Here is a 115343-nt window from a genome sequence, read left to right as displayed (position 1 = left end):
ATAAAAGCTAAATCCCGCTGCATGTCCCCAACTTCCTGATTTGATGCCTTCCAACGAAGCGCCATGCGCTTGTGCTGCGTCTTCAAGAATTAATAGGCCTTGATTCTGCGCGAACTTCATTAAATCAGTCATTTCCGTTAACCGACCATATAAATGTCCTGGCATAATAACTTTAGTTTTACTGCTGAGTAGAGGGCGTACTGTTTCAACACAAAGATTAAAACTACGTTCATCAGGCTCAGCAAAGACCGGCACTAATCGATTCTCAGTTATTGCTAATATACTGGCAACAAATGTATTGGCAGGTACAATCACCTCATCCCCATCTCTAAGATGGCCCATTATCTTCCAGGCATTTAATGTTAGTTTGAGAGCATCTAGCCCATTTGCTACGCCAATACAAAACTGGGCTCCACAATACTTAGCAAATTCAAGTTCAAACTGCCGTTGTTCATTCCCATTTATGTATTGCCCAGAGTCAATAACCCGGCTACATGCGTCTAATAGCTGTGGCTGAAATCGTTCATTAACTGCTTTAAGGTTTAGAAAAGGAACTTTCATGCTGTTTTGCTCCTTATCGCATCAATGAAAGCTGCATAGTCACGAAGATAGTCTGACTCCATGAAATACTCACTAGCCAACACCATAATCACGCAGTCATCAGTAAAATCATGCATTTCACGCCAAATCAAGTTGCCAATTAGCAGCCCTTTGGTGGGAGCAGACAACACAACATCTTCTCTGGTAACACCATCGTCCAGCACGAAGCGACAACTACCGTGCACACAAAAAGCCAACTGTTGTAATTGCCGGTGCGCATGCATGCCACGTGAGTGCTCGCCGAGGTTAAACAAGCAATACACCCTCTTTATCTGAAATGGGATATGCTTTTCAGCTTCAATTGACACCAAATCACCGCGGCCGTCGCCGAAAATGGGCAGCTCCAGCAGCTGGATTAACGACATGGCATATCCTTAATTAAAAACTTCAGATAAGCACCGTAACTACTTTTCGCCAGCCGTTCAGCGGTTCGGCATAGCTGTTCTGCACTGATCCAGCCTTGATAAAAAGCTATCTCTTCCAGACAAGCGACTTTATAGCCCTGACGTTTTTCTAATATTTCAACAAATTGGGCGGCTTCTAATAAACTTGAGCAAGTTCCGGTATCAAGCCAGGCAAAACCACGACCCAAGATGTCAACATGCAAGCTGCCGTCCGTCAGATAGGCTTGATTAATGGAGGTAATTTCAAGCTCACCGCGCGCAGATTTTTTAACCTTCCTGGCGAATTCCACCACCCGGTTATCGTAAAAATACAGACCAGTCGCTGCGATATTAGATTTAGGAATCGCAGGTTTTTCCTCTATCGAACGAACTCGTGAATTTTCATCAAATTCAATCACGCCAAAACGCTCAGGATCTTTGACCTGATAGCCGAAAACAGTAGCGCCGTGCCCACGAGCGCAGGCGTTTTGTAGCTTTGGCGTAAAGCCCTGTCCATAAAAGATGTTGTCACCGAGAATAAGACTGACCGGACTATCTCCGATAAAATCCGCACCGAGAATAAAAGCCTGTGCCAAACCTTCTGGTTCGGGCTGCACTATATAGCTCAGATGAAGACCAAATTGGCGGCCATCTCCCAGCAGTCGTTGGAATGCACTTTGATCTTCCGGTGTGGTGATTAATAAAATGTCGCGGATCCCTGCGAGCATCAGCACTGAAATAGGGTAATAAATCATTGGTTTATCATAAACCGGCAGAAGTTGTTTAGAGACGCCTTGCGTGATCGGATACAACCTGGAGCCTGAACCACCAGCTAATACAATTCCTTTCATCATTGTTTTCCCGCCTCAGTCTGTGAACTTTGCTCTGTGTGCTCAATCACCCGGAGTACCCGTGCCGGATTCCCGGCAACGACCGCCCAGGCAGGAACATCCTTGGTGACCACAGCGCCGGCACCGACCATTGCGCCTTGACCAATCCGGATCCCGGGCAACAATGTTGAATTTGCACCGATGCTAGCGCCATCTTCGACAACAACCCCAACAAACTCGGTTGGGTACTTTTTAGAACGGGGAAATACATCATTAGTGAAAGTAGCGTTTGGTCCAATAAATACATCGTTGCCGATTTTTGTACCTGCCCACAAAAATACACCCGACTTCACCGTAACCCTATCCCCCACCACAACATCATGCTCAATCAGGGTATGGGCGCAGATATTGCAATCTTGCCCAACGACCGCGCCTTTTAACACAACCGCAAATTGCCAAATTCGGGTGCCGTGTCCAATTTGCTCACTGCTGACATCAGCAAAATGATGAATAAACATTCTTTGGCCCCACCCTTTAACCAAGCCCAACTTCAGGATTGCGCATGAGCAACAACAAGCAACCAGCTAAGTACGAAAACCACCTCGCGGCTCAAAAACCAGACATCGCGTTCAACTGCTTTAACTGTTATCGACCAGCAAAGTGATCGTCTTTAACAGTTAAATTGCGATGACCTGCAAGCATGGCGCGTTTATGTTGTTCAATGACTATTCCACTTAATTCGTATCAGTCACTGGTTTAGCTTTCGGCGGTGTAAATAAGTAGCTGACAGATACCGAATCGAAAGCTAATGGATCTGACAGATACCGCGACCGACCTTGTTCCAGATAGCCGCGCCAGATTGCTAAAACCTGATTAAAAGTTTGGAGTGCTTCGTCATTTTCAGTAGTGATATTCGCGACAATTTTCGTAAGCACTGCGGCAATAAAATTCGAACTGCCATGGAACAGGCAAAAGGTAATATCTTTATCTACGACAGCTCTGGAACGCATGAAATTCCATTGTTCGTTGACAAGAGCTTTTGCAGAGGCCGTATCCGTTGCATCCTCAGCCAACAATTCAAGCCATGTTTGCATTGATTTGTCGTACAAGTCCGGGTCAAGCGCACGATAAATTTTGTCGGCTAATTCAGGGACAGCAGGGTAAAATGCTTCTTGGAATAACGCAGATAGCAGTTCATCTTTGCGCTGCGTAGTTGACTGCTCTAACAGGATATTTTCCGGCAGTAACGGTACTGTGCCTTTAATTTTCACCCCGTCACTACAGTTGTAGACCTCGAGCTTCCGGCCAGCTTTGGTAATGGCTTGCTCTATCAGTTTACGGGACACGTCAAATTCAGGTTTAGTGTACAACTGTGCTCTGAAATTGCCTGGAGCAGGAACACCGCCGCCGTGACGCGCTTTGTAGTCATATGCCTGAGAGCCGTCCGTCTTGTAATAGGCCGAGTGCTGCGAATGGTGTTGATTAATATCAATAAAACCCAGATCGACACCAAAAAGATAAAAACATTTCCAGCCTAGTTTTATCGCATAATTCATCACCATATTCGTGACTGTTGGATAGGCATAAGCCAGCGAAGCGACTTTATAACCATTCTTTTTCATACCATTATGAAAAATGTAGGTCGACGCTTCCCCATCTTTAAAACATAGATAAGTCGCTTTGAACAAAGCACTGGTGTCTGGATGAATACCGTTGACACTCAACAAGTTAATTCGTTTTAAATAATCTGGGTCTTTGATTTGGGTAACCCAATCGTAAGTTGCTCTGTTTTGCTCAATTTCAGCATGAAAATCCGGACAGATATCATGCTTGTGCAGTGACCTTAATGCTGTACCGCAGCTGATTAGAATGACCTGATCACGGTACTCTTTCAGATATTCAAAACACTGGTCAAGACTTGGGCCATTGCCGATGATGAACACCGGTAAATCTAATGCTGGTAGATGTTTATATTCATTGTTGGCATGTTTTAAAAACCGCTGACCTGAATGTAAACTATGGTAACTATGCGCTATTCCAAAACGGGCATGGTCGTAATATTCCCCCATGGCCAGCACGACCCGCAACTCAGCACGCAAATCCGCGATAGCCTTTTGCATACCGACATTGTAATAGGTGCTCAGCATGTAAGTATCAGCGATTGAATAAGCGCCAACCTGATAAAACTGCGACATCAAATCGTAAAAATAGTGACTGCCATCGCCGCCGAGGTTCAGGTAAATCCGCCCGCCACTGCTATCAGCTTGCTCGATAATCCCGGCCCAGTCGGTTACCCACAAACTCGCAGCAAAAAAATCGAGATTCGGTTCACATAAAAATAAGTTTTTAATATTGCGTTGTTTTGTCAGCAATTCGATGTGCTGCCCCAAGCCAATACCAAAAACAATGAGTGTCTCGACTTGTTCCGGAAGTTTACTTTGCTGAGTCAGGATTTTTTCAATGTGCGGCTGCAATTCAACAATCTTAGAAAAATGCAGATAATTCCTAAACTTGTAACTAGTTCTTTGACTTAAAACCACATCGTCTTTAAAGGGGTGTTCAATAAAATAGTCGACCAATTGAGTCGATTCAACATTCAAATCTTGATGAAACAAACCATGACGTTTCTGATGGTAAAGGTTGAGATTTCCTTTAGAGTCAGTGACTAATTTCCAGGCTCTGGTTTTATGATTGAGCAGCTCTTGATGAACTTTTGGGTAAAACGTGGCCAAAGCAGCCATATTTTTTTCATACAGTGCCTGTGCTGCGGGATCTTCAACCGGCGAAACCTGTTCGCTCCCAATAACATTCCCCGCCCGCTCCGCCACATAATCGGCATAATCTTTGTAGGGTGTAAAAATATGTGAGCTTTGCAGCAGCGCTTCGCTGTTACCATGATTTTTCATCACATAAGCGATCACATCATCCATCATTGGGTGGAACTGATGGCGATAAACAAAAATTTCGTTGAGATCTTGGTCAAAATCGAGCAATTCCTGCAGTTCTGCAGGTAGCGAATTCGCCTCGCTACCAATTTGCAGGAAGATGTGGGTGCCCACTGCATGTGCGGTGTCGAGAATTTCCCGCCAATCAGCGGCTTGAGCTGAACAGGCAAACACATCGGCACTTGGTTCGTAAATCACCATAAAGCGGATACGGCTGCTGGAGATTAGTTCGAGTAAATGCAGGCCCAACCCCATCCCAAAAACCAGCATCACATCGACTTTCGCCGGCAATGGCTGATGCCGCCATTCCTGTCCGTCAGCATCCGCTCTGAGACAAAAATAGCTGGCATGCTGAAAATAATCCGACAATTCATCCGCAACTTCCTGCATTGGGTCTGCGGTATAAAACACCCGTCCGGTCGCAAAATCGACAATGTTTAATTGTTGCTGCGCAGTACAAAATAATGAAAATTGTTGTACTTCATGCTCATGCAGCATTTCTAATACGGAGGGGATGTATTGCCGAAAGGCGTCAATATTTTGCCGGATATTCCGGCTGATCAGGGGGGCAACAGCGCGTTCAAGTTGCTTTTGCTGTTCTTCGTCGTCCAGCAATTGGTAATTGATGTATTTCAGCATAACCGCCAGCTTTTGCTTAGTTGTTGTCGCCGTAGCTTTGCTGAGCTCGTTTGCCTTTTTGCAGTTGCAATACTTTCGCCGCTACGGCGTCTTTTTCAGAAGATACTTGTTGTACTATCAGAGTAACCCACTGCAAGTTATCTGCCAATATACTTTCTAAATCAGCGGGATCGGAGCTTTCAGTGCAGCAGCTTTCAAGGCTTTGATGGTAGGTTTGCCACAGCTCGGCAAATAGTTCGATGGGGTAAGCTTCGGTTTGCAGCAACATCTCGATATCATCGCGTTGTTGCTGCAGTTGGACGGACCAAGACAAAGTCAAAATAAATGCTCAGGCTGTCGCCAGGTTGGCCTGACCATTTTTTTCAGCCAGTAAAGCGAAGCCTTTTTCACGGTCGGCCACTGAAATTTGATCCCAGGCCGATTTGATTTTTAACATGATTTCCATCACATCATCAATTTTAGCGATGCTACTTTCGCGACTCGCCTGCATCAAATGATTCACCATAAAATCGTACAGGGACCACAGATTCTCAGACACTTCGCCGCCAGCTGCCATGTCTAATGAATTTTGCAGCGCAGCAATAATGGTCATGGCTTTGGACACTGATTTTGATTTCACCACAAAATCTTTACGCTCAATGGCGCCTTTGGCTAATGCCATATTCTCCAGTGAACCTTGCATCAGCAACTGGATCACCCGGTGTGGATCAGCAACGGCCAGATCATTCTTAACGCCTACCGATTTATATGCTTTGATGCCGTAACTCATGTCCTACTCCTAACCACCGATTTTCGGTAACGACGCTAACTGTTGTGATAAAAATGAAGATGTGCGCTGCAAACCACCAAGCTGACTATCGAGGGCACCATAACGCTGACGCATGGTACTTTCAAAACTAAACATATAAAGTTCAAAGGCTTCTTTGTCTTTACCATTTTTCCGGATCTCAGCTTTTAACGATTCTTCTTTGCCAGCCAATAAACCACCACGTTGGGTAAACTCCGTTGATAACTTGGTTGAAAGCGTGCCAAGGCCGTCCTTGCTGGTAAACAAGCTACCTATTAAATCGTAATTTTCATCCAGCGCTTTATCCAGCCGTTCCCGACCCGATAAATTACCGAATGAACTTTTGGCCTGAATTTCCATTTTACCCTGATCGGTAAAGGTAATCCCCAGTGCGTAGAGGTTGTTCAGTTTGGGATCGGCAGATTTAACAGCCCCGGTCATGATCGAACTAACCTGGCTCATGATACCGCGGACCATTGAATCACCGTTTAAATCACCACCTTCAAGGATCACGGTTTTTCCATCAGTGGACAGCATCCGATTGCGGCTTAAAGTGTCGACTTCGGTCACCAAAGCGTTATAAGAATCCATAAAGGTCTTAATCTTATCTTCGGCTTGTTTTTTATCGGTGGCAATTGTCATCCTGGCGTTATTGCCGTCTGGCGTGATAGTGCTGACGGTTAGTTCAACGTCCTGAATGGCATTGCTAAAAACATTGGTTTTACTTTTGGTAAGAATGCCGTCAATCGTGATCACGGCATCAGCTGCATTTTTGGCCACAACTAAACCGCCGGTAGAAACGCTGTTTAATTCGGCATTGTTATTGGTAACGGTCAGATTGTTGCCAAGGCCAGTCACATTGGAAGTTAATACCAACTTGGTACCAGTATCACTACTATTAATTAAGTTAGCGCTGACGCCGAAATTGCTACCGGTGCTATTAATTTTCTGTCTGAGCTGGTCAAGCGTCATATTCGCGGTAACGTTGACTTCAAAGCTTTTTGTGCCAGCGCTGAAGGTCATTTTTCCTGCTGTGGTACTGACTATACTGCTGGCAGAAGCAAAAGCGCCACCTGCAGTTTCCAGCCGACTGCCCTCCGCCAATGCATTCACTTTGATGTCAAAGGAGCCAGTGGCTGAAGTCGTTTTTGCTTTTGCTTCTAGATAGGTTTTATCGTCGGTGGGTTGTTTGACGGTGGTGGTACGCGCCGACAGATTCTCGGTGCTTAGTGCTTTTACGGAATCCTGAAACTTCGACAATGCAGATTTCAATTTACCAAAACCAGAAAGAGATGAATCAAGGCCTTTGCTTACTTTCTCTAACCGCGACTCTTTGCTTGCACGCTCAACCTGAACCAGCTGTTTAACCAGCGATTCGAGATCAAGACCAGACGCGGTACCTAAAGCGGTTATGGCCATGATTCACTCTCCATTATTGACGATTACTATACTTTACTGTCGATCAACAAACCTGTTGCCGACCCTAAGTCTTCTTGCAACCTTTTGATTGCACTTGCCATTCGTAATACTTCATCGCCCGGAATTTGCCGGATCACGTCTTTGGTTTCAAAATCGATCACTTTGACAACAGCTTTGCCAGAATTTTCATCGACTGAGAAATTTAACGTACGCATTTCTGCATTTACAAACTGGTTAATGCGCTCAACGGCTTCACCTAATTGCTTTGGTGTAACCTGCTCTGCAGGCTGCTCCTCAACTTTGTCGGTTTCGGTTTGTTGCTTAGCAATGATATCAGTCACTTTTGTGCTGTTCAGGTCAACTGCGGTGTTACCCTGGGTAACCTGATTCGCATTTGCGTTACTGAAACTGCCGGTGATTACTGAGCTCATATGCACTTACCTTTTATCGGCTGCCAAGGCGGAGACTTAAATTAATCTCCGCCTTGGCATTAAGATTAGCCTAATAATGATAGTGCAGATTGTGGCCTGGTGTTGGCCTGAGCCAGAATCGTTGTACTGGCCTGCTGCAATATCTGTGCCCGGGTCAGTTCAGCCGTTTCTTTCGCAAAGTCAGTGTCTTTGATCCGGCTACGTGCAGCCGATACGTTTTCCACGATGTTACTTAAGTTACGGATGGTTGACTGGAACCGGTTTTGGATCGCACCTAAATCAGCACGAGCACTATCAACAGCTTTGATTGCGCTGTCGATGCTCGCCAGAGCTGCCGATGCACCTGCCACTGACGAAATAGACAGGTTATTAATTTTAAGGCCTGAAGCGCCATAACCACCACCAGTCCGAGAAATATTCACGCTGATGGTTTGTCCGGCATTTGCACCAACCAGAAACTTCGCTGAGAAATCGCCTTTTAACAGATCCACGCCACCAAACTGGGTGTTTTGAGCGATACGGCTGATTTCAGTTTTTAATGCTGATACTTCTTTTTGCAGTGCTACACGGTCGGAAGAGCTGTTGATACCGTTTTGCGATTGCACGGCCAGCACCCGGATCCGCTGCAGTGCAGTGGTAATTTCGTCCATCGCGCCTTCAGCAACCTGAGCGACTGAAATGCCGTCGTTGGCGTTACTGATAGCCTGATTCAGACCATTCACCTGACTGGTTAAACGGTTACTGATTTGCAAACCAGCAGCGTCATCTGCGGCGCTGTTAATCCGGAAACCAGAAGACAAACGTTTGTACGCGGTATCCAGCGCGCCACCAGAATTTAATAACTGCCGTTGGGCATTTAATGAGGATACGTTGGTATTTACTGCTAAAGCCATGAGCCACTCCTTAAGTTTTCAGCAGCCTGCAAGCCACATTCAACTTGTTTTGTTACGCGGAATTCCGCAATTTACGCCAGACTGCAATCTGGCTTAACTTAGGTATCGGCAACCAACTTCAGGACTTTAATAAAAAAAGGCACTTTTTTTCCGCGAAGCGGCAATTTATTGCAATAGATATTTATTTTCAATGAGTTACGCATGAAAAAATTTTCAAAATAAATTAAAGTTTTCGCTAAAGTGGCTTTAAAGTGAATTCTGCAGCCTTAAAATAAGCTGTGGTTGATTGAGAATTGATGTGGGGACTCAGGCTATTTCAGAGGTATTGAGGTTGGAAAATCAGGGGCGGCGTCAGATATCAGGTAGGACGACTAATTATTTGCTGTTGTAAAAAGAAAACCGGGCTTGATGAGAGCCCGGTTGTTCTGACATGCGACACCGAAAGTTGCAGCTGCGAAGTCGATTAACCTAACAACGACAAAGCAGATTGTGGCCGCTGATTTGCCTGAGACAGGATAGTAGTACTGGCCTGTTGCAGGATCTGCGAACGTGTTAACTCTGCAGTTTCTTTAGCAAAATCAGTATCTCTGATCCGGCTACGTGCAGATGACACGTTTTCCACAATATTACTCAGGTTACGTACTGTTGATTGGAAGCGGTTTTGAATCGCACCCAAATCGGCTCTTGTACTATCGATAGTCTTAATAGCACTATCGATACTTGCCAACGCCGCTGACGCTCCTGCTACCGACGAAATCGATAAGCTATTAATCTTCAGACCAGATGCACCAAAACCACCACCAGTACGGGACAGATTGATACTAATGGTCTGGCCGGCGTTTGCACCCACCAGGAATGTCGATGAGTACTTACCATCTAGCAATTTCACTCCACCAAACTGTGTCGTGGTACTGATCCGGCTAATTTCAGTTTTTAAAGCTGACACTTCTTTTTGCAGTGCAACCCGGTCAGACGAACTGTTAATACCGTTTTGCGACTGCACCGCTAACACCCGGATCCGTTGTAATGCCGTGGTAATTTCATCCATTGCACCTTCCGCAGTTTGAGCCAGCGAAATGCCATCGTTGGCATTGCGGATGGCCTGGTCCAAACCCTGGACCTGACTGGTTAAACGGTTACTGATCTGTAATCCCGCTGCATCATCAGCTGCGCTATTAATGCGAAAACCTGATGACAATCTTTGGAACGACGTATCCAGTGATTTACCAGAATTAATTAACTGACGTTGTGCATTGAGCGCCGAGACGTTCGTGTTTACATATAATGACATAGTGTCATCCTCCGGTTACATTATCTTAGCCATAAAAGCTTTCCTCTTTATTAATTGGTGCGACCCGAGACATCGTCATTCAGGGTCGTCCCATAAAGTTGGTTGTTAAAGCCGGTAAATCTGAATGCGCCGGCTCTGTCAATTTGTCACTACATCAGCATGTCTAAAGCATTCATCCAGGACTGGACTTAGCCTTGTAACAACGACAGTGCTGATTGAGGTCTTTGGTTTGATTGCGCCAAAATTGTGGTACTGGCCTGTTGCAGGATTTGCGAGCGGGTCAGTTCAGCAGTTTCTTTGGCAAAATCGGTGTCTTTGATCCGGCTACGAGCAGCCGATACGTTTTCCACAATGTTGGATAAGTTGCGGATGGTTGACTGGAAGCGGTTTTGAATCGCACCTAAGTCAGCCCTTTTGGAGTCGATGAGCCCAATAGCACTATCAATACTGGCAAGGGCACGGGAAGCACCAGCTAAGCTACTGATTGACAGATTTGAAAGCCCAAGACCTGAAGTACCAAAACCGCCGCCAGTACGAGAAATATTCACACTAATCGTCTGCCCAGCATTTGCACCAACCAAAAATGTCGATGAATACTTCCCGTCCAGCAGTTTCACACCACCGAACTGTGTTGTAGAAGCGATACGGCTTATTTCAGCCTTCAGCGCAGATACTTCTTTTTGCAGAGCGATACGATCGCTGGAGCTGTTGATACCGTTTTGTGACTGCACTGATAACACGCGGATACGTTGTAACGCGCTGGTGATTTCATCCATTGCACCTTCAGCAACCTGTGCCAGTGAAATACCATCGTTGGCGTTACGAATGGCCTGATCCAGACCCTGAATTTGACTTGTTAACCGGTTGCTGATTTGCAAACCTGCAGCATCATCTGCCGCACTGTTAATGCGAAAGCCAGACGACAAGCGTTGAAATGATGTATCAAGTGTTTTACCTGAGTTAATCAATTGCCGCTGAGAGTTCAACGACGAAACGTTGGTATTGACATATAAAGCCATAGTATATCTCCTGAGCTATTTAAGTAATCAGCGAATACTTCTTTTATTTTAATTTCGCTTAATTAATGTATCGGCACAGGTTTTTTATACTTTAGAATATATTCAATATTATTTGAGATAAATCAAAACAAAATCATCAATATAATTCAATAAATAAAAAAGGCCACACAATAAAGTGTGGCCAATGAGCAAAAAGCTCAGGAGTCGTTCTTAAATATAAAAATGGTCTATCTAAACTATTTAACCTTGTAACAACGATAATGCTGATTGTGGTCTCTGGTTCGATTGAGCAAGAATCGTGGTACTTGCCTGCTGCAGAATTTGTGAACGAGTCAGTTCTGCGGTTTCCTTCGCAAAATCAGTATCTTTGATTCGGCTTCTCGCGGAAGAAACGTTTTCAACAATGTTCGATAAGTTACGGATTGTTGATTGAAACCGGTTCTGGATCGCACCCAAATCAGCACGTTTTGAGTCGATAATACCAATTGCACTGTCGATGCTGGCTAAAGCCCGTGACGCACCCGCCAGACTGCTGATGGACAAATTAGATAAACCCAGGCCTGAAGTTCCGAAACCACCACCTTGCCGGGAAATATTGACACTAATGGTTTGACCTGCGTTAGCACCAACCAGGAAAGTCGAAGAGTATTTACCATCCAGAAGCTTCACCCCACCAAACTGTGTGGTTGATGCGATACGGCTGATTTCAGCTTTTAATGCAGACACTTCTTTTTGAAGAGCCAAGCGATCACTTGAACTGTTGATGCCGTTTTGTGATTGTACCGACAGAACGCGGATCCGCTGCAGCGCACCGGTAATCTCGTCCATCGCACCTTCAGCAACCTGCGCCAGAGAAATACCATCATTGGCGTTACGGATCGCTTGATCCAACCCCTGGATCTGGCTGGTCAAACGGTTACTGATTTGTAAGCCGGCAGCATCATCTGCAGCGCTATTGATCCGTAAACCAGAAGATAAGCGTTGAAACGCGGTATCTAAAGATTTTCCAGAATTGATTAATTGTCTTTGTGAGTTCAACGACGATACGTTGGTGTTTACATATAAAGCCATGATATTTTCTCCTGAGTTTTAATTTGCCGGTTATTTATTGTTTGTTCCGACTTAATTAATGTATCGACTCAGAATTCAAAATCTTTAGATATTTTTAATTATTATTCATTACACACATTCAATATCGGAATATTTTACTGCGTATGTGATATCGACCAGCTTGAAGATAACTTGAATGATTTTTTATTTTTTTGCTAAACCCAGTCAGACCAGCAGGTACGAATGTGCAGCGCAATGATGGGATTTAAAGGAACTGTCGATACGAAAGCAGCAGGAGTTTGCTGCCGAGTTCGCAGCAGGTAACTCTATGGAGCTGCCTGCCGGTCGTCTTGCGGCTGGATGTAATGCCTAGCGGATATAGTCAAACAAACTGGTTCCGGTCACTTTGTTAAAAGTTGCTTGAACCGCCTCTAACGCGGTTTCTTGCTTCGTCAATTCGGTTATTGCCGATGCATAATCAACTTCATAAATGTCTGCACGGTACTTCTTGTTGGATAATTGCAAATCTTCGTTACTGTCAAAAATATTATCGATGCTGTTTTGTCGACCACCAATCGCCGACACGGTACCGTCAACTTTTAACGCTGCACTGTCAATCTGGACTAAAGTATCAGCAATTTTCTCTGCCAGAATATCTCCACTTTCGGAATTTTTCTCAACCGAATTAATGATGTCGGTTAAGGTATTCAGAATATTGCTTTTCCTCGGTGCAGGTAATGAAAAATCAACTGTACCTGGCGCCGCACCGTTCGCAGTAATGGTCAAGCCTTTAAAACTAATTGGTTCACCTGGTACAAAACTACCGGTAACGGCCGGCGTCAGGCTCGCGCCATTACGGAATACTTCATAGGTATTACCGGCGGCAATCTGCACCCGATAGTTATTATTCGCAGCCGTCACACCATCATAATTTTTCAGATAAAACTGATCAAAAGCACTTTGATCTTTCACCACAATTTTCGCTGAAGCGACGCCGCCGCCAGCTACCGGCGCCGTTGTTTTATTACGGGCGTTTACATCTTCAAAAATGTTCTTACCACTATCATTGCTTGGTAAGGCGACAGTCGGCGACACTTGCAACGACTTTTGCCCCTCATCACCATTAAACTGATAGTAACCAGTCGCGACGTCGAGACTGTAACTTTGCGTTTGCTCCTGGAAACCGGAAAACAGATAACCGCCGTTGGCATCTTTCTGATTCATTAAATCAAATATTTCAGCACGAATATTTTCCAACTGCTTCGCCACTGCGCTTCGGTCTAGCTGCGAATAAGCTCCGCTCCCTAGCGATACCGTCAGTAACCGTGCTTGGTCCATTGATTTACGGATGCCAGATAAGACTGTTTCTTCAATATTAAGGCTATTTTTCAACCCAATGCTATTGGCCTGGTATTGGTCGGTTTGAGTAATTTGCTGATCAAGCGCAACCACCCTTGCTGAACCAGATGGATCATCGGCCGGAGTCAGGATTTTGGTTTGCTTTTCTAACTGCGCACTTGCGGTAAGTAGCTTGTCTTGCGCCCGTAAAATGGCAGACAAACTCTGTTCATACTTCTGATTAAATGAAATGCGCATAATTACCTCGCCGCAGCCAACAGAGTGTCAAAAATCGTTTGTGATGTTGAAATGATTTTAGCCGCAGCGGCATACGATTGCTGAAACCGGATCAAATTTGCCGCTTCTTCATCAAGATTTACACCAGAAACCGACTCATGCCAGGCTGTCGATTGCTCTAACAAAGAATTCGAAGACTGAGCGGCGACTCTTATTTGACTGGTTTTTTCGCCGATAAAACCAACCATCGCGCCATAGGCTTCATTAAAACTATATTTGTTATCGGCAGTCGCCGACGCAACTGCAGTTTTTCTCATCGTATCTGTTGTTTGGAGTTGACCAAGTTTAAGACCGTTGCGATTGTCTTTAAAACCGCCGTCGTTATAACCGAGTGTAAAAGTGTCACCCGCTTTGGGCACACCGGTAATCGAAAAATCAAATCCATAGTTGTTGAGGCCAGCTGACGCCAGAATATTGTTATATTGCCCGCCGGCCATCACGGCAGTGGTACCAACTAATGTGTTGGCACTGTCCCGGATTTCAAATTGATCGCCACCGATAAACCGGATTTCATAAGGAGCACCGTCCAGAGAACCTGGTGCACTGAATATTGAAGTTGCGGGATCCGTATCGGTTACTTTGATATCACCAAACTTACCATTGCCTAAGTTGTTGATATTAAAGTCACCACGCAATGGACCGGCCAGAGCCAGATCTTCACCACGGGTTGTTGCCAGTCGAATATTCTGTGCTGCGGAAGTTAAGGGCTTTAGAATGAATTGGTCGCCGTTAGCAAAAGCACCTAAAGAGTCATCGAGTGTTACTTCAAACCCATACAGAAAACCGCCTGTCGCATTTCCAGTATTAAAGGTAGCCGGATAGCCGGTAATGGTACTCGTCACTGCCGATCCAGCAATTGCTTTGCCGTTATCATCCAATGCTTCCATGGTGAATTGGTCTGGCGCGGTGAACGTCACGACAAAATCATTTGGCGGAATATCGACTCCACGACCGGGTTCCAGTTTTGCAGTCACTTGACCTGCGCCGGTATTGCGTTCTACCGACAAGCCGGTGAACGTCGGAAAAGCAAAAATATCTTTCCCTAACTGCCCGTTTGCATCCATACCAAGCTTATTTTGGGTGTTAAAACTATCACCAAAAGCCAAGGCTAGCTGTCCCAACCGGTTTTGAGTTGGTTCCAGCATTTTGGCTCGAAACTCCAGCAAGCCACCAACTTTACCGCCCAATGAATTGCTGTCGACATCGATCTTCACGTTACTGTTAAAATCTAACTGCAGCTTTACAACCTTTCGATCGATGTCCGGGTCCCCCTCCGCACTGAGCATATTAAATTTCCCCTGCTCAAGTACCAGAGACTGACCAGTTGCCAGAAACACCAGTTTTTCCCCATTGTTAGCATCCAGGGTGGTGATTTCCATCATCTCTGAAAGTTTACGCAGTGCTTCATCACGCTTGTCCAATAAATCAAGCGGAGGCGGCGTATTGATCCCACTTCCGTAACTGGCTATCTCTTTGTTCAACAAAGCCACGGTACCGGCAGCAGAATTTGCTTCGTTGACATAAGTATCAAGTTGTTGGTTGATATAGGTTCGTTGTTCTAACACCAGATTAGATAAGGTATTAAATTTATTAATTAAAGTTTGACTGCTCCCCAGCACTAACTGCCTGGATGAATTATTCGCGGGGTCGTTATTGGCAGCCTGCAGTTGCTTAAATAAATCGGTTACTCCGGTGGAAATACTATTGGCGGAATTGGCAAACAGCGTGTCTACCCGGGTTGCTTCGGACAGATATTGACTGGTAAAACCGACATTTGAAGTATCCCGGCGCAGTTGACGCAGCGTAAATTCGTTGACGATACGGTCAGTCGTCCCGCGCCCGACCCCCATACCTAAAATGGCTGAATCGTATTCAGTGCTCTGACGGATATAGCCTTTGGTGTTCAGGTTGGCGATATTGTTCGACGTCGTACTCAGCAGGCCGTTACTGGCAAGTACACCGGATGTGCCTATTTTAAGCAAATTGTCGGACATGGTGAACTCCTGCAACTTCAACAAGACGTACTGCCGCGAACGGCTCTGAGTGACACACTGATTTCATCAATTTTGCGGTACCGATGATTTACTGCTGTTTACCTAGCAAGTTTCGCACCTCTTTAAACGAGCTGCCGTCTAATACCGACAATATTTTCTGCGCATAGTTCGGATCGGTGGCGTATCCGGCTGCCTGCAGACGCTGGAAATAGGCTTTAGTGTCGCTGGCGACTGACAATGCCCCTTGATAACGTGGATTGGACTGAATTAAATCGACATAGTCATGCAAACTTTGCTCTGCGCTGTCGTAAGCCCGGAATCTGGCCTTTTCCTTTTGGGCCACGCCCTCCCGATATTCCAGCGTATCGACCACGGCAACCTGCCCTTGCCAATTTGCTTGGGCTTTGATCCCAAACAAATTATTGCTGTTCTGACCAGCACCGTTTTTAAACATCCGCTGTCCCCAGCCTGTTTCCAACGCAGCTTGCGCAATCAGGGCTAATGGCTCGAGCCCTAAACTGGCTGCGGCTTTTTCAGCAGCTGGTAACAAGCTTCGAATAAAAGCCACCGGATCACTGGTATCGATTGCTGAAGGCGGAGTAATGCTTTGGACGGACTCTTTTGCCGCTAGTGCAGTAGGCTTTGACAAGGCTACAACTTCAGCTGAAACGGGTTTCGCGCCGGTAACTGACTGCGGCGGCAATTGAGAAAGGTGCTTTGAAAAAGTCGCAGGCAAGCCAAAAATGACTTCGGCCGCCAGTTGTTGCACACCAGGTTGAGATATGTTTTGCTGCGCTAATCCGGCTTGCTGCGGCGAATGCTCTGCCGCCAGCTTGGTGATTTCACTCGGCAACGTGGCGGTTGTAATGGTACTTGCTGTTTGAGGTGCTGGTGCGACAATCCGCTCCGGATCTAACTGCCGAAATCCGGTACGGGCCACCGGCAATGCCAGCATCTGTTGCTGCTCACCCGGTTGTTTGAAATCTTTTACTTTCGGCGTATCAAACCGCGAAGGCGCACTAATTTGGCTGGCAGCTTTGGTATCGCTCAGATGGGGCGCTAATTGTTGCACCATCAGATCGGCAAGCCCCAACGCGCCTTTTTTGGATAATTCTGCCGACATCTGACTGTCATGCATATCGCGGAAAAATTCAGTTGCCTGGCTATTGAGCGGGTTGTCATCTTCAAATGACGCATTGGCTTTACGCATACTTTGCATCAGCATGCCCATAAACACCGACTCAAACTGCTGCGCAGCTTGCTTGATGGCAGCTGTCTCATCCGTTTTTGCTGTCGCCCGCAATTGATGCAGGCTTGACAAATCATGGTAGGAGGCATTGACATCAGGTGTAGTCATCTTAGATCACCACCAACTCACCATGAATTGCACCGGCTTCTTTTAACGCTTCCAGAATGGCCATCAAATCACCGGGCGCGGCTCCAACAGCATTGACTGTGCTGACTAATTCATCAAGCGTGGTACCCGGATCAAATTTAAACATCCGGGAACGGTCTGGCCGCACATCAATAATGGTATTAGGCACCACCACAGTTTCACCTTCAGCGAGCGGATTCGGCTGACTGACGGTTGGATTCTCGGCAATAGTAACTGTCATACCGCCATGAGTGATTGCTGCCGGGAATAACCGCACTTCTTTGCCAATAACGATGGTTCCGGTACGGGAATTAATAATGATTTTCGCCGCATCGGACGCAGGCTCAAACGTCAGATTTTCCAGCGTAGATAAATAGGATACACGCTGCGTGACATCACGCGGAGCACGCACCTGGATCGAACGTGCGTCCAGCGTACGTGCGGTATCGTCGCCAATAAAGGTATTGATGGCCGCAGCCAAATTTTTGGCGGTGGTAAAATCCCCACGATTGAGGTTAAAGGTAATGTAATCGCCCTGAGCAAAAGGCGTGATCACTTCACGTTCGACGGTTCCGCCATTCGGCACCCGGCCAACAGTTGGCGTATTCACCACGACTTTTGAGCCATCGGCACCTTCAGCACCTAGGCCACTGACAATCAGACTGCCTTGCGCGACCGCATACACCTGACCATCCAAACCTTTGAGGAAGGTCTGCAATAAAGTACCACCCCGCAGCCCTTTCGAGCTACCAACGGAGGATACCGTCACGTCAATATTCTGGCCAGGTTTAGCAAAAGCCGGGAGCTCGGCATGTACAGCCACCGCCGCGACGTTTTTAATCTGCGATTTCATACCGGCAGGCAAATTAATGCCAAAGTTGGCCAGCATGGTTTTAAAACTTTGTTCAGTGAACGGACTTTGTTCTCCGGTTCCGGGTAAACCAACCACCAGACCATAGCCAACCAGTTGGTTCGAACGCACACCTTCGACCGAAGCGACGTCTTTAATTCTGGCCGCTTGCGCTTGAAAACTGCTTCCAACGCAGACAAACAAGCTCAATACTGCAATCCAGGAAGTTGTGTTCATGGGAATACCCTCAGCCTAAAACGGCCACAGCACAGTAGAGAAAAACCGACTGAGCCAACCGGGCCCCTGTCCGCCATGAGTTGCGCCTGTGCCGCTGTATTCAATCCGGGCATTGGCAATTTTGCTTGATTCCACAGTATTTTTTGCATCGATATCTTCCGGCCGGATCACCCCGGTTAACCGGATATATTCTTTACCGGTGTTGAGCGTCAGCCATTTTTCACCGCGGATCACCAGATTGCCATTGGCCATCACCCGCAGCACGTTGACGGAGATATCGCCGGTCAGACTATTACTCTGATCCGCTTTAGAATCGCCCTTAAAATCGCTGCTGGAATTGATCCCTAATTGCAATGCATTGCCAGCAATACTGACATTTCGTCCATCTAAACCAACCATTGGGTCAATAGAATTCGAACTGTCTTTCCCAAACTCAGTTTTAGCCTTTTTTGATGCCTGGGTATTTTCCCGCAGCACCACGGTAATAATATCGCCTTCGCGCCGCGCTTTATTATCGGAATACAGCCCGTTTGACATCCCCGCAGCAAACAAACTACCGGTTTGTAGCACAGGTTGCGGCTCAGGCTCTGGCGGCAACGGCGCAAACGCCGGGTCATCCGGAAACGCTTCCGGCACATAACTGGCGCATCCTTGCATTAAACACAATGCGAACAAAGCAATAACAAGACGCATAACAACCTCCTCGCCGTTACAGTTGCTGAATGGCGAAACTGAGCATCTGATCAACTGCTGAAATGACTTTCGAATTCATTTCATATACCCGCTGACTTTCAATTAAACCGACCAGTTCTTCAGTGACATTGACGTTAGAAGATTCCAGCGCGCCCTGCACTATATAGCCAATCCCTTCAAGGCCAGGTACCCCCTGCACCGGATCACCACTGGCCCCGGTTTGGCGGAATAAGTTCTGTCCAATTGGCTCAAGGCCAGCCGGATTAATAAAGTTCGTCACAATCAACTGCCCAAGTACCGCATTTTCTGCCTGCCCCGGCAATTTCACCGACACTTCACCATCCTGAGAAATGTTAATGTCAGTTGCTTCAGGTGGCACGGTAATGGTTGGCTGGATTTGATATCCTGCACCAGACGTCACCAGGTTGCCTTCGCTATCGGTGGTAAACTGGCCGTTGCGGCTATACGAAATACTACCGTCCGGCATCAGAACTTCGAAAAAGCCAGATCCCTGGATCATCACGTCCAACGCATTGTCGGTTGTCATGTGATTGCCCTGGGTGAAGTTTTTCTGCGTCGCCACCACTTTGGTACCGGCACCAAGCATCAGACCATTGGGTAACTCTGAGTTTTGTGACGAGCGGCCACCTGGCTGATTGACGTTCTGGTACAACAAATCTTCGAACACAGCACGGCTTTTCTTGTAGCCGACTGTACTGGCGTTGGCCAGATTATTTGATATCACGGAAATATCACGCTGTTTGGCGTCTAAACCGGTTTTGCTGATCCAAAGAGCTGGATGCATGGTGTCCTCCTGAGCTTAATGCTCTAGATGATGCGTAAAAGCTGGTTTTGCTGACGATCCATCTCTTCAGCGGTTTTCATCATTTTTACTTGTAATTCAAATTGTTTCTGCAAACTAATCAGGTACGTCATCTCGCCAACAGCATTGACGTTACTGCCTTCGAGTGCACCACTTAATAAATTGACACTGGCATCTGGTTCTGCAACTGCGCCATCTTTTCGACGGAATAAACCGTCGTTGCCTTTAAACACGTCCGGATTTTCCGGCTTGACCAGCTTGATCCGCCCCACTTCGACCATCGCCGTCGCCGGAGCGCCTTGTGGTACCGCCTGAATGCTACCATCGGCCGCGATATCAATTTTCGAAAGCGGCACTGGCAATTGCACCGGACCACCATCGCTTAACACATTCAAACCGGATGCAGTCTGCAAAAAACCGTCAACACTGATTTTCAGATTGCCACTACGGGTATATGCTTCCTGACCATTTGCATCTTCAACCGCAAACCAGCCATCGCCCTGAATGGCCACATCAAGCTCATTCTCGGTGATTTTAATTTCACCGGCGTCAAAATTCTGACTTGGCATTTCGGTCAATGCAAAAACCCGGCTTGGTTGGCCATCACCAAACGCCTGCATCGAACGCGCTTGCTCTAAATCTGCTTTAAAGCCATTGGTATTGGCGTTGGCGAGGTTATTCGCCCGCACGGCCAGCGCATTCATATTCTCTTTGGCGCCGCTCATCGCGATGTAAAGTAAGTGGTCCATCTGCTGCTCCCGCTACCACAGGCGTTGTGCCTGCTTTTAGCTACTGATAACAGCTATTAAGCAACAATGGTGCCAGATCCAGAACAGATAAATTTATCGTGGCAGATGCTATTAAAACGCTAGGTATATTTATTTAAATTCAGATAGTTAATAAAAAATTTATCGAAGTAGAAATTTGAGAGTGCGCTGAAACTAACAGCGATTACAGGTGCGATCGCGCAACCATAAAAAAACCACCCGCAGGTGGTTTTCAAAGGTCAATAAACTGAAGTTACCGTATCTGCAGCACTGTTTGCTGCAGCGAACTATTGACTTCAAGTGCCCGCGAGTTGGCCTGGAAGTTCCGCTGTGCTGCAATCAAGTCAACCAGCTCATTCGTAAGGTTGACGTTTGACGATTCAAGCGCAGAAGAGTTTATCGAACCCAAAGTTCCGCTATTCGCCTCGCCAGCCAACGCTTCACCTGACCGCAAACTCGCTTTCCAAGCTGTATTTCCGGCTTGTGTAAGACCCTGCGGGTTGGCAAACTTCGCTAAGGTTATCTGCGAAAGGAATGTCTGATCGCCGTTGCTATAACTCGCCATTACTTTGCCTGCAGCATCAATATCAATACTGGTCAATCGTCCCACTGTGGTACCGTCTTGACTTAACGAACCAATTTCAAACTTGCTGGAATATTGCGTTGGGAAATTGGTGCCAGCGGCGTTACCGAAGTTTACCGTCAAGGCGCTGGTAAATTGAGCACCGTTGGTCAGGTAGGCAGGAGTATTTATGACAGCCTGCGGTAATACTAAATCAGGAAGAGAAGTCGCCGTCGGTAATGTCGGCACACCATTAGCATCAAAATCCAGCGTTACCGGTCCAAAATAGGCGCCTGCTGCTGGCGGTATTGCCGTTTTGTCATCAAAGACACCGTATACTTCCCAGTTGTTATCTGTAGCCGTTGCGGTTCTGCGAAAATAAAACGATAAAATATGCGGCTCACCCAAGCTGTCGTAAACCGTCGTTGAGGTTGTTGCGCCTGCATTATATGTGGCTTTATCAAGTGGGTTAAAAACCGGCAGTGGTATAGTCACCGGCATCTGCGTCGCATTTAAATTCATCGTCAAATAGACGTTTTGCGTTGAACGTGGAGCACCAGCAGTACTAGGGATTTGGATAGGCTTGGTGGTACTTAAACTGATCGAACTGGCAGAGCCGGTACTTGGATCAACCGGGTATCCCTGCAAGAAATTGCCGTTGTTGTCGACTACAAAATTGTCTTTGCTCAGTTTAAAAGCACCGGCGCGGGTGTAAGTTAAATCTTTAGATGCTAAATCAGGAGTCAAAGCAAAAAAGCCATCACCGGTGATTGCCATATCCAGAGAGTTACTAGTGAATTTTAATGCGCCCTGGCTAAATTGCTGAGCAACTTGAGAAGTTGCCACACCATCACCGACTTTGGTACGACCTGGTGAAAAGATTGAACCTGCGTACACATCAGCGAATTCAGCTCTGGACTCTTTGAAACCTGTTGTATTGACGTTCGCAATGTTATTGGCAGTTGTATCCAAATCTTTTTGTGCGGCAGCTAAACCACTTAAAGCAATGTTAAAACTCATAGTTCACCTCATTCACAAGCATCAGCCTGCAGCAATTTCCAAAATGTCTGACAGTTTTTTGGCGCCAAGACCATATAAATTCAGGGTCATGTCGCCAGTCGATTTTCCAAGAGTGACGCTGGTCACCGGTACATAAGTAGAGGTTTTTAACGCCTGGTTTTCACCTGCAACTTCGGCTTCAACCTTCACCGTGTAAAGGCCACCTTTTAAAACGGCGCCGTTGTTATCTTTACCATCCCAGACGTAATCAAATTTCCCTGCAGGCGGCTCGACAGCTGGCGCTGAACGTACCAGCTCGCCGGCGGCGTTATAGACTTTGACGGTTAAACTGGAGGTATTTGCCGGAACCTCTGCCGACCCGACAGCCTCGTTGACACCGTCAAACACCAGTTTGTCTGAATTCACCAGCACATTTCTACCGACCAGACTTGATGCCTGTAGCGCCTGATTTGAATTCATACTCGCTGCAAAATCTTTAAAATTGTTATTCAACGAACTGATGCCATCGGCCATAGTAAAACTGGTCATTTGCGCAATCATCTGGTCGTTTTCAACCGGTTTGGTGGGGTCCTGAAAAGCCAGTTGTTGAGTTAGCAGTGCAAAAAAATCGGATTGGGTTAACGCCCCGGCTTTTTCGGCATCGGTCTTCTCCTTCGCCGTTCCTTGCTTAAGGCTATCAACGTAGCTTGGCGTCGTCGTTGAATTAATAGTCGACATGATTTACTCCTTATCGTTGGCCAAGGGTCAAAGTACGACTAAGCATCTGTTTTGCAGCATCAGCAACCTGAACATTGGCATCGTAGGAGCGACTGGCAGAAATCATGTTTGCCATCTCTTCCATCACATTGACATTCGGTTTGTAGATAAAGCCTTTTTCATCAGCTAATGGATGACTTGGATTGTATTCAGTGGTCAAGGGCGCATCACTCTCCACGATACCCATCACTTTTACACCAGCGCCCTGCTCTGCTTTGGCCCGGTCAAATTCAGCAGCGAATACCGGATGCCTGCCCCGATACGTTTGATCAATGCTGCTACTCACGGTATTCGCATTGGCAATATTACTGGCGGTTGTATTTAATCGCAGCGCTTGTGCTGTAAGTCCGCTGCCGGCTATATCAAAAACCCGATATAAACTCATTAGGATTGCCCTCCAACAGCTTTTTTCAAGCCGCTGATTTTGCTATTTAAAAAATTCAATGACGCCTGATATTCCATGCTGTTTTGGCTAAAGGCATTACGCTCGCGATGAATATCTACGCTGTTCCCATCGCCGGTATCCGTTTGTTCGACATTGCGGAATTTCACTTCCTGTTGCATATCGGTGGAGATCTGAAAGTGTTTTTCATGAGTGCGGCTGATAGAAGAAGATTGCCTGGACTGCGCATTCGCCAGCGCTGTACCAAAATCCAAATCTTTGGCTTTGTAGCCCGGCGTATCGGCATTGGCGATATTGTCTGCCAATATCGCTGAGCGCTTCTCTCTTAGGAGCATACCTTCGGGGTGAAGACCAAACGCCTTTTCAAAACTAATTGCCATGTTGCTGCACTCTCGTCGAATCTCGATAAGAATTATTAGCAAAACTCAGGCCAATAGTTATAAAGGCTTTTGAAAAGAAAAATGTTCGATGAAAAGCAAACTTTTCGCTGCGGGCTAATCAGGTCTTGCGGCGATAGATAATGCCGGGGTTACACCGGATCATTTCAAAATCGGTATTAATGCTGGATAAGGATTCAGAAGCGCCCAAAAACAAATAACCACGTGGATTTAACGCTTGCGCAAATTGACGGATAATTTTTGCTTTGACTTCAGGCGAGAAGTAAATCAACACGTTACGGCAAAAAATAATGTCAAATTTACCCAGTAAGGTATAGCTGTCGAGCAAATTTAAATGACGAAACGACACATTCTTCCGAATGGGATCTTTTACCCGCATCATGCCATTTCCGCTGTCTTCAAAAAACTTACTCCGCCGCTCTGGGGATAATCCCCGAGACAAGGCCAAACCATCATATTCACCACGTTGACAATGTTCGAGCATAGCATTGGAAATATCAGTGCCAAGAATTTGCACGCCCAAGCTGAATGCTGAAGGTTTAAGCTGTTGATATTCAAGGCCGGTCATAGCAATTGAATAAGGTTCCTGCCCGGAAGAACTGGCAGCCGACCAAATTTTGACGGTACGATGGTCCTTTTCCAGCTCTGGAAGAATTTGTTTCTTTAATAGTTCATAGGGATAGGTATCACGAAACCACAATGTCTCGTTGGTCGTCATAGCGTCGATGACTGCGGAACGAAGTTGCCGCTCAAAGGGACTGAGTGTTTTAGAGACTAAATCTGACAGACTTGCCAAATTAAACCGTAACATCAGAGGACCGAGGCGGCTTTTAACCAGATACTGTTTATTATCACCCAGCACAATGCCACATTGCTGCTCCAGAAAGTCCCGGAACAACTTATATTCACTGTCATGCAGCTCTTTATTCAAGACAGCACCACCATTGTTTAATCAGCATGTAACCACTTACGTACTGAATCACCGAGTTCATCTGGGTTAAATTTGGCAATAAAATCATCAGCACCAACCTTTTGAACCATTTGCTGATTAAAGACGCCGCTTAACGATGTATGCAAAATAACATGCAGTTTCTTGAGTTTTTGGTCCATACGGATTTCTGCAGTCAAGGTATACCCGTCCATCTCGGGCATTTCAATATCTGAAATCAACAGACCAATTTTCTCAGTGACCGAATCCTGGCAACTCGCGGCAACTTCCTGCAGATAGGTGAGCGCCTCACGCCCATTTTTCACTAAGTGCATTGTAACACCCAGGCTTTCAAGCGCACGTTTTACCTGATTACGCGCGACCGCGGAATCATCAGCGATTAAGATGGTGCGATCTCCAAGATCAGCCATGATACTTTCAGTTTCAACATTACCGGTGATCGTCGTAGGTGATGGTGAAATTTCTTCAAGGATTTTTTCTACATCAATAATTTCAACAAGTTCGTTATCGATTTCGGTGACTGCGGTCAGATAACTTTGTCGACCGCCAGTACCTTTTGGCGGCGGCATAATGCTTGACCAGTTGATATTGATGATGCGTTCGACTGAATTCACCAAAAAACCTTGCACGGATCTATTGTATTCAGCAATAACAATAAAACTGTCCTTCGTATTTTCGATCGGACGACCACCAGTTGCCAGGCTCAAATCGATGACGGAAATGGTCTGTCCACGAATGTGGGCGATACCGCGAACAAATTTGTTCCTTTTAGGAATAGCGGTCAGCGGGGGACATTGCAACACTTCTCTGACTTTAAACACATTGATACCAAACCGCTGCCTGCCAGCTAACCGAAACAGCAATAATTCCAATCGGTTTTGCCCAACCAACTGCGTTCGTTGGTTGACAGAATCAAGAATACCGGCCATTTGTGACTCCCCAGAGAAGTTCAGGATCGATTCTTGCAGCAGATAATTGAAAGCGGCAAGTCACTGAAAAATTGACATACTTGGTATGTTATAACCCTTTGCCGATAAAGCATAGCTGAAACAATATGAAAATGTACGATAAATTTTTGCCTAAAATCTGTCATTTACAGGCGTTGTGCGCAGGCCTCTCTTTGCTGAGTTGGGGTGTTTCTGCAACCAGTTATTCAATGTTAGATTTGACAACACACACGACAAATTGGCTGGAACAGCAAGTACCAGATCAGTCGGTAAATAAATTAAAAATTCAGGTCTATCCACTGGATAGTCGGCTGTCAGATAAAAACTGTGAACAATCGTTGCAAATGTCTTTAGTAAACGTACAACTGCAGCGTCAAAATACTGTCAGAATTCAATGCCCGGACACCGGTGGCTGGCAGTTGTTTGTATCGGCGAAAGTTAGCCAGTTGGTCAATGCGGTAGCAGTGACCCGACAATTAGCCGCCGGGAGTTACTTAAGCAACGACTTGCTGGTTCAAACCGAAACCGAACTTTTGCAAAGCCGCGGCGCCTTAGTAAATGATGCTCAATTTATTGTTGGGGCCAGAACAAAAAAAGCGCTAAATCCAGGTCAAATAATAACCAAAAACGATCTTTGTCTTGTATGTAAGGGAGATGTTGTTACAATTGCAGGAGTATCAAACGGACTCTCAGTGACAACACAGGCTACGGCCTTGCAGGACGGCACTTTTGGCGATGATGTCAAAGTTCAGAACCTACAGTCAAAACGGGTTGTTACAGCACAAATTACCGCAGTAAAACGAGTTGAAATTAAATTATAAAAAATCCTAAAGTTTTACTGACTGCTGCCGTTAAAATGATCAAGGAATAGACCAGTGGGTCTGATGAGGGGGTAAATTATGGCTATCAATGTAAATCAAGGTGTGCAAACCACACCGGCGGTGAAAACCGACAAAGTCGATCAAAACGTTCAAAAACAGCAAGTTGCCCAGCAACAAGCGACGTTGAATGCACCGACCCAAAAACAGGATTCAGTGTCTCTGACCACTCAGGCTCAGCAGTTCACGAAAGCACAAGAAAAAGCCAGCGGCAGTTCAGGCATCGATCAGAAAAAAATCGATGATATCAAACAGGCGATTGCTGAAGGTAAATACAAAATTAATGTCGAACAACTGGCGAAACGCATCGTTCAGTTTGAAGGCGAGTTGTTTAATAAAAGATGATTGATCCCTCCCTCATTTTGTCTTTGTTAAACAAACAACAAGAGCACCTCCTGGTGCTTTTGTCGTTATTAAAATCTGAATTAACTGCCATTTCTAGTCGCGATGTCGAGAAGCTGGATCAAGGTTGCCTGTTAAAAGTACAGCAGCTGGAACTGATCCAACAACTTGATCAACAAATTTCCGAACTGCCACAGCTTGCCGAACTAAAAAACCAAAGCTGGTTTAGCGATGCCGTCAGCCAGTTAGATCAATTGCTTGAGCAGTGCAAAGAACAAAATGAAGTCAACCGGCAAAGTGTTGAACAAAGCCAGTTAGTTGTGGAACGGTTTAAACATGAAATTCTACAGAATCGTGGTAAAGCCGGACTTACCTATACTGCCAAAGGCAAACCTGCTGTTGATAGCATTGGTAAAGGCATTAAAGCCTGAAATGAATGAGCTGATACTAACGTTTTAATTTCACCGTCGTACCTTCCCTCAATACTCAGTAAATCTGTAATAAATTAATAATACTTCACTGCTTTGACTCGACGCACTGGCTGCGCATTCTGATATAAATCATAAACTTGCTTAAAATCCAGCTCCATTTCTGTGGCATAAAACTGGCCGACAGGATAGGTTTTTACGACACGGGCGCCGCGGATCACGCCTTGCAATGAGGCTTTGAGTTGCTCATTGCCCATCGCAGCCTGGGCCATCGTCACTTTGTAATCGATTTTCTGTCCATACACTTGTTCCGCAAGCTCTTTGTACGCTTCAAGTTTTGAGGCTTTCATCGCCATCAGCATTTTTTGCTCGTCCGTCTCAGCTTGTTGTGCCGACACTGGTGCATACCCGACAGCGGTTAGTACCGGAAAATGCTCTGGCTGGACCGATTCCCACTGCACTTCTTTATCCATAAACACACTACAGCCTGATAAAAGCACTGTGCTAAGCAGCATTAACATGGATCTGTTCATTGTGACCTCTTGGAAATCATTCGATGGTATTGCGTGCATTCATTCACTAGCACTAGCTTTTCACTGCAGAATTCGCGCCAAAATTCCCGTGTTCGGTAGCAGGCACGTAAATTGCTTTAACCCAGGTAAGATAATGTGGAGAGTAACAACATGCGGACAATTGGTGGTTTAATGCTGGTCATGCTGGCCGGACATGCCCAGGCGCAATGGTACGAAACGACCGGCCAGGCAACTATCCGCAATGGTGATCAGGCGGCCGCCCGCGCGCAGGCCACAGAAGACGCCGTCAAACGGGCGTTATTGTTCGCTGGCGTTTCAATCCGCAGTGTACAGCAGGTAACTGACGGACTTTTGACACAAGAAAGCACCCAGGTGAAAAGCTTTGGTGAGATCCAGCAAGTGCAGCTGGTTACCGAGCGCGCCCACAACGGCGTATTCGAAGTGACCATTCGTGCCGATATCTTTCAGACTGAACCGGCTTGCCCCACTCTTTCTTATAAGAAAAAATTACTGATCACGCCGTTTAAGCTAAAACTGCCGGAGCAAGCGGTGGTTGGCGAATTATTTGAACTGGGCAAAGTCAGCAGCAAGTTGTTCAGTGACAAACTCAGTGAAATCAGTCAAAGCAGCTGGCCGCAGCCACTCAATAATCCAATCAACGGCCAAAATTTAAGTTATCAGGAACGTCAGGCCGTTCAGCAGCAATATGGCGCACGTTACATCTTGTCAGCAACGCTGGATGATGTGTCTTTGGGGGAAACCAGTGGTACCAATTGGCAGTTCTGGTCCAATGCTGATCGGGAAAGATTCTTCCACATTGAAGTGGCTTTGTTTGATTTAGTTGATGAACGGATGGTATTTCAACAAAAATACCAAACATCCGCCATTTGGTCGGTCCGAAAAAGCACTGCCTTGGATCCACAGTACCAACGATTCTGGCGCTCCGATTACGGTAAAGCAGCGGAGCGAATTTTAGATGCCGCAGTAATGGATGTTGAAGAAGCGATCCGCTGTGAGCCTTTATTGGCCGATGTGAAGCAAGTGCGGCAAAACCAGGTTCTGCTGAGTATTGGCTCGGCGCATGGCGTGAAAGTTGGCGATAGTTTTACGCTGATTCATCGGCGTGAACTGACGGATAACTTTGGTCATGCGCAGGAATTGTTAACAGTAACGCCGCTGGTGGTTAAGGTGACCCAATTGAGTCATGAAACAGCCTGGGCGCAAAGTATCAATCATGAACTGCTGGCAAATATTCAGGCTGGTGATTTGGCGTCGGTTGCAGCACAAGCCGAGACTGAAGAAAACGATTCAGTGTTTCCGGAAGCTCAGCAGTAAATCAACTATCAGCTCACGCAAATGGCGGCCCCAACAGGAATCGAACCTGTAACTGCCCCTTAGGAGGGGGCCGTTATATCCATTTAACTATGGGGCCGGTGAGGTACACATTGATAGCTGGACCGGCAATCTTCGTACAGAGTGAGTACAAAACTACATCCTGTTCAGCGGCCGTCATGCTGCTAAAATTCTGCACTGTTGTCAATCGAAGCTTTTATTATCTGTATGAAATTCAGGCAACTGGCGAACATTGCCTGAAATGAAGATTAATCCTGCCAGGCCATTTAACCGGTTAAGGCTGAATTTGTTGCAGTACCAGATGCGGAATAAGGGTGGAAGTTGCGGCGATCACTTTGTGCTGACTGACTGATACCACCCGACTATGGATCTGCAAGCCACGTTTGGTTGCGACCACGGTTCCGGTCAGGATGTAATCCATCCCGACATTGTCCTGAAGCTCTTTGACGTCTCTTGATAATGCGAGATCGCCAGCCGGGCCAATGGTAATACCACGAGTTAATTTGTATTCAATGACATCAACACCATATTGCGGCAATAAACTAACCATAGCTTCGGCGAACTGATTGCCTACTGCGGTCGTTTGTCTGAGTGTCGGGTCAAATTCAACAAAGCTGGTTACACCCACTTTGGCACCGCGTAAAGCGTCAAATCCAGCCAACTTAAATGCCGCCTGCGCCGCATAATCCAACAATTCTTTACGACTGTGCTGCAACTGCGGATAAGGAGATGCGGGTTGTTCTGGTGCAAATACCTGGCCGGCTTCTGAAGGCAGGACTCTGCGCTGCAGACGTCCAGCGGTAAGCTGCATAATGGGCTTCGCATTTGGGTCTGCCAGCAATTGATCAAACTGCGAAGGCTCGTTCGTGCTGTTAACCGGTGTCGCTTCTTGCATCGGTCTGGTATTGACCACTTCTAAGCCGGAACTGCCGACCTGCGGCGAATTCTCTGCTGCAGCGGCACTTTCAGCCTGCATTTCTTCGGCGATCGTGGATGTCGCCGTATTCTCTGTGGCCGATTGATTGGTGCCGGTAGTTTTGGCCGGCTGACAATCGCATAACTGACTACAGGCCGTTAACTGCGTGAGCAGCAATATAATTCCAAGGTTACGCATCTTATTCACCTTGTTTCAGATAGAGTTTACCCGGCAGTGCCGACGGTTGGATCGCGCTAACCACATGCTGCGGCACGAAACTCTGGGCGCTGGCCAGCACTTTTTTACTGGCGACCGATACAATCCTGGCATTCACTAAAGTACCGCCCTGATGCTGCACTAAAGTACCACCGAGCACATATTCGATCGGCTGTTCTTCACGTAACTCCATAAAATCCCGGCTAAATACAAAATCGCCTTTTGGGGTAACCCGAATATAATCGGTGGTTTTGAAATCGACCACATCAAGTCCAAACTGATGAATTTCATGCATAAAACCTTCAGACAGCTGATTGCCGAATAAATCGGTTTGATCATAAGCGCCATCAAGGTACACAAAGCTGGTGACACCAATAATCATGCCTTGCTTGACCATATCCAGATTAGCGACCAGATCGTGCATCATGCCCTGCACATAGTGATTCACATTCACGCCAACTTGCGGCTGATAATGCTGCTGCATTTTCTGCGCACTCATACGGGTGGCCTGATAGGCGGCACCGTCATACAGGCCTGGTGTCACATAAAGCGGCGAACTGTTTTGAACCGAAGGCAGAACCGGCGCTGCCGCAGCACCAGCTGGCATTGCTCGTTGCGGCGCACCTTGCAGCGCAACATCATGCCGGGCCGGCGGGCCTTCAGCTTCAATTTGCGCCTGTTGCGCTTCATCAAAAATACTCAAAGAAGAACAACCAACAATAGCCAAACTCAGGCTGGCGATAAACAGATGCTTAGGTAATTGAGTTTTCATAGGGCTGAAATCCTGTGTTAGTCGCCGCTGCGATACAGTTGTTGCTGGCGTAACTGCACTTTTTCGGCACTGCCAAGCACATTGGCCGGCACCAGATCCGAAGCAGCTGCAATAATGGTATTACTCTGAATATCGACCAACCTGGCATTCACTGTAGTGTAATTTTCGGCTTGATTCAGGGTACCGGCAATGACGTAACGCACGGATTGCTGGGTGGCAAGTTCGGTAATGTCGCGGCTTAAGATCCGTTCGTGATCGCTATACACCTTCACCTGCGAGGCTAAACGCAGCTCTTTCACTTTATAACCACGCTGGCTGGCGACCGTCAGCATACTTTCCTGCAGCTGTAGCCCCAATAAATTCATCGACAGATTATAAGGATCCGGTGCCAAAGATTTAAGCTCGGTGAAACTAACCACCGCAATAGTACCATCCGGGATGGGACCTAAATCCTGAAACAGCCGGTCGGCGATCCGTTCGGTGTAATACAGCACCGGCGTAATGGCAACTTGTTGCGCGGTACGGGCAGAATGCTGCCGCTGTGGTTCCTGCGCGCAACTGCTGATTAGCAGTAAGCACATCACCGATAATATTGATTTAAGCTGGATCATTCTAAGCTTCCCCTAGGGTTGCCGCTGCTGCGCGAAGGTTACACCCGACTTTGTTGCCGCAGATAGCAATCTGTGGCGACAAGTCGAACTGTGGTTGATAGTCGACTTCAGCAAAATCAATGCCAGCATTGAGACTGACGCCGCCTGGGAAGCCATGTATACTGCGCCGCTTTTTTACCTTGACCGCAAAATCCGCAACAACAGGCGCTGACGATGACGAAGAACTACTGTGGTATTGATTTTGGTACTTCCAACTGTACCGCTGGTTGGCTGAACGGCGACGAGCCAGAACTGGCATTAATGGACGGCGACAGCCGTTATCTGAGTTCTGCGCTTTATATCCAAAGACGTAAAGCCGATGACAACGACCAGCACCATGACAGCGACGAGCCTTATATCAATGAAAGTCTGCACCGGCTGCTGGCGCAGGACGCCAAAGTTTTTCTGGGTCAGGCGGCGCACCAGCATTACAGCTCGGATCCGTTAGCCGGTGTGTTTATCCGATCGCCAAAATCAATGTTGGGTTCTAGGCTAACCCCGGCACAAAGTCAGATTTATCGGCAGATCTGTACCTTATTACTTAAAGAAATCAAACACAAAGCGCAGCAGCACCAGCAAATTGCCGAAGCTGCAACCCTGGACTACGCAGTATTAGGTCGTCCGGTGCATTTTCAGGGCATTGACGGCGCTTTGGGCGATGAACGCGCCGAAGCTATTTTACGCCAGGCGGCGGCCGATGTTGGTTTTCGCGAAATTCAATTCGCTTATGAGCCAGTCGCAGCGGCGATGGAATTTGAGCGGAGTTTAGATAAAGAGCAGTTGGTGTTAGTGGTTGATATTGGCGGTGGCACCAGCGATATCAGTTTGATTCGGCTTGGCCCGAAGCGAATGGCGCAACTGGATCGCAGTAGTGATTTACTTGGTCATGCCGGACGGCGCATTGGCGGTGTTGATATGGACATTAAATTGGCCATTTACAGCCTGATGCCGTTATTGGGCCGCGGTACACAAGCCCTCACCGGCCGTCCGCTGCCGAATTCGTTGTTTAGTGACGCGGTCAATATTATTGATATTCAGGCGCAAGAGAATTTCTACCGGCCACAAACCAGCGCAGAAATTCAGCAGCTCATGTTACAGGCGAAAGAGCCTGCCAAAGTTGCCAGATTGGGGCAGCTATATCAGCAGCATTTAAGTTATTACCTGGTGCAGGCGGCAGAGCAGGCCAAAATTAGCCTGGCCGATCAAACTGATACTGCTGTGTCGCTGGCAAGGGTTGAACCAGAACTGTCGCAACTGATTAGCAGCGCACAGCTGGATCAAGCGATTTATCAGGAATTAAACGGCATTCAAAAACTGATTAGCCAAAGTATGACGGATGCCAGCAGCAAACCCGATTGTATCTTCTTAACCGGTGGCGCGTCCGCAGCCAAGGGCATTCAGGCATTATTGCAGACGATGCTACCAGATATTCCGTTGGTGCATGGTGACCGCTTTGGCTCGGTTGGCAAAGGCTTGTGTAGTATTGCTGCGCGCACCTTTCGCTAGTACCGCACTTTGCCCAATCGGCCGCAGCAGCTACCGGTGAATGCAGACAAATTCTGCAATAAACGGCGTTTCGATAGCCAATTAATGCCCTTTTCCGATCCGTTGTAGATAAAGGAGCGGCAAAGATGGTAGTTGGCGGCGATACCGGTTAGAATGCGCGACTTTTTTGTACAGCCCCCCATTCCGGCAGGCTGACAATATGTGGGGTTTTAGATGTCATTTTCGTTATTAGGGTTACAACCAGCCATTCAAAAAGCAGTCGAACAGGCGGGTTACACCCAACCGACCCCAATTCAGCAGCAGGCTATTCCTGCGGTGCTGGCAGGTCGGGACTTACTGGCCGCCGCGCAAACCGGTACCGGTAAAACCGCTGGTTTTGTGTTGCCAATTTTGCAACGTTTAAGCCAGACCAAAAGCAAACACCCGCGCCCTACCCGCGCTTTGATCCTGACCCCAACGCGTGAACTTGCCGCGCAAATCAGTGAACAAATTACCAAATACAGCCAATTCCTTGAGCCAAAACTGAAACACCTGGTGGTGTTCGGTGGCGTCAATATCAACCCGCAAATGATGGGTTTACGCGGTGGTGTCGACATTCTGACCGCAACACCAGGTCGCTTGCTGGATTTAATTGGCCAGAACGCAGTGAAAATTAATGAAGTCGAAGTGCTGGTACTGGATGAAGCCGACCGCATGCTGGATATGGGTTTTATCCGCGACATTCAGAAAATCCTGAATTTATTACCAAAAGTGCGGCAGAACCTGTTGTTCTCAGCCACTTTTGACAACGAAATCAAAAGCCTGACCAATAAACTTCTCAAAGATCCGCTGATGATCAACGTGGCGCCGGAAAACAGCACCGCCGAGAAAATCGAGCAAAAAGTTTATCATGTGACTAAAGGTCAAAAAACCGGCGCTTTAATTTCGCTGATTGAACAAAACAACTGGCAACAAGTGCTGGTGTTTATGGCGACGAAACACGAAGCCAACCGTTTAACTGAAAAATTAGAAGCTGCTGGTATTACCGCCGCAGCTATTCATGGCAATAAAAGCCAGAACGCCCGTACTGCCGCATTGGCTGGTTTTAAAAGTAACGAAGTGCGGGTGTTGGTGGCGTCAGACGTTGCTGCCCGTGGCATCGACATTGCGCAGCTGCCGTTTGTGGTCAACTTCGCGCTGCCGCGTTCAGCCGCTGATTATGTACATCGCATTGGTCGTACCGGCCGCGCTGGCATGACGGGTCTTGCTGTATCCTTGGTGTGCCCGGATGAAATCCCACAGTTAAAACAAGTGGAAAAGCTGATTGGGATGAAAATTCCGGTGGCAGAGCTAAGCGGTATTCCGTCAAGCAATCATAACGACCACGATTTAACAGTGCGCCCGCCGCGTCCACCACGCCCACAAGCGAAAAAACCTGCAGCTGCTGGTCAAAAACCGGCCACAGCAGGCGGTGCTAATTCAGCAGGCGGCGCCAGGCCAGCAGCACCACGTCGGCCACGTCCGGCCGGTGCCCCGGCACAGCAGCATAACGCTGGTGGACACAATGCAGGCGGCAATGGTCAGGGTCAACGCCCGGCACCACGTCGCAGCAACCCGGCGCCACAGCGTCAGGGTAATAACTAACAACCGCCAGGATGACGACTTCATACTCTGCGACAGAGGCTGCATTGCAGCCTTCAAATCAGTCAGTTTTGGAGTCTACAGCCATCAACAACAGCCCGGCCACTTTGGTCGGGCTTCGTTTAAATCAAGCCATAGCCCACAGTGGTTTATGCTCACGCAAAGCGGCAGCCAGGCTGATTAGCGAGCAACGAGTGTTGGTCAACGGCCAGCAGCAACCTCATCATTACCTCATTAAAACCGGCGACTTTATTCAGATCGATGGCAAAGCTTTGCCAGAAGCATCGCCGCGCCAATGCTGGTTGTATCACAAACCGGTAGGCGTCGATTGTAATGTCAAATCTGACGATCCCTATAGCATCGCGCAGCTACTTGCGACATTACCGCTGCGGTTATTTCCGCTGGGACGACTAGACAAAGACAGTAGTGGTTTATTACTGCTCAGCAATGACGGCGCTTTGGCGCATCGGCTGATGCACGCCGATCAGCTGCAGCAAAAAGAATATCGGGTGGAAGTGGATAAGGTGGTGACTGAAGCCCAGGTGCTGCAACTGGCAGCGGGCGTCAGCTGGCAGCTTGGTACTACCTTGTATCAGTCTGATCCCTGTATTGTAAAGGCCGAAAATAACCTGCTGACGATAGTGCTAACGCAAGGCTTAAACCGGCAAATTCGTTATATGTGCCGCGCTGTTGGCCTAAAAGTGCTGACATTACATCGGGTACGGATTAACCAGTTGCTATTAACCCACGCTGTTGGTTGTTGCCGGCCTTTAACTGCAGACGAAATGTTGTTGCTGACTGCGCGCAGCTGACACCCTGTTAACCCATATCGCGCGTGCGACGACGCAAATACCAACTCATTGCCAGCGTCACGCCATACATCAGCAGCGAAGCCACCACCACACCAGACCAACCGGCTGCCTGCCAAAACGGATGTAGATACAAACCGCCACTACTGGCGCCGACATAATAAAAAACCAGATACAAAGCACTAGCACTGGCTTTGGCGCGGGTGGCATGTTGATTAACAAAACCGGTTGCCAGACTGTGCGTCAGGAAAAAACCAAAAGCACTGATAAAAAATCCCAGTACGATACCCCAAATTTGTGGGATTAACGTCACCACAGTTCCCAGCATCATAATGGCAATGCCAAGCGCCATGCCTTCAGGCGCGGTCAGTTTTTTACTGATCCGCCCCGACATGGCCGAGCCTAAAGTACCGGTCAGGTAGGTCAAAAATAACAGGCCTATATAACCACTGCTCAGATAATAAGGCGCTTGGGACAGTGCAAAGCTGATGTAAGTATATTGATTTAAATAAACAAAAAAGTTAAAGCCGCCAATCAGAAAGCACAGTAATAACACCGGCTGTCGCAAGTGAAACCCATTATCCGCCAGCGCCTGACGCAGCGAAAAAGGTTTGGCAACAAAATGCTGTGACGGCGGCAAATACCGCCAAAACATCACCACTAATAGCAAACTTAATATCGTCATCGGCCAGAATGCCCACTGCCAATGGCCAACTTCAGCACAAAACCCGGCTAGCACCCGCCCGGAAATGCCGCCCAACGAACTGGCGCTGATGTAATAACCTACCGCCGCCAGTAGCGCAGGTTTGCTTAGCTCTTCACCCATATAGGCAATCGCGATGGCTGGCAAACCGCCGAGGAAAAAACCCTGCACAGCGCGCCAGAATAACAACTGCGGATAAGTTTCGACCTGAGTGATAGCAACAGTCGCTGCCGCCATGCCGAGTAATGTGAGGCCAAGTAACTGCCGACGGCCAAAGGCATCAGACAAAGCGCCATAAAATAATAAGCTAACGCCAAGCGCCAGCGTCCCAATGGCATAACTCCAGCTGGTTTGCAAAGCACTCAACGCAAAACTGCGACTGAGTTCAGGGAGCAGCGGCTGCAGCGCATGTAGGTTGGCGAACACCACGACGGCGGCAAAGCTTAAGATCCAGGTGATCTGCCGATAGCGCGGGCTATTTTTGGCATACGGCTCTGCCGGTGTTTCTGAGAAGTGATGAGACAAGAAAGGTCCTGTAGCAATACTCAAATTGCTATAACGCCAAGAAACTACACTGATTCTAAAGCAAAGCAGGTTCTGCTGCAGCACCTCTGCGCATCGATTTTTGACCTGCCGTATCCAATATACCCGTCATCCTTGAAGATTCGGGGTTGTTGGCCGCGTTCGCTCACCCCAGTCACATAGGACAACTATGCTCCGGGCCGGGCTGGCGTTCCAGATTCGCTCACTTGCCGCCTACCCGAATCTTCAATGATTTTGGGTATACATTCTGTGTATGATAACGCTCTATGAAATATCTCCCTGCCGTTAAGGATTTTTATCGATGCGCATTTCTTTATTAAGTCTGGCCATTGCCAGCAGTTTGTTGCTGACACAATGTACAGAAGCTCCAAAAACATCTGAAACACCAGCGGCTGCCGCACAGCCAGCCGCCAAGCCAGTCGCCGATGTCGCAGCCGCCAAAGCCTTGTATGAAAAGGCCACCCAGACGCTGTTTCAGGCGCGTGCGTTAAGTGCTTCCGCCTACGGCCTGACCGAGCAGCAGGTTGGTCAGAACTACAAAGCACAATTGGAGTTATTCGACAGTAACACCGAAGGCAATTTGCGCCTGGCGCTCGGTAAAATTGCCACTGAACTTTCTGCAATGCCACTGCCTGCTGACGCGGTGGATGCCGATAACCAAAACGTGATGGCGAATATCATCGGTTATTACGCCGGTGATAGCCGTTTTGCTGGCGGTTACATCGACCCCTGGATGGGCCATTCGGCATTTATTATCAACCAAATCAATGGTCCGACTATTGATATGCCAGGTTCAATGGTGAACTCACATCCGATCAATAACGAACAAGACGCCAAAGATTATCTGGCGCGTTTAGCATTGTTTGGCCCGGCATTAAAAAGCATTAGCGACAAATTTAATACCGATGTAAAAGCCGGTTGGATCCCACCAAGAGTACTGCTGGATAAAGCACAAAATATCCTGAAAAATTATGGCAATAGCAACGCGACTGAGCACCCGCTCTACCGCGATTTTGCGACAAAACTAGACAAAGTTACCACCTTCACTGCCGAACAAAAGCAGCCACTGCTGCAGCAAGCCGCCACTCACATCAGCACCCTAGTCGCGCCAGGTTATCAGCAGTTGCTCGCCGATGTGGTTGCTACCGTACCGCATGCCCGCAGTGAAGCCGGGATTTGGGCGCAGCCAAACGGCAGCGATTTTTATGCCTATTCAGTGCGTCAGCTTGGTGATACTGATTTAACGCCAGATCAAATTCACCAGCTTGGTCTGGATGAAGTGGCACGGATCAGCAAAGAAATGGATAGCATCCTCAAAGCCAACGGCTACAACGAAGGCTCGGTCGGCGATCGGATGACGGCGCTCTCGGAAGAACCACGCTTTTTATATGAAGATTCAGACCAGGGCCGCGCAACGTTATTGGCGGATTTAAACCGCTATATCGCCGAAATGGACCTGCGGATGCCGGAGCAATTCGCCTCCAAACCGCCTTATGCTGTAGAAGTACGCCGCATTCCGGTAGAAGTGCAGGACAGCGCCGCCGGTGGTCAATACACCAGCCCGGCGATGGATGGCAGTAAACCGGGTATTTATTGGATCAATTTGGCTGATATGAAAGCCAACTCAAAATTCGATTTAAAAACATTAACTTACCATGAAGCCAACCCTGGCCATCATTGGCAAATTGCGTTGAATCTGGCACAGGATCAACTGCCATTGTTACGCCGCATCGCACCTTACAACGCTTATGCCGAAGGTTGGGGTCTGTATTCTGAACTGGTGGCTTATGAAATGGGTATGTACAAAGATGACCCATTTGGCAATTTAGGCCGGTTAAAAGCCGAACTGTTCCGTTCAGTGCGGTTGGTGGTCGACACCGGTATGCACGCAAAGAAATGGACCCGCGAGCAAGCCGTGCAATATATGGCGCAAACCACCGGTACCGCTTCGTCGGATGTCATTTCGGAAATTGAACGCTATATGGCCTGGCCGGGACAAGCACTGGGTTACAAACTCGGCATGCTGAAAATTGTGGAGCTGCGTGAACTGGCCCGCACTGAACTGGGCGCACAGTTTGATATCCGGGCTTTTCACGATTTGGTGTTGTTATCGGGCGCTGTGCCAATGAAAGTGCTGGAGCAAAAAGTCCGCGACTGGATTGTCTTGCAAAAGCAGCCGGTTCCGGCTTAAGTTAAGGGAAAGATTTACTGAATTAAAAGAACAACTTAATTTGGTGGTTTAATTTATTGATAAACTGCTGCGGTATATACCCAAAATCATTGAAGATTCGGGTAGGCGACAAGCACGTGAGACCCCAGGAGCATAGTTGTCCTATGTGACTGGGGCGAGCGGGCGAAGGCAACAACCCCGAATCTTCAAGGATGACGGGTATTGAGCTGCAGCGTTTATTCAACAAGGAAAATATCCGATGACCGATCGCAATCAGGCCGAATGGCTGTTACAGCAACAAAGTTATGATCAAATGGAAAAACAAGCGCTGTGGCTGAAAGTGGTCGCCATCGTACTGTGGTTATGGTTAGTGCAAACCGAAAGCAGCCTGGTGTTGCAACTGGGGTTAATCGGCGTGTTCTGGCTACATGAAGCCATCTGGAAAACCCAGCAAAGCCGCACTGCCGATCGGTTGTTAGCGCTGGAACAGGCGTTATCGCAGGGCAAAGACATTGGTTGTCAGTGGCATCAAAGCTGGTTACAACAACGTGGTGGTGCTGTTGGTCTGGTGCTTTCGTATCTGAAGCATTGCTTTAAACCAACGGTTGCTATTACTTATCTGGTGCTGCTGGCGGCGACTTTCGGGCGTCATTTTAACTAATCCATATGGCGGCGACTGTATGACGGTGCATCGAGCACGAACATGCAGCACAAGCCGCCTGCTTTTATACCCCCGCTTTTAATGCTCGAGCATCCAATTGTGAAATAGTTAAAACTCCGCATCGGTATCCGTTTAGTTAACCTCTATCACGCGTCCTCTTTTTATCGCCACCGCTATAAGTCCCTAATTTAGTTAGCTCAATATTTAAGCAATTTCTAAATTCATATTACCAAATAAACTTATAGTTATATTGTATACATTATTCAATAGTCTAAGATGTTTTGGCCTTCGGGTAACATAAATGACATACAACTATAATCTTTCTCAGGAACATGACATGCAAAAAAACATCAACGCGCGGCAGCAAAGCCAAAGCGCGGCCCTCACCCCCTGTTTATTAACAATGGCCGTCAGCCTCGCGCTGTTCAGCCCACAAATGTTGGCAGCAGAAAACCGACAGCTACAGCCGCCACAAACTCAACAGCAAAGCCAGCAACTGGTTCAACAATACAAGCAGCAAACGTCGCAACAAGTTTCGTCATTCACTGCTGTAGTTCAACATCAGCGACATCAAATTCCGCAGCATCACCAATGGGTTCCTAAATCCAAAACCCAACCTGCCGTGATCAATGCACCGGTGGAGCCAAAACCAGAACATCTGCAGCAGCCGGTGCAAGACGAAGAAAGCTTTTTCCGCGCCCACAGCCACTCGCAGCAATTATTGGCAGAACAAGCGCAAGCTGCCGATGAGTGTGCAACCGCAGTCAGCGGTTATGGCAGCAAATCCGGTCAAGCCTTGGTAGATCATATTCTGGCGACGCCAAATCACTGTATTAACGACTTATTTAACGGCGAGCCAAATTCCATCGCCGCCTTTAGCGCCAGCAAAATGACTTTTGTTGCCAACGCAACGGCCAGTCTCGCTACTAGTTACAATGCCAGTGGCAGTGAAGTAACTTTGGGCAAACTGTACTATTTCCTGCGTGCAGGCTTTTTCGTACAGTACTACAACGACACGCTGATCCCGGACTACCCGACCGCTGTGAAAACAGCCGTGCGGGCAGCGTTGGATAATTTATTCAGCAACCCGGTGTTTTATCAAAATTCATCGCTGAATGGCCGCAATATTCAGGACGCTTTAACCCTGGTCGACAGCGCCGGTGAAAACAGCCGCTATTTGTACGTCGTCAAAGAATGGCTGCAACGCTGGAACAGCAGCTACGCCGCCGACTGGGATATGCGTGGTGCGGTGAATCAGATTTTCACTATTTTATTTCGCGGCCATCAGGACAGCGCTTTTGTTGCAGCCACCGCCAATGACACGGTATTGATCAACCGGCTCGGCAATTTTGCCCGCCAAAGCTGGATGATTGGCACGCAAGCCTCATTTTTACAGGAAAATGCCGCCGCTGAACTGGCGCGTTTTTTACAGTATCCAACGGCCGCCATTCACATTGATGTGAAAACGCATGTCAGCGCAATTTTGAGCCAATACAGCATGTCCGGCAATGGCTCGGCGGTGTGGTTGCGGGTCGCTGCTGCAGTTGATTATTACGGCCAGTGCGCCACTTACAATATCTGCGGCTTTCAGGAACAGCTGGAACAACAAGTGCTGGCACAACAACATGCCTGTAGTGGCTCGATGAAGTTTCGCGCCCAGGAGATGACAAGCGCAGAGCTTGCCGACTCTTGTAACGCAGTGACAGCGCAGGAAACTTTTTTCCATCAATTCCTGCGCACTAACCAGCAACCAGTTGCAGAAGACCTAAACAGCAATCTGGAAATGGTGGTATTTGATTCCAGCGCTGATTATGGTCAATACGCCGGGTTATTCTTCGGCATCGACACCAATAATGGCGGTATGTATCTGGAAGGAAATCCGGCATCTGCGACCAATCAGGCGCGCTTTATTGCTTATGAAGCCGAATGGTTGCGCCCGGAATTTCATGTCTGGAACCTGACGCACGAGATGGTGCATTACCTCGACGGTCGCTTTAACCTCGAAGGCGATTTTGGTGCCGCCAAAGTCGACACCCACAAAACCGTGTGGTGGATTGAAGGCTTAGCCGAATATGTGTCGAAGAAAAACCGCAACGATACCGCCATCACCATGGCGCGTACCAAGCAATTTAAGCTCAGTGAAATTCTCGCCAACAACTACAGCAGTGGTCAGGATCGGGTTTATCGCTGGGGGTATCTGGCGGTGCGGTTTATGTTTGAAACCCAGCCTGCCACTGTTACAAGCTTACTGGCGCATTTCCGTGAAGGTGACTACGACACCTACTTAAGCGCCATCAACGCCATTGGTACCAGTCTGGATAGTCAATGGTCGACCTGGCTTGGCAATGTGCAAAGTAACGATACGGTTCCGCAAGTGACCATCGGCCAAACCGGCAACGGCGCGGCGCTGGTGAATGGTCAGGCGAAAACCGGGCTTGGTGCTGCTCAGGGTAGCTGGCTGCAGTACTACATTGATGTACCTGCCAATCAGGCGAAACTGGTGGTGGCACAAAATGGTGGCAGCGGTGATGCCGATTTGTATCTGAATCATGGTTCGCAACCGACGTTACAAAGCTATAGCTGTCGGCCTTATGTCGATGGAAATACCGAAACTTGCACCGTCAACAATCCGGCAGCTGGCCGCTGGTATGTTGGTAGTTACGCTTATGCTAATTTCAGCAACCTTAGTCTGACCGCAACTCATACGCCAAGCCCACCGCAACCGGATGCCTGCGCCAATCAAGCGCCGGTCGATTATATTTCGGTGCAGGCGGGACAAATGTATTGTGTGGTGGCAGGAAATGATGGCTACACCTATTTCTACTATTACAACAACGTCGCCAACGCCCGATTAAAATTTAACCTGTACGGCCCAACGACCGGCAACGCCGATCTGTACTTCAGCGCACTAAACTGGCCAACCAATAGCAGTTATCAGCAACGCTCTGAAAATAATGACAGCACCGAGCAGATCCTGACCAATCCGCTGCCGGTTGGCTGGAGTTATATTGGCGTGAAAGGTAATCCCACCAAAGGGCAGACGACACTGGTGGTTAGCCTGCAGTAACAAAAAGGGTCGGAGCTAATTAGGAATAATTAGCACCGACCCTTTTTTATTAAATCTCTTGCTTCACTTTGGTCACCAGCAACTGGTCAATTTTGTAGTTGTCGATGTCGACGACTTCAAATTTGTAGCCTTGATGCAGGACGAAGTCGGTCCGTTTCGGGATTTTTCTGAGCATATACATCATAAAACCGGCAATGGTTTCGTAGTTTTCCTGATCGGGAAATTGATCAATCGACAGCACCCGCATCACGTCATCGAGCGGTGTCAAGCCTTCGACTAACCAGGAATCGTCATCGCGTTTGACGATTTGCTCTTCCTCAGAATTCACCAGTTCGCCCATCACGATGCTCATCACATCTTTGAGCGTGATCATGCCAACCACCAAAGCGTATTCATTCAGGATCACCGCAAAATCCACACCACTGGCTTTAAATTGCGCCAGCGCTTCATACAACGACAAGGTGTCCGGAATAATTAACGGGGTGCGTAAAATGCCTTCTTTACTGAGCGATATCGATTGTTCGTGCAGCACCTGCATCAGAATATCGCGGGTATCGACATATCCCACGACCCGGTCCAGCGCCTGATCACAGACAATAAATTTGGCATGTGGATGTTCGGCGATTTTCGCTTTAATGCTTTCCGGCGTTTCTTTGAGGACAAAATAAATCAGACTTTCGCGTGGCGTCATCGCCGACGTCACGGTGCGCTGGTCCATATCAAACACATTTTCCAGCAGTTTATGTTCTTGTTGCTGCAGCACGCCGGCTTCAGCGCCTTCGTCCATCATCGAAATAATGTCTTCCGGCGTGATCTGATCTTTACGCTGAATAGGCACATTAAAGATTTTAAACACCAGATTGGCAATGCTATTAAACAACCAGACCAAGGGTTTCAGCACAATTAACAACAATAAAATGGGCCGCACCACCGCGACAGCCACTTGCTCCGGCGCCAGCATCGCCAGTCGTTTTGGCATCAGATCGGCGAACAGAATAAACAAGGCAGTGACAAAAAACACAGATAAACCAAAGCCTAATGACTGCAGCGCCGGGCCATCGTAAACGAACTTCAATAATTCAACAAAGGTCGGCGTAAAAGCAGCTTCACCCAAAATACCGCCCAAAATAGCAACGGCATTGAGGCCAATCTGAATAATGGTAAAAAAACTACCAGGATGTTCCTGCAGCGCCAGCACTTGTTTGGCGCGTAGCTCGCCATCGCTCAGCAACTGACGTAAGCGCTGTTTACGCGAAGCGGCCAGCGCGATTTCTGACATCGAAAAAAAAGCACTGACACTAATCAGCAACACAATAATAAGGACATGTTCAAACAAAGACATTGGATCACTCACCAGGCATGGGCACCCGAGTTACATATAGCTGCGTATCAGCTGCGTATGGTGCCGTGGATTACTGAAACTTTTATGACAACGCCCGACAGTATAGGCTGTCGGGCGTTTTATTTCAGCTGCTTAGCACAAATGATTCCGCAATTCACTACAACTGATTTCAGCTGAGTGATGACTTCAGGTTACTTCACATCACCAGATGTTTTGAAAAATAAACCTTCAACTCGTTAAAATATTTAGTGCGGTTTACCGGATCATAAAAGCCATGGGTCTCGTCGTTAAACTCCAACCATTGGTAAGGTTTACCCGCTTTATCCAAGGCTTGTTGTAACTTTTCGGCATGGATATAAGGCGCCCGTTCGTCTTTTTTGCCATGAGCTATCAGCAGGTGTGTTTTGAGCTTACTCACATGATGAACCGGCGAATATTGCTGCAACTGCGCTTCGTCTGTCCCTACCGCTTCGTCTAAATACGCTTTACCATAGGACAAATACTGAATATCACCTTTGCCCGCCAGTAGTGATAAGTCGTAAACACCCGCCACTGCGACGCCACATTTAAACAGATCCGGTGCCAGCGTTGCCGACTGAACTGTCGAATATGCACCAAAGGAACCGCCCATAATGCACAGGTTACCCGCTTTTGCTTTTCCTTGCGCTATCGCCCATTCAGTCCCTGCAATAATATCCCGTTGAATCGCATCGCCCCACTGCCGATGTCCCTTCTGCTGAAACTTGTAACCATAGCCGCCGGAACCCCGGAAATTTACCTGCAACACGTTATAGCCGGACAAGGCTAAAAATTGTAGTTCAGTATCAAAACCCCAATAGTCTCGAACACCATGCGGGCCACCATGCACCAGCACTATGGTCGGTTTATGTTCAGATTGAACCGGGCTTTGCGTCCAGTAACCATGAATGTCCAACCCATCAAAGGATTTGAATTTCACCGGCTCTGTAGCCGCAAACTTTACGCCTTTTAGCTCAGGCCTGCTGTCAGCAATCTTGGTTAAAGTTACTTTCTCATGATCGTACAAATAAAAAGTCGCGGCAGCTTTGTCAGAGCTCACTTGCACCACCCACTTTTTACCGTCTTTACTTTTACTGGTAATAGTGACGTCATCACCCGGAAAAGTTTCCAGTAAATTACTGAACACCGTTGCTTCTTGTGTTTGGTCAGATAAAAAAACATAAGACGGCTTACCATCATCAAGCCGCGCCGCATAAACACTTTGAGTGTCAGCAGTGACCAGTGTCTGGGTGATGCTGACGGTATTGTCTGTAAATATTGGCTTGTAGCTGCCGTCGGCAAAACGATACTCAAAGATCCCACTGATATCTTGCTGGAAATTATCAAGGACATGTAATCCCTGATTATCAGCAGTCACTGCTATGGGCGTAAAATAGCGGCCATAATTGCGTTTCGGCAGTTGCTGCCATTTATCTGTTTTTATGTCTTTTAAATATACCTGACGGTGGTATTTGTTATCGATACCGGAGGCAATACGGGGTTCACCTTGCTGATCCGCAACTACATCTGCATAGGCGATGGGCGCGCGACCTTTAGATTTTAATTCGCCATTGTACACATCCATAGCCACCAGCTCTGGCTGTCGATCGCCACCTTCGCTGGTCGGCGTCGATTTAAGCAGGATCTGATTTCGCTCATCGGCCTGATTAAACACAAATTCAGCCCAAGCGCTTTTCCCTTCGCGCTGCTTTAAACGGGTACCGGTTTGTTTTTTACCAGCACGAAAACCAAATAACAGCTCGCCTTTACTACCGTCATAATTCACGCCGTACAGCTCGCCGTAATACACAGGCTGACGTTGCCACGCCAACGTTTCAGTGAGCTTAAACACCACCCGCTCGTTGTTTACCCATTGAAACTCTCCAATCTGCATTGGGTACTGCATCCGAAAAGAGCCGACCATTTTCATCGAAGCTGCGCCATAAAATGCCAGAGCTTGACGACCTTCAACAAATACCTGAATGGCGAGGTGGCGGCCATCGGGTGCGATTTTAATATTGGATATAGCCGGATGTTTTGCTAATAATTCGACCAGCGTGGCATCGGTCTGACTGTTGGCAAAAGACGTTGGGGTAAACAGGACAAAAGAAGTAGACAGGACTGTGGCCAAAGCCAGTTTAGAAACCATTGATTGCATGCGGCATTTCCTTGATGCGGTCTGAGAATCACACACCAACTGTGGTGACAGCTCCAAAACCCGGAGCTTTTAAAAATCCGTCAGACCATAGCATACAGCCGCATCAATTCACAAATAATATTCCAATGAATGACAAATAATGCATTTTTACCTTTTTTAGCACATCTTGGACCTAAGCACAAAACAATAGCCGGGCCTGCTGGTACACCCACAGCGCCAGCGCCGGGTCGTAGCGTTCGCCTTCGTCGCGCATAAAAGCATGCTGGGCGTTCAGTTCATGCCAGCTAAAGTTGCAACCGGACTTGCTCAGCTGCTGATAAATTTTCAACCGGCCTTCAGCCGGAATATGCGGATCTTGTTTTCCCCAGATCAGCATCAACTCGCCTTGGATGTCGCCCGCGCGCTCGAGCGTTTGATCGCCAGGCGCGGCCGGTAAGGTATCGCTGTGTAAATCGGTGGCATATAAACAACAAGCGGCACTAATGGCAGGGTTTAACGCCGCCCGAAACGCCAGATGGCCGCCGATACAGACACCATAACTGCTGGTTTTGCCGCTAAATTCGGCTAACGTCTGTAAATAAGCAAGCATCGCCAAGGTATCGCTGTCATGGCTGGTTAATGGTTTAGTCCATTTATCCTGATTGCCTTTATCTTTGCCAGTATCGTCATAACCCAGCACAGTACCGGCCGGATTTAATTCATGAAACACTTCCGGCACCAATACGATAAAACCCTGCCCCGCTAATATGGCGGCTGCTCGGGCAATAGGGGCGGTAATTTGGAAAATTTCAGAATAAAACAATACCGCGCCGAAGGTTTTAGTTGGTTTTTTGCCAAGCGCATTGCCGGAAGCCAGCGGCATGATTTGCAAACAGCGCATCGGGCCGGTAGCAGTGGTTAAGGTGATGGTCGTGGTTTGAATTTGCATAGTCGGTTTTCCTGCAAGGCCATGCTGCTTACCATAAGCAGATGGCTAAACGGCTAAAATATGAAAACATCATACCGTATTTGCCAACCAGGGCAAACTGACCTGGACCAACAACCCTGGCGGCTGATTGCGCAGACAAAACCCGCCGCCATGCGCTTCGGCCACATCACGGCATAAGGTCAAGCCAATACCCGAGCCTTGGGTTTTGGTGGTGTAAAACGGCAATAACGCATGCTCCAGCACTTCGGCCGACAAGCCACCACCCGCATCTTGCAATTCAATGATTAACAGCTGTGGCGTCTCTTGAATAAACAGCCGGATCTGCGCTGGATCCGAACCCGATTCATGGGCGTTTTTCAGCACATTCAGCAGCAATTGCATCAGCTGCGACTGGTCCAGCTGCCAAGCCAGTTTTGGCAATTCACCATCCAGTTCAAATTCAAAATGATCGTGTAATTGATTAATCAGTCGCGGCCAATTGACGGTGTCGCGTTTGGGCGGTGGTAACTTGGCAAACTGAATATAGGCCTGCAAAAACTGATTCAGATGCTGGCTGCGTTCGCTGATGGTTGCGAGTATTTGGCGCAGCGGCTGCAATGTTGCTAAGTCCGCAGCCTGTTTTTCCGGCGATTGAGTTTCCAGCACTTGTTTTTCTAATAATTGTTGCCCGGAATACGCCAGCGACGACAGCGGTGCCAGACTGTTATTCAGCTCATGACCAATCACCCGTAGCAGTTTTTTCCAGGCATTGAGTTCTTCGCGCTGAATTTCTGCGGTCATAGGTTTTAGTAGATACAAAAAATGCTGGCGTTGATTGAGCATAAATTGGCTGGACGACAGGTGCCAGATAGCGGCGCCCTGGCCTTGGCTTTGGTTACCGTTAAAGGCCACATCGCGCGTCTCCAGATGCAATAAGCCTTGTTGCGGTTGTTGCAGATAACCGCTAAACGCCAATTGCAACTCCGGCCACTGTGCCAGCACGTCATCCAGCACACGACCATCAAACTTCTGGCCGTGCAAAAACAACTGTCGCGCCGCAGGGTTCGTCAGCAATACCCGGTTATGGTCATCGGTCAGCACTAAAGCACTGGGGCTTGATTGCAACACGGTATCCAGCAGCAATTCACGTTGATACAAAGTCGCACGCTGGCGGCTCAGTTCAGCCGACATCGTATCCAAAGCATCAGCCAACGGCGTCAGCATCCGGATCTGTTGCCGGTTGGCCCGACTATTAAACGCCTGATCCTGCAGATTATCGGCATGCAAATTCAGTGCAGCGATTTCCTGCTGCAAGCCGTTGTTCACCCGCTGTAGCAATAAATGCAGCAACACCGCCAGCAGCAACAACATGGCCCATAACAGATATAAAGTGGTGGTTTGCTGTGGTTCACTCAGCAGCCAAGGCAACAACAAAGCCAGCGCCAGTAACGGCGTTAGTACCAATAGTTGCACCAAAGCGAGTTGGCCGCTGAAACTAAACAACCGCAGCAGGCTGAAGCGCTGCCCGATAGACTGTCCGATGAGCTGCCCGCTCGCTCGTCTCATCAAAAAACTAAGGCGTGGCAATGCCATAAAACTCCATGCGCCGGTACAACGCCTGCCGGCTGATGCCAAGTTGTTTCGCCGCGCGGGCAATAATGCCACCTTGTTGCGCCAGCGCCTGTTCAATCTGCAGCCGGTCGATATCGTCGAGCACTCGTTTTGCTGCTGGTTCTTCGAGCTGCAAACCCAAATCGTTGGCTTCAATCACGCTACCGCTCGCCAGTAACAAAGCGCGCTGACAGATATTCTGCAATTCCCGCACATTGCCTGGCCACTGGTGTTGCAACAACGCTTGCTCCGCCGCTGCAGACAGCGTTTTTTCTGCGGCTAGAAACAACCGGGCCAATGGCAGAATATCGTCAGGTCGTTGTTTAAGCTCAGGTAAATGCAGTTGCACCACATTCAGCCGGTAATACAAATCCTGCCGGAACTGCCCTGTGGCGATGGCTTTGGTTAAATCAGCATTGGTGGCGCTTAACACGCGCACATCGACTTTGCGGGTTTGGCTGGAGCCCAACCGCTCAAACTCACCGGTTTGCAGCACCCGCAGCAATTTCATCTGACCGGATAACGACAAATTGCCAATCTCATCAAGGAAAATAGTGCCGCCATCAGCCGCTTCAAACCGGCCGATGCGAGTTTTCCCCAAACCACTGTAGGCGCCAGCGTCGGCACCAAAGAGTTCAGCTTCCATCAAATCGGTGGGCAAAGCGCCCATATTGACTTTAATCAGCGGCTTTTTCGCGCGGGTAGAATTGGCATGCAGCACCTGGGCGATGCCTTCTTTACCAGTACCGTTTTCGCCGGTGATCAGCACCGCCGCATTGGACGGCGCCAGTTGCAACGCCATTTGCAGCAATTGCTCCATAGTGGTGCTAGCGAACACCAAACCACACAAGTCTTTGCCAACAAATTGTGCCAGCCGTTCTTGTTGCTTGCGCTCGGCTTGGTGTTGTTTGTCCTGCAAATTTTTGATTTTTAATACATTTTGCACTGTCAGCAGCAGCCGCGCATCGTCCCAGGGCTTGGCGATATAGTCGCTGGCACCGGCTTTCACCAATTCCACCACCATATCGAGCTGGGTCCAGGCGGTCATTAAGATCACCGGGATCTGCGGATATTGCTGGCGCAACTGATAAAACAACGATTTGCCGGCGAGCCCTTGCATTTCACCTTTGGCAAAATTCATATCCTGCAGCACCACATCAATCGGCTGCTGCGCCAATAAGGCCAAGGCGGTCGCCGGATCGGTGGCAGTCCAGACCCGGTAACCTTGCAAATGAAACAGCGTGAGTAAGGCGGTACAAACCGCCTCGTTGTCATCAATGACTAAAACAGTGGCCATGGCTTATCGGATCTTCCTATGTTGACGCTGATCTCAGAACCATTTTAATGCAATCATTACAGCGTCTTAGTGGCTGTCGCTGGCGACACCTTTGTTGCTATTCTGGCAGGATACCATGTGGCAACGGTGACACAAACCAGCAACACCGCACTGCATAATAACGGCAACCACCAATTCAGCGCTTCGAGGCTAATCACACTGGCCAACACCTTGTTCAGCGCCAGCGCACAGAGCACTCCAAGCGAAGCACCAACGGCGGTGGTCAGCCAGTTTTCACTGAGGAGCTCTAATAAAATCAGCTGTTTGCTGGCCCCAAGTGCGCGTTTAATGCCAATTTCCTGCTGCTGTTTTAAAGCATGGAAATGCGCATTACTGTAGCTGGAAACCATCGCCACTAACAACATCAGGCCGCTTAAGATGCCGAGTAAGGTCGCGAGGCCAAACTCGTTGCGGTACAACTGCTGATGTTGCTCTTCCAGAGTGCGGACATAAAAAACTTCAATGTTGGCATCCACTTGGCGCAGCACTTCGGGTAATTGTTGGCGTATTTGCTCAGTACTACCTTCGCTGGTGTTGATTAATAATGCATAACCCCAGTCCACTCCAAGCAATGGTGATACTTGAATACTGTTATAAACCGGATTTGTCGCGGAGCTCTGACCGAAAAAATCTTCGACAACGGCAGCCACTGGCGCCCGATTGGTCTTCAAACCGATCGCCGAACGTCCTGGAAACAATTTTTCGGCCAGACTGCGGGTCAACACCAGCGGCGATGGCGTATCGATGTCCACGGCAATAGGCGTGACTGGCAATTGCCCGTCCACCACTGATACCCCAAGCGCAGCAAAAAAGTCTGGCGACACCATATACTGCGGAATGGTCGGAATATTAGTACGTTCCTCATCATCTGCGTCATACAAATTGCCGTTATTGCCGCCCTGACGCACCGGGCCCTGATTGGCATAAGCCACTGCCTGCACGCCGGGCAATGCCCGTACAGCAGCCATTTGCCGTTCCAGCAAATCACCCAATAACGGATAAGCCCGTAAATCCGGTGTGGTTGGTTTTAACTGTACCTGCAGCGTCTGCGGTAAATTCAGCCCGGTCGGTTCGTTCAGCTTGTCGCGCGTTTGCATCGCCAGCAATAAACTATTCACCAACAGTGCCAGCGTCATCGCCAGCTGTACCAATAACAACACTGTGACCACTTTCCGACGCAGCAAAGATTTTATTAATAAATGCAATGACATAGAGTTATTCCTTTAATTGCTGATTTAAGCCGCCAAATGATGCACGCAGCGAAGGATACAAAGTCACCAGATAACTCATCGTGAATGTGAGAACTAATAACAGCAGTAATAACGTCAGGTCCCAGCGGCCAAACAGGCTGTTGGCTGGCCACAGGAAATTCAGTAAGCTCACGCCGCCCCAGGCGATCAGCAAACCACCAGCACAACAAAAGGTTGCCATTAACAACACATCGGCCAGCATTTGTTGCTGCAATTGACCACGACTGGCACCAAGCGCGCGGCGCAGGCTGAATTCATATTGGTTACTGATATAGCGGTTGAGTGATAAATGACTGGCATTGAACAAACAAACGCCTAAAAACAATAACGTCACTAAAGCAAAAGCTTTGATATCTGCTGATTCACCACCGAAGTAGCTGACGATATTGCGCATCGGCACCAATTGATTGTTCGGAGCACTTGGGTGACGACCGGCTTTCTGTTCATCGGCCACTAAGTTGCTCATAAACTGGCGATAGGCCTGTTGTTGCGCTTCGGTATCCAGCTGCACCCAAAATTGCAGTTGGTTTAATGCGCCGGTCCGGCCTTGGGTGGCCAACTGACGATAGTCGGTATCGTCAAAAGTTTGCGATTGGCGATTGGACATGTAATTAAAATCGTAACCGGTCTCCAGCGGCATATACACCTGATCCGCTTCCGACAAATGGGCGCGGTTATTGGCGTCATACAGCCGTGGTAACATTTGCCAGTCGTCCAGCACCGCCACCACAGTAAAATGGCGGTCATCCAGCAGAATTTTTTCACCGACAACGTCACTGTGACCAAACATTTTTTCGGCGGTTTGTTTAGCTAAGATCAGCTCGAGACGGGCTTTATCATCGGCCCAGATACTACCGTGCAACAACGGCACTTCAAACATCCGGAAAAAATCCGGTTGGGTCATCCGGATACTGACCGGGGTTGGAGCTTGTTTGGTATCGAGCCGCAAATAACCGTCAGCGCTGTACATGCCGACTTTAGCCGTCGGAATATCGCTCTGACTCAGCTTTTGCACGTTGGCATAACTCAACACCCGGGGTGGCGGGCAGTCTGCGCACTCATAAGGCACCATCAACGTCATTGGAAAAAACAATTTATCGCTTTTATGCGGCAGTGGGTCTGAATTGAGCTGATAGTAAAAAGTAGCATTGGCGAAAAATACCCCAAGCCCCAGACTTAAGATAAAAATGGTCAGCGCATACGGCAAAGGCGCACGTTTGATGCTGATCCAACTGACTTTCAGGTAATACAGAAATTGTTCCATGTGTTTCCCCTTAAGCCCGTTTCACGGCCAGCGGGTCATACATCGCCGCGTCACTGAGCTGCCCATCGACAATCTGCACCTGGCGGCCAGCGCGACGTGCCTGATCCGGATCGTGCGTCACCATCAAAATGGTACAACCGTCCTGATTGATTTTTTCTAACAGCTCCATCACCTGACGCGCCATCAACGAATCGAGGTTACCGGTCGGTTCATCCGCCAGCAAAATCCGTGGTTGTCCGGCAATAGCGCGGGCAATCGCCACCCGTTGCTGCTGACCACCGGAGAGCTGCGATGGGTGATAATCACGGCGCGCCGCTAACCCCACCAACTCCAAAGCTTGTTCAGCACGACGTTTACGCTCACTGGCGGCAATGCCACGATAACGCAGCGGCAATTCGATGTTGTCTTGCAGGCTGTAATCTTTAATCAGGTTAAAGCCCTGAAAAATAAAGCCAATTTTTTCGTTGCGTAATTTTGATAAAGCGCTATCTGAGAGTCCTTTCACTGACTGACCATCCAGCAAATAATCGCCTTCATCAAAATGTTCCAGCGTGCCCAGCACATTTAACAAAGTGGATTTGCCCGAGCCAGAAGGCCCGGTTAAGGCAACAAATTCACCTTCCTTCACCTGTAACTCGATACTGCGCAGGGCATGGGTTTCAATCAGTTCGGTTCTGAAAATTTTGCTTAAATTCTTTAATTGGATCATCGGGTTTGTCCTTGTTGATGGTCGCAGGTGCATCAGCACACTACAAAACAGAGTTAATTCAACCGCACTTGCGGCTGATCTTTAAATTCGCTGAGATTTGAAATCACCAGTTGGTCGCCTTCACTCAGGCCAGCCAGCACTTCGACCCATTGCACTGACACCGCACCTAATTCAACCGGTGTTTTGGTCGCAATGTTGTCAATCAACCGGTACGCCTGACGACCACCACCTGAGCTGATAAAATCGCCACGCGCGACTTTGAGCACATTGGTTTTTTGTTCGAAAATAATCCGGCCGGACAACCGTTGGTTCTGGCGTAAACTTGCCGCATCCTGACTTTGAAAACGCACACGGGCGCTGACCTGCCCTTCTTTCACCTCCGGCGCCACATGACTAAGCGCACCTTGCAGCATCTGACCATTCAGACTGACTTCCACCGCCAAACCGGCCGCCAGCTCAGCGGCATAGTTTTCCGGCACGCTGAGCTCAGCTTCGTACTGACTTAAGTCAATCACCGTTAGCAAGCCCTGGCCTTCCAGCACATGATTTTGCTGCTCCACCAACCAGTTCCCGACCTGGCCGGTGACCGGCGCTTTAATTTGCAACGCCGCCAGTTTGCGGTTGAGTTCCGCCACGACCAGTTGCTGGCGTTCTAACGCCTGTTGCCCGGATTTTTGCTCAAACGCCAGTTTATCCAAGGCCAACTGCACTTTGCGTTTGGCATGGGCAAATTCCAATTCGGACTGGGTCATTTTGTCGTTGGCGATGTCCAGATCGAGTTGGCGTAATACGCCCAGTTGCAGCGATTGTTTGGCGCGGGCAAGTTCCCGTTTTGCTGCCTGTCGATTAATTTGGGCGGTGTTTTGCACCTGCTCCATGTCCAGCTGTTGTTCGCGCGCTTGCAAGGTCGCGCGTTCAATCTCGGACGTCATACTGGCGAGTAAAGCTTGTTGTTGTTTGACTTCGTTTTCGAGCGTCGGGCTATCAATCACCGCTAGCAAATCGCCTAAAGTTACCGGCTCACCCGGTTGCTTTAATAAGCGAATTTGACCGGCTTGTTGGCTAAATAAAGTTGGCGCATTGGCCGCAACCACTTTGCCCTGCACCGCTAAATCACGGACAAAATCGCCACGACTAACAGTGCCAATCTGCACTTGCTGGCGTGGGATCACCAGTGACGCCTGCGCACCACCGGCAAACAGCCACTGCCAACTGAGCCACAGCAACCCGCCGACGACGCCAGCCATCAATATTTTCTTGACCGGCTTTGGCCTGGTGCTGCCCTTGACGGCGATATCTTGTTGTTCGGTACCTTGGATCATCTGCTGTTCCTTCTGACTTGATAGCCTGTTACTGCACAGGCCGTGCCAGCCGGAATAAATATTTATACCTTTGTTTTATAAGGGTTTTAGAAGAAATGAGTGCAGTTGAAAACTGTCCGCGGACAGCCAGACTGTCCGCAGCTACCGAGCGGACAGTCTGCCGTGGCTTTTAAAGCAGAATTTACTAATAAAGAAATTTATAAAGTCTTTATCACAAAAATATGAAGTTTTTGACATTCCAAAGACTAAGTTTGGCGCCGCAGGATGCACAAAAACCAGCAGGGACTACTTCAATAATCCAAGGTAATTATAAAAATCCAAGGTAGCTATAATGAAAAATACCATGAAAAACCCGACCAAACTTGCCATGCTTGGCATTACCGCAATCTTTACTTTATCTACCGCTTCAATGGCCGTTGCCCAGGCAATTACTAGTCAGGACTTCGATCAAGTGACGCCAATTGATCTGAGTGACGACACCAAGACCCGCTATATCGTGAAGTACAAAAATGACACTGCGATGGCAGAGCTGGATGCGAACTCATCTACTATCGAAGCCGGTGTCGCAGATAACGTGGCATTTTCATCCCAAAAAGCCAACCGCTTGCTCCGTAAATACAATGTAGATGCGCTGATGCATCTGCAACAGGTGAACGCGAGTGTCGTGGAACTGACACCATCGCAACTGGCGCAGTTCAAAAATGATCCTTCCGTCCAATATGTAGAAGTGGATCCAAAACGCTACATTCTGGATGTGCCTTCCATCAAAGCCCAAACCACGCCGTACGGTATTACCATGGTTCAGGCCAATCTGGTCAGTGACATTAATGCCACCAACACCAAAGTCTGCGTGATCGATACTGGTTACCATGCAAGTCACGCAGATCTGCCAAATAGCGGTGTTACTGGTTATGCCTTTTCCGGACACGGCACCTGGAACAGCGATGGTAACGGCCATGGTACCCACGTCGCCGGTACTATGGTGGCACTGAACAATGCCGACGGCGTGATTGGCGTGCTGCCTTCAGCCAAAGCCGGTGTGCATATCGTGAAAATTTTCAATAACTCAGGCAACTGGACCACAGCGTCCAATCTGATCCAGGCGATTCAATCCTGTAAAGATGCCGGCGCCAAAGTGGTGAATATGAGTCTGGGGGGCGGCAGTTCCAGCACCACCGAACAAACCGCCATGACCAACTTCTACAATGGTGGCATGTTATTAGTCGCCGCTGCCGGTAACGCCGGCAATACTAGCCTGTCTTACCCGGCGTCTTATGATGCGGTGGTTTCCGTTGCCGCGGTCGATTCGAGCCGTAACCTCGCCAGTTTCTCACAGCGTAACGCTCAGGTTGAACTGGCTGGCCCTGGGGTCGCAGTCAACTCAACCTGGAACAACGGTGGCTACAACAGCATCAGCGGTACCTCGATGGCATCGCCACACGTCGCTGCTGTCGCGGCGCTGGTGTGGAGTAATCACCCGCAATGTACCGCGCCGCAAATTCGTAGCGCCTTAAACCGCACTGCGCAGGACCGCGGTACTGCCGGTCGCGACACTTCGTTTGGTTTTGGTATTGTGCAGGCGAAAGCGGCAGTCGACGATATCACCAACAACGGCTGTAGCGGCGGTGGCGGTACTACCCCTCCAGGTGGTGGCGCAACCTTCCCGAATCTATCGGGCAGCGCAGGCCAATGGTTACAAAGCTCTTACGCGATTCCGGCTGGGGTCACCAAAGTGACCTTTACGATTACCGGCGGTACCGGTGATGCTGACTTGTATGTCCGGTTTGGTGCAGCACCGACCACCAGCACCTATAACTGCCGGCCTTATCTGAACGGCAACAATGAAGTCTGTACCATCAATAATCCACAAGCAGGCAACTGGCATGTAGGGATCCGTGGTTACACTGCCTTTAGTGGTTTGACCTTCAGCTACCAGTACTAACAGATTATGTGTTAGCACTTTGATACAACAGCGACTGCCTGCACAGTCGCTGTTTTTTTGTCATCATTCCAAGAACATGACACCGTTTGAAAAACGAACAGATTTTTGCGCGCTCTGCTGCTGTTATGCTGCTGTTATGAAGTGATTATTTCTTTACCCACTGACCATCCCGCAAAATAAAGTGCCCGCTTTGGGTTTTTTCCAACGCCTTCTGCCCTGCCATCACTTCGACATCGGCCAGCTGCAGGCCATTGGCTGTGGCCAGCTTTTGGTACTCGGCGCGCCTGGCGTTATTGATCAATTGCACCACGGAAGCGGTGTCGGTACTGGCTTTGACCACGCCCAAATAACCATCCGGTTGTTCGCCAACCAGGCCCTGAGCTTTAGCTGTGGGTAACGCCGTCATTGCTTGTTGTAAATCCATCGCCTGCAGCGGCTGACTCAACAACAGCAACATTGCAGTTAAACCGATTAGTTTTCTCATGCTGCGCGCTCCTTAAAATAAACCGCTGGATTCATCCAGCAAATGGTCGAGTTGTTTATCCACTTTAATCAGAATTTCGTGCTGAATTTTCACATTTAAATTGATATTAATCGGTTCACTAGGCATCGCGACCTGCACTGTTGGTGTGCAGGCGATGAGTGTACAAAGCCCGAAAACAATGGCAATGCTGCTGGTTGATTGCATAATTCCTCCTGTCACTGCGATTTTTCTGCTGCCGGTTTCACGGCAGGTTTTTGCTGCATAGGTTGCTTCTGCTGTTGCGTAGTCTGTTGCTTGCTCTGCTGCTGAATTTTTTGTTGAATGCGCTGCCGCACCTTGTCACTAATTTGCCCACTCAGCTGCAAACTGGTGAGCAAAGCCGGTAAATCCTCTTCGACATTGATATTAAAATGCACCGGTCGGCCTTGTTGCAATTTTGGATTAAAACCGTGCAGCTTCACCTGCAGTAACACCTTACCGTCCGGCTGTAATTCCACCGTACTTGCCAATGTCTGATAGCGAAAATCACTGAGTGCTTCAAAGGCTAAATCCATCCCCGATGCTTTTTTCCCCGGCACTGGCTGATATTGATATTGCAAGCGTCCGCCTGGTGCTTCTGCCTGCAAACTGCCGCCTAGCACTTGCCACTGAGCTAGCGGTGCTTTTGTTGTCGGCGTTTTTTTTGTTGTCGGCAGCGCTTTTGTCAACGGTGTTGCTGTCGACGCGAGCCCAGGTGTACGCTGATAACGTAGCGGAATAGTGCCACTAAACACGCCTTCGCCCAACAACTGCCCGGACGGGTGTTGTTTTAACAGTGCCGCCAGCTGCATTTGTTGCACCAACAACCGGAATTCGATGGTTGGTTGTTGTAGATTAAACTGCGTTTCAGCAAGGGCGAGCTGACCGCCAAATATAGCAATTTGTGCCTGAGCTAGCCTGACGTCACCGCTGACAGGTGCTGACCAGTCCGCCCGATACTGCGCGGCGACTCGCGCAGGCCCGGCTTCAAAACCATGATTCAGTTGCCGCAGCACCAGCTCAGGCAGTTGCAGGGTAAAAGATCGCAGATCAGCTTCGAGCAACAGCTGTACAGTTAAACCAGCAAATGCGGTGCGATCATAAATACCAGCCAGTTCGTTCAGCTGTACATTCGCCCGCAACTGTTTCAGCTGCCCGCCCGGTAACTGCAATTGCAAGTCACCTTCGGCGGAAACTTTTCCACGTTGTAACTCCAGCAACTCTGGCCATAATCGGGTCAGTTGCAATGGATTTCCGGCCAGAAAAAATACATCGGCCAATTGCCACTGCATCGAGAGGGCCGCCGGTGACAACGTTGCCTGATAAGTCACTTTTAACGCCTGCGTGTTTTGGACTGAACCGCTTAATTTCAGTGCGGCTAATTGCCCCTGCGCCTGCCCTTGCCACTGCCAATTCATTGTTTTTAGCAGCGGATGCGTTAACTGCCGCACTTCAGCTGTGGCATCCAGTTGCAACTGACATTGCCGCCAGCGCGGTTCAAGGCATTGCAACTGGCCGCTTAGCAGTTGCAAAGCCGCCGATGCGAGTTTCAGTCTGACACCATCGTTAAGCGGATCCTGATAGCTGAATGCGACCCGCAGCGGTTGCAATAAGGTCAGCTGCAATTCATCCGCCTGCCAATATCCGGACAGCTGCAGCTGAATATTTTCCGGCACTAACCCGACGGGTAATCCCTGGATCCAGCCGGCAGCGGCCAGCGCCTTCATATCCAACTGCACCGCAAGCTGGCTGATATTGAGTTGCACCAGTCGTTGCTCCTGCGTGCGTAAATTCAACTGCAGCTGAACTTGCTGGCCATCCCCTTGTAGTTGTAAATCAATCACCTGTTTGCTGCCCTCACGGAACGCCTGCAACGCCCCCTGTAACTGACACCCTTGCTGACGATCCTGACAAGGCCATTGCAATATCAAGTGCGGTAGGTCGATACGTTCAGGTACCCACGTCGGAATAGCTATTTCGGGAAACTGCGGGATCTGGAATTCAGTGTTGGTGTTAGTGCTGATATTTGGGACAGCTGCTGCGGCAATGGCCTCGGTCGGGACAGCCTCGGTCGCCGCTATTCCGGCATTTGCATCGACGACATTCAGCACCGGCGCCAGTTGCAGCTGCTGTGCGCGAACAGAAGGCCAGGGCCAGCCACGCCAGCCAATTTCGAGCCCGCGCACTTGCACATCCCACCATTGTTCGCCTTGTCCTGCCTGCAACGACAATTCTGCCAGCCGGATCTGCTGCCAACCCACAGCAACACCCGATACTTGTAATTGCCGGACCGGCAATAACTGATAACCCAGCAACAGCAGCAAAACCAGCACGATCATTAGTAGCAGCAAAACAGCAAAAGTGCGCCGAAGTATTTTAAGCCATTGAATGCCAATACGTTTTGACGTAACCAACGCTATTACCTTGCCAGAAAAAACCTATCGGAGTATACAGACGCTAGGCGCATCTGACTGAATTTGCAATAAATCCGGTTAAAATCTGTCCGGTATCGCTGCACGCCTGATGCCTGAACGGATACGCGATCTGTGTTGCAATTTGTTACATATTGTATTGGCACGATAACATCAGGACATGGTTAAATGGTCACTCGATTGTTAAATAATTATTACCAGAGAACCCTCATGCGTAAATTACATAAAATTGCCATCGCAGTGGCGCTTGCAACCAGTCTTGCAGCATGCAATAGCCCACAATCCACGCCAAACGCCGCCGCGCTGCCAGCCGGGATCAGCTTAGTTGCCGACCAAAGCCAAACAACCGGTCTGGCTATTCCGCATAAAAAATACAAGTTAGCCAATGGCTTAACGGTGATTGTGCATGAAGACAGCTCAGATCCGCTGGTGCATGTTGATGTGACTTACCATGTAGGTTCAGCACGGGAAGAAGCTGGTAAATCTGGTTTTGCCCACTTCTTTGAACATATGATGTTCCAGGGTTCAGAAAACGTCGACGATGAAGAGCATTTTAAAATCATCACCGAAGCAGGTGGCAACATGAACGGCACCACCAATTCCGACCGCACTAACTATTTCCAGACAGTCCCGGTAAACCAGCTGGAAAAAGTACTGTGGCTGGAATCCGATCGGATGGGTTTTCTGCTGGACGCTGTGACCGAGAAAAAATTCGAAGTGCAACGTGAAACCGTCAAAAACGAACGGGGCCAGCGCGTCGACAACCAACCTTATGGCAGGTTATATGAGCGCGTTTCCCAGGCTTTGTATCCGGATTTACATCCGTATTCCTGGCCGGTGATCGGCTGGATGGATGATTTAAACCGCGCCAACGTCAACGATGTAAAAGCCTTTTTCCTGCGCTGGTATGGTCCGAACAATGCCACATTGACCATCGGTGGTGCCGTGAAAGCAGACGATGTGCTGCCGCTGGTGCAACAATACTTTGGCTCTATTCCGGTTGGCCCTGAAGTCACACCTGCTCCCAAAGAATTACTGATGTTAAGCGAAGATCGTTACATTTCTATGGAAGATAACGTCCATTTACCGTTGCTTTATGTGACTTACCCAACAGTTTACGCCTGGCATCAGGACGAAGCGGCGCTGGATATCCTGTCGGAAATCTTAGGCGGTGGTAACAACTCGCTGCTGTACAAAAACCTGGTAAAAAACCAGACGGCGGTGCAGGCGCAAGTAAGCCACCGTTGTATGGAACTGTCCTGTAGTTTCACGCTGTTGGCATTGCCACACCCGGCTTCAGGCAAAAATCTGGCTGACATCGAAAAAGTGATCCGCGACAGTTTGCTGGAATTTGAACAACGTGGCGTGACCGATGACGACCTGAACAAAGTCAAAGCGAAAATGGAAGCGGCCAACATTTTTGGTCTGCAAAGTGTACAGGGCAAAGTCAGTCAGCTGGCTTACAGCGAAACCTTCTTCGGCCAGCCAGATCAGGTCGCCGATGATATTGCCCGCTATAACGCGGTGACCAAAGCCGACGTGTTACGTGTTTATAATCAGTATATTAAAGGCAAACATGCGGTGCTGATGAGCGTGGTACCTAAAGGCCAAACAGCGATGATTGCCCGCGCTGATAACTTTAAACCGGTTGCCCATGATTTTGGCGGCCCGTCCACCACCAAGGCTGAAGACTTACAGGCCCGTCGTGCCGTGGATAACTTTGATCGCAACGTTCAGCCTAAAGCCAGCGTAAACCCGGCGGTGGAGTTACCGGCAACCTGGCGCACCGACTTAAGCAATGGCATTGCCATTTTGGGTGCGCAAACAACGGAAACCCCAACCACCTCGTTACTGCTGAAAATTCCAAGTGGTCAGTATTACGAAACACCGGATAAAGTAGGTATTTCGTCGATGGTGGCCAGCCTGATGAACGAAAGCACCAAAAACTACAGTACCGAGCAAATGAGTCTGGCGCTGGAAAAATTAGGCAGCAGCATTAGCTTCGGCGCTGAAGCCGAATATCTGACAGTGTTTGTGTCCAGTTTGACCAAAAACCTGCCGGCAACACTGGCGTTGCTGGAAGAAAAATTACTGAATCCGGCGTTTAATGCTCAGGATTTCAACCGGGTACAACAACAGACGTTGCAAGGTCTGCAAAACTCGGAGAAAAACGCCGGTTTCCTGGCGCAACAAGCCTATCGCAAACTGATGTACGGTAACCATATTATGGGTTACAACGGTCAGGGCACACTGGCAACGGTCAGCAAACTGACGGCTGCCGATCTGCAAGCTTATTATCAACAGAACTTTAAACCGGCCGGTAGCCAACTGATTGTGGTCTCAGATATTACCCAGGCTGCAGTACAACCTTTATTAAGTAAAACCCTGCAACAATGGCAAGGTCAGGCGCCAGCACTGAAAGTTGCCACGCCAACCGCCGTGGCCAAAGCCGGTACTATTTATCTGGTCGACAAACCAGATGCACCTCAGTCTGAAATCCGCATTGGCAAACGCAGCATCACCGAAGATATTACCGGTGAGTTTTATCGCGCTGGCCTGATGAATTTCGTGCTGGGAGGTAACTTCAATAGCCGCATTAACCTGAACTTACGCGAAGAAAAAGGCTATACCTACGGCGCGTTTTCTGGTTTTGGGGCCGATAAAGTTGCCGGTGTTTATACCGCACAGGCAGCAGTTCGTGCTGATGCAACCGCCGCTTCGCTGCAAGAGTTCTTAAAAGAAATCGACCGTTATCAGCAACAAGGCATCACCGATGACGAGCTGAACTTTATGCGTCAGGCCATCAATCAGGCTGATGCACTGGAGTATGAAACACCCAATGCCAAACTTGGTTTTATGGCGCAAATCCTGGAACACAAGCTGTCACCGGATTTTGTGAAAGAACGTAATCAGATTGTGGCCAGTATCAGCAAAGAGGAAATTAATGCGCTGGCGAAAAAGCATCTGAACAGCAAAGACATGTCGATTGTAGTGGTTGGGGATGCGAAAAAGCTGCGTCCTGAGCTGCAGGCTCTTGGCTTTGCGGTTGAAGATTACCAACTTTAATTCTCTGCGGTTTTAAAATTGAGGGCAGCTTCGGCTGTCCTCAATTATTTCTTGTGCTAACTTTAGGAAAACAAAGCCGGATCCGGAGGTATTTTGCGTCGACAATATCGAATCAACTGGGGCAGCGCCGCGCTGCTATCTTGGTTATGGGTGAGCACTTCGCTACAGGTTGCCGATGCGCAGCAGCTGCCACCTTTTTCTGTAACCGCCAGTCTGAACCGCACGGCGCTCACTATCCAGATTGAACAACAATTAACCCAAGCCTATCGTGCTATTGGCTATCAACTCAATATTCAATATCTGCCCGCCGAACGCTCGTTAAAAATGAGTAGTCAGGGCAAATTTGACGGTGAATTATTCCGCATCGCCGCTGTTGGCCAGCACTACCCACAGCTGTTGCAAGTGCCGGTGCCACTGGCTCAGGTTCAACTCTATGCCTTTGTGCATGCCGGAAGGGAACATGAATTTGGCCTATGGCAGCAAGATGCAACTTTAAGGATCGGCTTTGTGCGGGGTTTTAAAATGGCTGAGCTATACGATGTCGCAGGCCACAAAACGATGGTGAACACGCCGGGTCAGGCCGTGCAAATGTTGCAACAGAACAAAATTGATCTGCTCATGGAAGATTTGCAGTCGCTACACGAAGCAACGGCGGGCGACGAACAAGCGGCAAACTTAGTCAGACTGCCTGAGGTACTGGCAACGGAGCAATTATTCCATTTTGTCCATCAGCGGCATCAGCACTTAATCCCGGCATTAAGCGAGCAACTACAACGTCAAACAGAGGGCAAAAAGCGAAGAAAATCAGCTTCCGGCAAGGGCGGCGACCAGAAATAACCCTGCGCTTCATCACAACCCATTTGCTGCAGTTTTTGTAAGGTTTGGGCGTCTTCCACCCCTTCGGCCACAGTGTTTAAGCCAAGACTTTTTGCCAGCTGCACTATGGCTTGCACCAGCGGTTCGTCCCTTTTTGACATACATAACGAGCTGATAAAAGACTTATCAATTTTCAACGTGGTGGCATTAAAGCGCCGCAAATAACCTAAGTTGGAATAACCGGTGCCAAAATCATCAATGGCGAAGGTCAGTCCAAGACTGCTGAGCTGATCCAGTTGCTGCTGAATATTCAGCGCTTCGCCAATCAACAACGATTCGGTCAGTTCCAGCTCCAGCGCCGCCGCCGGTAACCCCGCATCTTTGAGCGCTTGTTGCACGGACTGCTCCAACGCGCCATCACGAAATTGCACCGAGGACAAATTCACTGCCACGGTAATGCCGCCGTAGCCTAGCTGCTGCCAACGCTGGCAAGCGCGGCAGGCTTCCTGCAACACCCAATGGCCCAGTTCAACAATCAGTCCTGATTCTTCACACAGCGGAATAAATTCCAGCGGACTGATCACCGAGCCATCCAACTGTGGCCAACGCACCAGCGCTTCAGCTCCGGTGATAGCACCGGTGGTTAAATTGACTTTGGGTTGATAATACAGCTGAAACTGTTGCTCTTTGAGCGCCAGCCGGATTTGCTGCAACAGGTTAAATTTATCGATATTGGCTTTATCAATTTCTTCATCGTAAAAGCGCCAGGTATTGCGGCCGTCACTTTTGGCTTTGTACATCGCCATGTCAGCTTTTTTCGACAACACGTTAAATTCCACGCCATCGCGCGGCACCACGGCGATACCTACAGATCCGGAAATTTCGATATGGGTTTGCATCACTAAAAACGGGCTGCAGGTTTGATTGATCATCGCTTTGGCCAGTAACGACAATTTACCGTCATCGGCGTCCGTGGGCACCAACGCCAGAAATTCGTCACCGCCAAAACGGCATAACATCGCCCCTTCCGGCATTTGCGACAGCAACCGGGTTGCCAACTGCTGCAACACCAAATCACCGGCCGAATGGCCTAACGAATCGTTCACCGGCTTAAAATTATCCAGATCCAAAAACAACACCGCCAGCCGTAAATCGTTGCTGCGACAGTGTTGTAACAGCTGCTGATAAATAATTTCCGCCAGGATCCGGTTTGGCAAACCGGTTAAGCGGTCGTGATGCGCCAAGCGTTCAATTTCCGCCTGGCTGTTGCGCACCCGCTCGTTTTCCCGTTGTAACGAGTCCATCAACTGGCGTAAATCTTTGGTCATCAGGTACACACTAAAACCGGTGATCAGTAAAATCACCCCAATAAACACCACCGTGTTCCAGCTGATCACCGGGATATGCGGGATCAGCAACCCCTGCATGGTGGCCCAGGCCATCAGCGCGCAAAATGCGATAATAAACAGCAGCAATGACACAAAAAGCATACTGCTGCCAAAAAGCGCGGCATAAATTAATACGCCGGGATAACCCAATACCGCAATGTCGCGCAGCCCACCGGCTACCCAGGCCAGCCCCGACAACATCAATACCATCGACCACAACAATAAGTAGGCCGCCAGCAACGACCGTTGATAAAAGGCTGCAGCAGCGGCGCAGCAGAGCGCCAGTGAACCAGTGAGCAACAACAGTTTGGTCGCGCCGTTTACCAGCAGCAGCGCGATCAGCAGTCCTAACAATGAGATGGCAATAATTTGTAATAAGCGGCGGGTACGCAGGTCCTGCAATTGCTGCAGCGCCTGTGACGATCCCGATAATGACGATAGTTTTTCCAGCATAACCTATAACAACCAACTACAGATTTTCGGCGATTTGATAAAGATAGTCGATTGCGGGGTGATGGCGGATTTTTCCATCATTTTTCGCTGTCCGGTGATGGATCCGGTAACAGGGCCCGTGACGCATCGCGCGCTGCTTTAAACTCTTTGCCGGCATACCAGTTTGGCCAGAGCGTGGAATTGGCCAACTCCTGCCCCACCTGATAATACAACCACAAATCCTGCTGTGAACCACGTAAGTCCCAAGCAGGGCTAAATTCATCATTCACTTTGTGATAGTAGTTACTGGTGTAATCACGCCGCTGCGCCAGGCCCCAATCTTTGCCATGAGCAAAACTATCGACGCCGCCGCGCGCATACAACATCGGTACGCCGTAACGGGCTAACTGAAAATGGTCTGAGCGATAATAAAAACCATCTTCCGGCGTTGGCTCAGGCCCGATATAGCGGCCTTGCGCCTTGGCGTATTTATGCAGCATCGGCTCCAATTCAGAAGCGCCATAACCGAAGACCTGCACATCGCGCATCGGACCATAGACATTCATCACATCCATGTTAATCCCGGCAACGGTTTTATTTAGCGGTAACAACGGGTTGGCAGCGTACCAGCGTGAACCGAGCATGCCACGCTCTTCAGCGGTCACTGCAATAAAGGCCACCGAGCGCTCGGGTTTTTCGCCTTGTTGAAACTTCTCGGCCAGCGCCAATAAACCAGCGATACCACCGGCATTATCCTGCGCGCCATTAAAAATTTTGTCGTCTTTACGGCTGAAATCGAGGCCAAAATGATCCCAGTGCGCCATATAAAGCACCAGCTCATCCGGCTGTTTGCTGCCTTTGATATAACCAATCACGTTACTGGAATCGATTTCGCGGATCTGGTTTTTGATACTGATATTGGCTTTGCCGCCTAAAACAAAGGGCTGGAAGTTTTTGTCCAGCGCTTTTTTACGCATCGAATCAATAGTTTGATTGGAGGCGGCAAAAATCTGCGTCGCAGACTCAGTGGTGACCCAACCTTCTACTGCGGCTTTGTGTTGGTTTTTATTCGGATCAGCCAGCTCAAAGCGGATCGGACTGGTGCCCGCCACCACATTCCAGCCATAAGCTGCAGCGTCAGTCTCATGAACGATCAGCGCCATCGCCGCGCCCTGGCGTGCCGCTTCTTCAAACTTGTAAGTCCAGCGACCGTAATAAGTCATGGCTTTGCCGGTAAAGAGCTTGGGATCGCCGGTAGCAAAACCCGGATCGTTGACAAACATCACCACGGTTTTGCCTTTGACGTCGATATTTTTATAGTCATTCCAGCCATATTCCGGCGCGACGATGCCGTAACCGACAAACACCAGTTCGCTGTCTTTGACTTCAATTTGCGGCAACATCCGCGTCGACCACGCCATCATTTGCGTTTTATAAGCCAGGCTTGTTGGCAGTTTGTCGCCACTGAATGTCAAAGCCGACACCGCCACCGGATCAATCTGCACCACCGGCACCGCCTGGCGATAACTGTTGTTGGCAAAAGGCGTTAGCCCCAACCGTTTAAAATTCTGCTCGATATAAGCGACAGTGCGCTCTTCGCCGACGGTCGCCGGTGCCCGGCCTTGTAGCTCGTCGGAAGCGACTTCTTTGAAATATTTACCGAAGTTGCTGCTGAATTCGGTTTGTTGTAGTTGCGGTTGTTCTGGTAGAGCATTGGCAGCCTGAATACATGGCGACAGCGCTAAAGCTGTCATCAGTAACTGCCAGTTGCGCGGAAACAATGGTTTTTTCATGCTGGGATCCGTGGTTGGGTTGGCGTACTACCCTGCGGGTGAGTACGCCCTACCGTTGTAATTTCCGAAAATGGTTTATATTCAAATAGTAGGGTGGACTCGGCCGAAGGCAAGTCCGCCGTTAGCGTCATTTACGCTTTATACGCAAACGCCGAAAGCCCAAGCTCTGCCAACACTTTATCAAGGTGCGCATAAGCCTCTGGTGTTGGCCCCGGATAATCGCCGGCTATCGGCACATTACCAACATAACCAATATCTTTGGTGCCTTCTGGCGTGGCGAAAAACGCTGCCACCACTAAGCCACGCAGGTGACTGAAAGCATTGGCAATACGCTTAAACTGCTGCGGTGTTTGCTCATTGTTATAAGCGATATCGTCAATGATCGTCAGCCGCTGTGCTGGCGTCAGTTTGGCAAAAATCGCCTGATAGCGCATCGTTGCTTCGTCGTCCAGCCAGGTCAGTGCCGCCAAAATGACCGGGCGGTCTTGCTGCTGCCGCTCATAAGGCGCGCTGATCCATTCGTCCACCACCGCTGGCACATTGACTTCGGACGCTGCGGGCACCTGGCCATCGCGTGGGATCAGAATGTCGGCGACAATCGCCAACAGCGTCAGCTGGGCGGCAGTCATCGTCAGCGGCCAAGGCGATTTGGGCGGCATAATTAAGTTTGGATCTTTGCCGTAACCTTTGTTTCCGACCGGCGTTAACTTTAAATCCGGCCAGTGTTCGCCGGTTTTGGCGGCTGTGGCAGGAACTGCGGGTGCCGCATTGCCAGCCGGCTTTTCACAACCGGCCAACAGCGGCAGCATGGTACTTGCGGCCAGCGCCGCCAATAGCTTTAACGAATCACGCCGGGTCATGCCCGACTGATACTGATAGCCTGGGTCTGCTGAATTCAGCTTGGTATTTTTCGTCATCTCAGACAGCTCCTTTCATTAAACTACCCGCCGCCAACTGCTCAGCCAGCCAGGCTGAATTGCGCATCGCCAGCGTCATAATGGTCAGGGTACAGTTTTTATGCGGATTCGAAGCGAACACGCCGCCATCCATCACAAACAGGTTCGGACAATCCCAGGTTTGGCCCCATTGATTAGTCACCGAGTCTTTGGGCGATGCGCCCATCCGGGTGGTACCCACTTCATGGATGATCTGGCCGCCTTTTAAAATGGCCTGCTCCGGCGTTGGCAGTTCGCCCACCGTCGCACCCATTTCGGTCAGGATCGCCTTGGCCGTTTGCAGACCGTGCTCCACCTGATTCAATTCATGCTCGGACCATTTCCAGTGAAACCTTGGCACCGGAATGCCCCATTTGTCTTTCACCGAAGGGTCAATATCCATATAACAATGCTCGTTCGGTACCATCTCGCCGCGCAAGGCAAAATGCACATAAGCACCGTATTTATTTTTGACCTGCTTTTTTAGATCCTTACCATAACCTTGCAGACTGGTATCGATACTGGCGCCCGGTTCACTAAAACGGCCACCCAGTTCAAAGTGATAACCGCGCGGAAACTTCAGCTCTTTCTTGGCTTGTGCCTGATGGCCCCACCACGGAATAAACAAATGATTCGCAGTGTGGCCATCTTCGTTGTAAATCGGCCGGCCTTGCAGCGCTGGCACCATGGCGCCAAAATTGGCACCGGTCGAGTCCATAATATTTTTGCCAACCTGACCGCTGGAATTGGCCAGGCCATTTGGATGCTTGGCGCTTTTCGAATTGAGTAACAGCCGCGCCGATTCACAGGCACTGGCTGCCAGAATAACCACCTTGGCAGTTAACTTATGTTCGGTGGCCGTTTTTTTATCAATGTAACTAAGCCCAACCACATTACCTTTGTCGTCAACATCCACCGATTTCACCATGGCGTTAGTCAGCACCTGCAAATTGCCGGTGGCTTTGGCCATTGGAATAAGGGAGGTCGTGGTTTGAAAGGCCGCGCCAATCGAACAACCATGACCGCATGGCGTGGCATAAAAACAAGCAGCGCGGCTATCCAGCGGCCGGGTTAACACGGCGCGGTGCATCGGCGCTGTTGGAATGCCAAGCTTTTTCGCAGCAGCAGCCACGAATAATTCCGGAATACGCGGTAGCGGCGGCGGTTGTAATACACCTTCCGGCGAAGGTGGCATATCGTCCAGGCCGGTATTGGTGCCGCAGACGCCAACTAAAGCTTCGGTTTTATCGTACCAGGGCGCAATGTCGTTATATTCAAAGGGCCAGTCGGCGCCCAGTCCATCACGGCTTTTGCCTTTAAAATCATGTTCACTAAAGCGCAAAGAATAACGACCCCAGTGATTGGTGCGGCCACCGAGCATCCGCGCCCGCCACCACAAAAATTCGGAATTTTCAGCGCTGGTGTAAGGCTCGTCCGGCACCTGCCAGCCACCATCGACGGTGGCGTCATAAAAACCAAAATCTTTATCGCTATTGCCCGCGCCCATCAACGGCGCTTCGCCATTGCGTTTAAACATCGGGGTCTCGGCTTTCGGGTCATAATCACGCCCCGCTTCCAGCAATAATACTTTGCGACCGGCTTTGGTCAGCTCATAAGCGGCCATGGCGCCACCTGCACCCGAACCAACGACCAGTACTTCAGCTTCAAAGTTGCTCATCAGTTCAGCTCTTTAATTTTAATATTCTTAAACCAGACCTGGTCACCATGATCCTGCAGGCCAATATGGCCGGATTTCGCTTTGGCAAAACCATCCCATTTCGCAAATTTACTGGCTGCCAAAAGTGCCTGCCATTCCGGGCTGTCGATGGTGACTTCGGCCGTTTGCACGCCATTTTGCCAAATGGTCAGCTTGCTGTTTTGCAACCGAATTTTGGTGCTATTCCACTCACCCGCCTTTTTGTGCGATGACGCAGGTGAAGCAATCATGTCGTATAACGAACCTGAAAGGTGGGTCGCCAGCTTGTTATCTGAATGGCGTTCGTTGTCCAGAATCTGAATTTCCGGCGCATGGGCGTAAATAGTGTTACCGGTTTCATCAACCAGCACAAAAATACCACTGTTGCCGACTTCGGCAATTTTCCAATCAAGCAGCAGCTCAAAATTCTGGTACTGTTTTTTGGTCAGAATGTCACCACCACCACCTGCGGCGAGCTTCATCGCACCGTCTTCAATCTGCCATTTGTCGCTTAAATCTGCTTTTTTGAAATTACGCCATTGCGACATATCGCTGCCATTAAACAGCAACTGCCAACCTTGCGCTTTTTCTTCATTATTTAGCACATTATCTGCGGCCAGCGTAGGTACGCTGAGGGTTGCAGCAAGCAGCATGGTCGATGCAAGTTGGGTGAGTTTGATGAGTTTCAAATCGGTTCTCCTTGGTGTTTGACTCTGCTCTGACGGCAGACGGTGGTTCAGCTGACCTGATTATTGCAGCAAAAGCACGATTTTTGAGCTGTAATTCACGCTGGCTGCGGTTAACTGTATGCGTTGTCAGCCATTTTGGCTATCAGAAAATTTCGGCAGGACAATGGGCGCCAACTTTGAATGTAACCCGTTACATACTGAATGCATTTTTGCCGCTTTGATCGCATGTGAAAAGTACGATTGCTGCTTTTGCCATTTGGTCATTTTTTTAATACCAATCTGTGGTACTGGTGTCGGCTATGGCAAGTTTCTGGTGTCAGCACCGCCACATTGCTTGTTGTATGGTTGAACACCAAAGTAAAAACGGCTAATTTGGCTACATCATTATCGCCATGGCAAGCGACAGATTTTGGCTACTGAGCCATCTTATTAAAGGATTAATTCGATATGACCCAACAAGACACAACATCGCAGTTTGAAGAAATACTACGGCGTCCGGCCCAACCAGATGGTGATAATTTGTGGGCTTTTGTTGTTTTGCCCGAATTCGCCAGTGCCAAACTTCCAAGGCGTGGCAGGACCTCCATTGAAGGCTCCATCAACGGTCATGCCTTCCAGGCCACGCTGGAGCCGGATGGACAATTAAGTCATTGGCTGCGGCTGAACGAGGATTTACTCAAAACCGCGGGCTTAAACTTCGGCGATATTGCCAGGTTTGAAATCAGGTCGGTGGCAGCAGAGCCGGAACCGGAAATTCCGACGGATTTGTATCACGCGCTACAAGCTGCACCTGCGGCCCGGGCGGTTTGGGACGACACCACGCCCCTCGCCCGGCTGGATTGGATCCACTGGGTAACGTCAGCCAAACAAGCCAAAACCCGGCAGAAACGGATTGTCGAGGCTTGTGACAAGCTCAGCTCCGGCCAGCGGCGGGTTTGTTGTTTTGATCCCTCAGGGTTTTACAGCAAAGCCTTTTGCGCGCCAAAGGCGGCGGACTAGCACTGTTGTTTGTGTGGTTACTGACTTAGATCTGCGGTTTCCAGATACAGCTGTGTGGCAGAAATACCCATCGCCTTCAGCAGCTGTAACGTGGCTGCGCCGTCAGTGGTAGCCAGAGTGACCGGCGTTGCCGGTAATTCCGGTAACTGTAAAATCTGATCAAAACTAGGCGCAGCAGCGATGCGATGCAGTAAAAAATGGCTGTTCGCAACACTGAACACATCATACCGGGCGTTCGTTGCAACGCTTAATTGCTGTAACGGCCGACGGTATAACTGACGGGCAAAAGTGAGCTGAATATTGTCCAGCCATAAACGGCCACCCCGTTCAAAATGCCCCTGATACACCGCAGCACCGATGTCAAAAGTCTTGCCTTCAATTAGCAGACGCAGATCAAAATTTTGCGGCAGCAGCGTCAGTTGCTGGCCATCACGCAATAACGCCAACACCGCCTGCTGTTCGGCAGCCGGCAGTGCCAACTGATACACCAACTGATAATCATGCGGCGCCCGGTACAGCGGCAGATGGGAAGCCAGCACGGTATCACCCGCAGCAAATAACACCATGCCATGGCTGCCCATATAGCTATGCTGTTTGTGGTCTTGTTGGTGGTCTTGCTCAGTTGCAATCAGCGATATTGGCATGCAGCAGAGGATGAATAGTAGGGAAAATAGGCGCATTGATGAGACCTTTTTGGCATAGATAGATGCGGATTAGTGTATCAGTCGGTTGCTGAAAGTCACAGCTGAGTGCCTTAGTGGCAAAGCTGCTGCTTTGATTGTTTAAAAAGCGTTTCGCCGATGGCGAGTTACTTATTTTGCTTCGCCAAAATAAGTAACCAACAAAAGGCGACCCCGGATCGCTCGAAAGCCCGGAAGTTTGTCTCGATTTTGAGGCAACTGCGCAAACTCGCGGTTCGCTAACGTCGAACCGCTCAAACAGTGCGCAGTTTTAAAACCTCAAAACCGGCCAAACATCCGGCTCGCTTTAAGGGGCGGAAAAGCGCTTAGCTTCACACTTCAAACTTGAATCAAACGTTTATAATCTGGACTTTTGCACGGAAGATTTCCATGCGCCAAAGCCTGAATAATTTGCTGCATTTCGCAGACATCCCACTGCCTTTCTCACTCCCGTAGTCACAACTGGTGCTGATAGGCAGTTGAAAGTATGAATAAAAACTTTTAAGTTGAAACATCGATTAATATGAGAAATTACTGAAGTCATGGGTTCCGTGCCTGTTGAAAACATACTGCTAAATCTACGGGGAGGAGTATCGTGTCTTGGAATCCAGACAAGTTCCAGAAGGAGATCGGAGAATTACTGGCAGCATTCAATGCTGAATTTTTATCCGGTGCCGCAAAACATCTTAGTGAACCAAACGGGGAACAAAAGCAATCATTACAGGTACTCAGTAACCTTGATGTAGTGCAAGTTCAAAAGAGGCTTGATGGTATAATTTCACAAATCGAACTTGAATTACGTAGACAATGTCAACAATGCATGACTGGCAACGATTACCTTGAAAAAGACATCAGAATTATAACGAATAACTATTTTTATACTGGATGTATCCGTTCAAAAGTAATTGGCGAGATTAATTCCACAATATCCCAATTGAATAACCTTGTAATACACGCTCGAGTTCATCTAGAAATACTTAATAGAAACTCGGGCCTTTGTGGGTTCCTGAAAGGGTTATTTACTGGATATACAAATCCCATAGATGGTGTAGCACATGCTCTCGGAAAAGGCTCCATACAAATGGAAGTCGGCTCCAGTACTCAAGGGTTTAATACAACTGCCCTACTTGCAGGTCAATCCATAGATGCTGTATCTCAATTTTTGAAGGTTACAGTACTTGAAACTTGGAACGCCTTTGGTGCTTATTTGGAAGATAATGCTAATTGTAAATTTTAGGGTCAGAACAAAACTAAGTTGAATTTCCGAATTTCGCTCAAAGGGGATAATCCGAAAGTAAGCTTTTGCTCTTCATCCCCGTAAAGCGAGCCGCTTTAAAATCGACTGTTTGAGGTTTTAAGCCGACAACTGTTTGAGCGGTTCGACGGTAGCGAACCGCGAGTTTTGTCGGCGCCTCAAACTGTTGATTTTATTGCGGGCTTTCGAGCGATCCGGGGTCGCCTTTTCTTTGGTATCTTTCTTTTGGCGAAGCAAAAGAAAGATACTCGCCACAGGCGAAACGCTTTTAAAACCAGCCCGGATTGGCAATCGAAAAACACAGCATCCATTGTTTGCCAACAAATAAAAAAGCCGGAACATGCAAAGCAAACTCCGGCTTTTAAAAAATGGCGAACAACACAGCCGAAACTGTTACTTAACGTCAGCCCGAGAAGCATCCCGCGCTGCGCGGAACTCTTTGCCTTCGTACCAATTCGGCCAGGCGTCGGAGTTCGCCAACTCAGCACCCACCCGGTAGTACAGGAATAAGTCTTGCTGGGCGCCGGACAAGTCCCAGTTTTCGTTATATTCGTCTTCTACTTTGTGGTAGCAACAGGTGTTGAAGTTTTTCGCTTGCGCCAAACCCCATTCTTTACCATTGGCGACGCTATCAACACCGCCTTTGGCGTACAGCATTGGTACGCCGGCTTTAGCCAGGTTGAAGTGGTCTGAGCGGTAGTATGAACCTGCTGCCGGATTCGGCTCTGGCGCGATATAACGGCCCTGCTCTTTGGTGTATTTCTCTAAAATCACTTCCAGCTCAGAATTGCCCTTGCCGACCACCACCATATCTTTCATCGGGCCATTGACGTTCATCACGTCCATGTTGATGCCAGCGACAGTTTTATTCAGTGGGAACAATGGGTTTTTCGCATACCAGGCTGAGCCCAGCAGACCACGTTCTTCCGCAGTCACTGCGATAAAAGCCACGCTGCGTTTTGGTTTTGGCTGGGAAGCGTAATATTCGGCCAGCGCCATCAGGCCGCCGGTGCCGGATGCGTTGTCGACTGCGCCGTTAAACACTTTGTTTTTCGGGTTAGAAAAATCAACGCCCAGGTGATCCCAGTGCGCCATATATAGCACTACTTCATCCGGTTTTTCGCTGCCTTCAATAAAACCAGCGACGTTGCCTGAGGTCAGCTCACGCACGTTGTTTTTCACGCTCACTGAAGCTTTGATATTGAGTGGCACTGGCGTGAAGTCTTTGCTCAGGGCTTTTTTACGCATTGAATCAATGGTTTCACCCACACCGGCAAACAACGTCTGCGCAGATTCTGTGGTTACCCAGCCTTCAATGGCGGCGCGATCGGCGTTTTTATTTGGGTTGATCAGGTCAAATTTGGTGGCAGAACCGCCGGCGACCACATGCCAGCCATAAGAGGCAGCATCAGTTTCGTGGACGATGAGTGCCATCGCAGCGCCTTGACGGGCCGCTTCTTCAAACTTGTAAGTCCAGCGACCGTAGTAGGTCATGGCGTCGCCGGTGAACAGGTTTGGATCCTTGGTGGCAAAACCCGGATCGTTGACGAACATCACCACGGTTTTGCCTTTCACGTCCAGGCCTTCGTAGTCGTTCCAGTTATATTCCGGTGCCACAATGCCGTAACCGACAAACACCATCTCAGATTCTTTCACTTCTGAAAGTTCGGTGACGCGGGTGGTCCAGGTGAACATTTGCTCACGATATTTAAATGCTGCCGGGGCTTTTTCGCCCGTGAACGTCATGCTGGACACTTCTTTCGGGTCAATTTGTACCAACTGCACTGGCTGGACAAAACTGTCGCCGGACAGTGGCTTTAAGCCGATTTTTTTAAAGTGTTCCGAGATATACGCCAGCGTTAGCTCTTCGCCTTTGGTGGCTGGCGCGCGGCCTTGAAATTCATCTGAAGATAAGGTTTTGATGTATTCGCCCAGTTTTGGGTTCATCAAAGTGTCAACTAACGCAGTGGCTGGTGCTGCTTCGGCAGCAGCAGGTGTTGTCGCTGGTGTTGTTTGAGCAGCCTGCTCAGTCGGCTTTGGCGGCTCAGAACAAGCAGCCAGGCCAAGGCAGGTGGTCAGCGCCAGCGTTGTTCCTGAAAACCAAAAATTCGCTTTCATTCAAAGCTCCATGGTTGTTATTCGAATTTTATTAGAATGGCCGCTTGCAGTTGGCAGCACCGAATGCTGAACATTCTTTGGTGTGAGGCTCACCGCGCGGTGCGCCGATGGTAACGCAGTGGCGGAGCTCTTGGCTAGTCTGTCTGACGCAGCGCGCTTTGGCTTGGCCTCAGCCTGCCACTTTGCGGCAGGCTCAATAAAGCCATGATTTATTGATGTCCCCAAGGCGTCGGCGGTGTCGCTACTGGCTTGGTTAAATCAAATTCAACTTCAAATTCACGGCCTTCACGTTTTAAGCCATAACGGTACACTTTGCCGGGGATAATTTCGACAAACCAGGTGTTACCGGTAGAGGCTTGCATCTTGTTGGCAGCGAACATGGTTTTGGAATGTTGATCCACCGGAAAAGCTTGTTTGTTGGCGGTGCCAGGGGCTGATGTATCGCCACCGTACATGGTGACTTTATCGGACGTGCCGTCTTGATGCCGGTGATCGTGTTTTAAGCGCAGGCCTTGCTCGGTTTTGGTAATCACCCAGGTTCTGGAATGATCGTCACCGACATGAAACGGTACTTTGAGCTCGGTATCGCTGCATTCACGCACATGCATCACCATGGTTTTACTCAGCATATCTTTATCGCTGTCGTTACTTTTCACCAGCTTGCCGGCAAAAGCCTGACCGCAATAGGCTTTGATCTGGTCGAAAAATTGCTGTTGTGATGTTGGCAGCGGGTGCGCGGCAGCATGGTTGTGGGCATGAGCGTGAGAAACAGCACCAGCCGACAACAACAAACTGGTAAATATAGCGGTACGTTGAAACTTCATAACTTCTCCTTTTTCCCGACTATAACCAGCTGTGTCCGTCACGGCAACCCAAGCACTGGTTATAGCTCTCGTCATAGCTCTCGTTTTAGCCCAGCCGCTCACCGATTGCGCCGCCCCCGAATGAGTGACAGCTGCTGTAGAATTAGCCATACTGAATTTACTTCAAACCAGCGGACCCGGTCGCCATGCCTGCCCTGCCCTCACCGCGGCTATTGATGGGAATTTTTGCCAAAGCCGAGAATTTTGGCCGTATTGCTGACACGCCGTTTGGCGTTGGTTATCAGTTGCAAGGCGTGGCTGTTGCCGTGAGTTTTTTTGGTCATCATGTCTATTTTGGTTATCAACAGGCAGTGCTGGTGCTGGCCAATGAAAGTCAGGTTAGTTTTGCCGAAGCCGATCATCCTGCCAACCGCGAATTACTTGATAAAATTTATGCGATTGATCAGCAATATAGCCAGTAGCGGCACCCTTGATCACGTCAGAAGCGCAGCTGTTGCATCAGACAGGCTTCATTATGCAAACGTATGCAGGATCGGCGCGGGCCGCGGCCTTTGTGCTAGCATAAATCCAAACATGTCAGCGATGAACCTAATAAATGAACAAATTCAGATGTTTAGCACTAATTTCTGCGACAGCTTTGACGCTTATGGCTTGTAATCCAGCCAGCGACGCCAAGCCGGCGGCAACCATAGCAGCACCTTTGTCAGCCACCGCAGCAACCCCTGCTGTCACAAACAACAGCAGCGGCAAAATTGTTGTTTATCAAGCCTTTACCCGGTTATTTGGCAACAGCAATACTACCAATCAACGTTTTGGCACCGCGGCAGAAAATGGTGTGGGTAAATTTAATGATATTAACGATGCTGCACTTGTTGCGCTAAAAGGCATGGGCGTATCGCATTTATGGCTCACCGGCGTGCCACACCATGGGTTGGTCGCCGACTACAGCGCTTTTGGTATTAGCGCAGACGATCCAGACGTGATTAAAGGCCGCGCCGGTTCGCCTTATGCGGTGAAAGATTATTACAGTGTCAATCCAGACTTAGCCGTTGATCCTGCCAAACGGCTCGATGAATTTAAGGCATTGATCACACGTGCGCATCAGCACGGTATCAAAGTGATTATCGACATCGTGCCAAACCACGTGGCGCGCCATTACGAATCGCTGGGCAAACCCACAGACGTACGCGATTTTGGCGCTGATGACAACACAACGCTGGAATACAGCAAACACAACAACTTCTATTATGTACCGGGCCAGGCTTTCGAACTGCCAGATATTCCAGCTGAATTTACCCCACTTGGCGCGGAAGCCCATCCACTAAAAGATGGCAAATTCGCCGAAATGCCCGCCAAATGGACCGGCAATGGCGCACGCGCCGCCAAACCCGATTTTAATGACTGGTATGAAACGGTGAAAATAAACTACGGCGTCAAACCGGACGGCAGCTACGATTTTGAGCGTTTACCCGCCGACTACGCCAACAAAAACCACGCAGCACACGCCGCTTTCTGGCAAGGCAAAGAGTTACCCGATTCCTGGTTAAAATTCCGCGATATCACCAAATTCTGGCTGGAAATGGGCGTTGATGGTTTCCGCTTTGATATGGCTGAAATGGTGCCGGTAGAATTCTGGAGCTTTTTAAATAGCAGCATCAAATTGCAAAGCCCGGATGCGTTGCTGTTGGCAGAAGTCTATCAACCGCAGTTATATCGCGACTATGTGCAGCTTGGAAAAATGGATTATCTGTACGACAAAGTCGGTTTTTACGACAGCTTAAAACTGTTGATGCAAGGTAAAGGTACCAGCTCTGAAGTACTGGCTAAACATGCTGAAGTGGCTGATATCGACCAACATATGCTGAAGTTTCTGGAAAACCATGACGAGCAGCGTATCGCCAGCCCGGAATTTGCAGGCGCTGCCGAAAAAGGCAAACCAGCGATGGTGGTGTCGACGTTAGTCGGCAAAGCGCCAACCTTATTGTATTTTGGTCAAGAAGTCGGTGAAGCCGGTGCTTTGGACGCCGGTTTTGGCAAGCCGAGCAGAACCAGTATTTTTGATTATGTTGGCGTGCCGGCGCATCAGGGCTGGCTCAATGGCGGCAAGTACGATGGCGGTGGGTTAACGGCTGAACAAGCTTCTTTGCGGGCTTTTTATCAGCAATTGCTGAAATTCAGCAGTGAAGCCAGCGCCCTCAAAGGCGAGTTCGTGTCTTTGCATCCGCTCAATCTAACCAGCCCAGGCTACAGCGAACAACAACTCAGCTTTGCCCGCTTTGATGACAAGCAGCAGCTGTTGGTGGTGAGTAATTTTGCCGAAAAGCCAGTCAGTTTTAACCTGCAATTGCCGGCTGATTTAATCAAAACCTGGCAACTATCTGCAGCGCCAGTCGTTTTTACTGACCTCTTCAGCCAACATCAACAGAGCACCAACCCGGCGAAGCAACATCGCCTGACCATCGAATTACCTGCCTTGGGATCCGTGGTATTGCAGCGCCAGTAAAAACAATCTCACGCTTGTGTTGGCCACCGCACAGACGGCGAAACGAATTCGCCGTCACTCTCTGTGCCTCTATTCATTACCGACGACCATTCATGCTAAAAACAATTGCAATAATTCTATTGATCTTATGGGTGCTGGGTTTTGTATCCCCGCTGGCGATTGGCAACTTGCTGCACATTTTACTGGTGTTTGCAGTGGTGCTGTTTCTGGTTGATGTCATTCAGGGGCGGCGGTTGTAGTCGTCAGGCTCTGGCAGCAATGCGGCGCGCCTGTAAGCAAAGACACCCTGAAGGTCAAAACTGACATTCAGTGCATAACCATGCATCAAATAGCTGATACCGAACCGTCACTTTGCTGCCTGCAGGCACTGCGGCACTGAGGGCTGTGGTGATGCTAAACCACAGATAACTTTCATTAAAGCCGGTTAAAGCCGCGGCCTCAAAGCCAAAGTACTGATTTACCGATGGATAAAGTGCTTTAAAGATACTTTCTTTGGCAGAAAAGAGTAAGGTCAACGGACAACGAAGCTGGCGGCTGAGCAGCGTAAACTGTGGTTGTTCAAACGGATGTAACACTGTGCTCTGTAGTTCCAGCTCTTGCTGTTGGCTCATGTAAAATTCAATATCAGCGCCAATACCACGGCAAGTATCTGCCCGCGCTACCATCGCCAACGCCAAATGATGACTGTGCGTTATTGTCCCTACAACACCCGATGGCCACAATGGCGCGCGGTTTTCTGCAGTGCCGGTCTGCACATCCCGGATCCCGAGTTGTGCCATGGTTTGCTGCGCACACCATCGACCGGCAAGGTATTCCGCACGACGGTTTGGCACGGCTTGCATCAGACTCGGCGGGAAAAAAATACCTAACGAATCAAAATCGGCTGGGGTGTGCAAGGTCAGATCAAAGCGGACGAGCAAACATGGCAGGCTGAGCAAAGACCTGAATTCAGCGAGTGGCGCAAATGGCATAACGGCCCCCTGAACACTTTAAAAGTCGCGGCGAAACACCTGCGCCACCACAAAAACGCGGCTAGCGCCTCTGTGGTGGCAACACTGATCAATAACGATAGGTAAATGAAGCGCCAACGGTACGTGGTGTCACCGTCGCGACGTACCCATTCACATAAGCCCAACTCGCCGGATCGCGGGACGTCACGCCGTATTCGTCAAACGCATTATTGACAAACAGATTCAGCTGCCAGCTATCTTGATGATAACCCGCAGACAACCGGGTCAGCACATAATCGCCGGCAGTCCGTTCTGCGGTATTATTCAAATCACCATAAAACTCGCCAACATAATTGGTATTGATATCCAGCTGCCAGGCTTCAGTCAGCCACCAGGTTAATCCCAGACTCGCGCTGGTGCTGGGTGCGGAGTTCAGTTCGTTGCCAATAGCGCTGGCAAAACTCACCGGCGCGCGAGCAATTTCCGATTGCAACAAACCAACCGCGGCATGCAGCTGAAAGTCATCGCCGAGCATGCTATAGGCTTCCAGTTCCAGACCATAGCTGTGTGCAGCATCGATATTAGTGATGGTGCGGGTGCTGCTCAGCGCCTGATAATCGCTGAAATCATTCCAGAACAAGTTGGCACTGAGACTGATGTCGCCGGAGCCGAGCACCGAGCGTGAACTCAGCTCGAAGGTGTTCACCTTTTCCGAATCGTAATAGTAATATTCGTTGGTCATATTGTTCAGTGCGCCGCCACCGGCGTTGTAACCCTGCCGTGCGCTAAGTGACAAGGTGGTATGTTCCGCCGGATGGTATTGCAGCACTAATTTGGGCAGGGTAAAGGTTTTACTGTTATCAAGCTGCGCCCGGTTCCATTTGCCACGGCTAAACAACGAAAAATCCCGTTGTTGACTTTCATGTTCAACGCGGGCACCACCGGTCAGGTTCCACGTTTCTGAGAAACGGTAATTGCCTTCGCCGTAGATGGCTTTGGAATCACTGCTGTCGTCGCCAAAGTACTGAGTCAGACCCTGGCTGTTAAAATTCTGTTCGCGGGAAAAGTAAGCAACCCCAACAAAACCGGAGTGACTGTGTTTACTGTCGCCAACCGATAATTTGCTGTCGACTGTCCATTCTTTTTGGTGCATCCGCACATCGGATTCGTCGCTGGCGTCCGCTTCATAACCATCAAAGCCCCATTGATGATCCAGATAGGCGACTAAAGTTTCTACGGCCATCAACGGCGCCAACTGATAGTCGAGTTGCAGGCTGTGGGTATCGGCTTCAGTTTTCATCTCACGCTGGAACAACGGGATATAGTCTTGTGGATTTTTCGCATCAAAAAACAACCGGCCGGCATTGCCCTCTTCCTGATAGTGGTTGTAGCTGTATAACAATTTCAGGTCTTGGTTGGCTTTGGGTGTCCACAGCAACTTGGCGCGGCTGTTCTGGGTTTCCAGCGCGGCAAAGTCGGTTTTTGACGGATTGCTGGCATAAACTACCGGGTTGGAATAGGTATCGCCGTTGATCCACTGTGTGGCGACACGGACCGCCAGCTCGTCTTCCACAATCGGCGTCGAAAATGCCAGCGCACTGTCTAAAAAGTTGTGTTGATTGCGATAACCAAGGCGCAGTGCACCTTCCGTTTGCATCACCGGATCACGGGTGCGCACAATCACCGCGCCACCGATGCTGTTGCGGCCATTACTGGTGGATTGCGGGCCACGGAACACTTCGACCTGCTCGATATCCCACAGGCCGGTATCGCCGGTCACTTCTGCCACAAAGGGCTGCGCCACCCCATCCACCAGATGGCTGACCCGCGCCCTGGCGCCACCGGTAAAGGAGTTAAAACCGGTGGCCGATCCATTGCCTGACACGCCGCGGATATCCGGCACAGCACCGGTCAGTACCACCACGTTGGCAACGTCTTTGAGCGCATCTGACATCGAAACAATTTGACCGCTGTCCAGCATCTGCTGATTAATCACCGCCACTGAGGCTGCGGTATCTTTGAGTGAACGCTCGGTTTTTTCACCGGTGACGGTAATGACTTCAATCGATTCCCGCGCTTTACGCTCCGCCTCGCCGTCTGGTGTCAGCGCTGCCTGCGCCGTCACGCTGCCGCTACTGATCAGCATGGCCAGAACCAAAGGTTTCAGCACAAATTTGTTATTGATTTCCATGTTTGACAACTCCCGATTTAAACACCCATTAAAAAGTGACGGCAAAGTAGCACAAACATTTTAACATATCAATTGCGAATCATTCCTATTTACATTAAAATCGGCACGTTTTCAAAAGGATCTTGTGATGCTGAAATTAATCCTGGTCATCGTCTTGCTGTTTATTGCTGTTCTACTGTGGTATGGCAGCAACCGACACCAACGTTTACTAAAAAAACCACTGTCGCGCCGTTGGCGGCACGTTGGCACTCTGGCGGCTGTTGCGGCAACGACGACGGCCGCGTTGCAATTCAGTATGTCCACCACGATATTTTTCAGCTTATTGCTGTTGATGTTGTGGTTGATGCTGCTGCCTTTTGCCACTTTATTCCGTGCCGGAGGCCGTCATGACGAGACCTGACCGAACCTCTTCCCCCAAAAAAGACTGGCTGCAAAAAACACTGGCCGGTGTTTTTGCTGGTTTAGCCATCGCTTTTGCTTGTGTTGGCTTTTTTGTCTGGTATGGCCCGGGTGCGATTGAGTCTGGCGACAAAACTCAGTTTGCAATGTGGCTGGTGACGCCAGTCTGGCTGGTAATTTTGGCCGGGGTTTATCTATTTCCAAGCGGCCGACGTGCCTGGATAGTGCTTGGTAGCATTACCGCCCTGTTGTATTGCAGCTTTTTTCTATTACGGAGTCTGGCATGAAAGTCAGGGCTGACATTTTACGAACTTACCAAAGCTTACATACCTGGACCGGCATCTGCGCCGGTTTATTGTTGTTTATCGGTTTTTACGCCGGTAGTCTGACCATGTTTAAACATCAGTTGCAGCAGTGGATCAGCCCGGCGTTATCTGCGGCCGGAGCCGACAATCCGACGCCTGCTTCGCTGAGCGATTGGCAGACCTTGTTAGATACCACGTTACAGCAACCGGCACCGGCGCTGCAGGCTGGTTTTACCCTGGATTTACGCGAAAGTGCACCGGTGATCCGCTGGTACAGTCAGGGCAACGCGCGTGGATTACTGCTGGACAATCAGCTGACCGAAGCCCGGCTGGTTACGCCGAACCAACAGGACGCGTCGAGCCAGCCGAACCAAATCGTGTTGCAACAGCACACCGAAAACCGCTTTGCCGATCTGCTGGATTATCTGCATCGAAGCGCTGGCATTGGCGGCGAAATTGGCCATGATCAGGCAGGGGTTTATCTGCTGGGCATTGCCGCAGTGCTGTATTTTCTGGCGTTAGTATCAGGGGTGGTGATCCTGCTACCGACCCTAACCAAAACATTTTTTGCGCTCAGAACCAGCAAAGGCAGCAGCCGCTTCTGGCTCGACAGCCACAATCTGGTTGGCATCGCCAGCTTGCCGTTTCATTTGATCATCGCCTGGACGGTGATTGTGTTTGCCTTTCACGATTTAATTTATGACGGGCTAGGACCATTTTATGGCGATACGCCAATGTTTGCCCAAGGCGAGCCACCACGCCAAAGCTATGATGTCGCCAGTCTGCCGCCATTGGCACAACAGCTGGCTGCGGCGCAGGCGTACAGTCCGGCGCATCAGCCGGTGCACCTGAGTTACATGCGACTGACCTCGCCATCACCCGTGGTGATTATTCAGATGCTGAACCCGGACGGGATGGTGCGTGGCCCTGATGCCGATTATTTATACATGCATCCTTATACCCTTGAAATTCAACCATTTACTTTTTCCAATCAGCCAGGCGCAGACTATGGCAAAACGGTGATGGGCTTGTTTGCGCTGCATTATGGCAGTTATGCCGGCGACTGGGGCCGTTGGGGTTATTTTGTGATGGGCCTGTTTGGTGCCTTTTTGTTTTACAGCGGCAATCTGTTGTGGCTGGATAAACGCAGTCAGAAACAGCAACAAGTCAGCCGCAGTACCCGGATCATGGCCGCACTGACCGTTGGTGTTTGCCTGGGCTCGATGCTGGCGGTGGTGCTGACATTGCTGAGCGGTAAACTGCTGGGCGGGTATGGGCTGGGCGGGAATTGGCCTGGCACTTTAGGCAGCAACCTCAACTATGCCTATTTAGTCAGCTACTACAGCGTGTTCGTGGTTTTTATGATCTGGACTTTCTGGCAAGGTGCCGCCCGCGCGGCTTATCAGGGTTTGTTGCTGTTAACGGTCAGCTGTGCGGCATTGCCATTTGCCAGTTTATATCTGCAATGGCGTCAGCCGGACTTGTCTGCTTTTAGCAGTACTGTTGGCGTTGATCTGATGGCGCTGCTGTTTGCTGCCATCTTTGCCTTTGCGGCGTACAAAACCCGGCAACGTCAACACAATGCTAGCTTGCACAGCCTGTGGTCTGCGCCAGCGAAGTCAGAAGCCGCCGCCGCGCCCGTTCATTCTTAAACATTCTTACATTGATCAGCAATAGTCGCCGGGGAGATCCGGCGACTCGGCGTGGTTCATGCAGGTTGTTCGCTCGCTTCTTTTAAGGCGGTTGCCTGTGCTGCAGCTGCCGCGATTTTCTGCCGTTCACGCAAATACAATCCCCAGATCACCAACGAACCAGCAATCGCCAACACATTGATGAAACCCAGACCGGCAAAACCGGTCAGCTGCTGCGCGTTATTGCCGAGCCAAGCAGCAGCAAATACGCTGCCCGCCCCAGCTGCCAGATTGGATACGGTACCGAGCAACGACATAAAGGCTGCACGTTGCATCGGCGCTGGGATTTCGCTGAAACTACTCATCAGCACTGCACTGCGTACGGCACTGGTCGACATCAGTAAACAAAAGAACAACCACACCGACAATAGCGGCCAGACAATACCAGCCAAAACAGCAGATGCCATCAGAGCGCTGCAGCCAAATACCAACCACGATTGATAACCTTGATCGGCCAATCGTCCGGTGAACTGCAGTAATAGCAGACTAACGACGCCACCCACGGCGTATAGCAGACTGATCTGCTCCCTGGCAAAGCCCAGATTAAACTGAAAATAAGCCGACAGACTGGGGATCAGCAGAAAATGCCCGGCCATGGTCAGCGCGATTAAGGCCGCCGCCAGCTGGCAATCGCGCTGACGCAGCAACTGACGCATACTGGCAAGACCGGCACTGGCATGGCCGGGCAACGACGGCATCAACTTTAATGTAGCCAGACACAACAACAAACCTGCCACAACAAATAATCCAAAGGACCAGCGCCAGCTCAGCCAGATTGCCGTCTGCAAAGCCAACGGCACCAGCAAAATAGCGGCGAGTGGAAAAGCGGCTCCCAGCAAAGCCATCGCCCGGCCACGCTGTGGTCCCGGCGTTAAATCCAGCACTGCCGCCATTAACACTGCAGACAAAGGCCCGGCTAATGCGGCCGACAGCAGATAATTCAGATAGAGGCTGCTCAGTTGCTCAGCCTGGGCCGCCAAGGCCAGTAACAGCGATTTCCCCCCCAGACAAACCAGCAACACCGTGCGCCGGTTGGCTTTATCCAGCCAGGGCGCTGCCAGCAAACCACAACCTGCGGCGACCAGCGTGGCCCAGCCGGTGAGCAACCCAATCTGGTCACTGGGTAATTGCAGGCTGCGGGTCAAGTCGGGACCAAGCGGCATCAGCATCATAAAACCACCCAGCGATACCAGATGGATAGCAACAGCCAGCCAGACAAAGCTGTGCAGAGGTCCATATTCAGCGGTGTTTTCTTGCGACATCAGGCTTCCTTATCAAATTTAAGTAAAAAATATCAAATTTTCGTATGGAAAATTGCTTTACTGATACTATTGCGAACCATTATCATTTGCAACAACATAAATAGTATTGATTCTCATTTGTATAAAGGAGTATGCGATGTGCCCTGCCGACATCTGTTGCAGTGCGTCACAACTAACTGACGATCTTGCGGCTGCCGACAACATGCTGTTGGCCCCTTCCGGTAATCCCCGCTGGACTGACAGCAAATTGCTCCAGGGTTATCTGCCAGCACAAAGCTGTATTGTGGCGGCAGGTTCGCAATTTCTGCTGACCCATGGTTGTTATGCCCAGTTTCAGCTGCCTACGAACAGTCCTGGGCTTGCCCTTCTATTGCAGGACAAGCTGGCCGCAGCCAAAGCTGATGGCGTGGTCGAGCCGGTGTTGATCCAGTTGATCCCCTTTGATCCCGGTCAGAACGCCAGTTTTCTGATCCCACGTCAGGTCGAGCGTATCGGCGCGGATAAGTTGACCACACGGCTGCAGCAACAAGCCAAAACTTCTGCGCCGCTGCGGCTGGGACACAACAAGGCTGCTGAATTTACCCGCCAGGTGCGCCAGGCCGTGCAACTGCTGCAACAACCGAAGCTGAAAAAACTGGTGCTTGGCCGTGCCATTGAATGCCACAGCGAACAACTGGACCTGGCTGATTGTCTGCTGTCGTTACTGCAGCAAAACCCCGGCGCCGCCACTTTTGCCGTACCGTTGCCGGGAGGTGAGGTGTGGTTTGGCGCCAGCCCGGAGTTGCTGCTGGCGCGCCATGGCAATCAGATCCGCACCCAGCCACTGGCGGGCACCTGTCGTCGTGATCTGACGGATCTGACGCGAGACCAGGCCCAGGCTGAGGTGTTGCGACACAGCCCAAAAGACCGCTATGAACATCAGTTGGTGGTGCAACAGATCAGCGAAGTGCTGGCACCGTACTGCAAAATATTGCAGGTGCCGGCCGAGCCGTCTTTGCTTGCGACCAGCCGGCTCTGGCATCTGGCCAGCGACATTCAAGCCGAGCTTGTCAACGCCGACATCCCATCGCTGGATATTTTACAACTGCTGCACCCGACAGCAGCTGTCTGTGGCCAGCCCACCGCCGCCGCGCGGGAGGCTATTCGTCAAATCGAAACCTATCAGCGTGATTTTTTCTGCGGTGCTGTCGGCTGGCAGGATCTGGCTGGCAATGGCCAATGGCAGGTGATGATCCGCTGTGCCCGTGCCAAAGCCGGTCAACTGACCCTGTACGCCGGCGCCGGTATTGTGTCTGCTTCCGAGCCAGCTGCGGAGCTGGCAGAAACCAATGCCAAGTTTGCCACTATGCTGGGGGCGCTTGGCCTGCCAGAACTGACGGAGGCCTGCTGATGGGGCATTTTACTCAGTGGCCAACGGCCCGCGCTGCACTTTATCAGCAACAAGGGGCCTGGCAGGATCAGCCACTGCATTACTGGTGCTGGCAACAGGCGCACCATAGGCCGCAGCAGATCGCGCTGATTTGCCGCGACCGCCAACTAAGCTACCGACAACTGTGGCAGGCCGCGACACAACTAGCCAGATTATGGCAGCAGCAAGGATTGCAAGCCGGGCAACCGGTTCTGGTACAGCTTGGCAACTGCGCCGAGTTTTATCTGGTACTGATCGCGTGCTGGCAGGCGGGTCTGGTGCCACTCAATGCTCTGTACCGGCATGGTCGCAAAGAACTCCGGGAATTTGCGCTGCAGCTACAACCGGCGTTGTTGGTGTTTGACAGTCGTCATCCGTTATTTAGCGGGAACCAACTGCCGGATGGCCTGGCTGATATCCCGCAGCGTTATTGCCTGGGCAGCCATTCGCTGGCAAATCCGCTGCCGGACTTTTTCCAACCGGGCACCATCTTGCCAGCGCTTTCTACAGCAGCAGATCCAGCGCCACAACTGCAACAGGAACTGGCTTTATTTCAGCTCTCTGGCGGCAGTACCGGCATCCCAAAACTGATTCCCAGAACCCATCGCGACTACGCCTGCAGCGTACGGGACAGCGTCGCCGTGTGTCAATGGACCCCGCAGTTGCGTTATTTATGTGCGCTGCCGGCCGGGCACAATTTTGCGCTGAGTTCTCCTGGAGCCCTTGGTGTGTTTTGCGCCGGCGGTACATTGGTGTTGGCCGCGAGTCCGGAAGCCAGCAGCTGTTTTGCGCTGATCCGCGAGCATCAGGTGAACTGGGCGGCACTGGTACCAGCCGCAGCCCGACTGTGGCTGGATGCGCCGGAAAATCTGCCGCGCCCGGTGCTGGAGGTGCTGCAAATTGGCGGAGCTGCCTTGTCGCCAACACTGGCGCAAGCGCTGGAGCAACAATTCGGCTGCATCGTGCAGCAGGTGTACGGTATGGCGGAAGGGCTGGTCAATTATACCGCGCTGACCGATCCGCCAACGCTGCGTTGGCATTATCAGGGTCGGCCAATGAGCAAACTCGATGAGATCCGCATCGTCAATGCCGTTGGGAACATCGTTCAGCGCGGTGAACCTGGCGAGCTGCAAACCCGCGGTCCTTATACCATCTGCGGCTACTGGCAAGGGGGTGAAGACAGTTTTACCGCCGACGGTTTTTACCGCACCGGCGATTTAGTGCGGGAAGGCCCCGACGGCTTGTTACAGGTGGTTGGCCGACTCAAAGATCAGGTCAATCGTGGTGGTGAAAAGTTTGCCGCCGCCGAAGTCGAAACTGAGTTACTGAAACACCCGGCAGTCCGTCAGGCTGCGGTGATCAGCATTCCGGATCTGCTGCTGGGCGAAAAAAGTCTGGCGGTGCTGGTGTGCGATCCACAACGGCCAACGCCGACAGCCGTGAGCCTGCGCCGCTTTTTGCGGGAGCAAGGCCTGGCTGATTTCAAAATTCCGGACAAAGTGCAATGCAGTGACCAGCTGCCACTCACCGCCGTCGGTAAAACTGACAAACCCGCATTACGCGCCCTGTACGCCACAATCTTCCCTACTATTGAGGAAACCTGATGACTATCCCCCGTATTTTGTCGTATCCGCTGCCACAAGCGGCTGAATTGCCCCGCAACAAGGCGCACTGGCAACCCGAACCCGGCCGTGCGGCATTACTTATCCATGATATGCAGCAGTATTTCTGCCGGTTTTATGCCGCTGATTGCCCACTGTTACGCACCTTGCTGCAGCATATTCTGCAACTGCGTCACTATGCTGACCAGCAACAAATCCCGGTGATTTACACCGCGCAGCCGGCCGAACAAGCACCGGCCGATCGGGCGCTGCTCAATGATATCTGGGGGCCTGGTCTCACAGCTGCCGATCCGGCGCTGGCCGCGATTGTCGACGAACTGGCGCCACGTGCCGATGACATTGTCCTGACCAAATGGCGCTACAGCGCCTTTGCCAAAAGTCCGTTGCAGGAACTGTTACAAGAATGTGGCCGCGACCAACTGCTGATCTGTGGCATTTATGCACATATCGGCATCCAGACCACGGCTGTCGATGCTTTTATGCGCGATATCCAGCCTTTTGTGATTGCCGATGCCATCGCCGATTTTGACCTCGCCAGCCATCTGCACGCCTTACATTACCTGGCCGGACGCGCGGCCGTGATATTGCCCACCGCATTTTTCAGCCAACAGCTTTGCTCTGAAGGAGAATTAACCTTGCTTGATTCAAACAGTCTGACGGCCCATGTGCTGCACCTGGTGGCGGATGATGTCGCCGAATTTTCAGCCGACGCCAACTTGCTGGACTATGGCATCGATTCGGTGCAAATCATGGCCATCGTTGCCAAATGGCGTGAACAAGGGTTAGCGGTCGATTTTATCGATCTGGCCGAACAACCCACCCTCAATGCCTGGCTGGCGTTGTTGCAACGTCAGCAAATTGTGCTGGCTGAGGCCGTCTGATGAAGCAGCCATTGACCCTGGCCCAGCAGGGCATCTGGCTCGGCCAGCAAATGAACGGCCAGAGTGCCTTGTACAACACCGCCGAATGCATCGCTTTTGCCGGTAAAATTAACGCCGATCTGCTGTGTCAGGCGTTACGTCAGGCGGTCGGTGAAGCCGAGGTCGTTAGTTGTCTCTATCTGGCTGACACGGCTGACGACAGCCTGAGTGCCTGGCGGGAACACACGGATCTGCCATTGCAGATTGACGAATTAGTGCTGGACGGACCGCGCGACCGGGATTTTTTTACCGAATATGCCCGTGCCCAGGTGTTGCAACCCATTGAGCTCGGCCGCAACCTGCCTATCCGCTTTGTGCTGTTTCGCGCACCGGCCCAGGATTATTTGTTCAACATGTCACACCATATTGCGTTGGATGGGTATGGCAATGCCATTTTGTTTCGCCGGGTGGCGGTGATTTACAATGCCTTGCTGAACGGCAACAGCATTCCGGCCTGCCCCTTTGGCAGCATGGCCGCAGTGTTCGAAGAAGAACAGCAGTGGCAGCAACAGAAACAGCTCTCGGCCCAATACTGGCAACAGCAATGTGCCAGTTGGCCACAGCCGGTATCTTTTGTTACAGGCACGGGGGCACTACAGCCTTATTATTTGCGCCAGTCGCAGCATTTGAGTCGCACACAGTGGCAACAATTGCAGCAACTGGCTGAGCAACATCGGATCAGTTGGCCTGATCTGCTGCTGGCCAGTCTCAGCGCCTTGTTGCAGTACTACAGCGGCGAAAACCGGTTGTGCCTTGGGCTGATAATGATGAACCGCATCGGCAGCAAAGCGCTGCAGGTGCCTTGTATGCATACCAACATCGTGCCGCTGTTTGCCGATATCGAAGGCGAGACGTTGCTGAGCCTGGCACAGCAACTGGCCCGGCGCAAACGCGAGCTCAGGCCGTATCAGTCTTATCGTTATGAAGAGATGAAACGCGACCAGCATAAGGTGTCAGAAAGGCTGTATGGCCCACTGGTCAATATTATGCCATTTGATTATGCCGCAACTTTTGGCGATGTGGCATCGCGAACTTTGCATCTGGTCACCGGCACGGTGGAAGATCTGATCCTCGAAGTCTATTTACAAGGCGATGCGCCGCCGTTGCTGGATTTTGACGCCAATCCAAATTGTTATAGCAACGACACCCTGGCCGAACTACGTTGCCTGTTTTTTCAGCTGCTGGACGCGCAGCTGGCGGCGCCGGATACCACGCTGATCAATACCAACCAGCAACTTCTGGCCAAAGCGCGCGCTGCGGCGCTGCTGGGGACTGAAGCCTCTGCTGCACCGGATATTTTGCAGAGTATCGCCCGGCAGGTGCAGCAACGTGGTGAGCACTGTGCGATCAGTGCCAAAAGCAGTGCGGAGTCTGCAGAGCTTAGTTATCAGGCACTGTGGCAACAGGTTGCACACTATCACCACGCATTACAGCAGCAGGCGTTGCCGGCACAGAGCCGGATTGGCCTGCTGTTGTCGCGCCAGCCCGCCACCATCGCGCTGCTGTTGGCCTGCCTGGCCGGCGGCTACAGCTTTGTCGCGCTGGATGTCACAGTACCGCCAGCCCGCTTGCAACAGCAATTGGCGCTGGCAACACCGCAGCTGCTGATCTGCGAAGATCAAACCTGGCAACTCGCCCAGCAGTTGGCTGCACAGCTGCCGGAACAGCCGGCGGTGCAACGACTCAGTGCGCTGACAACCGACCTGGCAGATGGTCCATCAACGCTGCCGTACGACAAAGTAAGCGACAAAGTAAGCAACAAAATAAGCAACAAGGCCAGCGCCAACGATGAGGCGTATTTGTTATTTACCTCAGGCTCCAGTGGTGTCCCAAAAGCAGTTCCAATTCATCGCGGTGCGCTCAGCCATTTTGTGATGGCGGCCGCTCAGCGCTATGGCTGGCAGGCGCAGGATCGGGTGTTGCAATTCGCACCGCTGCACTTTGACGCCAGCATTGAAGAAATTTTTGTCAGTCTGAGTGTCGGCGCCACGCTGGTATTGCGGGATGACGCTGCCCTGCAGTCGATGGCCGATTTTCAGGCGTTATTAACCGGGCAGCGCATCAGCGTCGCCGACTTACCCACGGCATTTTTCCATGAATGGGTGCTGTCGCTGCAGGATACAGAAACGCAGCAAAACACCGGGGCACTGCCACCGACACTGCCGCCGACACTGCGGCAGGTGATTGTCGGCGGCGAAGCGCTCAAAGCTGAGCTGCTGACCAAGTGGCAACAGCAAGTAGCGCGGTCGCAGCCGGTGACGCTGATCAACAGCTATGGTCCGACCGAAACCACAGTCGTCGCGCTGTGTCAGGACGTCAGTCATTGGCAACCCGACGCGCTGTTGCCAATCGGCACACCGTTACCAGGGGTGCAGGCACTGGTGCTCGACCGCCACGACCGCCCGGCCGCCAGTGGTGAATTGGTGTTGCTCGGACCTACCGTCAGCGCCGGTTATGTGGGGCTGTCCGCAGCAGCGAGCCAAACCACCGCCCATCAGCAGTTGCTTATCGGCGACCAGATCCAACGACTGTACCGCACCGGCGATGCCGTGCAGCTGCAAGATGGATTGATTTATTACTGCGGCCGACAGGACGACGAATTTAAGCTGTCCGGGTATCGGATCCAACCCGGTGAAATCGAACAGGCGCTGTGCCGCCATCCCGCAGTGCAACAGGCGGTGGTGCTGGGGATCAGTAACGACCAGCAGCGTTATCTGCAGGCCTGGCTGGTCTGCAACACCGATCTGACCCCGGCACAGCAAGCGGAGCTACCGGCCGAGCTACGCCGCTATCTGGCCGAAACGCTGCCTGCGGCGCTGATCCCATCGCGTTTTACCTTGTTGCCAGCACTGCCGCTCAATCGCAACAACAAGGTCGACAAAGCCCTGCTACGCACCTTGCCGGCTGAGCAGAGCCGCAATGACAACAACGGTTCCAGTGATCTCAGCGGCACCGCAGCCAAGGTGGCTGAGATTTGGCGGCAAGTGCTCGGCATCCAGGCATTGCAACCGCAGGATAACTTTTTCACGGTGGGCGGTCAGTCGCTGCAAACCATTCAGGTGATGAACCGGCTGTCGCGTGAGCTTGGCCTGCACCTGAAAGTGTCTGATGCTTTTAATCATCCGACCTTGCAACAGCTGGCCGATCACATCGACAACCTGCAGCACCAGGACTCAGCGGAGGAGCTGGTATGGTAAAGCCGCCGCTGTTATGGATCACCGGTGCCGCCGGTGGTGTTGGTCAGGCATTAATGGCACAGGCCAAAGCCGATGGTTTTGCGGTGCTCGGGCTGGACCGGTGTGTCGGTGTTGATGCTGGCGTCGGCGTTGACATCATCCAACTTGATTTAACCGACAGCGCCGCAGTCACGGCCTTTTGTCAGGCGCAACCACAATTGCCGGATCTGCTGATCCACGCCGCCGGTGTGCTACATCCGGCCGCGATCTCGGACACCAGCGATGCGCAGTGGCGCCAGACTTTTGCCGTCAACGCCGACAGCGCCTTTTATCTGTGCCGCGCGCTGCTGCCGCACTGGCAACACCAGGGTAATGCGGCGGTGGTGTTGATTGCCTCCAATGCCGGCCGGGTACCGCGACTCGGCATGGCAGCTTACGGTGCAGCCAAAGCGGCGCTGGCCCATTTTGGTAAAACCCTGGCGCTGGAACTGGCCGCCAGCGGCGGGCGCTGCAATGTATTGTCGCCCGGATCCACCGACACCGCGATGCTGCATCAGCTCTGGCAACAGCCGGAAGATCGGGCGCGCACGCTTGGTGGCGATGCCGCTAAATTCCGCCTTGGTATTCCGCTTGGCCGGATCGCAGACGCCAGCCAGGTGGCGCAAGCCGCGCTGTTTCTGGTGTCTAGCCAGGCCAGCCACATCACCATGCAGGAACTGGTGATCGACGGTGGCGCCACACTTGGCGCCTGAACCTTTTGCTTACATCGCCAGCCAAGGCTGGCAGGAGTATCCGATGCAAGACCCTATTACGTTGCTGGCCAGTCTGGAGCGACAAGGCATTCTGCTGGCGTTAAACGACGCCGGGCAGTTGACTTCCAAAGCACGCCCCGGTGCCATCAACGCCGACCTTGCGGCCTTGATCAAGGCACAAAAAACCGGTCTGCAACACACCCTGGCCGCCCGCGCCCGCTTTGAACTGCCGCTGACGGTCAGTGGCGCCGACACCGGCCCGCTGACATCATCACAAAGTGGTTTGTGGTTTCTCAGCCAGCAAAGTGAAGGCCTGACCATGTACAACATGCCGATCCATTTCCGGCTTTATGGCACGCTGGACAGCACCGCGTTGCACTGGGCTTTTCTGGCACTGCATTATAATGAACCCGGCCTGCGCACCGCATTCCGACAGGACGCTGACGGCGAGCCATTGCAGCAGATTTTAGCTCCAACCGACTGTCCGCTGCTGTATCAACAACTTGATCTCAGTGCCCTCGCCTCCGATGTCCAGCAACAGCAGTTACAGGAACTGCTCAGCCTCGACATCCGGGCGCCATTTGACCTGACGTCAGGTCAGCTCAGCCGGGTGGTGTTGATCAAACTGACACCAACAGAGCATGTGCTGGTATTTACCCAACACCATCTGATTTCAGACGGCTGGTCGATTAAAAAACTGTTTGGCCGGTTGCGTCAGCTGATGGCAGCGTACCAGCAAGGGGAACGACAGATGCCGGCGCCACCGGCACTGACCTTTATCGATTATGCCCGTTTTGAACGTTCCAGCGCCTGCACTGACTATCAGGCGCTGTTCCTGCCGTACTGGCAGCAGCAACTGGCGGGGATCAGCGCTTTGCATAGTATCCCGACTGATTATCCGCGCCCGGCGGTGTTATCGAGTGCCGGCCAGGTACATTTCAGTTATTTACCCAATGCACGCTGGCAACAATTTAAGCAGCTGTGTCAACAACAAGGCGCAACGGCGTTTATAGGCGTCCATGCGTTGATTGCATTGCTGCTGCACCACTACAGCCGTGACAACGACCTGCTGATCGGCACACCGATCGCGGCGCGGGATCGCAGCGATGTCGATGAGCTGATTGGCTTTTTTGTCAATACGTTGCTGCTGCGCACTCAGCTCGACCAGCAGTTGGGCTTTGTACAATTTCTGCAGTATGTGCTGGCCACCGACCTGGCCGCCTTTGACCATCAGATCCAACGCTTTGAAGTCTTGCCCGAGGCGTTGCAACTGGCACGTAGCCCTTCAGCAAATCCGTTGTTTCAAATCATGTTGATTTATCAGGCGATGGTTGAGTTTGACGAACTGCTGCCGGGGATCAAAGGCCGTGATCAGGTGTTGCCGGACTTACCGGCTAAAACCGATTTGGCGATTAAACTGACTGAAACACCGGAGCATGTGCGGATCGAATGGTTGTTCAGTACCGACCTGTTTGCGCTGCCAACGCTGGAAGCCATGGCGACGGCGCTGGAGCTGTGTTTCGACCAACTGCTGGCCGATCCACAGCGGCCGATAGGTCATTATCAGCTGGCAGCCACTGCAGATCCCGCTTGCAACGCAGCTGATTTGAGCCAATCCCAGCTCCCGGATCCGCCGCTGCAACGACTGGCTCAATGGGCCGCAGCGCAACCGCAACAACTGGCAATTGACGACGGTAGCCGCCGGCTCAGCTACGCAGCTCTTGCAACAGAAGTAGCACAGGCCAGACTGCGGCTACAACAACAAGGATTAGTCGCAGGCGACCGGCTGGCGCTGCTGGGGGCGCCATCTGCCACGCTGCTGACGCTGATCCTGGCGGCGCAAGCCGAAGGCCTGACGTACCTGCCGCTGGAACCAAAACAACCGGCCGCACGGCTGGGGCAACTGCTCAGTGACGCCAGTCCGGTATTACTGATTGAGCTGGAAGCCAGCGGCGAGCCGTTGTTATGGTCAGGACCACGACTTGACTGGTCAGGTGTCCTGCCAGAGTTGGCCGCGGCCCAACCGGCCATGCTCACGGCGACAATGACTCCGGCTTATGCGCCCGGCCAGCCGCTGTACCTGATTTACACCTCAGGCAGCACCGGGCAGCCAAAGGGCGTCGCGGTGTGCCCGCAGGCCTTTAACCGCTTGTTGTCAGACCACCAACAACGATTTAGGGTGGCACCCGGCAGCACACTGTTGTCGCCGATGACGCTGGCCTTTGATGCCGGTCATATGGCGGCGCTGCTGGCGCTGTATGCAGGCAGCAGCCTGTATCTTGGCAGCGCTGAACAGGTGCCGGCGTTATTGCAACAGCATGACATCCAGCATCTGATCTGTCCGACGGCCTTGTTACAGGTGCTGGATACCAGGCAACTGGGCGCTTGTCAGTCGCTGATTTTTGGCGGTGAAGCCTGTCCGGCTGGCCTGATCCAGCGATTCCCGCAGCAGCGGCTATTTAACCTCTATGGCCCGACCGAAGCCACAGTGACCGCATTTTGTGATGAAGTGCGCGCCGATCGCAGTGTTGGGCTTGGTGCGCCGATCCGTCACATTCAGGCATTTATTCTGAACGAACAGGGTCAGCACTGCGCACCGGGCATGGCGGGTGAACTGGTGCTGGCCGGGCCACAACTGGCACTCGGTTACTGGCAGGGTGACAAGTTACAAGTCGCCCCTGAAGCCGGTGGTTTCTGCCGTGGTTTTTATGCCGCAGATCCAACCTTGCGGATCTATCGCAGCGGCGATCTGGTGCGTCGCCATGGTGACGGTCAGCTGGAGTTTCTGGGCCGGCGTGATCAGCAGCTGAAGTTGCGGGGCTACCGGATTGAACCACAGGAGATCCTGCAGGCACTGCAACAACAGGTGCCGACGCTGCGACAGTGCCACGTGCTGATCCGCCAGCAGCAGCTGTGTGCTTACGCGGTCTGTGATGGCGAGGCGCCGGATGCAGAAGCGGTACTGCGACAACTCGCCCGGCAACTGCCGCCTTATCTGCTGCCAGCCCGGCTGATCTGGCTGCAAACGTTGCCACTGACCAGCAATGGCAAAATAAATGTGGCGGCTCTGCCGGAACCTTCACAACATCTCAGTTCCCAAACCGAACCGCTGGCGCTGCTGGAAGCAAAACTGCTGCAACTGTGGCAACAGGTCCTGCCCGGCCAGTATGGTGCCGATGCCGATTATTTTGCCATCGGCGGCGATTCGCTGCGCAGTATCCGCCTCACAGGCCTTGTCCGGGAACTGGGTTATCAGTGTGAAGTGCGGGATCTGTTTGAACAGCGTACCGTGCGCCAGCTGGCGCAGTTGCTGGCCGATCCGAAACGACGGCAGCTGTCGTTAGGCGAACAGGGTGTGTTAACCGGCGAATTTCCACTACAGCCGGTGCAGCGCTGGTTTTTCGATCAACAGTATCAAAACCCGGGATACTTTAATCAGGCGGTGTTATGTGCAGTCCCGGTATTCGCCAGCGGCCAATGGCGCCATTTTCTGGATCAATTACTGGCACAGCATGACGTACTCGGTCTTGCAGTGCAGCCAGCGGCGGGCACCCAACACTACGCCGGTATCCCCATTGAGCTGCTGGAACTGGATGCTCACAGCCTCAATGCTGCCGAACTGGTACAGCAAAGCAACGAACTGCAACAGTTTGCGCTGTCGTCGACCGGCCAACATGGCAGCCTCTGCCGGGCCGTGCTGTGGCGCGGGGGTGCCGATGCGCTGCGACGGAATAGCGCCATCACCGCGGCAACTCAGGCTGCGTCGCTGAGCCAGCTGCCGCAGGGTCACGATGTATTGCTGCTGATCTGCCACCATCTGCTGATTGATGCGCTGTCCTGGCCGGTGTTGTTGTCCGATCTGCGCCGAATTTGCCGTAGTGAAAGTCTGGCCAGCAAAACCCATAGTTACCGGCAGTGGGGCGAACAGCTGCGGGCTTATCGGCAGCAACACGGCGCGCAACTGACGTTATACCGCCAACTTTGTCAAAATGCCCTGCCTTATCGCGCCACGCCAGCGACTCAGCCAGAGCCGGCCACGCTGACGCTCAATACAGAACACACTGCATTGTTGCTGGGTTCCTTGCATCAGCCGCTGGGTACCGATCCGGCGGATCTGCTGTTGCTGGCGATCGCCCGCACACTGGCGCAGCTGGCGATCTGTGAAAAACCGTTGTTGGCGCTGGAAAGTCACGGCCGTCATGCCCTGACAGCTGCCGATGGTAGCGCGCTGGATCTAAGCCGTAGCGTCGGCTGGTTCAGCAGTCTGACGCCGGTGCTGGTCGATACCACCACAGCTTTTTCGCAGATGCTGACCGCTGCCAAAGATCAGCGCCGACTGTTGCCCGATCAGGGGATCGGCTTTTTATTATGGGCCAGCGAACCGACCCATCAGCTGACGCTGCCGCCGGTGGTCCTCAATTACCATGGTGTGCTCAGCAGCGCGGATCCGGCTGCAGGTCAACATAATGGCCAGAATCACGGGCAGGCCGACCGGCTTTGCTTCAGTCCGCTGCGACTGGCAGAGCCGCTGCGCACCATTGCCACTGACAACCAGCACCGGCAGCTGATCAGCCTGCACGGCGCGGTCGTCGACGGTCAGTTGCAGCTGCGGCAGATCGGCGGTATTGCCGGCATCGCCAACAGTCATTTGCTGGAGTTATTGCAACGTGAAATCCAGGCAGTGCTGGCCGAAGCCGCCACACTGGCGCTGGGGGGCAAACGCCTGACGCCCGGCGATATGCCAACCGCGCCGACCACCAGCACTGAACTGGCGCTGTTACAACGGCAATATCCGCTGCAGACGGTACTCGCGGCGACACCGCTGCAGCAAAGTATGCTGGCGCTGGCACTGCGTGACCCGCACGACCGGGCTTACCATCAACAAATCCGCCTCGATTTCCATGGTGCTTTTGACGCTGCTGGTTATCAGCAGGCATGGCAAGCCCAGACCAACCGTTATCCGGCACTACGCAGCTGCCTCTACTGGCAGCAACAACCACTGGAACTGGTGCTACAGACCGTGCAGATCCCATGGCATCAGCACGAACTACCAGCTGCATTACAGCAGGCGGAGTCGCAGCAGAAAGAGCAATGGATCAGCCAACAGGCGGTGCAGCAACTCAGCACTGGCTTGCGTCTGGATACAGCCCCGTTGCTGAAACTGCAGTTGCTGCAGATCTCCGCCAGCCACCATGTGCTATTACTGCTGATGCACCATGCCATAACCGATGGCTGGAGTATGCCAAACCTGATGAGCAGTGTGCAGCAGCATTACCAGCAGCTGCAACTTGGCCAGATGGTGCCCGCTGCGCCCGATCAGGCTTATCTGCCGTACCGGCGGCTGCTGGAACAAACGCAAAAAACCACGACCGCTTATTGGCAACAACAACTGCAACGACCCCACCCTGGTTATCCACTATCTGAATACCTGGCGGTGGATCTGCGCCTGCCCACCCCCCGCCAGCGCCGGGAGCTCGCTTTGCAACGGTTACAGCCGGTCGCGGACAGTCAGCAATTGCAGCTGTTTTGCCAGCAACAGGGCATCACTCCGAGTGTGCTCGGGCTGTACAGCTGGCATCTGTTGCTGCAACAGCACAGCCGCCAGCCGATCAGCTGTTGTGGTTATGTGGTGGCTGGGCGGGATCTGCCAGTCGCCGGACTTGGGCAGAGTGTTGGCCTGTACAACAACACAGTGCCGTTGTTATTGGACTGGCGGGAAGTAGACAGCCATAGCAACGGCTTGCAGCAACTACAACAGCAATTGCTGTCAGCCAACGCGCATCCGGCTTGCCCGCTGCTACAAGTGCAAAGCCGCAACCACAGCTGGTATGAATCGGTATTTTTATATGAAAACTACCCCAAGCCATCGCCGTCAGTGGACGCGCTGCTGCGGCCACAGCTGATCGGCGAGCCGCACGAGCCGGTGGAATTACCGCTAGGCGTCAGCATGGCCGATCACGGCGGCCAGTTGCTGTTTGCCTGTTATCTGGATCCGGACCAGGTCGACCCAACCCTGGCAGAAAAGCTGCTCGATGCCTGGGTTGGTATCGTCTGGCAATTGTGTCGTGAATTGTGTCGTGGCCAGAGCTGGCAACCGCTGTGCTTTGATGCGGCAACCGGCACACAGAGCGCTCACCACGCCGCAGTGGCGGAGATCAGTTTGCAGGAACCACCGGGACTGACTGAACTGTTGTGTTTGCTGCCGGCCGAGCTACAGATCCGCCCTTCACAAGCGGCGCAGCCATTGCAGCAACTGGGACTGACCTCTTTGCACAAAGTGTTGCTACGCACCCGCTTGGCGCAGACGTTTGCCTGTGAGCTGCCGGTTGATCTGTTTGAACAGGCAGACACTTTGTATCAATTGCTTAGAGTGCTGCGACGCTGTCGGCAGACCGAACTTAACCAACAGAGTTTTTAATGGAGCCGCATATGGAACAGCTTAAGGAACAGCGCCACAGACCTGTGCCGCAGGCGCCAGCCAGAATACGGCTGGTGCAGGTTGTGCAGAGCCAACCGGTATCCGCCAATTTGCGGCGTATTACCCTGACCGGCTCCGCCCTTGCCGAACCTCCGCATTATTGGCCGGCCTGCCATGTCAAACTGTTGTTGCCAAAACCAGGCCAACTGCAACCGCTGCTGCCGGTGTTTGGCGAACATGGCCCGGTATGGCCGGATCAGGCACTAAAACCTGATGTCCGGACGTTCACAGTGCGGGCACACCGGCCTGAGCTGGCGGAAGTGGATATCGATGTGGCAATCCATGGCGATAGTAGCCCGGCCAGCCGTTTCGCCCTGCACTGCAAGCGCGGCGACTATTGCGCCTTGTCGCTGCCGGGTGGCCCGCAACCGATGTTGCCGCCAAACCTGCCGTTTTTACTGGTCGGCGATATGACCGCCTTACCGGCGATCTGCGCCATGCTCGAACAGCTGCCAGCAGATGCACAAGGGACGGTGTTTTGTCTGGTCAGCAGCCACGACGACATTCCGCAACTGAAGGTGCCGGTCCGGGTAACTTGCCACTGGCTGGTCGGCAACTATCAGCAAACCGCATTGCTGATCGACACCGTCAAAGCCGCACCATTACCGGCACCGGGCAGTTCCATCTGGCTGGCCGGTGAAGAACAGATAGTACTGCAATTGCGCCGCTACCTGCGTCATCAGCTGCCGCTGCAACGTGAGCAGCTTTATGCCATTCCTTATTGGCGCGCCGGACTTGATGAAGCTGCATACGAAATGCCACGGCATCAGGTGATGGACGATAATGCTCCGGTCGCCGGAGCCTGACTTTGCAATTTTCAGGGATCTGAATGATGATCAACACCAACACCATACTGCAGTTGTCCGCGGCGATATCTGCCCCCACTGCGGCGGCAATTGTCGCCCTTTGGCAGCAACAATTGCCCGACGCAGCGGTTGAATTTGGCCAGCACCGCCTGCTGCGCTCCTTGTGGCAGCAACAAGCGCGCACTGTACTGCAACATCAAAAGCAGCACCAAATTCCGGCCATTCTGCAGATCTGGCAACAGGGTGAGAGCTGCTGGTTGCTGCTGAGCTGGCAGCCAGAGCACTGTGATTTGAATGGGCTGTGGCAAGCCTTAGCGACCGTGCCAGCCACAGCACCGAGCGGGCACAAACCGCTGCTCCCGCAGACGGATCCAGCCCAATTCCTGCCCACCAGCAAATCCGGCTGGCCATCGCTGCCATTATCGCGGCTGCGCCACCAGCTACAGCATAGTGTGCTGCAACCGGTAGAACTTTTTTACAACACCGCCCCCGGTTTAACGCTGCAACAGGAACAGCTGACACCCGCTATTGCCACCACGCTTTGCAGTGACAATCCAACCGCGTTGTTGTTTCTGACACTGCCCTTGCCCGCTTGTCTGGCGCAAGCGCAGCTGGTCATCGCCGCAGTGGCGCAGGGTCTGTGTCTGCTTGATGTACCAGGCGGGCAACAGCAGCTCGCCGGTCCGCTGTTGTCGCCCCTGCAACAACAGGCGCTGCTCGAAGGGTTTTATCGGGATGATACCGACGCATCCGCCAGCGTGCTGGCCGCTGCAATCGAGCCACCTTGCGCGGTCACAATTTTGTTTCAGCAACTGCAGCACAGTCAGTTTGCGCTGGAATGGGGTGAACAACATTGGTCCGCCAAAGCACTGAGTGGACTGGTCGCGGCCTGGCAACACCAGATCTCCCATTTGCCTTTGGGAGCCATTGTGGCGGTGGATCTGGCGCGTGGCCCGTCACAACTGGCCGCTTGTCTGGCATGTTTGTTTGCCGGTTGTGCCTTTGTGCCGTTCGATCGGCAATTACCGGCGCTACGCCTGCAGCAACAGCTGACTCAATTACAACCGGCGTTACTGCTCAGTGACCGACTGACGCCTGCCATGGCACTGCCTACAATCCCGGTAACTAAACTCCCAGTAACTACAATCCCAGTAGCTACAATCCCGGTGGCTACGCTGCCACATCATGCGGTCAATACGATACCGCTGTTGCAACCGACCCGCAGCACAGCACTGGCTTATCTGATGTTTACGTCCGGTAGCACCGGCACGCCCAAAGCGGTGATGCTGAACCGTCAGGCACTCAGTACTTTTCTGGCCGCAGCTGCCGAGCGCACAGCGTTACAACCAACGCAGCGGGTGCTGGCCCATACCAGTGTCGGTTTTGATATCTCGCTGCTGGAACTGCTGTTGCCGCTGTATTGTGGCGCCCGGCTGCGCTTGCTGGCAGAGCAACAAAACCGGGCACTAGCGGCCGAACCTGCATTATTGGCCGGTGTCGATTTGCTACAGGGAACCCCAACGCTGTTTCGGGCTTTACTGGCTTCAGGCTGGCAAGGACAAGCTGATTTGACTGTCCTTGCCGGCGGCGAGGCACTGGATACTGCACTCATCAGCCAGCTGAAAAAACGCTGCGGCCGCTTGTTGCACTGTTACGGACCGACTGAAGCCACCATCTGGTCGATGATGGCCGAAACACCAGAAACGCCGGTGCTGGGCCCGTCCTTGCCCGGCTACCGCCACCGGGTTCTGTGCAGTGATGGAGGTCGTGCCCGCGCCGGGATGGTCGGTGAATTATTGATTGCAAGCCCGGCACTGGCTGACGGCTATTGGCAGCAAGACACATTGACCGCACAGCGTTTTGTCACCGCCGCCGATGGCGTGCGCTGGTATCACAGCGGTGATTTGGTCAGGCAATTAACGGCAGATCGCTATCAGTATCTGGGCCGACTTGACGATCAAATCAAACTGCGGGGTCATCGCATTGAACTCAGTGAAATAGAATCCGTATTGCGTCAGCAAAGCGCGGTGTATGACTGCGCAGTATTGTTGTTGCGCGAACCGGATCGGCTGCTAGCCTGTCTGGTCGGCGAACAAACTCAGGAACCCCATATCCGCACTCAGCTCACGGCGCTGCTGCCAACCTATATGCGGCCACAATTGCTCTGGCTGGACAGTCTGCCGTGTAACTCCAGCGGCAAAACTGACAAACAGGCATTACAACGTAGCTTGTGTTTGCAAACGGTGTAGGCTTTACACGGATTGTGACGATGGTGACAATTTGTGATCGATACCCAAACTATTTAAGGAAGTGAATTTCAGCCCCGATTTCAAGGGGCTTCGTCCTACAGTGGATTGGCCTTGCTGGGGTTGAAATCCTGCAATCGATTGATTGCAAATATGATATTTTCTTCACTAAACAGTGACAACTTACGCTGTCCCCAATTTTCGCCTGCAGGCCAGTTAGCAATGCCCTCTTTCACCGACTCAAGTGTCGGTTCACATCCCGTTTTAAACAGCAACCAATCTACAGTCGATAGCAGTTCCATCCCAAAAGGCGACTCGAAACCATCAATCAATTGTGTCGCTGCTTCCAGTGCAGGCAAATAGGGTTTTGCTTCACTACTGAGATATGCCAATACCGCACTTTTTTCATCATCATTAAACCAGATCACGTCCAGTGGCTCACAGTCCGGGATCCGTTTATCCGCTTTTAAATAACTGCCATCCAGAGCATTCAGCAGATGGTCGAGATTATTGGCATAAGGTCCGTAGAAATTAGCAGTGAAGTGCAATTTCAGTTCATTTTTCAAACCATGCTGTTCAATCACACGCTGTAAAAACCAGGCTAGCTTTTGAATTTCCAGTAAACTGCAATCCATGCCGAGGATCCAGTAGCGCCTGACCAGTTCAGCAACTAAAGCTCGGGCGGGAGTCAACTTTTTCACCCCTAGCTTAGCCGTTACGTTTTGATATTGGGCTGTAGGCTCGTAAATCAGTACTTCAACATCAGCTAAATCACCCAAAGCCGACTCAATCCTTTGCTTTACCTGTTGCCAGTCAAGTCCACCATTCCCTGCACCAAGCGGTGGGATAGCAATAGATCGCACCTGGTTATCGATTATAAAATGGCGTAGATCTATGAGTCCTTCGTCAATCCACTCCATTTTAGATGGAGATTTCCAGTGTTGTTTCGTCGGAAAGTTGACAATCCAACGTGGCCCTAACAGCTCAGAGGTTTCGGTCACAAACATCTTCCCCGTAACCACCTGTTTAACTTTACAAGCTTTAGCATACTCCAGCATGTTTTTCGGGAAACGCTCTTTAAACATCAACGCAATGCCCTTGCCCATCACACCAACGGTATTTACCGTATTGATCAGAGCTTCGGCCGGAGCGTCCAGTAAATTGCCTTGAATATATGTAATCATTAGAAGTACCACCCAGGACGTACACGGACATCCATCAACAACTGTCTTTGTTGTAACCAGCCGTTTAACTGCTGCTGAACCACCTCATCGTAACAAACCATCCCCTGTAATGCTTGAACAGGGCAATGCTGATGTACCAAAAATTCAGCCTGATATCGTTCAAATTTAGCAGGGTCATTCATGTTCCGACTGAAGTCGCGAGTTTGCAAAATAGACCAGTCGATTTGACTTAACTGTGCTGGGTCTTTGTAAAAGGTTGCCCACTGATAATAAGCATGCATATCCGTATACGCATAGTCCAATGTCAAGTGCTGAATACGCTCCACAGAAGACACCAATATCACGATTTCCTTATTAGACCGTTGCGGCACACCCCGACCAGATAGAATGTTCAACAACATCGGCGAAAATGGTGTGAAATAAAACGGCACATAGTCATTTAAACAACCATATGGCGGCACTGGTACTGGATGATTTGCTCTTTTACCGATCAACTCGGAATTACCAATAGACACCCATTGACCGCTCTTTACAGTGCTACTGCCACAATGCAAGCCGTTATCTAGGATCCAAGGGATATTATCGCGATGCACTATTCTCCAAATCAACCCTCGTTCCGGATTTAATGTGCCGCTATAGTTGTATGCCATCGTCAAGCTCCAACAAACATATGCGGAGTAATGTTTACGTGGCATAAAATACCATGTGCTGTTTTTAATTGTTCGACTTGCTGTTTTGAATCACTATCTCTGACGTTAATACTAAAAATACTGCCAGGTGCAACTGCATAAGGTGACAGGCACTCAGCCATACACGTTAAGCGGCACGGCTCATGACGATAGTCTCTGCGGTTCATTAACTCCCAGTCGATTGCCTGCATGCCGTCCTCGTAATTCAGAAGCTGAATTTGCCCTGTAGCCAGCGGATGCGTTGGAATTACTTTCCAGTTTTGTGCAGCGGCAAGAGCGCGTGAAACGGCAAGTAATACAAAATTTTTTTGCGGATGATTATTCTGAACTTTGCCATCAAAAGGATTTTTGGCAAAAAAATGGAATGGCACATAATTTTCAAGTTGTAATCCACACCGTGACGCAACGATAGCTGGATCTGCTACGTCAACAAAACCATTCAGATACCTACGAGGTAAGATCCCTTGCCTTAAAATGGAACCAAGGTTTTCAATGTCAGTTAAGTGATATAGCTGTTTTTGCGTCCTGATATCAACCATAAGTAGTCCCTTGAATAAGTCTGTTTTTTCCGTTAAGCAGGTTGCTGACAGCAAAAAATTAAGATAAAACTCTCTGAAAATCCACATAAAAAGATCAAAATGGTGAAAATACAGCCGATGATATCGACCTATATTTTTGAAGTCATAAACCCTTTTTAAAGACTTTGACAATGTGTACTGAGTTTAACCGCCAGCTACCAGCGCCACAACTTCCACCACCCCAAACATTAGTACCCCGGCGCAGACCGGCCAGCCTAAGGAGCGGGTGCGACGCCACACCAGCAAGGTGGTCAGAATGCCCAATGCGGTAGCGAGCCAGGCGCTGAAGCTTTGGTTTGCAGGCACCAGCGACACGCCAAACATCGCCGCGATCATGGTCGGCGCCAGCACCGTCAGCCAGACCGGCATTGGCGCGTCGGTGGCTGCGGCTTGTTGCCGGATTAAATGGCGTTTCATCCAGAGCATTGGGAGCACGCGCAACAAAAATGTGCCTACTGCACAGATGGCCATCGCCAGCCAGACCGCGTTATCCATGACCGTTATCCATGACAGTTATCCATGAGCTTTAACTCCGTTTTTTATCCTGGCATTCACCCGGGCCTGCAACAGATAAAACATTGCCACCCCGGCCAAAGCCGCCAGCGGAATAGCGCCATTGCTGATGCCGAGTAGTTTTAGCAGCATTGCGACACTGATAGTGCACACCAACGTCAGCGACCACACCGTTGAGGTAAAACGCGGCGCCAACAACACCAAAAATAATGCCGGTAGCGCAAACGGCATCACGTCTCCCAGTAGCGGCCAGCGCTGGGTAATTTGCGCCCCCGCCACCGCCCCCAATGCAGTACCGGCGATCCAACTGAACCACGCCACCAGCGCTGCAGCGGTATACCAACCCAGCCGATCTTTCTCAGCTAGCAGTGGCAACCGACTATGCGCCAACGCAAAAATCTGGTCGGTGAGACCATGCATCAACCAGGGCCAATAGCGGCTTGGCGGCAAATAAGGTGCTAAATTAGGCCCATACACCACATGGCGGGCGTTGATCAGCAAGGTCATCAACACCACCAGCCACAAAGGCGCACCGGAAGCGACCATCGCAATAAACAAAAACTGCGAAGCGCCGGCATAAATCAGCGCCGAAATCAGGGTGCTTTCCAGCGCACTAAAGCCAGCTTGTACCGAAATAAGCCCAAAGGAAATCGCCACCGGAATATAGCCACCCAAAAGCGGCAGAGCATCTTTTGCACCCAGCCGCCAGGGCGACGTTGTCGGGCTGGTGTTGCCAGCAGTGTCCATCAGTTGGCCTCCCCTGTTGGATCAACGATGACATCGGTGCCAACATCAGCTGAATTTGCAGCAGGTTGATAGACAATGGTTAATAATGCCGTCGCCCAGCTTTCGCCAGTGCGATATAAATGTGGCTCGTCGGCCGCAAAACGATGGTTTTCGCCAGCGCGAAGCAGCCTGATATTGCCGACATTGCCCACTTCCAGCTGACCGCTGATCAAGGTAATAGCTTCAACAGTGCCGGCCGCATGCGCTTCGGCGTTGCGTTCGGTAAAAGGTGCACAGGACATCCAGTACGCATCGACCGCGGGTTGATCGCTGCCCTGGTCAATGAGCCTGACCATCACGCCATGATCGCCAACTGCCACATTCACCGGTGCAATCAGATCACCAAACGGAACTTTTAGCTGTAGCGATAAACGCCAGATGGTGTCGAGCGTCGGATTGCCGCAGCCCTGCTCTAGTCGCGATAAGTTTGATTTGGCAATCCCAGCGTCTGCCGCCAATTGCGACAACGACAAGCCACGTGCCAGCCGTAAGCTTTGTAAATGCCGTCCCAAAGTTTCGAGGGTTGGTTTGTCCATCGGGGATTCTTTCAAGTGTTCGATATATAGAACGTTCTATATAACGAACGACTAAATGTCAAGCAAGCACAGATTAATCTTCAGCTTGCGGCATTTTTTGCAGCCACATTGAGTGTGTTGCCTACCAGTGATACCCAAAATCATTGAAGATTCGGGTAGGCGGCAACTGAGTGAATCCCCAGGAGCATAGTAGTCCTATGTGACTGGGGTGAATGAAGGCGGCCAACAACCCCGAATCTTCAAGGATGAAGGGTATAAATCGATTAAGTTGCTAATTAACTCCGACAGTGACTAGGCTATATACTCATTTTCTCAAATTACCCAAAACTGAGCGCTCATGTCGATTCAACGTAAATTTCTGGCTATCCTGATTGGCGTCGGTTTGTTCTTTTTATTGCTGGCATTGCTGTTCGTCTGGAGTGACAGCAGCAGCAAACTGCAGAGTAATTTAAAAATGCAGGAACAAAGCTTACAACGGGAAATTTCGAATTCACTGGTGCTCACCGACTTTTTGCTGAGCCAGCAAGTCAAAGCCAGCATGAATTTATTTCAAAAAACTATCAGCGATAGCGGTGCTTTAACCACCGGCGCCAGCACCACCGTCGAACAAACATCAGTGCCGGATATTCTATTGGGCGGCACCGGTCAGGCCAATCAATTCGCGTTAGTCGATTTACATACCCAATTAATGGGTGGCACTGCGACTTTATTTAGTAAATCCGGCGATGATTTTATCCGGATCTCCACCAACGTGCAGACGGCAAATGGCCGGGCTGTCGGCACCGCTCTGGCCAAAAATGGCGCGGCAATTCAGGCGATCCGGCAACAACAACCGTTCTACGGCAATGTCGATATTCTGGGTAACCCCTTTGTCACCGGGTACGAACCCTTGCTGGATACAAGCGGCACAATTGTGGGGATCGCTTATGTCGGCTACAAAGCTGACTTGGCGCAGCTCAATCAGTTGGTCAGCAGCAGTAAGTTACTCAACAAGGGTTTTGTCGCCTTGATTGACAACAATAACGTAGTCCGCGCGGCATCTTCGCATCTGAATGAACAGCAGATTGCCGATGCACTTAAAAATCCGGCCGACTGGCAGCTGACCAAACAAGAATTTGCCCCCTGGAAATATACCATTGTCACCGCAATGAACCGGGCAGAAATCCGCAGCCATATCGGCGGGCAAATCGCGCAAACGGTGTTTTGGCTATTTATTGCGATCGTCTGTTTGATTGGTTCGGTGTATTTTCTGCTGCAAAAACTGGTGATCAGCCGCATTTTGCAAACCACCGCTGCTATCGCTGCCATCACCAATGGCGAAGGTGATTTAACCCGGCGTTTTTCGGTCTATAGCAACGATGAATTTGGCCAGATGGCACGCCAGTTCGATATGTTGTTGGAGCAGTTGCATCAAATGGTCTCGCAACTGAAAAATGTCACGGTGGATTTAGTCGGCTCGGCCGGACAGCTCGCCGGATTTTCGCAACAGAGTTTATCCGGTGCCCACGACAGTGCCCAGGGACTGACCCAGGTGTCGGATGCGGCAATTAAATTAGCCGAAACCAATCATGAAGTATCGACCAATGCCCTGCAGGCCAGCGAAAACAGCAACCTGATTGCGGCAGTGGCTGCCGAGGCAAGTCAGGCACTTGGTGCTGTGATGCAGCAGTCTGAAATTCAGGTTGAAGCCGTCGAAAAATCTGCATCAGCAATGTTGCAGCTCAGTACGGCCAGTGGAAAAATCGGCTCCATTTTAGAAGTGATCAGTTCAATCGCCGGTCAAACCAATCTACTGGCTCTGAATGCTGCGATTGAGGCAGCACGTGCCGGTGAACAAGGTCGTGGTTTTGCGGTTGTCGCTGACGAAGTGCGATCACTGGCCGGACGCACCCAATCGAGTACCAATGAAATCAAGCAGATGATTGATCAGTTGCAAAGTGGTGTGCAGCAAGTTGAACAAATGAATTTGGAATACCGCGATAAAGTTCTGGTCGCCAAAGAGCAAACGACGATGGCTTCAGTTGCCGTGGAAAAAGTAAAAAGTGCCAGTCAGGTGATTACCAGACTGAATGGCCAAATCAACGATTTGGCCAAGGTACAGCAACAGTTGTCCGATTTGATGCAGCAAAAAACCGAAGATCTGGTGCAAACCACCGAACAGAGCCGAAATCACGCCGAGCGCACTGAAGCAGCCAGCCTCAAAGTCCGGGAAATTGCCAGCCAGTATGACCAAAGTCTGAGTCAGTATCGGAGTTAACCGCCATTTCTGAAGCAAAGCCTCTGCCAGTTGTTGCGGCATCAACACCGTAATTCGCCGGCAGTGGCGGTGTCGCAAAAACCTTCAATTTGGCTCCTTCCACTATGCCTCCTTTCACTATGGCAGCTGCATCTGTTGCTGCTGTTTGAGCTGTTGGGTCAGCCGCAGTAGCGTGGCGCCTTGCGACCACTCACCGGCCATGCCGGCGACCAACGCCATCATCAGCACTAAATTGCGTTGCAGCGGACCTTGCGCCAGCAAATCATTGATTTGTAACACGGCCGCATCAAGGCCGGCGTTTTGATTGATCAACAACAATTGCATGGTGCGCTCTTCGGCACTGGCGAGCCGTGGTCGTGGTTCAACCCCCAAAGCCCGCACTGTCGCTTCGGCCAGTTGCCACACCGACCAAGGGTTTTGACCGGTGATCAGTTGCCCATCTATTACCAGATTAGGTAAATACCGCGGCCCTTCGGCAAACAACGCGCCTTGTTGTTCCAGTTTGCTTTGCAGTAAAAACGGGAAACGCTTCGCCGCATCGGGCAGCAGCAACAATTCTTCGGCATTGGTAAAACTGGTGACTTTTTTCCCTGCAAGCCAGGGCGTGCCGTCGCTGTTGGTGAGAAGCGCCAGCGCGGCTGGGCCATGACAGACCGCTAACACCAACTTCTGCTGCGCTGTCATCGCCTGCACCAACCGGGCAATATCCGGATTGTTCGGAAAGTCGAACATCGAGCCTTTGCCACCGACAAAATAAATCGCCTGATAATCTGCCGGGTTCACATCCGCTAATTTGCGGGTATTGCGGGCTTTTTGCATCGCGGTAGCATCGTTTAGAAAGGCGTAATCAAATTCCGCCATATCGTCGTCATCCAGCACCCTTGGCGCGTCGCCACCGAGTGGACTTGCCATATCCACGGCAAAACCATTGGCCTGCAATACCCAATAAAACCTGGATAATTCGGTGAGTTCATAACCGGTTTTTTTGGTTTTGCCGTCCACTACGGCAGGCGGATAAAAAGCCGTGCTGGTGACTACCGCCAGCACTTTGCCGCGTGGCTTATCATCTGCTTGGGCCGTCAGCGACTGCTGCAAATAAGCAATGTGCTCTGCCCGCGTCGCGCTCAGTTCGGTCAGTGCTGGCGAGTCATCGACCAAACTCCATAACCAACCGATCACTGCGACTATCGCTAACAAAATCGACAGCAATATCCATAAAATTTTCTTCCACATCATGCACCTCCATCATTGTTCAGAGTGACAGTGGCACGGCAGCTGTGAAATAAATGTCAAATCTGGGCGGTCTATGCTGCAATCAATACAGCATGAAAATTTCCCAGAAGGAGCATCATCGTGAAAAAAATATCAGAAATATCAATAACCATTGGCAGTTTGCTGGTGCTATTCACCCCTTTATTCAGTACGGCAGCGACTCACCTGACAGTTGCAGCCAGCACCCAGTCCTGGACTGAACTGACCAGCATGCCAATTGCTGTGCAGGAAATTTATCCGGTGCTGCATCAGGGCGAGATTTATGTCGCAGGCGGGATCAGCGATGCTTTGCCCGAGCAAGATGGGCAGATGACGGCAGCAGTGCAAATTTACGATATTGCCAAAAACCAATGGCGGCGCGGCCCGGATTTACCCGAAGGCCGGCACCATGCGCAGCTGGTATCGGTGGGTAGCGATCTGTATTTACTCGGTGGTTTTGTCCGTGCAACTTCGGCGAATAATGGCCAATTCTGGCAAGCAGGTAACTGGCAGGCCAGCGCCGATATTTTAAAACTCAGCGCCAATGCTACGCCCTGGCAAGCGGTGGGGAAACTTCCCAAACCGCTGGCCGAAACCGTTAGTTTTGTCAAAGATGATCAAATCCATCTGCTTGGCGGCCGTAGTCCGGCAGGTAGCGACAATAGCCAGTGGCAACATCATGTTGATCAGGATTGGCATTGGCAAATCAATCCAACAGATTTGCCGGCGCCTACTGCGGTGACAACCTTAACCAAGCTACCGGTGAAGAAAAACAGTGCGGCGATTGCAGTGCTGGATCAACAGGCCTGGTGGCTCGGTGGTCGCAATCGCAAACTTGGCAACTCAAATGGCTTGGCCGCTTTTGATTTTAAAAGTGCAAGCTGGTTACCCAAAGCACAAACCCCGGATTTACCTGAAGCCCAGGCTGGACTGGCTGCCGCTGCGGTCGGTCAACACATTTGTCTGTTTGGTGGTGAAGGGAGCTTGGAGCCGAACAACGTGTTTAGCACCATCTGGTGTTTCGTGCCCAAGACATCCAGCTGGCAGGCGCAGGGCAAAATGCAACCAGCCCGGCACGGCCATGGTGCTGTAGCGGTAGGTGACTCGGTGTATCTGATTGGTGGCGCGACTGTCGCAGGGCTAAAAGAAACCACAGGTTTAGTGCAGCGCTGGCAGTTGGGTTCAAAATAACCGTCTGCATGCTAAGTCATAATTCTGGCATATCTATTTGCGATGATGGTCTCTGGCGACCTCGCTTTTGAGTGATAGGAAACGACGGCAGTCTTAACTGCGCCATCCCTTGACAATTTGCCGCATTCATCAGATTTTCACTGGAAAAAACTGAGATTTCAGGTATGGTGTGCAGGTTTTTCCGCCCCACTGTCATGGGGGTATTCATCGACTTAAGATCAGCTAGACTGAAATGCCGGACTGCATAGCAATGCAGCCTGGCTTTAGCAATTTATCTGGCTGATAAGTCAATTGCTGTTCGCGCTGCCAACGATGCAAACCATCCGTTGAGACAGTTGCCCGAAACTAAGGAGCCACAATGCGTTTTTACTTTCCTCTGGTCATTATTGACGAAGATTTCCGCTCAGAAAATACCAGCGGCTCCGGCATCCGCGAACTGGCTTCTGCCATCGAAAAAGCCGGCATGGATGTGGTCGGTTACACCAGCTACGGCGATTTAACCTCATTTGCCCAGCAACAAAGCCGCGCTGCCGGTTTTATTATGTCAATTGACGACGAAGAATTTGGTAGCGGCAGCAAAGAAGAAAGTATTTCGGTGTTGGCACAACTGCGCAGTTTTGTTGAACAGATCCGCCGTCGTAACCCGGATATTCCAATTTATCTGTACGGCGAAACCCGCACCGCCCGCCATATCCCCAACGATATCCTGCGTGAGCTGCATGGTTTTATCCATATGCACGAAGACACGCCGGAATTTGTGGCGCGGCATATTATCCGCGAAGCCAAAAGTTATTTAGATTCATTAGCGCCGCCGTTTTTCCGCGCGCTGACCCACTACGCGCAAGATGGCTCTTATAGCTGGCACTGCCCGGGACACTCCGGTGGCGTGGCCTTTTTAAAATCGCCGGTCGGTCGGATGTTCCACCAGTTTTTTGGTGAAAACATGCTGCGGGCTGACGTCTGTAATGCGGTCGATGAACTGGGTCAGTTGCTTGATCACACCGGCCCGGTCGCTGCTTCTGAGCGCAACGCCGCCCGCATTTTTAACGCCGATCACTTATTTTTCGTCACCAACGGCACTTCAACCTCGAACAAAATTGTCTGGCACAGCACTGTAGCGCCAAATGATATTGTGGTGGTTGACCGTAACTGCCATAAATCGATTTTGCACGCCATTATGATGACTGGCGCGCTGCCGGTGTTTTTAATGCCAACGCGCAACCACTACGGCATTATCGGCCCTATTCCACGCAGCGAATTTGAACCGGCCACCATCCGCAAAAAAATGGAAGCCAACCCATTTATCCGCGAAGTGCTGGCGAAAAACCCGGACGTGAAACCGCGGGTGCTGACCATTACCCAGTCTACTTACGACGGTATTTTATATAACGTTGAAGAGATTAAGTCGTTGCTGGATGGCGAGATCGAAACGCTGCATTTTGACGAAGCCTGGCTGCCGCATGCTGCGTTCCACGACTTCTACGGCGATTACCACGCCATCGGCGAAGGCCGGCCGCGTTGTGATACCTCGATGGTGTTCTCAACCCAATCCACCCACAAACTGCTGGCCGGTATTTCACAGGCCTCGCAAATTCTGGTGCAAGACGCCAATAACAATAAGCTGGATACCAACTTATTTAACGAAGCTTATCTGATGCACACTTCCACCAGCCCGCAATACGCCATTATCGCCTCGTGCGACGTGGCAGCGGCGATGATGGAAGCGCCGGGCGGCACCGCTTTAGTGGAAGAATCACTGGACGAAGCGCTGGAATTTCGCCGCGCGATGCGCAAAGTTGACGACGAATACGGCGATGACTGGTGGTTTAAAGTCTGGGGCCCGGATGATTTAACTGACGAAGGTCTGGATCACCGCGACGCCTGGATGCTGCACGCCGATGAAAACTGGCACGGCTTTGGCGCGATTGCCGAAGGTTTTAACCTGCTCGACCCTATCAAAGCCACCATTTTAACGCCAGGCCTGAATGTCGACGGCAACTTCTCTGACGCAGGTATTCCTGCCGCGATCGTCGCCAAATATCTGGCCGAGCACGGTGTAGTGATTGAAAAAACCGGTCTGTATAGCTTCTTTATCATGTTCACCATCGGCATCACCAAAGGCCGCTGGAATACCATGGTCACGGCGCTGCAGCAGTTTAAAGATGATTACGACAAAAACGCCCCACTGTGGCGCATTCTGCCGGAATTTATCCAGAAATATCCGCAGTATGAACGGATTGGCCTCAAAGATTTGTGCGACCAGATCCACGCGATCTACCGCACCTTTAACATCGCCAAACTGACCACCGAAATGTATTTATCGGAAATGGTGCCAGCGATGCGACCAGCCGATGCTTTTGCCAAAATGGCGCACAAAGAAATCGAACGGGTGCCATTAGACGAACTGACCGGCCGTATCACCGCCGTGATGCTGACGCCATATCCACCAGGCATTCCGCTGTTGGTGCCAGGCGAAGTCTTTAACGAAACCATCGTCAGCTACCTGAAATTCGCCCGCGAGTTTAACGGCAAGTTCCCAGGCTTTGAGACTTATATCCATGGTCTGGCACTGACGGAAGTTGATGGTAAAAAGGTGTATTACGTGGATTGCGTGCGCTGAGTTAGCTGCGCACTCGGATCATTTCTTGGTAAAAAGCCCGCATTGCGGGCTTTTTTTATCAGTCAACGAAGAACATATCGGAGATTTTCGTTAGCCAGCCATTGCAAACTTAAATGCGCGACTCTGGTGCTACAAACTTGACTCTTGCGAGTTGGAAACAGATACTCGCTCGCAGCGTTATATGGAAATTACACTCACATTAAATGGATTTAGTCGGATGAACAATATAATTATTTTGTTATTGGTGATGATGTTTACGTCATCCGGAATGGCCGCAGAGCATGGATTTTTTTGTAGCAACTGTAGTTACGAAGAAGCTGTTGCCATTGCCACGAGCAAAGCGGCGCCAACGATACACTGTGTGATTGACCAGACGTCAACAGACGATCCTGTTGAACAATGTTCAAGTCTGCCAAAACGCTTTTTTGTGGTTAATGAAAAAAGCAGACAGATTTTTCCATTGGTGGTGTTTCACAAACATCAAAAAAACCAGCGTCAGCTGCTCACCCTTGCCACGCGCAACGGCGCGCTAAGTACTGGTCAGCAACAGAGTATCTTGTATGTTGAATCTTATTGAGTTAATAATTTTATCAGTTTACCGGGGAGGCTGTTCCGCCCTAGAGGCAGCATTATCTGACCTCGTATGTAGAGTAGCCCCCCGCCTCATTGCTCAACTCGTAGA

General features: G+C 50.6%; 94 protein-coding genes and 1 tRNA gene (1 of these 95 running past the window's edge). 33 read left to right on the top strand and 62 right to left on the bottom strand.

Annotation, left to right across the window (positions count from 1 at the left end):
• The 26 genes from EOE67_RS15095 to EOE67_RS14970 all read right to left on the bottom strand — a co-directional run.
• A protein-coding gene (locus EOE67_RS15095; RefSeq protein WP_127700165.1) for a DegT/DnrJ/EryC1/StrS family aminotransferase crosses the window boundary here: on the bottom strand, window positions 1–561 show its 5' portion. 540 nt of this gene lie to the left of the window's left edge; only the first 561 of its 1101 coding nucleotides appear in the window; it begins with the start codon at window positions 559–561; the stop codon falls past the left edge of the window.
• On the bottom strand, window positions 558–965 hold the full coding sequence (locus EOE67_RS15090; RefSeq protein ID WP_127700164.1) for a sugar 3,4-ketoisomerase: 408 nt from the start codon (window positions 963–965) through the stop codon (window positions 558–560). Before EOE67_RS15090 ends, EOE67_RS15095 begins: the two co-directional genes overlap by 4 nt.
• Window positions 956–1834, bottom strand: coding sequence for a glucose-1-phosphate thymidylyltransferase RfbA (rfbA, locus tag EOE67_RS15085; protein ID WP_127700163.1), 879 nt, complete (start codon window positions 1832–1834; stop codon window positions 956–958). Before rfbA ends, EOE67_RS15090 begins: the two co-directional genes overlap by 10 nt.
• Complete coding sequence (locus EOE67_RS15080; protein WP_127700162.1) at window positions 1834–2331, bottom strand: acyltransferase; 498 nt, start codon at window positions 2329–2331, stop codon at window positions 1834–1836. The genes rfbA and EOE67_RS15080 overlap by 1 nt, the downstream gene beginning before the upstream one ends.
• 216 nt (window positions 2332–2547) lie before the next feature.
• The gene (locus EOE67_RS15075) at window positions 2548–5397 is read right to left on the bottom strand and encodes a 6-hydroxymethylpterin diphosphokinase MptE-like protein (RefSeq protein ID WP_127700161.1); all 2850 of its coding nucleotides are present in this window, start codon (window positions 5395–5397) and stop codon (window positions 2548–2550) included.
• Between the two features lie 16 nt (window positions 5398–5413).
• Window positions 5414–5710: a hypothetical protein gene (locus tag EOE67_RS15070; RefSeq protein ID WP_164852355.1), complete on the bottom strand. Its 297-nt coding sequence runs from the start codon at window positions 5708–5710 to the stop codon at window positions 5414–5416.
• 15 nt (window positions 5711–5725) lie between these two features.
• Entirely contained in the window at window positions 5726–6166 is a 441-nt protein-coding gene (gene fliS / locus EOE67_RS15065; protein ID WP_127700159.1) for a flagellar export chaperone FliS, read from the bottom strand.
• A gap of 9 nt (window positions 6167–6175) precedes the next feature.
• Complete coding sequence (gene fliD, locus EOE67_RS15060; protein ID WP_127700158.1) at window positions 6176–7603, bottom strand: flagellar filament capping protein FliD; 1428 nt, start codon at window positions 7601–7603, stop codon at window positions 6176–6178.
• Between the two features lie 26 nt (window positions 7604–7629).
• Window positions 7630–8034, bottom strand: coding sequence for a flagellar protein FlaG (locus EOE67_RS15055; RefSeq protein ID WP_127700157.1), 405 nt, complete (start codon window positions 8032–8034; stop codon window positions 7630–7632).
• Window positions 8035–8099: 65 nt separating this feature from the next.
• Window positions 8100–8927 carry a flagellin N-terminal helical domain-containing protein gene (locus EOE67_RS15050; protein ID WP_127700156.1) on the bottom strand — a complete coding sequence of 276 codons (828 nt, stop codon included), beginning with the start codon at window positions 8925–8927 and terminating at the stop codon, window positions 8100–8102.
• Window positions 8928–9390: 463 nt separating this feature from the next.
• Window positions 9391–10218, bottom strand: coding sequence for a flagellin N-terminal helical domain-containing protein (locus EOE67_RS15045; RefSeq protein WP_127700155.1), 828 nt, complete (start codon window positions 10216–10218; stop codon window positions 9391–9393).
• Window positions 10219–10406: 188 nt separating this feature from the next.
• The gene (locus EOE67_RS15040; protein ID WP_127700154.1) at window positions 10407–11237 is read right to left on the bottom strand and encodes a flagellin N-terminal helical domain-containing protein; all 831 of its coding nucleotides are present in this window, start codon (window positions 11235–11237) and stop codon (window positions 10407–10409) included.
• A gap of 240 nt (window positions 11238–11477) precedes the next feature.
• Window positions 11478–12308, bottom strand: coding sequence for a flagellin N-terminal helical domain-containing protein (locus EOE67_RS15035; protein WP_127700153.1), 831 nt, complete (start codon window positions 12306–12308; stop codon window positions 11478–11480).
• Window positions 12309–12656: 348 nt separating this feature from the next.
• Window positions 12657–13883, bottom strand: a complete 1227-nt coding sequence (gene flgL / locus EOE67_RS15030) for a flagellar hook-associated protein FlgL (RefSeq protein ID WP_127700152.1) — start codon at window positions 13881–13883, stop codon at window positions 12657–12659.
• Window positions 13884–13885: 2 nt separating this feature from the next.
• Window positions 13886–15916, bottom strand: coding sequence for a flagellar hook-associated protein FlgK (gene flgK, locus EOE67_RS15025; RefSeq protein WP_127700151.1), 2031 nt, complete (start codon window positions 15914–15916; stop codon window positions 13886–13888).
• Between the two features lie 88 nt (window positions 15917–16004).
• The gene (flgJ, locus tag EOE67_RS15020) at window positions 16005–17273 is read right to left on the bottom strand and encodes a flagellar assembly peptidoglycan hydrolase FlgJ (RefSeq protein WP_127700150.1); all 1269 of its coding nucleotides are present in this window, start codon (window positions 17271–17273) and stop codon (window positions 16005–16007) included.
• A 1-nt stretch (window position 17274) separates the two neighbouring features.
• The gene (locus EOE67_RS15015) at window positions 17275–18378 is read right to left on the bottom strand and encodes a flagellar basal body P-ring protein FlgI (protein ID WP_127700149.1); all 1104 of its coding nucleotides are present in this window, start codon (window positions 18376–18378) and stop codon (window positions 17275–17277) included.
• 15 nt (window positions 18379–18393) lie between these two features.
• On the bottom strand, window positions 18394–19071 hold the full coding sequence (gene flgH, locus EOE67_RS15010) for a flagellar basal body L-ring protein FlgH (RefSeq protein ID WP_127700148.1): 678 nt from the start codon (window positions 19069–19071) through the stop codon (window positions 18394–18396).
• Window positions 19072–19087: 16 nt separating this feature from the next.
• Window positions 19088–19876 (bottom strand): flagellar basal-body rod protein FlgG, encoded by a 789-nt coding sequence (gene flgG, locus EOE67_RS15005; RefSeq protein ID WP_127700147.1) that lies wholly within the window; start codon window positions 19874–19876, stop codon window positions 19088–19090.
• Between the two features lie 23 nt (window positions 19877–19899).
• Window positions 19900–20643, bottom strand: coding sequence for a flagellar basal-body rod protein FlgF (gene flgF, locus EOE67_RS15000; protein WP_127700146.1), 744 nt, complete (start codon window positions 20641–20643; stop codon window positions 19900–19902).
• A gap of 271 nt (window positions 20644–20914) precedes the next feature.
• On the bottom strand, window positions 20915–22243 hold the full coding sequence (gene flgE / locus EOE67_RS14995; RefSeq protein WP_127700145.1) for a flagellar hook protein FlgE: 1329 nt from the start codon (window positions 22241–22243) through the stop codon (window positions 20915–20917).
• Window positions 22244–22264: 21 nt separating this feature from the next.
• Entirely contained in the window at window positions 22265–22960 is a 696-nt protein-coding gene (locus tag EOE67_RS14990) for a flagellar hook assembly protein FlgD (RefSeq protein ID WP_127700144.1), read from the bottom strand.
• Between the two features lie 10 nt (window positions 22961–22970).
• Window positions 22971–23384 carry a flagellar basal body rod protein FlgC gene (flgC, locus tag EOE67_RS14985; RefSeq protein ID WP_127700143.1) on the bottom strand — a complete coding sequence of 138 codons (414 nt, stop codon included), beginning with the start codon at window positions 23382–23384 and terminating at the stop codon, window positions 22971–22973.
• Window positions 23384–23824, bottom strand: a complete 441-nt coding sequence (gene flgB / locus EOE67_RS14980; RefSeq protein ID WP_231916702.1) for a flagellar basal body rod protein FlgB — start codon at window positions 23822–23824, stop codon at window positions 23384–23386. Before flgB ends, flgC begins: the two co-directional genes overlap by 1 nt.
• 76 nt (window positions 23825–23900) lie before the next feature.
• Window positions 23901–24731, bottom strand: coding sequence for a CheR family methyltransferase (locus EOE67_RS14975; RefSeq protein WP_127700142.1), 831 nt, complete (start codon window positions 24729–24731; stop codon window positions 23901–23903).
• 17 nt (window positions 24732–24748) lie between these two features.
• Entirely contained in the window at window positions 24749–25678 is a 930-nt protein-coding gene (locus EOE67_RS14970) for a chemotaxis protein CheV (protein WP_127700141.1), read from the bottom strand.
• 125 nt (window positions 25679–25803) lie between these two features.
• On the opposite strand from EOE67_RS14970, the gene flgA reads away from it, so the two are divergent.
• The 3 genes from flgA (at window position 25804) to flgN (ending at window position 27347) form a co-directional block, all read left to right on the top strand.
• Window positions 25804–26517 carry a flagellar basal body P-ring formation chaperone FlgA gene (gene flgA, locus EOE67_RS14965; RefSeq protein WP_127700140.1) on the top strand — a complete coding sequence of 238 codons (714 nt, stop codon included), beginning with the start codon at window positions 25804–25806 and terminating at the stop codon, window positions 26515–26517.
• A gap of 78 nt (window positions 26518–26595) precedes the next feature.
• Complete coding sequence (flgM, locus tag EOE67_RS14960; RefSeq protein ID WP_127700139.1) at window positions 26596–26919, top strand: flagellar biosynthesis anti-sigma factor FlgM; 324 nt, start codon at window positions 26596–26598, stop codon at window positions 26917–26919.
• Window positions 26920–26972: 53 nt separating this feature from the next.
• Window positions 26973–27347, top strand: coding sequence for a flagellar export chaperone FlgN (gene flgN / locus EOE67_RS14955; protein ID WP_240652833.1), 375 nt, complete (start codon window positions 26973–26975; stop codon window positions 27345–27347).
• Window positions 27348–27421: 74 nt separating this feature from the next.
• Here the strand turns inward: flgN and EOE67_RS14950 are convergent, their stop codons facing one another.
• Window positions 27422–27877: an LPP20 family lipoprotein gene (locus EOE67_RS14950; protein WP_127700137.1), complete on the bottom strand. Its 456-nt coding sequence runs from the start codon at window positions 27875–27877 to the stop codon at window positions 27422–27424.
• A gap of 150 nt (window positions 27878–28027) precedes the next feature.
• Between EOE67_RS14950 and EOE67_RS14945 the strand changes: the two genes are divergently transcribed.
• Complete coding sequence (locus EOE67_RS14945; protein WP_127700136.1) at window positions 28028–29212, top strand: flagellar assembly protein T N-terminal domain-containing protein; 1185 nt, start codon at window positions 28028–28030, stop codon at window positions 29210–29212.
• Between the two features lie 22 nt (window positions 29213–29234).
• Here the strand turns inward: EOE67_RS14945 and EOE67_RS14940 are convergent.
• The 4 genes from EOE67_RS14940 to EOE67_RS14925 all read right to left on the bottom strand — a co-directional run bounded on the left by EOE67_RS14940 (window position 29235) and on the right by EOE67_RS14925 (window position 31745).
• Window positions 29235–29309: transfer RNA gene (locus EOE67_RS14940), tRNA-Arg, on the bottom strand.
• Between the two features lie 195 nt (window positions 29310–29504).
• Window positions 29505–30344: a FlgO family outer membrane protein gene (locus EOE67_RS14935; RefSeq protein WP_127700135.1), complete on the bottom strand. Its 840-nt coding sequence runs from the start codon at window positions 30342–30344 to the stop codon at window positions 29505–29507.
• A gap of 1 nt (window position 30345) precedes the next feature.
• Window positions 30346–31134, bottom strand: a complete 789-nt coding sequence (locus EOE67_RS14930) for a FlgO family outer membrane protein (RefSeq protein ID WP_127700134.1) — start codon at window positions 31132–31134, stop codon at window positions 30346–30348.
• Window positions 31135–31151: 17 nt separating this feature from the next.
• Window positions 31152–31745: a FlgO family outer membrane protein gene (locus tag EOE67_RS14925; protein ID WP_127700133.1), complete on the bottom strand. Its 594-nt coding sequence runs from the start codon at window positions 31743–31745 to the stop codon at window positions 31152–31154.
• 213 nt (window positions 31746–31958) lie between these two features.
• Between EOE67_RS14925 and yegD the strand changes: the two genes are divergently transcribed.
• The 3 genes from yegD to EOE67_RS14910 all read left to right on the top strand — a co-directional run bounded on the left by yegD (window position 31959) and on the right by EOE67_RS14910 (window position 35722).
• Window positions 31959–33290 carry a molecular chaperone gene (yegD, locus tag EOE67_RS14920; RefSeq protein ID WP_127700132.1) on the top strand — a complete coding sequence of 444 codons (1332 nt, stop codon included), beginning with the start codon at window positions 31959–31961 and terminating at the stop codon, window positions 33288–33290.
• Between the two features lie 213 nt (window positions 33291–33503).
• Complete coding sequence (locus EOE67_RS14915) at window positions 33504–34913, top strand: DEAD/DEAH box helicase (RefSeq protein ID WP_127700131.1); 1410 nt, start codon at window positions 33504–33506, stop codon at window positions 34911–34913.
• A 68-nt stretch (window positions 34914–34981) separates the two neighbouring features.
• Complete coding sequence (locus EOE67_RS14910) at window positions 34982–35722, top strand: pseudouridine synthase (RefSeq protein WP_240652832.1); 741 nt, start codon at window positions 34982–34984, stop codon at window positions 35720–35722.
• 7 nt (window positions 35723–35729) lie between these two features.
• Here the strand turns inward: EOE67_RS14910 and EOE67_RS14905 are convergent, their stop codons facing one another.
• Complete coding sequence (locus EOE67_RS14905) at window positions 35730–36947, bottom strand: MFS transporter (protein WP_206099615.1); 1218 nt, start codon at window positions 36945–36947, stop codon at window positions 35730–35732.
• 319 nt (window positions 36948–37266) lie between these two features.
• Between EOE67_RS14905 and EOE67_RS14900 the strand changes: the two genes are divergently transcribed.
• The 3 genes from EOE67_RS14900 (at window position 37267) to EOE67_RS14890 (ending at window position 42863) form a co-directional block, all read left to right on the top strand.
• Window positions 37267–39156: a DUF885 domain-containing protein gene (locus EOE67_RS14900; protein WP_127700129.1), complete on the top strand. Its 1890-nt coding sequence runs from the start codon at window positions 37267–37269 to the stop codon at window positions 39154–39156.
• A gap of 238 nt (window positions 39157–39394) precedes the next feature.
• A complete protein-coding gene (locus EOE67_RS14895; RefSeq protein WP_127700128.1) occupies window positions 39395–39796 on the top strand; it encodes a hypothetical protein in 402 nt (133 codons plus the stop codon).
• A 337-nt stretch (window positions 39797–40133) separates the two neighbouring features.
• Window positions 40134–42863: a M9 family metallopeptidase gene (locus tag EOE67_RS14890; RefSeq protein ID WP_164852354.1), complete on the top strand. Its 2730-nt coding sequence runs from the start codon at window positions 40134–40136 to the stop codon at window positions 42861–42863.
• A 49-nt stretch (window positions 42864–42912) separates the two neighbouring features.
• Here the strand turns inward: EOE67_RS14890 and paeA are convergent, their stop codons facing one another.
• The 9 genes from paeA to EOE67_RS14845 all read right to left on the bottom strand — a co-directional run bounded on the left by paeA (window position 42913) and on the right by EOE67_RS14845 (window position 54780).
• Window positions 42913–44205: a polyamine export protein PaeA gene (gene paeA, locus EOE67_RS14885; RefSeq protein WP_127700126.1), complete on the bottom strand. Its 1293-nt coding sequence runs from the start codon at window positions 44203–44205 to the stop codon at window positions 42913–42915.
• A gap of 196 nt (window positions 44206–44401) precedes the next feature.
• A complete protein-coding gene (locus EOE67_RS14880) occupies window positions 44402–46381 on the bottom strand; it encodes an alpha/beta hydrolase family protein (protein ID WP_127700125.1) in 1980 nt (659 codons plus the stop codon).
• Between the two features lie 172 nt (window positions 46382–46553).
• Window positions 46554–47309, bottom strand: a complete 756-nt coding sequence (locus tag EOE67_RS14875; RefSeq protein ID WP_127700124.1) for a dienelactone hydrolase family protein — start codon at window positions 47307–47309, stop codon at window positions 46554–46556.
• A 69-nt stretch (window positions 47310–47378) separates the two neighbouring features.
• Window positions 47379–48881 (bottom strand): sensor histidine kinase, encoded by a 1503-nt coding sequence (locus EOE67_RS14870; RefSeq protein ID WP_240652831.1) that lies wholly within the window; start codon window positions 48879–48881, stop codon window positions 47379–47381.
• Window positions 48862–50196: a sigma-54-dependent transcriptional regulator gene (locus EOE67_RS14865; protein ID WP_127700123.1), complete on the bottom strand. Its 1335-nt coding sequence runs from the start codon at window positions 50194–50196 to the stop codon at window positions 48862–48864. Before EOE67_RS14865 ends, EOE67_RS14870 begins: the two co-directional genes overlap by 20 nt.
• Before the next feature lie 56 nt (window positions 50197–50252).
• Window positions 50253–51446, bottom strand: a complete 1194-nt coding sequence (locus EOE67_RS14860) for an FtsX-like permease family protein (protein WP_127700122.1) — start codon at window positions 51444–51446, stop codon at window positions 50253–50255.
• A 4-nt stretch (window positions 51447–51450) separates the two neighbouring features.
• The gene (locus EOE67_RS14855) at window positions 51451–52749 is read right to left on the bottom strand and encodes an ABC transporter permease (RefSeq protein WP_127700121.1); all 1299 of its coding nucleotides are present in this window, start codon (window positions 52747–52749) and stop codon (window positions 51451–51453) included.
• 10 nt (window positions 52750–52759) lie between these two features.
• Window positions 52760–53458 carry an ABC transporter ATP-binding protein gene (locus EOE67_RS14850; protein WP_127700120.1) on the bottom strand — a complete coding sequence of 233 codons (699 nt, stop codon included), beginning with the start codon at window positions 53456–53458 and terminating at the stop codon, window positions 52760–52762.
• A 53-nt stretch (window positions 53459–53511) separates the two neighbouring features.
• Window positions 53512–54780, bottom strand: coding sequence for an efflux RND transporter periplasmic adaptor subunit (locus tag EOE67_RS14845; RefSeq protein WP_127700119.1), 1269 nt, complete (start codon window positions 54778–54780; stop codon window positions 53512–53514).
• 331 nt (window positions 54781–55111) lie between these two features.
• Between EOE67_RS14845 and EOE67_RS14840 the strand changes: the two genes are divergently transcribed.
• Entirely contained in the window at window positions 55112–56722 is a 1611-nt protein-coding gene (locus EOE67_RS14840) for a S8 family serine peptidase (RefSeq protein ID WP_240652830.1), read from the top strand.
• A gap of 145 nt (window positions 56723–56867) precedes the next feature.
• On the opposite strand, the gene EOE67_RS14835 is transcribed toward EOE67_RS14840, so the two are convergent.
• Genes EOE67_RS14835 through EOE67_RS14825 form a run of 3 tightly spaced genes read right to left on the bottom strand, consistent with a single transcriptional unit; the run spans window position 56868 to window position 59563 of the window.
• On the bottom strand, window positions 56868–57206 hold the full coding sequence (locus EOE67_RS14835) for a YdbL family probable chaperone protein (protein WP_127700118.1): 339 nt from the start codon (window positions 57204–57206) through the stop codon (window positions 56868–56870).
• Window positions 57207–57218: 12 nt separating this feature from the next.
• On the bottom strand, window positions 57219–57410 hold the full coding sequence (locus tag EOE67_RS14830; protein ID WP_068064010.1) for a YnbE family lipoprotein: 192 nt from the start codon (window positions 57408–57410) through the stop codon (window positions 57219–57221).
• An 11-nt stretch (window positions 57411–57421) separates the two neighbouring features.
• Window positions 57422–59563 (bottom strand): intermembrane phospholipid transport protein YdbH family protein, encoded by a 2142-nt coding sequence (locus tag EOE67_RS14825; protein WP_127700117.1) that lies wholly within the window; start codon window positions 59561–59563, stop codon window positions 57422–57424.
• Between the two features lie 303 nt (window positions 59564–59866).
• Between EOE67_RS14825 and EOE67_RS14820 the strand changes: the two genes are divergently transcribed.
• Window positions 59867–62722: a M16 family metallopeptidase gene (locus EOE67_RS14820; protein ID WP_127700116.1), complete on the top strand. Its 2856-nt coding sequence runs from the start codon at window positions 59867–59869 to the stop codon at window positions 62720–62722.
• A gap of 93 nt (window positions 62723–62815) precedes the next feature.
• Window positions 62816–63559, top strand: a complete 744-nt coding sequence (locus EOE67_RS14815) for a hypothetical protein (protein WP_127700115.1) — start codon at window positions 62816–62818, stop codon at window positions 63557–63559.
• On the opposite strand, the gene EOE67_RS14810 is transcribed toward EOE67_RS14815, so the two are convergent.
• From EOE67_RS14810 to EOE67_RS14790, 5 genes are all read right to left on the bottom strand, one after another.
• On the bottom strand, window positions 63499–65379 hold the full coding sequence (locus EOE67_RS14810) for a putative bifunctional diguanylate cyclase/phosphodiesterase (RefSeq protein ID WP_127700114.1): 1881 nt from the start codon (window positions 65377–65379) through the stop codon (window positions 63499–63501). The genes EOE67_RS14815 and EOE67_RS14810 overlap by 61 nt on opposite strands.
• Window positions 65380–65456: 77 nt before the next feature.
• A complete protein-coding gene (locus EOE67_RS14805; protein WP_127700113.1) occupies window positions 65457–67151 on the bottom strand; it encodes a M28 family metallopeptidase in 1695 nt (564 codons plus the stop codon).
• 131 nt (window positions 67152–67282) lie between these two features.
• Window positions 67283–68068 carry a gluconate 2-dehydrogenase subunit 3 family protein gene (locus EOE67_RS14800; RefSeq protein WP_127700112.1) on the bottom strand — a complete coding sequence of 262 codons (786 nt, stop codon included), beginning with the start codon at window positions 68066–68068 and terminating at the stop codon, window positions 67283–67285.
• Window position 68069: 1 nt separating this feature from the next.
• Window positions 68070–69764 (bottom strand): GMC family oxidoreductase, encoded by a 1695-nt coding sequence (locus EOE67_RS14795; RefSeq protein ID WP_127700111.1) that lies wholly within the window; start codon window positions 69762–69764, stop codon window positions 68070–68072.
• A complete protein-coding gene (locus EOE67_RS14790; protein WP_240652829.1) occupies window positions 69764–70471 on the bottom strand; it encodes a 3-keto-disaccharide hydrolase in 708 nt (235 codons plus the stop codon). The genes EOE67_RS14795 and EOE67_RS14790 overlap by 1 nt, the downstream gene beginning before the upstream one ends.
• A gap of 447 nt (window positions 70472–70918) precedes the next feature.
• Here EOE67_RS14790 and EOE67_RS14785 point away from each other — a divergent pair, with 447 nt between their 5' ends.
• Window positions 70919–71470, top strand: a complete 552-nt coding sequence (locus tag EOE67_RS14785) for a YdeI/OmpD-associated family protein (RefSeq protein ID WP_127700110.1) — start codon at window positions 70919–70921, stop codon at window positions 71468–71470.
• A gap of 17 nt (window positions 71471–71487) precedes the next feature.
• On the opposite strand, the gene EOE67_RS14780 is transcribed toward EOE67_RS14785, so the two are convergent.
• Window positions 71488–72114 carry a hypothetical protein gene (locus EOE67_RS14780; protein WP_127700109.1) on the bottom strand — a complete coding sequence of 209 codons (627 nt, stop codon included), beginning with the start codon at window positions 72112–72114 and terminating at the stop codon, window positions 71488–71490.
• Window positions 72115–72745: 631 nt separating this feature from the next.
• On the opposite strand from EOE67_RS14780, the gene EOE67_RS14775 reads away from it, so the two are divergent.
• Window positions 72746–73387, top strand: coding sequence for a hypothetical protein (locus EOE67_RS14775; protein WP_127700108.1), 642 nt, complete (start codon window positions 72746–72748; stop codon window positions 73385–73387).
• A gap of 411 nt (window positions 73388–73798) precedes the next feature.
• On the opposite strand, the gene EOE67_RS14770 is transcribed toward EOE67_RS14775, so the two are convergent.
• Both EOE67_RS14770 and EOE67_RS14765 read right to left on the bottom strand, forming a co-directional pair.
• Complete coding sequence (locus EOE67_RS14770) at window positions 73799–75523, bottom strand: M28 family metallopeptidase (protein ID WP_127700107.1); 1725 nt, start codon at window positions 75521–75523, stop codon at window positions 73799–73801.
• A 209-nt stretch (window positions 75524–75732) separates the two neighbouring features.
• Complete coding sequence (locus tag EOE67_RS14765) at window positions 75733–76347, bottom strand: hypothetical protein (protein WP_127700106.1); 615 nt, start codon at window positions 76345–76347, stop codon at window positions 75733–75735.
• A 215-nt stretch (window positions 76348–76562) separates the two neighbouring features.
• Between EOE67_RS14765 and EOE67_RS14760 the strand changes: the two genes are divergently transcribed.
• From EOE67_RS14760 to EOE67_RS14750, 3 genes are all read left to right on the top strand, one after another.
• On the top strand, window positions 76563–76808 hold the full coding sequence (locus EOE67_RS14760) for a hypothetical protein (RefSeq protein WP_127700105.1): 246 nt from the start codon (window positions 76563–76565) through the stop codon (window positions 76806–76808).
• Between the two features lie 185 nt (window positions 76809–76993).
• Window positions 76994–78850, top strand: coding sequence for an alpha-amylase family glycosyl hydrolase (locus EOE67_RS14755; protein WP_240652828.1), 1857 nt, complete (start codon window positions 76994–76996; stop codon window positions 78848–78850).
• Between the two features lie 92 nt (window positions 78851–78942).
• Window positions 78943–79089 (top strand): lmo0937 family membrane protein, encoded by a 147-nt coding sequence (locus EOE67_RS14750; protein WP_127700103.1) that lies wholly within the window; start codon window positions 78943–78945, stop codon window positions 79087–79089.
• Between the two features lie 54 nt (window positions 79090–79143).
• On the opposite strand, the gene EOE67_RS14745 is transcribed toward EOE67_RS14750, so the two are convergent.
• Both EOE67_RS14745 and EOE67_RS14740 read right to left on the bottom strand, forming a co-directional pair.
• Window positions 79144–79821, bottom strand: coding sequence for a 4'-phosphopantetheinyl transferase family protein (locus tag EOE67_RS14745; protein ID WP_127700102.1), 678 nt, complete (start codon window positions 79819–79821; stop codon window positions 79144–79146).
• An 88-nt stretch (window positions 79822–79909) separates the two neighbouring features.
• Window positions 79910–81991, bottom strand: coding sequence for a TonB-dependent receptor (locus tag EOE67_RS14740; protein ID WP_127700101.1), 2082 nt, complete (start codon window positions 81989–81991; stop codon window positions 79910–79912).
• A gap of 127 nt (window positions 81992–82118) precedes the next feature.
• Between EOE67_RS14740 and EOE67_RS14735 the strand changes: the two genes are divergently transcribed.
• The 3 genes from EOE67_RS14735 to EOE67_RS14725 are packed head-to-tail and all read left to right on the top strand — an operon-like array spanning window position 82119 to window position 84347.
• Window positions 82119–82391: a hypothetical protein gene (locus EOE67_RS14735; RefSeq protein ID WP_127700100.1), complete on the top strand. Its 273-nt coding sequence runs from the start codon at window positions 82119–82121 to the stop codon at window positions 82389–82391.
• On the top strand, window positions 82378–82677 hold the full coding sequence (locus EOE67_RS14730) for a hypothetical protein (RefSeq protein WP_127700099.1): 300 nt from the start codon (window positions 82378–82380) through the stop codon (window positions 82675–82677). Before EOE67_RS14735 ends, EOE67_RS14730 begins: the two co-directional genes overlap by 14 nt.
• Window positions 82674–84347, top strand: a complete 1674-nt coding sequence (locus EOE67_RS14725; protein ID WP_127700098.1) for a PepSY-associated TM helix domain-containing protein — start codon at window positions 82674–82676, stop codon at window positions 84345–84347. Before EOE67_RS14730 ends, EOE67_RS14725 begins: the two co-directional genes overlap by 4 nt.
• Before the next feature lie 56 nt (window positions 84348–84403).
• On the opposite strand, the gene EOE67_RS14720 is transcribed toward EOE67_RS14725, so the two are convergent.
• A complete protein-coding gene (locus EOE67_RS14720) occupies window positions 84404–85648 on the bottom strand; it encodes an MFS transporter (protein WP_127700097.1) in 1245 nt (414 codons plus the stop codon).
• Window positions 85649–85784: 136 nt separating this feature from the next.
• Between EOE67_RS14720 and EOE67_RS14715 the strand changes: the two genes are divergently transcribed.
• The 8 genes from EOE67_RS14715 to EOE67_RS14680 are packed head-to-tail and all read left to right on the top strand — an operon-like array spanning window position 85785 to window position 103059.
• Window positions 85785–87038, top strand: coding sequence for an isochorismate synthase (locus tag EOE67_RS14715; protein ID WP_127700096.1), 1254 nt, complete (start codon window positions 85785–85787; stop codon window positions 87036–87038).
• Complete coding sequence (locus tag EOE67_RS14710; RefSeq protein ID WP_276317447.1) at window positions 87038–88660, top strand: (2,3-dihydroxybenzoyl)adenylate synthase; 1623 nt, start codon at window positions 87038–87040, stop codon at window positions 88658–88660. Before EOE67_RS14715 ends, EOE67_RS14710 begins: the two co-directional genes overlap by 1 nt.
• A complete protein-coding gene (locus EOE67_RS14705; RefSeq protein WP_127700095.1) occupies window positions 88660–89559 on the top strand; it encodes an isochorismatase in 900 nt (299 codons plus the stop codon). The genes EOE67_RS14710 and EOE67_RS14705 overlap by 1 nt, the downstream gene beginning before the upstream one ends.
• Window positions 89559–92795: an AMP-binding protein gene (locus EOE67_RS14700; protein ID WP_127700094.1), complete on the top strand. Its 3237-nt coding sequence runs from the start codon at window positions 89559–89561 to the stop codon at window positions 92793–92795. The genes EOE67_RS14705 and EOE67_RS14700 overlap by 1 nt, the downstream gene beginning before the upstream one ends.
• A complete protein-coding gene (locus tag EOE67_RS14695; RefSeq protein WP_127700093.1) occupies window positions 92789–93526 on the top strand; it encodes an SDR family oxidoreductase in 738 nt (245 codons plus the stop codon). The genes EOE67_RS14700 and EOE67_RS14695 overlap by 7 nt, the downstream gene beginning before the upstream one ends.
• 43 nt (window positions 93527–93569) lie before the next feature.
• Window positions 93570–99944 (top strand): condensation domain-containing protein, encoded by a 6375-nt coding sequence (locus EOE67_RS14690; protein WP_127700092.1) that lies wholly within the window; start codon window positions 93570–93572, stop codon window positions 99942–99944.
• Window positions 99945–99955: 11 nt separating this feature from the next.
• The gene (locus EOE67_RS14685) at window positions 99956–100810 is read left to right on the top strand and encodes a siderophore-interacting protein (RefSeq protein WP_164852353.1); all 855 of its coding nucleotides are present in this window, start codon (window positions 99956–99958) and stop codon (window positions 100808–100810) included.
• Window positions 100811–100833: 23 nt separating this feature from the next.
• Entirely contained in the window at window positions 100834–103059 is a 2226-nt protein-coding gene (locus EOE67_RS14680; RefSeq protein WP_127700090.1) for an AMP-binding protein, read from the top strand.
• A gap of 95 nt (window positions 103060–103154) precedes the next feature.
• Here the strand turns inward: EOE67_RS14680 and darG are convergent, their stop codons facing one another.
• Genes darG through EOE67_RS14650 form a run of 6 tightly spaced genes read right to left on the bottom strand, consistent with a single transcriptional unit; the run spans window position 103155 to window position 107342 of the window.
• Window positions 103155–104240, bottom strand: coding sequence for a type II toxin-antitoxin system antitoxin DNA ADP-ribosyl glycohydrolase DarG (darG, locus tag EOE67_RS14675; protein ID WP_127700089.1), 1086 nt, complete (start codon window positions 104238–104240; stop codon window positions 103155–103157).
• On the bottom strand, window positions 104240–104890 hold the full coding sequence (gene darT / locus EOE67_RS14670) for a type II toxin-antitoxin system toxin DNA ADP-ribosyl transferase DarT (protein ID WP_127700088.1): 651 nt from the start codon (window positions 104888–104890) through the stop codon (window positions 104240–104242). Before darT ends, darG begins: the two co-directional genes overlap by 1 nt.
• A 2-nt stretch (window positions 104891–104892) precedes the next feature.
• Window positions 104893–105639 (bottom strand): DarT ssDNA thymidine ADP-ribosyltransferase family protein, encoded by a 747-nt coding sequence (locus EOE67_RS14665; RefSeq protein WP_206099614.1) that lies wholly within the window; start codon window positions 105637–105639, stop codon window positions 104893–104895.
• Between the two features lie 12 nt (window positions 105640–105651).
• Window positions 105652–106002, bottom strand: a complete 351-nt coding sequence (locus EOE67_RS14660; protein ID WP_127700087.1) for an AzlD domain-containing protein — start codon at window positions 106000–106002, stop codon at window positions 105652–105654.
• A gap of 18 nt (window positions 106003–106020) precedes the next feature.
• Window positions 106021–106767 (bottom strand): AzlC family ABC transporter permease, encoded by a 747-nt coding sequence (locus EOE67_RS14655; protein ID WP_127700086.1) that lies wholly within the window; start codon window positions 106765–106767, stop codon window positions 106021–106023.
• A complete protein-coding gene (locus tag EOE67_RS14650) occupies window positions 106767–107342 on the bottom strand; it encodes a helix-turn-helix domain-containing protein (RefSeq protein ID WP_127700085.1) in 576 nt (191 codons plus the stop codon). The genes EOE67_RS14655 and EOE67_RS14650 overlap by 1 nt, the downstream gene beginning before the upstream one ends.
• Window positions 107343–107679: 337 nt before the next feature.
• Here EOE67_RS14650 and EOE67_RS14645 point away from each other — a divergent pair, with 337 nt between their 5' ends.
• Window positions 107680–109599 (top strand): methyl-accepting chemotaxis protein, encoded by a 1920-nt coding sequence (locus tag EOE67_RS14645; RefSeq protein WP_127700084.1) that lies wholly within the window; start codon window positions 107680–107682, stop codon window positions 109597–109599.
• A gap of 117 nt (window positions 109600–109716) precedes the next feature.
• Here the strand turns inward: EOE67_RS14645 and EOE67_RS14640 are convergent, their stop codons facing one another.
• Window positions 109717–110832, bottom strand: a complete 1116-nt coding sequence (locus tag EOE67_RS14640; RefSeq protein ID WP_164852352.1) for a type 1 glutamine amidotransferase domain-containing protein — start codon at window positions 110830–110832, stop codon at window positions 109717–109719.
• A gap of 120 nt (window positions 110833–110952) precedes the next feature.
• On the opposite strand from EOE67_RS14640, the gene EOE67_RS14635 reads away from it, so the two are divergent.
• The 3 genes from EOE67_RS14635 to EOE67_RS14625 all read left to right on the top strand — a co-directional run bounded on the left by EOE67_RS14635 (window position 110953) and on the right by EOE67_RS14625 (window position 115238).
• A complete protein-coding gene (locus tag EOE67_RS14635; RefSeq protein ID WP_127700082.1) occupies window positions 110953–112041 on the top strand; it encodes a Kelch repeat-containing protein in 1089 nt (362 codons plus the stop codon).
• A gap of 358 nt (window positions 112042–112399) precedes the next feature.
• Entirely contained in the window at window positions 112400–114661 is a 2262-nt protein-coding gene (locus tag EOE67_RS14630) for an arginine/lysine/ornithine decarboxylase (RefSeq protein WP_127700081.1), read from the top strand.
• Between the two features lie 217 nt (window positions 114662–114878).
• Window positions 114879–115238: a hypothetical protein gene (locus EOE67_RS14625; RefSeq protein ID WP_127700080.1), complete on the top strand. Its 360-nt coding sequence runs from the start codon at window positions 114879–114881 to the stop codon at window positions 115236–115238.
• Window positions 115239–115343 lie beyond the last annotated feature (105 nt).

It is taken from the genome of Rheinheimera riviphila (assembly GCF_004005945.1).
In the GTDB taxonomy this organism is placed as follows: domain Bacteria; phylum Pseudomonadota; class Gammaproteobacteria; order Enterobacterales; family Alteromonadaceae; genus Pararheinheimera; species Pararheinheimera riviphila.
Note: the sequence above shows the minus strand (reverse complement) of the source record. Positions and strands in the feature narration are given on the sequence as shown.

Excerpts from the sequence above, each read along its gene's own strand:
- EOE67_RS14835 (WP_127700118.1), bottom strand. The coding sequence starts at position 57,206 with ATGAGAAAACTAATCGGTTTAACTGCAATGTTGCTGTTGTTGAGTCAG.
- EOE67_RS14915 (WP_127700131.1), top strand. The coding sequence starts at position 33,504 with ATGTCATTTTCGTTATTAGGGTTACAACCAGCCATTCAAAAAGCAGTC.
- EOE67_RS15080 (WP_127700162.1), bottom strand. The coding sequence starts at position 2,331 with ATGTTTATTCATCATTTTGCTGATGTCAGCAGTGAGCAAATTGGACAC.
- EOE67_RS15055 (WP_127700157.1), bottom strand. The coding sequence starts at position 8,034 with ATGAGCTCAGTAATCACCGGCAGTTTCAGTAACGCAAATGCGAATCAG.
- EOE67_RS14660 (WP_127700087.1), bottom strand. The coding sequence starts at position 106,002 with ATGGATAACGCGGTCTGGCTGGCGATGGCCATCTGTGCAGTAGGCACA.
- EOE67_RS14945 (WP_127700136.1), top strand. The coding sequence starts at position 28,028 with ATGCGGACAATTGGTGGTTTAATGCTGGTCATGCTGGCCGGACATGCC.
- flgK (WP_127700151.1), bottom strand. The coding sequence starts at position 15,916 with ATGTCCGACAATTTGCTTAAAATAGGCACATCCGGTGTACTTGCCAGT.
- flgE (WP_127700145.1), bottom strand. The coding sequence starts at position 22,243 with ATGAGTTTTAACATTGCTTTAAGTGGTTTAGCTGCCGCACAAAAAGAT.
- EOE67_RS14760 (WP_127700105.1), top strand. The coding sequence starts at position 76,563 with ATGGGAATTTTTGCCAAAGCCGAGAATTTTGGCCGTATTGCTGACACG.
- EOE67_RS14845 (WP_127700119.1), bottom strand. The coding sequence starts at position 54,780 with ATGATCCAAGGTACCGAACAACAAGATATCGCCGTCAAGGGCAGCACC.
- EOE67_RS14705 (WP_127700095.1), top strand. The coding sequence starts at position 88,660 with ATGACTATCCCCCGTATTTTGTCGTATCCGCTGCCACAAGCGGCTGAA.
- rfbA (WP_127700163.1), bottom strand. The coding sequence starts at position 1,834 with ATGAAAGGAATTGTATTAGCTGGTGGTTCAGGCTCCAGGTTGTATCCG.
- EOE67_RS14840 (WP_240652830.1), top strand. The coding sequence starts at position 55,112 with ATGAAAAATACCATGAAAAACCCGACCAAACTTGCCATGCTTGGCATT.
- EOE67_RS14890 (WP_164852354.1), top strand. The coding sequence starts at position 40,134 with ATGCAAAAAAACATCAACGCGCGGCAGCAAAGCCAAAGCGCGGCCCTC.
- EOE67_RS15015 (WP_127700149.1), bottom strand. The coding sequence starts at position 18,378 with ATGAACACAACTTCCTGGATTGCAGTATTGAGCTTGTTTGTCTGCGTT.
- fliS (WP_127700159.1), bottom strand. The coding sequence starts at position 6,166 with ATGAGTTACGGCATCAAAGCATATAAATCGGTAGGCGTTAAGAATGAT.
- EOE67_RS15050 (WP_127700156.1), bottom strand. The coding sequence starts at position 8,927 with ATGGCTTTAGCAGTAAATACCAACGTATCCTCATTAAATGCCCAACGG.
- darG (WP_127700089.1), bottom strand. The coding sequence starts at position 104,240 with ATGATTACATATATTCAAGGCAATTTACTGGACGCTCCGGCCGAAGCT.
- flgL (WP_127700152.1), bottom strand. The coding sequence starts at position 13,883 with ATGCGCATTTCATTTAATCAGAAGTATGAACAGAGTTTGTCTGCCATT.
- EOE67_RS14935 (WP_127700135.1), bottom strand. The coding sequence starts at position 30,344 with ATGCGTAACCTTGGAATTATATTGCTGCTCACGCAGTTAACGGCCTGT.
- EOE67_RS14715 (WP_127700096.1), top strand. The coding sequence starts at position 85,785 with ATGTGCCCTGCCGACATCTGTTGCAGTGCGTCACAACTAACTGACGAT.
- EOE67_RS14690 (WP_127700092.1), top strand. The coding sequence starts at position 93,570 with ATGCAAGACCCTATTACGTTGCTGGCCAGTCTGGAGCGACAAGGCATT.
- EOE67_RS14990 (WP_127700144.1), bottom strand. The coding sequence starts at position 22,960 with ATGTCGACTATTAATTCAACGACGACGCCAAGCTACGTTGATAGCCTT.
- EOE67_RS14850 (WP_127700120.1), bottom strand. The coding sequence starts at position 53,458 with ATGATCCAATTAAAGAATTTAAGCAAAATTTTCAGAACCGAACTGATT.
- EOE67_RS14855 (WP_127700121.1), bottom strand. The coding sequence starts at position 52,749 with ATGGAACAATTTCTGTATTACCTGAAAGTCAGTTGGATCAGCATCAAA.
- EOE67_RS14725 (WP_127700098.1), top strand. The coding sequence starts at position 82,674 with ATGAAAGTCAGGGCTGACATTTTACGAACTTACCAAAGCTTACATACC.
- EOE67_RS14930 (WP_127700134.1), bottom strand. The coding sequence starts at position 31,134 with ATGAAAACTCAATTACCTAAGCATCTGTTTATCGCCAGCCTGAGTTTG.
- EOE67_RS15040 (WP_127700154.1), bottom strand. The coding sequence starts at position 11,237 with ATGGCTTTATATGTCAATACCAACGTTTCGTCGTTGAACTCTCAGCGG.
- flgH (WP_127700148.1), bottom strand. The coding sequence starts at position 19,071 with ATGCGTCTTGTTATTGCTTTGTTCGCATTGTGTTTAATGCAAGGATGC.
- EOE67_RS14755 (WP_240652828.1), top strand. The coding sequence starts at position 76,994 with ATGGCTTGTAATCCAGCCAGCGACGCCAAGCCGGCGGCAACCATAGCA.
- EOE67_RS14745 (WP_127700102.1), bottom strand. The coding sequence starts at position 79,821 with ATGCCATTTGCGCCACTCGCTGAATTCAGGTCTTTGCTCAGCCTGCCA.
- EOE67_RS14780 (WP_127700109.1), bottom strand. The coding sequence starts at position 72,114 with ATGCCAATATCGCTGATTGCAACTGAGCAAGACCACCAACAAGACCAC.
- EOE67_RS14710 (WP_276317447.1), top strand. The coding sequence starts at position 87,038 with ATGGGGCATTTTACTCAGTGGCCAACGGCCCGCGCTGCACTTTATCAG.
- EOE67_RS14700 (WP_127700094.1), top strand. The coding sequence starts at position 89,559 with ATGAAGCAGCCATTGACCCTGGCCCAGCAGGGCATCTGGCTCGGCCAG.
- darT (WP_127700088.1), bottom strand. The coding sequence starts at position 104,890 with ATGGCATACAACTATAGCGGCACATTAAATCCGGAACGAGGGTTGATT.
- EOE67_RS14695 (WP_127700093.1), top strand. The coding sequence starts at position 92,789 with ATGGTAAAGCCGCCGCTGTTATGGATCACCGGTGCCGCCGGTGGTGTT.
- EOE67_RS14685 (WP_164852353.1), top strand. The coding sequence starts at position 99,956 with ATGGAACAGCTTAAGGAACAGCGCCACAGACCTGTGCCGCAGGCGCCA.
- EOE67_RS14870 (WP_240652831.1), bottom strand. The coding sequence starts at position 48,881 with ATGGCATTGCCACGCCTTAGTTTTTTGATGAGACGAGCGAGCGGGCAG.
- fliD (WP_127700158.1), bottom strand. The coding sequence starts at position 7,603 with ATGGCCATAACCGCTTTAGGTACCGCGTCTGGTCTTGATCTCGAATCG.
- EOE67_RS14810 (WP_127700114.1), bottom strand. The coding sequence starts at position 65,379 with ATGCTGGAAAAACTATCGTCATTATCGGGATCGTCACAGGCGCTGCAG.
- paeA (WP_127700126.1), bottom strand. The coding sequence starts at position 44,205 with ATGTCTTTGTTTGAACATGTCCTTATTATTGTGTTGCTGATTAGTGTC.
- EOE67_RS14865 (WP_127700123.1), bottom strand. The coding sequence starts at position 50,196 with ATGGCCACTGTTTTAGTCATTGATGACAACGAGGCGGTTTGTACCGCC.
- EOE67_RS14680 (WP_127700090.1), top strand. The coding sequence starts at position 100,834 with ATGATGATCAACACCAACACCATACTGCAGTTGTCCGCGGCGATATCT.
- EOE67_RS14830 (WP_068064010.1), bottom strand. The coding sequence starts at position 57,410 with ATGCAATCAACCAGCAGCATTGCCATTGTTTTCGGGCTTTGTACACTC.
- EOE67_RS15045 (WP_127700155.1), bottom strand. The coding sequence starts at position 10,218 with ATGTCATTATATGTAAACACGAACGTCTCGGCGCTCAATGCACAACGT.
- EOE67_RS14880 (WP_127700125.1), bottom strand. The coding sequence starts at position 46,381 with ATGCAATCAATGGTTTCTAAACTGGCTTTGGCCACAGTCCTGTCTACT.
- EOE67_RS14820 (WP_127700116.1), top strand. The coding sequence starts at position 59,867 with ATGCGTAAATTACATAAAATTGCCATCGCAGTGGCGCTTGCAACCAGT.
- EOE67_RS14825 (WP_127700117.1), bottom strand. The coding sequence starts at position 59,563 with ATGATCGTGCTGGTTTTGCTGCTGTTGCTGGGTTATCAGTTATTGCCG.
- EOE67_RS14645 (WP_127700084.1), top strand. The coding sequence starts at position 107,680 with ATGTCGATTCAACGTAAATTTCTGGCTATCCTGATTGGCGTCGGTTTG.
- EOE67_RS14765 (WP_127700106.1), bottom strand. The coding sequence starts at position 76,347 with ATGAAGTTTCAACGTACCGCTATATTTACCAGTTTGTTGTTGTCGGCT.
- flgC (WP_127700143.1), bottom strand. The coding sequence starts at position 23,384 with ATGAGTTTATATCGGGTTTTTGATATAGCCGGCAGCGGACTTACAGCA.
- flgA (WP_127700140.1), top strand. The coding sequence starts at position 25,804 with ATGAAAATGTACGATAAATTTTTGCCTAAAATCTGTCATTTACAGGCG.
- EOE67_RS14895 (WP_127700128.1), top strand. The coding sequence starts at position 39,395 with ATGACCGATCGCAATCAGGCCGAATGGCTGTTACAGCAACAAAGTTAT.
- EOE67_RS14740 (WP_127700101.1), bottom strand. The coding sequence starts at position 81,991 with ATGGAAATCAATAACAAATTTGTGCTGAAACCTTTGGTTCTGGCCATG.
- flgM (WP_127700139.1), top strand. The coding sequence starts at position 26,596 with ATGGCTATCAATGTAAATCAAGGTGTGCAAACCACACCGGCGGTGAAA.
- EOE67_RS14800 (WP_127700112.1), bottom strand. The coding sequence starts at position 68,068 with ATGACGAAAAATACCAAGCTGAATTCAGCAGACCCAGGCTATCAGTAT.
- EOE67_RS15075 (WP_127700161.1), bottom strand. The coding sequence starts at position 5,397 with ATGCTGAAATACATCAATTACCAATTGCTGGACGACGAAGAACAGCAA.
- EOE67_RS14970 (WP_127700141.1), bottom strand. The coding sequence starts at position 25,678 with ATGGCCGGTATTCTTGATTCTGTCAACCAACGAACGCAGTTGGTTGGG.
- flgF (WP_127700146.1), bottom strand. The coding sequence starts at position 20,643 with ATGGACCACTTACTTTACATCGCGATGAGCGGCGCCAAAGAGAATATG.
- EOE67_RS14900 (WP_127700129.1), top strand. The coding sequence starts at position 37,267 with ATGCGCATTTCTTTATTAAGTCTGGCCATTGCCAGCAGTTTGTTGCTG.
- EOE67_RS14805 (WP_127700113.1), bottom strand. The coding sequence starts at position 67,151 with ATGAAAAAACCATTGTTTCCGCGCAACTGGCAGTTACTGATGACAGCT.
- flgJ (WP_127700150.1), bottom strand. The coding sequence starts at position 17,273 with ATGACTACACCTGATGTCAATGCCTCCTACCATGATTTGTCAAGCCTG.
- EOE67_RS14860 (WP_127700122.1), bottom strand. The coding sequence starts at position 51,446 with ATGTCATTGCATTTATTAATAAAATCTTTGCTGCGTCGGAAAGTGGTC.
- EOE67_RS14735 (WP_127700100.1), top strand. The coding sequence starts at position 82,119 with ATGCTGAAATTAATCCTGGTCATCGTCTTGCTGTTTATTGCTGTTCTA.
- yegD (WP_127700132.1), top strand. The coding sequence starts at position 31,959 with ATGACGAAGAACTACTGTGGTATTGATTTTGGTACTTCCAACTGTACC.
- EOE67_RS14625 (WP_127700080.1), top strand. The coding sequence starts at position 114,879 with ATGAACAATATAATTATTTTGTTATTGGTGATGATGTTTACGTCATCC.
- EOE67_RS14795 (WP_127700111.1), bottom strand. The coding sequence starts at position 69,764 with ATGAGCAACTTTGAAGCTGAAGTACTGGTCGTTGGTTCGGGTGCAGGT.
- EOE67_RS14650 (WP_127700085.1), bottom strand. The coding sequence starts at position 107,342 with ATGGACAAACCAACCCTCGAAACTTTGGGACGGCATTTACAAAGCTTA.
- EOE67_RS14925 (WP_127700133.1), bottom strand. The coding sequence starts at position 31,745 with ATGATCCAGCTTAAATCAATATTATCGGTGATGTGCTTACTGCTAATC.
- EOE67_RS14630 (WP_127700081.1), top strand. The coding sequence starts at position 112,400 with ATGCGTTTTTACTTTCCTCTGGTCATTATTGACGAAGATTTCCGCTCA.
- EOE67_RS14950 (WP_127700137.1), bottom strand. The coding sequence starts at position 27,877 with ATGAACAGATCCATGTTAATGCTGCTTAGCACAGTGCTTTTATCAGGC.
- EOE67_RS14720 (WP_127700097.1), bottom strand. The coding sequence starts at position 85,648 with ATGTCGCAAGAAAACACCGCTGAATATGGACCTCTGCACAGCTTTGTC.
- EOE67_RS14730 (WP_127700099.1), top strand. The coding sequence starts at position 82,378 with ATGACGAGACCTGACCGAACCTCTTCCCCCAAAAAAGACTGGCTGCAA.
- flgG (WP_127700147.1), bottom strand. The coding sequence starts at position 19,876 with ATGCATCCAGCTCTTTGGATCAGCAAAACCGGTTTAGACGCCAAACAG.
- EOE67_RS14750 (WP_127700103.1), top strand. The coding sequence starts at position 78,943 with ATGCTAAAAACAATTGCAATAATTCTATTGATCTTATGGGTGCTGGGT.
- EOE67_RS15035 (WP_127700153.1), bottom strand. The coding sequence starts at position 12,308 with ATGGCTTTATATGTAAACACCAACGTATCGTCGTTGAACTCACAAAGA.
- EOE67_RS14640 (WP_164852352.1), bottom strand. The coding sequence starts at position 110,832 with ATGTGGAAGAAAATTTTATGGATATTGCTGTCGATTTTGTTAGCGATA.
- EOE67_RS14875 (WP_127700124.1), bottom strand. The coding sequence starts at position 47,309 with ATGCAAATTCAAACCACGACCATCACCTTAACCACTGCTACCGGCCCG.
- EOE67_RS14655 (WP_127700086.1), bottom strand. The coding sequence starts at position 106,767 with ATGGACACTGCTGGCAACACCAGCCCGACAACGTCGCCCTGGCGGCTG.
- EOE67_RS14770 (WP_127700107.1), bottom strand. The coding sequence starts at position 75,523 with ATGAAAGCGAATTTTTGGTTTTCAGGAACAACGCTGGCGCTGACCACC.
- EOE67_RS14785 (WP_127700110.1), top strand. The coding sequence starts at position 70,919 with ATGACCCAACAAGACACAACATCGCAGTTTGAAGAAATACTACGGCGT.
- EOE67_RS15090 (WP_127700164.1), bottom strand. The coding sequence starts at position 965 with ATGTCGTTAATCCAGCTGCTGGAGCTGCCCATTTTCGGCGACGGCCGC.